The sequence below is a fragment of the Rhodanobacter sp. AS-Z3 genome, from assembly GCF_029224025.1.
In the GTDB taxonomy this organism is placed as follows: Bacteria; Pseudomonadota; Gammaproteobacteria; order Xanthomonadales; family Rhodanobacteraceae; genus Rhodanobacter.
Genome location: NZ_CP119392.1, coordinates 3,491,484 through 3,606,826 on the forward strand (window position 1 = coordinate 3,491,484; position 115,343 = coordinate 3,606,826).

General features: G+C 62.2%; 96 protein-coding genes (1 of these 96 only partly in view). 46 read left to right on the plus strand and 50 right to left on the minus strand.

All coding sequences use genetic code 11. The features are described from left to right. The first annotated feature begins 93 nt into the window (after positions 1-93). Complete coding sequence (locus PY254_RS15680) at positions 94-372, plus strand: 2-hydroxyacyl-CoA dehydratase (protein WP_281012980.1); 279 nt, start codon at positions 94-96, stop codon at positions 370-372. 133 nt (positions 373-505) lie between these two features. Next, positions 506-2,158 (plus strand): M28 family metallopeptidase, encoded by a 1,653-nt coding sequence (locus tag PY254_RS15685; protein ID WP_281012981.1) that lies wholly within the window; start codon positions 506-508, stop codon positions 2,156-2,158. 96 nt (positions 2,159-2,254) lie between these two features. Here PY254_RS15685 and PY254_RS15690 read toward each other — a convergent pair whose 3' ends face one another. Beyond that, a complete protein-coding gene (locus PY254_RS15690) occupies positions 2,255-3,877 on the minus strand; it encodes an alpha-glucosidase family protein (RefSeq protein ID WP_281012982.1) in 1,623 nt (540 codons plus the stop codon). A 432-nt stretch (positions 3,878-4,309) separates the two neighbouring features. On the opposite strand from PY254_RS15690, the gene PY254_RS15695 reads away from it, so the two are divergent. The 4 genes from PY254_RS15695 to PY254_RS15710 all read left to right on the plus strand — a co-directional run bounded on the left by PY254_RS15695 (position 4,310) and on the right by PY254_RS15710 (position 12,857). Then, complete coding sequence (locus PY254_RS15695; RefSeq protein ID WP_281012983.1) at positions 4,310-7,195, plus strand: TonB-dependent receptor; 2,886 nt, start codon at positions 4,310-4,312, stop codon at positions 7,193-7,195. Between the two features lie 123 nt (positions 7,196-7,318). After that, positions 7,319-8,866 carry a tryptophan halogenase family protein gene (locus tag PY254_RS15700; protein WP_281012984.1) on the plus strand — a complete coding sequence of 516 codons (1,548 nt, stop codon included), beginning with the start codon at positions 7,319-7,321 and terminating at the stop codon, positions 8,864-8,866. 9 nt (positions 8,867-8,875) lie between these two features. Beyond that, positions 8,876-10,438 carry an alpha-amylase family glycosyl hydrolase gene (locus tag PY254_RS15705; protein WP_345781816.1) on the plus strand — a complete coding sequence of 521 codons (1,563 nt, stop codon included), beginning with the start codon at positions 8,876-8,878 and terminating at the stop codon, positions 10,436-10,438. 25 nt (positions 10,439-10,463) lie between these two features. Further along, complete coding sequence (locus tag PY254_RS15710; protein ID WP_281012985.1) at positions 10,464-12,857, plus strand: TIM-barrel domain-containing protein; 2,394 nt, start codon at positions 10,464-10,466, stop codon at positions 12,855-12,857. A gap of 224 nt (positions 12,858-13,081) precedes the next feature. On the opposite strand, the gene PY254_RS15715 is transcribed toward PY254_RS15710, so the two are convergent. From PY254_RS15715 to PY254_RS15725, 3 genes are all read right to left on the minus strand, one after another. Then, entirely contained in the window at positions 13,082-15,748 is a 2,667-nt protein-coding gene (locus PY254_RS15715) for a TonB-dependent receptor (protein ID WP_281012986.1), read from the minus strand. Between the two features lie 183 nt (positions 15,749-15,931). Continuing rightward, positions 15,932-18,460: a glycoside hydrolase family 3 protein gene (locus PY254_RS15720; RefSeq protein ID WP_281012987.1), complete on the minus strand. Its 2,529-nt coding sequence runs from the start codon at positions 18,458-18,460 to the stop codon at positions 15,932-15,934. 142 nt (positions 18,461-18,602) lie between these two features. Beyond that, positions 18,603-19,616, minus strand: a complete 1,014-nt coding sequence (locus PY254_RS15725) for a LacI family DNA-binding transcriptional regulator (protein WP_281012988.1) — start codon at positions 19,614-19,616, stop codon at positions 18,603-18,605. A 277-nt stretch (positions 19,617-19,893) separates the two neighbouring features. Here PY254_RS15725 and PY254_RS15730 point away from each other — a divergent pair, with 277 nt between their 5' ends. The 6 genes from PY254_RS15730 to PY254_RS15755 all read left to right on the plus strand — a co-directional run bounded on the left by PY254_RS15730 (position 19,894) and on the right by PY254_RS15755 (position 27,831). After that, the gene (locus PY254_RS15730) at positions 19,894-22,098 is read left to right on the plus strand and encodes an alpha-L-rhamnosidase-related protein (protein WP_281012989.1); all 2,205 of its coding nucleotides are present in this window, start codon (positions 19,894-19,896) and stop codon (positions 22,096-22,098) included. Then, a complete protein-coding gene (locus PY254_RS15735) occupies positions 22,095-23,594 on the plus strand; it encodes an MFS transporter (RefSeq protein ID WP_281012990.1) in 1,500 nt (499 codons plus the stop codon). Before PY254_RS15730 ends, PY254_RS15735 begins: the two co-directional genes overlap by 4 nt. Positions 23,595-23,715: 121 nt before the next feature. Next, a complete protein-coding gene (locus PY254_RS15740; protein WP_281012991.1) occupies positions 23,716-25,398 on the plus strand; it encodes an alpha-amylase family glycosyl hydrolase in 1,683 nt (560 codons plus the stop codon). 718 nt (positions 25,399-26,116) lie between these two features. Next, positions 26,117-26,332 (plus strand): hypothetical protein, encoded by a 216-nt coding sequence (locus PY254_RS15745; protein ID WP_281011977.1) that lies wholly within the window; start codon positions 26,117-26,119, stop codon positions 26,330-26,332. A gap of 820 nt (positions 26,333-27,152) precedes the next feature. Then, the gene (locus PY254_RS15750) at positions 27,153-27,455 is read left to right on the plus strand and encodes a hypothetical protein (RefSeq protein ID WP_281012992.1); all 303 of its coding nucleotides are present in this window, start codon (positions 27,153-27,155) and stop codon (positions 27,453-27,455) included. A 73-nt stretch (positions 27,456-27,528) separates the two neighbouring features. Continuing rightward, positions 27,529-27,831, plus strand: coding sequence for a DUF3144 domain-containing protein (locus PY254_RS15755; protein WP_281012993.1), 303 nt, complete (start codon positions 27,529-27,531; stop codon positions 27,829-27,831). 224 nt (positions 27,832-28,055) lie between these two features. On the opposite strand, the gene PY254_RS15760 is transcribed toward PY254_RS15755, so the two are convergent. Continuing rightward, positions 28,056-29,570, minus strand: a complete 1,515-nt coding sequence (locus PY254_RS15760; RefSeq protein ID WP_281012994.1) for an IS1182 family transposase — start codon at positions 29,568-29,570, stop codon at positions 28,056-28,058. A 90-nt stretch (positions 29,571-29,660) separates the two neighbouring features. Here PY254_RS15760 and PY254_RS15765 point away from each other — a divergent pair, with 90 nt between their 5' ends. Then, positions 29,661-30,017, plus strand: a complete 357-nt coding sequence (locus PY254_RS15765; RefSeq protein ID WP_281012995.1) for a PDZ domain-containing protein — start codon at positions 29,661-29,663, stop codon at positions 30,015-30,017. A 63-nt stretch (positions 30,018-30,080) separates the two neighbouring features. Next, the gene (locus PY254_RS15770) at positions 30,081-30,464 is read left to right on the plus strand and encodes a DUF6404 family protein (protein WP_281012996.1); all 384 of its coding nucleotides are present in this window, start codon (positions 30,081-30,083) and stop codon (positions 30,462-30,464) included. 71 nt (positions 30,465-30,535) lie between these two features. Here the strand turns inward: PY254_RS15770 and PY254_RS15775 are convergent, their stop codons facing one another. Both PY254_RS15775 and PY254_RS15780 read right to left on the minus strand, forming a co-directional pair. Continuing rightward, positions 30,536-30,901: a hypothetical protein gene (locus tag PY254_RS15775; RefSeq protein WP_281012997.1), complete on the minus strand. Its 366-nt coding sequence runs from the start codon at positions 30,899-30,901 to the stop codon at positions 30,536-30,538. Between the two features lie 63 nt (positions 30,902-30,964). Beyond that, a complete protein-coding gene (locus PY254_RS15780) occupies positions 30,965-31,123 on the minus strand; it encodes a hypothetical protein (RefSeq protein ID WP_281012998.1) in 159 nt (52 codons plus the stop codon). 149 nt (positions 31,124-31,272) lie between these two features. On the opposite strand from PY254_RS15780, the gene PY254_RS15785 reads away from it, so the two are divergent. From PY254_RS15785 to PY254_RS15800, 4 genes are all read left to right on the plus strand, one after another. Continuing rightward, the gene (locus PY254_RS15785) at positions 31,273-31,566 is read left to right on the plus strand and encodes a hypothetical protein (protein WP_281012999.1); all 294 of its coding nucleotides are present in this window, start codon (positions 31,273-31,275) and stop codon (positions 31,564-31,566) included. A gap of 365 nt (positions 31,567-31,931) precedes the next feature. After that, positions 31,932-32,378: an HIT family protein gene (locus tag PY254_RS15790; protein WP_281013001.1), complete on the plus strand. Its 447-nt coding sequence runs from the start codon at positions 31,932-31,934 to the stop codon at positions 32,376-32,378. Between the two features lie 147 nt (positions 32,379-32,525). Next, on the plus strand, positions 32,526-32,927 hold the full coding sequence (locus PY254_RS15795; protein ID WP_281013002.1) for a hypothetical protein: 402 nt from the start codon (positions 32,526-32,528) through the stop codon (positions 32,925-32,927). A 30-nt stretch (positions 32,928-32,957) separates the two neighbouring features. Further along, a complete protein-coding gene (locus tag PY254_RS15800; RefSeq protein ID WP_281013003.1) occupies positions 32,958-33,272 on the plus strand; it encodes a hypothetical protein in 315 nt (104 codons plus the stop codon). A 74-nt stretch (positions 33,273-33,346) separates the two neighbouring features. On the opposite strand, the gene PY254_RS15805 is transcribed toward PY254_RS15800, so the two are convergent. From PY254_RS15805 to PY254_RS15825, 5 genes are all read right to left on the minus strand, one after another. After that, on the minus strand, positions 33,347-36,229 hold the full coding sequence (locus PY254_RS15805; protein WP_281013004.1) for a sensor domain-containing protein: 2,883 nt from the start codon (positions 36,227-36,229) through the stop codon (positions 33,347-33,349). 83 nt (positions 36,230-36,312) lie between these two features. Continuing rightward, positions 36,313-37,332, minus strand: a complete 1,020-nt coding sequence (locus tag PY254_RS15810; RefSeq protein ID WP_281013005.1) for a LacI family DNA-binding transcriptional regulator — start codon at positions 37,330-37,332, stop codon at positions 36,313-36,315. A gap of 159 nt (positions 37,333-37,491) precedes the next feature. Continuing rightward, complete coding sequence (locus tag PY254_RS15815; protein WP_281013006.1) at positions 37,492-38,916, minus strand: sugar porter family MFS transporter; 1,425 nt, start codon at positions 38,914-38,916, stop codon at positions 37,492-37,494. Positions 38,917-39,249: 333 nt separating this feature from the next. Further along, a complete protein-coding gene (gene recQ, locus PY254_RS15820) occupies positions 39,250-41,076 on the minus strand; it encodes a DNA helicase RecQ (RefSeq protein WP_281013007.1) in 1,827 nt (608 codons plus the stop codon). Between the two features lie 152 nt (positions 41,077-41,228). Beyond that, entirely contained in the window at positions 41,229-41,573 is a 345-nt protein-coding gene (locus PY254_RS15825; RefSeq protein WP_281013008.1) for an MGMT family protein, read from the minus strand. Positions 41,574-41,641: 68 nt separating this feature from the next. Here PY254_RS15825 and PY254_RS15830 point away from each other — a divergent pair, with 68 nt between their 5' ends. Beyond that, a complete protein-coding gene (locus PY254_RS15830; protein WP_281013009.1) occupies positions 41,642-42,046 on the plus strand; it encodes a hypothetical protein in 405 nt (134 codons plus the stop codon). 17 nt (positions 42,047-42,063) lie between these two features. Here the strand turns inward: PY254_RS15830 and PY254_RS15835 are convergent, their stop codons facing one another. After that, entirely contained in the window at positions 42,064-43,176 is a 1,113-nt protein-coding gene (locus tag PY254_RS15835) for an inorganic phosphate transporter (protein WP_281013010.1), read from the minus strand. Between the two features lie 87 nt (positions 43,177-43,263). After that, complete coding sequence (locus PY254_RS15840) at positions 43,264-43,893, minus strand: DUF47 domain-containing protein (RefSeq protein WP_281013011.1); 630 nt, start codon at positions 43,891-43,893, stop codon at positions 43,264-43,266. A 146-nt stretch (positions 43,894-44,039) separates the two neighbouring features. Between PY254_RS15840 and PY254_RS15845 the strand changes: the two genes are divergently transcribed. Then, complete coding sequence (locus tag PY254_RS15845; RefSeq protein WP_281013012.1) at positions 44,040-45,362, plus strand: hemolysin family protein; 1,323 nt, start codon at positions 44,040-44,042, stop codon at positions 45,360-45,362. Positions 45,363-45,427: 65 nt separating this feature from the next. Here the strand turns inward: PY254_RS15845 and PY254_RS15850 are convergent, their stop codons facing one another. Next, positions 45,428-46,189: an RNA methyltransferase gene (locus PY254_RS15850; protein ID WP_281013013.1), complete on the minus strand. Its 762-nt coding sequence runs from the start codon at positions 46,187-46,189 to the stop codon at positions 45,428-45,430. A 113-nt stretch (positions 46,190-46,302) separates the two neighbouring features. Between PY254_RS15850 and PY254_RS15855 the strand changes: the two genes are divergently transcribed. Together PY254_RS15855 and PY254_RS15860 are read left to right on the plus strand one after the other, a co-directional pair. Beyond that, a complete protein-coding gene (locus tag PY254_RS15855) occupies positions 46,303-47,106 on the plus strand; it encodes an inositol monophosphatase family protein (protein ID WP_281013014.1) in 804 nt (267 codons plus the stop codon). A gap of 299 nt (positions 47,107-47,405) precedes the next feature. Beyond that, entirely contained in the window at positions 47,406-48,179 is a 774-nt protein-coding gene (locus PY254_RS15860; protein WP_281013015.1) for a C40 family peptidase, read from the plus strand. A gap of 16 nt (positions 48,180-48,195) precedes the next feature. Here the strand turns inward: PY254_RS15860 and hda are convergent, their stop codons facing one another. From hda to PY254_RS15875, 3 genes are all read right to left on the minus strand, one after another. Then, a complete protein-coding gene (gene hda / locus PY254_RS15865; RefSeq protein ID WP_281013016.1) occupies positions 48,196-48,903 on the minus strand; it encodes a DnaA regulatory inactivator Hda in 708 nt (235 codons plus the stop codon). Next, on the minus strand, positions 48,900-50,066 hold the full coding sequence (locus PY254_RS15870) for an AI-2E family transporter (protein WP_281013017.1): 1,167 nt from the start codon (positions 50,064-50,066) through the stop codon (positions 48,900-48,902). The genes hda and PY254_RS15870 overlap by 4 nt, the downstream gene beginning before the upstream one ends. A gap of 84 nt (positions 50,067-50,150) precedes the next feature. Further along, positions 50,151-51,134 (minus strand): DUF8605 domain-containing protein, encoded by a 984-nt coding sequence (locus PY254_RS15875; protein ID WP_281013018.1) that lies wholly within the window; start codon positions 51,132-51,134, stop codon positions 50,151-50,153. A 151-nt stretch (positions 51,135-51,285) separates the two neighbouring features. Here PY254_RS15875 and purM point away from each other — a divergent pair, with 151 nt between their 5' ends. From purM to PY254_RS15890, 3 genes are read left to right on the plus strand one after another with little or no spacing between them, the layout of a single operon-like run. Next, a complete protein-coding gene (gene purM / locus PY254_RS15880) occupies positions 51,286-52,314 on the plus strand; it encodes a phosphoribosylformylglycinamidine cyclo-ligase (RefSeq protein ID WP_281013019.1) in 1,029 nt (342 codons plus the stop codon). Positions 52,315-52,322: 8 nt separating this feature from the next. Then, entirely contained in the window at positions 52,323-52,988 is a 666-nt protein-coding gene (gene purN / locus PY254_RS15885) for a phosphoribosylglycinamide formyltransferase (RefSeq protein ID WP_281013020.1), read from the plus strand. A 35-nt stretch (positions 52,989-53,023) separates the two neighbouring features. Continuing rightward, positions 53,024-53,734: a DUF3108 domain-containing protein gene (locus tag PY254_RS15890; RefSeq protein ID WP_281013021.1), complete on the plus strand. Its 711-nt coding sequence runs from the start codon at positions 53,024-53,026 to the stop codon at positions 53,732-53,734. Positions 53,735-53,818: 84 nt separating this feature from the next. On the opposite strand, the gene PY254_RS15895 is transcribed toward PY254_RS15890, so the two are convergent. From PY254_RS15895 to PY254_RS15905, 3 genes are read right to left on the minus strand one after another with little or no spacing between them, the layout of a single operon-like run. Further along, complete coding sequence (locus PY254_RS15895) at positions 53,819-54,133, minus strand: TM2 domain-containing protein (protein ID WP_281013022.1); 315 nt, start codon at positions 54,131-54,133, stop codon at positions 53,819-53,821. A gap of 50 nt (positions 54,134-54,183) precedes the next feature. After that, complete coding sequence (murA, locus tag PY254_RS15900) at positions 54,184-55,443, minus strand: UDP-N-acetylglucosamine 1-carboxyvinyltransferase (protein ID WP_281013023.1); 1,260 nt, start codon at positions 55,441-55,443, stop codon at positions 54,184-54,186. 46 nt (positions 55,444-55,489) lie between these two features. Continuing rightward, positions 55,490-55,729 (minus strand): BolA family protein, encoded by a 240-nt coding sequence (locus PY254_RS15905; RefSeq protein WP_281013024.1) that lies wholly within the window; start codon positions 55,727-55,729, stop codon positions 55,490-55,492. Between the two features lie 210 nt (positions 55,730-55,939). On the opposite strand from PY254_RS15905, the gene PY254_RS15910 reads away from it, so the two are divergent. From PY254_RS15910 to ptsP, 12 genes are all read left to right on the plus strand, one after another. Beyond that, positions 55,940-56,950 carry a KpsF/GutQ family sugar-phosphate isomerase gene (locus tag PY254_RS15910; RefSeq protein ID WP_281013025.1) on the plus strand — a complete coding sequence of 337 codons (1,011 nt, stop codon included), beginning with the start codon at positions 55,940-55,942 and terminating at the stop codon, positions 56,948-56,950. An 80-nt stretch (positions 56,951-57,030) separates the two neighbouring features. Beyond that, positions 57,031-57,579 carry a KdsC family phosphatase gene (locus PY254_RS15915; RefSeq protein ID WP_281015249.1) on the plus strand — a complete coding sequence of 183 codons (549 nt, stop codon included), beginning with the start codon at positions 57,031-57,033 and terminating at the stop codon, positions 57,577-57,579. After that, positions 57,576-58,178, plus strand: a complete 603-nt coding sequence (gene lptC / locus PY254_RS15920; RefSeq protein ID WP_281013026.1) for an LPS export ABC transporter periplasmic protein LptC — start codon at positions 57,576-57,578, stop codon at positions 58,176-58,178. Before PY254_RS15915 ends, lptC begins: the two co-directional genes overlap by 4 nt. Positions 58,179-58,206: 28 nt before the next feature. After that, a complete protein-coding gene (gene lptA / locus PY254_RS15925) occupies positions 58,207-58,695 on the plus strand; it encodes a lipopolysaccharide transport periplasmic protein LptA (RefSeq protein WP_281013028.1) in 489 nt (162 codons plus the stop codon). 3 nt (positions 58,696-58,698) lie between these two features. Then, a complete protein-coding gene (gene lptB / locus PY254_RS15930; protein WP_281013030.1) occupies positions 58,699-59,418 on the plus strand; it encodes an LPS export ABC transporter ATP-binding protein in 720 nt (239 codons plus the stop codon). 97 nt (positions 59,419-59,515) lie between these two features. Further along, a complete protein-coding gene (locus tag PY254_RS15935) occupies positions 59,516-60,973 on the plus strand; it encodes an RNA polymerase factor sigma-54 (protein WP_281013031.1) in 1,458 nt (485 codons plus the stop codon). A 159-nt stretch (positions 60,974-61,132) separates the two neighbouring features. Further along, positions 61,133-61,456, plus strand: a complete 324-nt coding sequence (raiA, locus tag PY254_RS15940) for a ribosome hibernation-promoting factor, HPF/YfiA family (protein ID WP_281013032.1) — start codon at positions 61,133-61,135, stop codon at positions 61,454-61,456. Positions 61,457-61,600: 144 nt separating this feature from the next. Continuing rightward, the gene (hprK, locus tag PY254_RS15945) at positions 61,601-62,551 is read left to right on the plus strand and encodes an HPr(Ser) kinase/phosphatase (RefSeq protein WP_281013033.1); all 951 of its coding nucleotides are present in this window, start codon (positions 61,601-61,603) and stop codon (positions 62,549-62,551) included. 4 nt (positions 62,552-62,555) lie between these two features. Continuing rightward, complete coding sequence (rapZ, locus tag PY254_RS15950) at positions 62,556-63,461, plus strand: RNase adapter RapZ (protein WP_281013034.1); 906 nt, start codon at positions 62,556-62,558, stop codon at positions 63,459-63,461. 37 nt (positions 63,462-63,498) lie between these two features. Then, complete coding sequence (locus PY254_RS15955) at positions 63,499-63,891, plus strand: PTS sugar transporter subunit IIA (RefSeq protein WP_281013035.1); 393 nt, start codon at positions 63,499-63,501, stop codon at positions 63,889-63,891. Positions 63,892-63,899: 8 nt separating this feature from the next. Next, complete coding sequence (locus PY254_RS15960) at positions 63,900-64,169, plus strand: HPr family phosphocarrier protein (protein WP_281013036.1); 270 nt, start codon at positions 63,900-63,902, stop codon at positions 64,167-64,169. Between the two features lie 133 nt (positions 64,170-64,302). After that, the gene (ptsP, locus tag PY254_RS15965; RefSeq protein ID WP_281013037.1) at positions 64,303-66,048 is read left to right on the plus strand and encodes a phosphoenolpyruvate--protein phosphotransferase; all 1,746 of its coding nucleotides are present in this window, start codon (positions 64,303-64,305) and stop codon (positions 66,046-66,048) included. 25 nt (positions 66,049-66,073) lie between these two features. On the opposite strand, the gene PY254_RS15970 is transcribed toward ptsP, so the two are convergent. Next, complete coding sequence (locus tag PY254_RS15970) at positions 66,074-66,967, minus strand: LysR substrate-binding domain-containing protein (protein ID WP_281013038.1); 894 nt, start codon at positions 66,965-66,967, stop codon at positions 66,074-66,076. An 87-nt stretch (positions 66,968-67,054) separates the two neighbouring features. Between PY254_RS15970 and PY254_RS15975 the strand changes: the two genes are divergently transcribed. From PY254_RS15975 to PY254_RS15985, 3 genes are all read left to right on the plus strand, one after another. Beyond that, positions 67,055-68,083 (plus strand): YeiH family protein, encoded by a 1,029-nt coding sequence (locus tag PY254_RS15975; RefSeq protein WP_281013039.1) that lies wholly within the window; start codon positions 67,055-67,057, stop codon positions 68,081-68,083. 132 nt (positions 68,084-68,215) lie between these two features. Further along, the gene (locus PY254_RS15980; RefSeq protein WP_281013040.1) at positions 68,216-69,064 is read left to right on the plus strand and encodes a PP2C family protein-serine/threonine phosphatase; all 849 of its coding nucleotides are present in this window, start codon (positions 68,216-68,218) and stop codon (positions 69,062-69,064) included. A gap of 41 nt (positions 69,065-69,105) precedes the next feature. Then, the gene (locus tag PY254_RS15985) at positions 69,106-70,053 is read left to right on the plus strand and encodes a LysM peptidoglycan-binding domain-containing protein (RefSeq protein WP_281013041.1); all 948 of its coding nucleotides are present in this window, start codon (positions 69,106-69,108) and stop codon (positions 70,051-70,053) included. A 23-nt stretch (positions 70,054-70,076) separates the two neighbouring features. On the opposite strand, the gene PY254_RS15990 is transcribed toward PY254_RS15985, so the two are convergent. The 4 genes from PY254_RS15990 to creD all read right to left on the minus strand — a co-directional run bounded on the left by PY254_RS15990 (position 70,077) and on the right by creD (position 74,687). Next, entirely contained in the window at positions 70,077-71,792 is a 1,716-nt protein-coding gene (locus tag PY254_RS15990; protein WP_281013042.1) for a protein kinase domain-containing protein, read from the minus strand. 10 nt (positions 71,793-71,802) lie between these two features. After that, positions 71,803-72,327, minus strand: coding sequence for an FHA domain-containing protein (locus tag PY254_RS15995; protein ID WP_281013043.1), 525 nt, complete (start codon positions 72,325-72,327; stop codon positions 71,803-71,805). Between the two features lie 324 nt (positions 72,328-72,651). After that, the gene (gene tsaB / locus PY254_RS16000) at positions 72,652-73,344 is read right to left on the minus strand and encodes a tRNA (adenosine(37)-N6)-threonylcarbamoyltransferase complex dimerization subunit type 1 TsaB (RefSeq protein WP_281013044.1); all 693 of its coding nucleotides are present in this window, start codon (positions 73,342-73,344) and stop codon (positions 72,652-72,654) included. Beyond that, a complete protein-coding gene (gene creD / locus PY254_RS16005) occupies positions 73,341-74,687 on the minus strand; it encodes a cell envelope integrity protein CreD (protein WP_281013045.1) in 1,347 nt (448 codons plus the stop codon). The genes tsaB and creD overlap by 4 nt, the downstream gene beginning before the upstream one ends. A 597-nt stretch (positions 74,688-75,284) precedes the next feature. Between creD and lepB the strand changes: the two genes are divergently transcribed. After that, positions 75,285-75,959 carry a signal peptidase I gene (gene lepB / locus PY254_RS16010; protein ID WP_281013046.1) on the plus strand — a complete coding sequence of 225 codons (675 nt, stop codon included), beginning with the start codon at positions 75,285-75,287 and terminating at the stop codon, positions 75,957-75,959. A gap of 506 nt (positions 75,960-76,465) precedes the next feature. On the opposite strand, the gene PY254_RS16015 is transcribed toward lepB, so the two are convergent. The 4 genes from PY254_RS16015 to PY254_RS16030 form a co-directional block, all read right to left on the minus strand. Continuing rightward, positions 76,466-77,413 (minus strand): hypothetical protein, encoded by a 948-nt coding sequence (locus PY254_RS16015; protein WP_281013047.1) that lies wholly within the window; start codon positions 77,411-77,413, stop codon positions 76,466-76,468. A gap of 382 nt (positions 77,414-77,795) precedes the next feature. Beyond that, the gene (locus PY254_RS16020) at positions 77,796-78,227 is read right to left on the minus strand and encodes a nuclear transport factor 2 family protein (RefSeq protein ID WP_281013048.1); all 432 of its coding nucleotides are present in this window, start codon (positions 78,225-78,227) and stop codon (positions 77,796-77,798) included. 31 nt (positions 78,228-78,258) lie between these two features. Then, positions 78,259-78,627 (minus strand): VOC family protein, encoded by a 369-nt coding sequence (locus tag PY254_RS16025; RefSeq protein WP_281013049.1) that lies wholly within the window; start codon positions 78,625-78,627, stop codon positions 78,259-78,261. A gap of 124 nt (positions 78,628-78,751) precedes the next feature. After that, positions 78,752-80,707 (minus strand): DNA repair helicase YoaA, encoded by a 1,956-nt coding sequence (locus PY254_RS16030; protein ID WP_281013050.1) that lies wholly within the window; start codon positions 80,705-80,707, stop codon positions 78,752-78,754. 115 nt (positions 80,708-80,822) lie between these two features. Between PY254_RS16030 and PY254_RS16035 the strand changes: the two genes are divergently transcribed. Together PY254_RS16035 and PY254_RS16040 are read left to right on the plus strand one after the other, a co-directional pair. Beyond that, positions 80,823-81,368 (plus strand): redoxin domain-containing protein, encoded by a 546-nt coding sequence (locus PY254_RS16035; RefSeq protein ID WP_281013051.1) that lies wholly within the window; start codon positions 80,823-80,825, stop codon positions 81,366-81,368. Positions 81,369-81,439: 71 nt separating this feature from the next. Further along, complete coding sequence (locus tag PY254_RS16040; protein ID WP_281013052.1) at positions 81,440-81,829, plus strand: MAPEG family protein; 390 nt, start codon at positions 81,440-81,442, stop codon at positions 81,827-81,829. 58 nt (positions 81,830-81,887) lie between these two features. Here the strand turns inward: PY254_RS16040 and PY254_RS16045 are convergent, their stop codons facing one another. The 5 genes from PY254_RS16045 to PY254_RS16065 all read right to left on the minus strand — a co-directional run bounded on the left by PY254_RS16045 (position 81,888) and on the right by PY254_RS16065 (position 89,718). After that, positions 81,888-82,415: a tetratricopeptide repeat protein gene (locus PY254_RS16045; RefSeq protein WP_281013053.1), complete on the minus strand. Its 528-nt coding sequence runs from the start codon at positions 82,413-82,415 to the stop codon at positions 81,888-81,890. 2 nt (positions 82,416-82,417) lie between these two features. After that, the gene (gene mrcB, locus PY254_RS16050) at positions 82,418-84,781 is read right to left on the minus strand and encodes a penicillin-binding protein 1B (protein WP_281013054.1); all 2,364 of its coding nucleotides are present in this window, start codon (positions 84,779-84,781) and stop codon (positions 82,418-82,420) included. 158 nt (positions 84,782-84,939) lie between these two features. Then, positions 84,940-85,779 (minus strand): SDR family oxidoreductase, encoded by an 840-nt coding sequence (locus PY254_RS16055; RefSeq protein WP_281013055.1) that lies wholly within the window; start codon positions 85,777-85,779, stop codon positions 84,940-84,942. A 7-nt stretch (positions 85,780-85,786) separates the two neighbouring features. Further along, positions 85,787-87,493 carry a tetratricopeptide repeat protein gene (locus PY254_RS16060; RefSeq protein ID WP_281013056.1) on the minus strand — a complete coding sequence of 569 codons (1,707 nt, stop codon included), beginning with the start codon at positions 87,491-87,493 and terminating at the stop codon, positions 85,787-85,789. 86 nt (positions 87,494-87,579) lie between these two features. After that, positions 87,580-89,718, minus strand: coding sequence for a bifunctional (p)ppGpp synthetase/guanosine-3',5'-bis(diphosphate) 3'-pyrophosphohydrolase (locus PY254_RS16065; RefSeq protein WP_281013057.1), 2,139 nt, complete (start codon positions 89,716-89,718; stop codon positions 87,580-87,582). A 146-nt stretch (positions 89,719-89,864) separates the two neighbouring features. On the opposite strand from PY254_RS16065, the gene PY254_RS16070 reads away from it, so the two are divergent. After that, complete coding sequence (locus PY254_RS16070) at positions 89,865-90,407, plus strand: hypothetical protein (protein WP_281013059.1); 543 nt, start codon at positions 89,865-89,867, stop codon at positions 90,405-90,407. Positions 90,408-90,434: 27 nt separating this feature from the next. Here the strand turns inward: PY254_RS16070 and hrpA are convergent, their stop codons facing one another. After that, positions 90,435-94,598 (minus strand): ATP-dependent RNA helicase HrpA, encoded by a 4,164-nt coding sequence (hrpA, locus tag PY254_RS16075; protein ID WP_281013060.1) that lies wholly within the window; start codon positions 94,596-94,598, stop codon positions 90,435-90,437. Between the two features lie 128 nt (positions 94,599-94,726). Between hrpA and PY254_RS16080 the strand changes: the two genes are divergently transcribed. Next, positions 94,727-95,194: a Dps family protein gene (locus tag PY254_RS16080; protein ID WP_281013061.1), complete on the plus strand. Its 468-nt coding sequence runs from the start codon at positions 94,727-94,729 to the stop codon at positions 95,192-95,194. A gap of 54 nt (positions 95,195-95,248) precedes the next feature. Here PY254_RS16080 and PY254_RS16085 read toward each other — a convergent pair whose 3' ends face one another. From PY254_RS16085 to PY254_RS16150, 14 genes are all read right to left on the minus strand, one after another. Then, complete coding sequence (locus PY254_RS16085) at positions 95,249-97,219, minus strand: LTA synthase family protein (protein WP_281013062.1); 1,971 nt, start codon at positions 97,217-97,219, stop codon at positions 95,249-95,251. A gap of 433 nt (positions 97,220-97,652) precedes the next feature. Continuing rightward, positions 97,653-100,319 carry a M16 family metallopeptidase gene (locus PY254_RS16090; RefSeq protein ID WP_281013063.1) on the minus strand — a complete coding sequence of 889 codons (2,667 nt, stop codon included), beginning with the start codon at positions 100,317-100,319 and terminating at the stop codon, positions 97,653-97,655. Between the two features lie 87 nt (positions 100,320-100,406). Next, positions 100,407-101,879 carry a hypothetical protein gene (locus PY254_RS16095; RefSeq protein WP_281013064.1) on the minus strand — a complete coding sequence of 491 codons (1,473 nt, stop codon included), beginning with the start codon at positions 101,877-101,879 and terminating at the stop codon, positions 100,407-100,409. Next, a complete protein-coding gene (locus tag PY254_RS16100) occupies positions 101,876-102,217 on the minus strand; it encodes a hypothetical protein (RefSeq protein ID WP_281013065.1) in 342 nt (113 codons plus the stop codon). Before PY254_RS16100 ends, PY254_RS16095 begins: the two co-directional genes overlap by 4 nt. A gap of 13 nt (positions 102,218-102,230) precedes the next feature. After that, positions 102,231-103,676: a hypothetical protein gene (locus tag PY254_RS16105; RefSeq protein ID WP_281013066.1), complete on the minus strand. Its 1,446-nt coding sequence runs from the start codon at positions 103,674-103,676 to the stop codon at positions 102,231-102,233. A gap of 91 nt (positions 103,677-103,767) precedes the next feature. Next, complete coding sequence (locus PY254_RS16110; protein WP_281013067.1) at positions 103,768-105,321, minus strand: hypothetical protein; 1,554 nt, start codon at positions 105,319-105,321, stop codon at positions 103,768-103,770. Beyond that, entirely contained in the window at positions 105,240-106,133 is an 894-nt protein-coding gene (locus tag PY254_RS16115) for an ABC transporter ATP-binding protein (protein WP_281013068.1), read from the minus strand. Before PY254_RS16115 ends, PY254_RS16110 begins: the two co-directional genes overlap by 82 nt. A gap of 22 nt (positions 106,134-106,155) precedes the next feature. Then, a complete protein-coding gene (locus PY254_RS16120) occupies positions 106,156-106,539 on the minus strand; it encodes a GntR family transcriptional regulator (RefSeq protein ID WP_281013069.1) in 384 nt (127 codons plus the stop codon). A gap of 200 nt (positions 106,540-106,739) precedes the next feature. After that, a protein-coding gene (locus tag PY254_RS16125; protein WP_281012031.1) for an IS3 family transposase occupies positions 106,740-107,848 on the minus strand; the annotation gives its coding sequence in 2 pieces (ribosomal slippage) (positions 106,740-107,596 and positions 107,596-107,848; 1,110 coding nt in all). A gap of 357 nt (positions 107,849-108,205) precedes the next feature. After that, complete coding sequence (locus tag PY254_RS16130) at positions 108,206-108,844, minus strand: hypothetical protein (RefSeq protein ID WP_281013070.1); 639 nt, start codon at positions 108,842-108,844, stop codon at positions 108,206-108,208. Between the two features lie 392 nt (positions 108,845-109,236). Then, entirely contained in the window at positions 109,237-110,607 is a 1,371-nt protein-coding gene (locus PY254_RS16135) for a pepsin/retropepsin-like aspartic protease family protein (RefSeq protein ID WP_281013071.1), read from the minus strand. A gap of 678 nt (positions 110,608-111,285) precedes the next feature. After that, positions 111,286-112,410, minus strand: coding sequence for a peptidase domain-containing ABC transporter (locus PY254_RS16140; RefSeq protein ID WP_281013072.1), 1,125 nt, complete (start codon positions 112,408-112,410; stop codon positions 111,286-111,288). Next, positions 112,411-113,481 carry a cysteine peptidase family C39 domain-containing protein gene (locus tag PY254_RS16145; protein WP_281013073.1) on the minus strand — a complete coding sequence of 357 codons (1,071 nt, stop codon included), beginning with the start codon at positions 113,479-113,481 and terminating at the stop codon, positions 112,411-112,413. After that, positions 113,478-114,752: an HlyD family secretion protein gene (locus tag PY254_RS16150; RefSeq protein ID WP_281013074.1), complete on the minus strand. Its 1,275-nt coding sequence runs from the start codon at positions 114,750-114,752 to the stop codon at positions 113,478-113,480. Before PY254_RS16150 ends, PY254_RS16145 begins: the two co-directional genes overlap by 4 nt. A gap of 587 nt (positions 114,753-115,339) precedes the next feature. On the opposite strand from PY254_RS16150, the gene PY254_RS16155 reads away from it, so the two are divergent. After that, on the plus strand, positions 115,340-115,343 hold the start of the coding sequence (locus tag PY254_RS16155) for a glycosyltransferase (protein ID WP_281013075.1). The gene runs 2,597 nt beyond the window's last position; only the first 4 of its 2,601 coding nucleotides appear in the window; its start codon is at positions 115,340-115,342; the stop codon falls past the right edge of the window.

Below are 115,343 nucleotides of genomic sequence, written 5' to 3' on the forward strand. Positions count from 1 at the left end.
GCCATCGACCGGTAATCCGCTTACTTTCACAACTTCAACGAATCCTCAGGTATAGGCTGACCCAAGCCGTCATCTCAATAACGCCGCGAGCCCATGACTTCCCCGAAATACGATTTCCGCCAGTTCCAGGAAGAACTCGCCAAGCTTGAACAGAAGATGGAGAAGCAGCAGGTCGCCAAGCCGCTTGGCAAGAAAGCGCTTGCCGCGCAGCGGATGGCGATGGCTCGCGATGAATTTCTCGCCCTGCGCAAACGTCATGGATTGAGCGTGGCCGACGTGGTGGCCTTCTTTCCCGAAGAGGAAGGCATCGCCTACCTGCAGGAACTGATTGCCGCCGCACAAGCAAAACCGCGGCGCACGCGCAAAGTCTGAATTCACCGGACCGCTCAAGCGCGCGGCTGTCCTCGTGGTCATGTCGAAGGCTGCCGCACTGGGCGAGCCAATAGACCGGCAGCGAAATGCTGACTAGTATCGGAGCAATCTTCCCTGCGACAGGTGATTGCCCGTGAAGCGACTGCTCCTCTGTACCCTGATCATGGCGACGTTTTCAGCCGCCCAGGCCACTGACGTACCGACCTTCAGCACCGAGCGACTGTCGGCGTCGGTAAAAACACTTGCCTCGGATGCGTTCGAAGGCCGCGGCCCCGCCACACGCGCCGAAACAAAGACCATCGACTACGTGGTGGCGCAAATGAAGGCCGCCGGACTACAGCCGGGCGGCGACCTCAAGGACGGCCAGCGTGCCTGGACCCAAGCCGTCCCGCTGCTGCGCAGCCAGATCATCGGCACGCCTTCACTGAAGCTCACGCTGGGCGACCAGCAGGAAACCCTGACCCAGGGTGATCAGATCGCGCTACGCGCACCGATGGACGGCTCCACCGCCGTCGCCATCGCGAATGCCCCGCTGGTATTCGTGGGCTATGGCGTGAAGGCACCGGAGCGCCAGTGGGACGACTTCAAGGGTGTCGACCTGCACGGCAAGATCGCCGTGGTGTTCGTCAACGATCCTGACTTCGAGACCGGCCAGGGCGACTTTGGCGGCAAGGCGATGACCTATTACGGCCGCTGGACCTACAAGTACGAAGAGGCTGCGCGGCAAGGCGCACTCGGCCTGCTGGTGATCCACGAAACCGCCCCGGCCTCGTATGGCTGGGCCACGGTGAAGAACTCCAACACCAATGCGATGTTCGACATCGTGCGCAAAAACCCTTCCGCCGCGCATCCGCAACTGGAAGGCTGGATTCAGCGTGATCTGGCCGTGCAGATGTTCAAGCACGCGGGGCTGGATTTCGACACATTGAAGAAGCAGGCGCAGACGCGTGATTTCAAGCCGGTCGTGCTGACCGGCGAAAGCCTCTCGGCCAACTTCAAGGTCGACTCCAAGGTCATCACCTCGCACAACATCGTCGGCCGTATCGAAGGCAGCAAGCGCCCGAACGAGACGGTGATCTACAGCGCGCACTGGGACCACCTTGGCATCGGCGCACCCGATGCCAAGGGCGATCGCATCTACAACGGCGCCGTCGACAACGCCACCGGCACCGCAGCACTGATCGAGATGGGTCGCGCCTTCGCGCACGGACCCAAGCCCGAACGCAGCGTGGTGTTCCTCAACGTCACGGCCGAAGAAAAAGGCTTGCTGGGCTCGGAGTACTACGCTGCCAATCCGCTGTATCCGCTGGCGACCACGGTAGGCGTACTCAACACCGACGCACTCGATCCGCACGGCCCCGCGCGCAACTTCACCATCTCCGGCAGCGCGAAGCTGGGCTTGCTGGATGACCTGATTGCCGAGGCCAAAAAATACGGCATGAGCTACACCGCCGACCCCAGTCCCGAGGCAGGCTACTTCTTCCGCTCCGATCACTTCTCGTTCGCCAAGCGCGGCGTGCCGGCGGTGTCGTTTGGTTCCGGCAACGACTGGGTCGATGGCGGTGTCAAAGCCGGCAAAGCTGCGGAGGACGATTACACCGCGAAGCGCTATCACCAGCCTGGCGATGAATGGCAGGCGAACTGGTCGTTCACCGGCATGGCCCGCGACCTGCAATTGCTTTACGCCGTAGGCAACGAGTTGGCCAATTCCGACCAGTGGCCGAACTGGAGCAAGGACTCCGAGTTCCGCGGCGCACGCGATGCCAGCGCGGCAGCACGAAAATAAGTCCGAAACGCGGTCACGCCTCTCCACCGCTTGCGGGTGGAGAGGCGGCGATGTGTTGAAGCCGGCTCACCGGCGCGCCTGCAGCGTTGCCAGCTTCTACTTCCTGCCGGCGAACCACACCCCGTAACCGGGCAAGTGCAGCTGGATGCCCTCCAGACTGCCCTGCTGCAAACCGTGGCCCTCCAGCGGCTGCAGGCTGACCAGCTCATCAGGCAGCGAAAGCGTGAGCGCCGCCTCGGACAGGTTGAACGCCACCAGCACGAGCTGATCACCCAGACGGCGAGTGAACGCCAGGATCGGCTCGGCAGTATCGAGAAAAGCGATATCGCCCCAGCGCAATGCCGGTTGCCCATGACGCCAGTGCATGAAGTTGCGGAAGCCATGGAGCACCGAATGGGGATCGGCTTCCTGCCGGCTCACGGCCAGCGCGTGGTGCTCCGACGGCACTGGCAACCACGGCGTGCCGTGACTGAATCCGGCGTGCACATCGGCATCGTTCCATGGCATCGGCGTGCGACAGCCATCGCGCCCCTTGAACTGCGGCCAGAAGGCAATGCCGTAGGGGTCCTGCAACGCCTCGAACGGCAACTCGGCCTCGGTCAGGCCAAGCTCCTCGCCCTGATAAACGCATACCGAGCCGCGCAACGAACAAACCATCGCGGTCAACAGATTCGCCAGCTTGCCCGATGAGCGACCTTTGCCCCAGCGCGTCAGCACGCGTTCGACATCGTGGTTGGAAATCGCCCAGCACGGCCAGCCTTCGGTCATCTGCGCTTCCAGCGTCTGCACCGTGCCGCGGATGTGTGCGGCGCTGAAATCGTCGGTGAGCAGCTCGAAGCTGTAACCCATGTGCAGGCGGCCCGCACGGGTGTACTCGGCCATCGTCGCCAGCGAATCTTCCGAGGAAATTTCGCCCAGTGCCGCCACATCCGTATAGCCGTCCATCAGCGCACGCAGCTCACCCAGAAAGGCGAGGTTTTCCGGCTGGGTATTGTTGAAATAGTGGTACTGGAATGCGTAGGGGTTATCCGGACTGAAGCCTCGACCAACGCGCTTGTCCTTTGGCTTCGGCGGGTTATCGCGCAGCGCGCGATCGTGAAAGCAGAAGTTGATGGCGTCCAGCCGAAAGCCATCGACGCCCTTGTCGAGCCAGAAACGCACGCTGTCGAGAATGGCCGCGCGCACATCGGCATGATGGAAATTCAGATCGGGCTGCGAGGTCAGGAAGTTGTGCAGGTAATACTGGCCGCGGCGCGGCTCCCATTGCCACGCCGAACCACCAAACAGCGACAGCCAGTTGTTCGGCGCACTGCCATCGTCTTTTGCGTCAGCCCAGACATACCAGTCAGCCTTTGCATTGTCGCGACTCTCGCGGCTTTCACGGAACCAGGCATGCTCGTTCGAGGTGTGACTGAGCACCTGATCGATCATCACTTTCAGATTCAGCGCATGCGCCTTCGCCAGCAGTACATCGAAATCTTCCAGCGATCCAAACAGCGGGTCGACATCGCGATAGTCAGCAATGTCATAACCGAAATCAGCCATCGGCGACTTGAAGAACGGCGCCACCCAGATCGCATCCACGCCAAGGCTGGCCACGTAATCGAGCCGCGCGATGATGCCCGGCAAATCGCCTACCCCGTCACCATTGGTGTCGAGGAAACTGCGCGGGTAGATCTGGTAGGTGACGGCTCCGCGCCACCAGGGTGCATCAGTCATTTAGCCTGTCCCCGCAACGTAAAACGGGGGCACTCGGCCACCCGTCGTTGAACATGAGTCAGCTTAACTTCGAGCCCATGACAACCGGTGCGTATGTGCATACGTATTCATTTGTGCTGCGGTTGCGACATGTCACGTGCATCACAGCACCGGTTGCAGATCGCAGGTTCTTGGCACACCTTAGGCAGCGCGGGCGTTACCCCACCAATACCCGTCACCCGCACCGCCAATGCTGCGCCGCAATAACCACCGGTTGGTGCCCAAGATGAATACGTATGCAGGAATTGCTTCACTGCAGAACGGCCGACCTACTATGAGCCCACGCTGCCGAAAGCCTCGACAGCGCACCTGCCGACGGTCGTCGCCGACGGAAGCGCGGGGGATTCACATAACCGAAGATCGACGGCGGCAAAATTTGCGGGAGGGGATTACATGGTTCTGAAACATAACTTGCTGGCGTTGGCGATTGCATCGGTCTGCTTTGGCGTGAGTGCCACGGCTTATGCGGCAAGCGCTCCCCAGACTGATCAGCCGCAGAGCAGTCAAGAGCAGTCGACTACGGCAACGACTGACAAGGACGCCAAGGCTGACGGCAAGCACAAGGCGCAGAAGCTGCAGGCCGTCGAAGTCAACGGCTTCGTCAGCAGCATCGAGAATTCCACCGCGCTCAAGCGCAACGCCAGCAGCATCGTCGAGGCCGTCTCGGCCGAGCAGGTCGGCAAATTGCCGGGCGTGAGTATTGCCGACACGCTGGGCCGCGTTCCGGGTCTTGCCGTGCAGACCGTCAACGGCCGTCCGCAGGTGCTCACGATCCACGGTCTCGGTCCGGACTTCTCGACCGCCCTGGTCAATGGCGGCCAGCAGGTCAGCACCTCCAACAACCGCGACGTGCAGTTCGATCAATACCCCTCCAGCTGGTTCGACAACGTCGTGGTGCATCTGAGCCCGTCGGCCAACCTGATCGGTCAGGGCCTGACCGGCACGGTCGACATGCACACCATTCGCCCGCTGGAAAAGAACGGCCCCGAGGCCGCCGTGAATGCCCATCGCATCTGGAACGACATGTCCCAGCTGGCCGATGGCCCCGGCGTGAGCAACAAGGGCTACAACCTCAACGGCGTGTGGGTGAACCAGTTCGCTGACCACACCATCGGCGTCACCTTGGGCGTGGACATGGAATCCAATCCGGCCCAGATCGAACATCAGGCGCCATGGGGTTATCCAGGCGACGTCAACGGCAATGCCGTGGTCGGCGGCTCGAAGAACTACGGCATCTCCGACACGATGAAGCGCAACGGCCTGCTGGCCACCGTGCAATGGCAGCCGAACGACCACTACACCGGTACGTTTGATGCCACCTACGACAACTTCAAGGAACGGGCGCAGGCCAAGGGCATGGAGTTCCCGTTGTTCTACAGCTCTGCCCAGTTGCAGCCGGGTGGCAACGTCGAAAACGGCTTCATCCAGAGCGGCACCTACACCAACGTCAAGCCGGTCATCCGCAACGACTACAACAGCACCAGCGCCCGGGTCAGCAATTTCAACTGGGACAACAAGTTCACCATCAACGAAAACTGGACGGCGGATTTCGACGCGAACTACTCGCGCGCCACCCGCCATGACATCAACCTCGAAAGCTATTCGGGCACTGGCTTCGGCGGCACCGGCGCCACCGATACCGTCGGCTTCACCGAGCTCAGCAACGGCCTGCTGCATCTGAACCCGACGCTGGACTACAGCAATGGCGTGGTGTTGACCGACCCGCAGGGCTGGGGCGGTGGCAACGACGTGGTACAAGCCGGCTTCATCAACGCGCCGCGCACGGTCGACTCCCTGACCAACCTGCACTTGAGCGTGGAGCGCAGCTTCTCCAGCGGCCCGTTCTCCAGCATGGAGTTTGGTATTGCACACAGCACGCGCACCAAGACCTACCACATCGACCAGTCCTTCCTGACTTTGGGTGGCGGCACGCTGAGCGGCGGCAACGCGGTCAAGACCGCACCATTCACCGGCAGCAGCTGCAATCCGCTGGCGTGGATGGGCATCAGTTCGCAGCTTTGCTACAACCCACTCGCGCTGATTTCCGATGGCACCTTGCAGCAGGTTCCGACGTTCGGCTCGTCACTTTCGCTGCCGCCGGACTGGAAGGTGCGCGAGAACGTGCTCACGCCGTACGTGCAATTCAACATTGACACTTACCTCGGCAACGTCAACTTGCGCGGCAATTTCGGTGTGCAGGCGTCACGTACCCAGCAAAGCGGCGTCGGCGAGCGCGTGGCACCGGGCAGCTCGGTCACCGGCGGGCAGACCCAGCTGATTCCGGTCAGCGCCAACACCACTTTCACCCGCTATCTGCCGAGTGCCAACCTGATCTTCGGTCTCACCGACAATGACGATCTGCGCCTCAGTGCCGCTCGCACCATGGCCCGCCCGCGCATGGATCAGATGAATGCCAGCCTCGGGGTAAACAGCAACATTACCCGCCTGCAGTCCACTGACCCGAACCAGGCCTACTTCAGCGCTTCGGGCGGCAACCCGAAGCTGAAGCCGACCATGTCCGACAACTACAACGTCAGCTACGAGCACTACTTCTCCGGCGGCTCCGGCTATCAGTGCGGCGCCAACGATTCGAAGAACTCCGACCTGTGCCACAGTGGTGGCGGCTACTTCGCGCTGTCGGGCTATTTCCTGAAGCTGAGTGACTACATCAACCCGAACGCAGCCTATCTGTACGACTTCAGCTCGTTCCTGCCGTTCGGTCTGACCCCGGCGCAGCAAGCCCAGCTCGGCACCACCCAGGGTATCGTCTCCGGCCCCACCAACAACGGCCACGGCTACGTGAGGGGCGCCCAGGCCACCCTGAATCTGCCGATGAACCTGCTCACCCCGGCACTCGACGGCCTCGGCATGATCCTCACCGGCAACCGCACCGAGAGCTCGCTGGTGTTCGCCGGCAACAGCTCGCCGATCACCGTGCCTGGCCTGTCGAAGTGGGTCGCCAACGCCACGGTGTATTACCAGCACAGTGGCTTCGAGGCACGCATCAGCGACAGCTACCGCGCGAGCTTCCTGGGCGATGTGTCAGGCATCAGTGCCTCCCGCGTCGAGCAGACCATCCAGGGTGGCAGCACCTACGATGCCCAGCTCAGCTATGGTTTCACCAGCGGCAGCTTGAAGGGTCTTACCTTGATCGTGCAGGGCTCCAACCTGTCCAACAAGATCTTTACCACTTTCCAGAACAACGATCCCCGTCAGGTACAGACGTGGGAACGGTATGGTCGCCGCTACGATATCGGCGTCTCGTACAAGTTCCAGTAAGTCGTAACGACGTACCTCCCCATGAGGCCCCGCTGAGTAAGTTCCAGCGGGGCTTTTTTTTCGTGAGTCGCGGCTCGGCAACAACAGCAGGGCAACGACGACAGTGTGAGCAGGAGCCACGACATGAACGACACCGCCATCCGCCATATCGTGATCGTCGGCGGCGGCACGGCCGGCTGGATGACGGCGGCCCTGCTCGCCAAGGCACTCGGCACACAAGTAAAAATCCAGCTGATCGAGTCCGACGAAATCGGCATTGTCGGCGTGGGCGAAGCGACCATTCCGCAGATTCGCCACATCAACGCCTTCCTCGGTCTCGATGAAGACGACATGCTCCGGGCCACCCACGGCACCTTCAAACTCGGCGTGCAACTGAACGACTTCGGCCGCCTCGGTGACTCCTATCTGCACGCATTCAGCGACATTGGCCTGCCGCTGGGCCTGATCGGCTTCCATCACTACTGGTTGCGCGCCGTGCAGGGACATGGAAGTACCGCGGCAGCAGGCGCGACCGAGCGACCGCTCCACTCCGTCGGCGATCTTTGGTCGTACTCGCTCAACACCCAGGCCGCCAACGCCCACCGTTTCGCGCGCATGGACAAGGTCGGCAGCAGTGCACTGGGCGGCGTCAAATATGCCTACCACTTCGACGCCGGGCTGTATGGTCAATACCTGCGCAAGCACTGCGACCCTGCCGTGGTGAAGCGCACCGAAGGCAAGGTGGTCGACGTACAACGGCGTGAAAACGATGGCTTCATCGAATCGGTGCGATTGGCAAGCGACGAAATAGTTGCCGGCGATCTTTTCATCGACTGTTCGGGTTTTCGCGGCTTGCTGATCGAGGGGGCACTGAACACAGGCTACGAAAGCTGGCAGCACTGGCTTCCCTGTGACCGCGCACTGGCCGTTGCCAGCGCGCGCACCGAACCACTATGGCCGTACACCCGTGCCACCGCGCGCACCGCGGGCTGGCAGTGGCGCGTGCCGCTGCAGCATCGCACCGGCAATGGCCATGTGTATTCCAGCCAGTTCCTCAGCGACGACGAGGCCAGCGCGATGCTGCTGGCCAACCTCGACGGCGAAGCCCTGGGTGATCCGCGTCCGCTGCGCTTCACCACCGGCATGCGACGCAAGACATGGCAGCGCAACTGCATTGCGATTGGCCTGGCCGCCGGCTTCATGGAACCGCTGGAGTCCACCAGCATCCACCTGATCCAGTCCGGCATCAGTCGCCTGCTGGCGATGTTTCCTGATCGTCAGTGCGATCCGGTGTTGATGGAGGAATACAACCGACAGACCCGTTTCGAATATGAAAGCATCCGCGACTTTTTGATTCTTCACTACAAGGCGACCGAACGCGACGACACGCCGTTCTGGCGGCAGTGCGCAAACATGGACATCCCGCCGAGGCTGGCGCGCAAGATCGCGCTGTTCCGTGGCAACGGCCATCTCCAGCGCGAGGCCGACGAACTGTTCACCGAAGTGGCCTGGTTGCAGGTGATGATCGGCCAGCACATCCAGCCAACAAGTCATCACCCGCTTGCCAATGCGATCAGCGACACGCAACTCGACGGCTTCCTCGGTGACCTGCGCACCCTGATCGGGCGCGCCACCAACAGCATGCCCGACCATGCGCGCTTTGTTGCGGATCACTGCAAGACGAGAGACTGAGAAATCCTCGTGCCGACTCGACGCCCAGGTTTCATCGCACTCGCCTTCGGCATCTTGCTGGTCATGGCTGGCCAGCTGCAGGCCACGCCACCGACTGCGCTTAGTGCCACCACAACGAGCACATCCTCCGACGTCTGGTACGAAATCTTCGTGCGCAGTTGGTACGACAGCGATGGCGACGGCGTCGGTGATCTCAACGGCGTCACGGCGAAACTCGATTACCTGCAGTCGCTTGGTGTCAGCGGCATCTGGCTGATGCCGATCAATCCGTCGCCCAGTTACCACGGCTACGACATCACCGACTATGACGCGATCAACCCGCAGTACGGCAGCATGGCCGACTTCGCGCGCCTGCTGAGCGAAGCGCACAAGCGCGGCATCAAGGTGATCATCGACCTGGTGATCAACCACACCAGCGACCAGCACCCGTGGTTCAAGGCGGCCCGTGATCCGGCCAGTCCTTATCATCGCTGGTACCACTGGGCCGGTCCGCACACCGACCTGCGCGCCGAGGATGCTGCCGGCTCGCAGGCATGGCATGCACTCGGCGCAGCCCATTACCTGGGTGACTTCTCGTCGAACATGCCGGATCTCGACTACGACACGCCGGCGGTGCGTCAGCAGATGGTCAAGCTTGGCCAGTACTGGTTGCGCAAGGGCGTTGACGGTTTCCGCCTGGATGCCGCCCAGCACATCTATTACGACTTCAAGGCCGACGCCAACAATCCACTGACCCTGCAGAAGAATCTCGACTGGTGGTCCGAATTCCGCCGTGGCATGAACGCGGTCAATCCCGCGGCCTACATCGTCGGCGAAGTGACCCGCGATTCCGCTGCCGAACTGGCGCCGTATTTCAAGCCGCTCAGCGCCGTGTTCGACTTCCCGCTGGCTGCACGTTTGGTCGACAGCGCACGCGCTGAGCGTGCCGGCGATCTTGCCAGCATGCTTGCGCGCACCGACGCCGCTTACCGCAAAGTCACTGACAAATCTGCGGTTGATGCACCGTTCCTGTCCAACCACGATCAGCAGCGGGTGATGAGCCAACTCGGCGGCAACGCGCCGCACATGCGCATGGCCGCCGCGATGCTGCTCACCCTCCCCGGCCACCCCTTCATTTACTACGGCGAGGAACTGGGCATGCGCGGCAGCAAGCCCGACCCGAACCTGCGCGAGCCGATGCGCTGGCATGGAGACCCGCATGACCCAGGCCAGACGCGCTGGAAAACGTTCAGCGCCGGCGACAGCCCTGGGGTATCAGTGGATGCCGAACAAGCGGACGACGAGTCACTGCTGAATTACTACCGCACGCTGATCGGCTGGCGCCGCGATATCGGCGCACTGCGTGACGGCGCCCTTCGCACGTGGCCGCTGGCGAATCCGCATATCGCCGCATGGCAACTCGATGATGCCGGCGGTCCTGTGCTGGTGTTGCACAACTTGTCCAGCCAAGCGCAAGACATCCCGCTGGGAAACAGTCCATTCCACCATGTGCTGCGACACAGCCGATCAGACACCACCATTCAGCACGAACAGCTTTCGCTGCCACCGTATTCCAGCGCCATCCTGAATTGACGCGATGATGCACGAGAAACCTCCAATGACTGCCAACCGCCGAACTCGCTCGTCCTTTCGCCGCCTCAGTGCCTGGCCGTGGCTGGTGCTCGCCGTGGCCGCTACCGGCAGCTTCACCGTGCGGGCTTCCGTGCCAGCGGCATCGGGGGCCATCGCTTCGACTGCTCACTCGCTGGTAGTCGATCTCGGCAGTGCTCGTCTGGATGTCCACTTCGTGACCGCAGGGATCGTGGGCATCCATTTCATGCCTGGCGATCAGACCACAGCACGCGCGATGGTGCTGGACCCGGCGCGGCTACCGACGACGTTTGCCGAGGTGCAGAAGACCGAGGATGCGAACGGCACGGAGTTGACTTCCGCTACGGCATCCATCCACTGGAATCGACAGCAGCATCGACTGGAGATCGCGGATAGCAAGCAGCACAGCCTGCTTGGCATCGACACCGATCGCCTGCAGCAGGGCCAGTTGCATGCGCGGCACGCGGTCGGCGATGCCGTGTACGGCATCGGCGGCTACAACGCGACTGATGATGCCTCGGCGGGGCTGCTGCGCAACGGCAAGCTTGAGGCCAAGTCCGGCGAGCAGGGCCACGCCGGCGCGCCATTTGCATGGAGTACCGCGGGCTATGGCCTTCTTCTAGACGTCGATGGCGCCACCTTCACGCTGACAAAGGGAACGATCGGCGCCAGCAGCCTGCGCAAGGACACGGACGTCTATATCCTGCTGGGTACGCCCGAACAGATCTTCGACTCGCTGGCCAGCCTCAGTGGTCACACCCCGCTGTTCCCCAAATGGGCAATGGGTTTCACCAATAGCCAGTGGGGCATCGACCAGCAGGAGCTGACCCAGATCGTCGATACCTACCGCGCCAAACACATCCCGATCGACAACATCACGCTGGACTTCGACTGGAAAGCCTGGGGCGAGGACAACTACGGCGAGTTCCGCTGGAACCCGATCAAGTTTCCCGATGGCCCCAGCGGCGCACTGAAGAAACAGATGGAGGCGCGCGGTATGCACCTCACCGGCATCATGAAGCCGCGCATCCACGTGGATACCGTCGAAGGCCGCTACGCCAGCGCACACAAGTTCTGGGTGCCTGGCGAGAAAGTCAGCGACGACTATTTCTCGCACAAGCCGGTCAAGGACATCGACTTCGATATCCCCGCGGCGCGCCAGTGGTTCGGCGACCTGGCGATGAAGTACGGCTTTGCTGACGGCATTGCCGGCTGGTGGAACGACGAAGCGGATACCGTTGGCAGCACCACCGAATTCATGAACATGCAGCGCGCGCTTTACGACAGTCAGCGCGCCGTATCGAACCAGCGGGTGTGGTCGATCAACCGCAACTTCTGGCTGGGCGCGCAACGTTACGCCTACGGCTTGTGGTCGGGCGATATCAATACCGGGTTCGAAAACATGGCCGCCCAGCGCGCACGCATGCTCAGCGCGATCAACGTTGGCGCGATGCAGTGGGGCATGGATGGCGGGGGCTTTCGCGGCGGCATGCCGACGCCGGAAAACTACGCGCGCTGGATTCAGTTCGGCGCATTCACGCCGATCTTTCGCGTACACGGCGACTTCGGCCAGAAGCGTCAGCCCTGGGTGTATGGACCGGTTGCGGAAAAAGCTGCCACCGCTGCGATACGCCTGCGCTATGCGCTGATACCGTACATCTACAGCTACGAACATAGCCGCCGGATGACCGGCGTGGGCCTGGTACGACCGTTGCTGTTCGGCTGGCCGCACGACCCGCAGGTGCGCAACGACATTGACAGCTGGCTGTTCGGCGACTGGCTGCTGGTTTCGCCGGTGGTCGAGCAAGGGCAGACGGCGAAGAACATCTATCTTCCCGCCGGCCGCTGGATCGATTGGTTCAGCGGCAAGACCTACGACGGCGGCCAGATCATTCACCTCGCTACCGATGCGAAGCGTTGGAGCGATATTCCCTTGTTTGTACGCGCTGGCGCGATTATCCCTAGCCAGCCGGCGATGAATTACGTCGGCGAGCAGCCGCTTACCCAGCTTGAAGTCGACGTGTTTCCAGCGGCGCAGCACAGCAGCTTCAACTACTACGATGACGATGGAATCAGCTACGACTACGAACAGGGTGCGTACTTCAGCCAGACCCTGTCGGTACAACGCGACGGCCATGAGGTGCAGTTTCAGACCGGTGCCGTCAGCGGCAGCTATCAGCCAGCCCTGAAGTTCTATCTGCTGAAAATTCATGGCGACGACGACATCGTCGGCACCGTCACCATCAACGGCAAGCAGCCGGCGCTTTTCACTGACCTTGACGCCTTGCAGAACGCGCAAGGTGAAGGTTGGGCGCGCGGAAAGGATCGTTTTGGCCCGGTGACCTGGGTGCGCGTTGTCGCAGGCGCCGCGCAAACCGTGCGGCTGGCACCGACGCATTGAGTGTATGGCAGCCCTGAGCGGTTGGCGCCGCCTGCCGGCTCTTCAACCTATTGCCGCGATGCCCTGCAAATGCAGGACGGCCATGCAACGACAGGTCGTCCGTTGACAAGCAGGTCTTTCCGCCACACTGCGGTGACCAAAAAAAACCGCCTGCAAGTTACGCAGACGGTCGTTGGGGAGGAAAAGGTCAACGCGCACCGAGTGCGCGCCGACCGCTTGCCGAGTCAGAACTCGGCGCGTGCGCGGATACCAAAAGCGCGAGCGTCATTGAGGAAGCGGACGTTGATGCCCGAGCCGATCAATGCTTTCTGGGAGGCCTGCTTGTTGAACAGGTTGGATACGTAGCCTTCGAAACGCCAGATGCTGTTGTTCGGCGTGAAGCCAAGGCCGAGGTTCACCGTGAAGAAGCCCTTCTGCTGGTCGGGGAACCCCGCCGCTGCGGCACCTTCGACCCGATCAACCGTACCCAGGTTGTCCTTCACGAAGACCACCGGATCGAGGTTGTACTGACTCAGGTAGTAAGCCGAGCGGTAGCTGACCAGCGTTTGCCAGTCGAACGTGCCCTGCCCCAGGTCGATGTACTGCTGCAGACGCGCAGCGCCCCAGAACTTGGAGGCCAGCGGCAACTGATTGCCTTTCAGATCGATCAGCGAGGTGATACCACCCGCATTGCCGGCAAAGTTCTGGCTGCGCGTGTCGGCCACGGTGCCGCTGACAATCTCGCTGTGCAACATCAACGCGTTGAGATCCAGCATGAAACCATGATCGAAACGCAGTGTGCTCTGCAGCTCTGCGCCGTACAGCTTGGACTTCGCCACGTTGCGGTTCACCAGCGAGAAACCGGTCGCCTGACCAAACTGGTCCACCGCAATGGTGGTCAGGTCCTGGAACACCTGATCGGTGTAGTTGTAGTAGAAGCCGGATGCATTGAACAGACCCGGGTGACCACCCAACTCGAACTGGTTCTTGGAGCCCAGTTCCCACGCCACCATCTTTTCGGGCTTGTACGTGCTCGGGATCACGGTCGGATCGAAGCTGTCATTGAAGCCACCAGACTTGTGACCGGTACTGACCGTGCCATACAACAGGTTCTTGTCGGTGACATCGAACTCGAAACCGGTGCGGAAGTCGTTGTAGTTGAATTTCGAACTGCCGCGTTGTGGACCGGGAATGGTGAGATTCAGGAACGAATTCTCGCCGTTCGGCGGACAGGTCACCGCACCACCGTTGTTGGTGTCCGGGCGATCCACGCACTGACCGTTCGGATGGCTGCCGTCGACTACACCGGCCAGTTGCTGCAGCAGCGTGTCACGCGCGCCGGGCTTGAGCACGCCGTCAATCAGGAACTTTGCCTTTTGCGCATTGGTGGTCAGGTCAGCCACGTCGAAGCTCGGACGGTCGAGTAACGAGGGCGCAAAGCCATCCGTACCCAGACGCGTGGCAAAGCAGCAGCTGTAACCGTCACCACCCAGGGTCAGCGCCCAGTTGCCGCCGATACCGATGCGCTGTTTGGTTTCCTCGGTATGCCGAGCACCTATTTTCAGACGCAGCCGATCGGTAACCGGAAAGGTCATGTCGCCAAAGAAGGCATGCGAGCGACCGGGCACTTTCGGCATGGTGAACTCGGTTCCCGAGTAGCAGCAATAGCCTTTGTCGACCAATGCGAGGTAACCGACTTGCTGGTTCTCCTTGAAGTAGAAGCCACCAAGCGTCCACACCAGCGCCGAGTCTTCCGGCGAGGTCAGCAGCAACTGATGGGTGGTCGCCTTCGAGCGCGTCTGCCAGTAGTTGTCCGACCAGACGTCATAGTCCTCACCCTGCGCACTGACATTGCGACCGGGCCACATGACGCCATCCGATGCGGCGTTGGTCTGTGCAAAACGGACACTGCGATAGCTGCCGCTGTACTCGACGTTGAACGGATCGAAGCGATAGTCGATCTTGGTCTGGACGCCCCAGATGTGATTGTCCAGCGTGCCTTGCGGGCCGCGGTAAACCACCTTGCGCATATCGAATTCGCCGGGGAAGTAACCCGCCTGGGTGGCCGAATAGATGTTCGCGCCGGGATAGCCCGTGCCACCCTCGTGGCCGTAGTCCGCCATCAGGAAAATCGACAGCCGATCCGTCGGCTTGCTGAGCAAGGACACGCGCACGTCACCTTCCTTTTGCAAGCCGGCAGGCTTCAGCCGCTGGTCGGTGCCGGCGTTGTTGAACTCGTTGGTTCCCTTGCGCAAGGCATAGCCGGAAATACGCAGCGCCGACTTCTCGCCCAACGGGATATTGAACGCACCTTCGGCACCGTGCGAATTCGCATTGCCCATTTCGCCTTGAACATAACCGCCAAGCACACCCAGTTCCGGCTGCTTGGTAACGATGTTCAGCGTGCCGCCCAGCGCATTGCGTCCACGCAAGGTGCCTTGCGGACCCTTGTTCACTTCGACCCGGTCCAGGTCGTAGAACATCAGGCCCAGTCCACGCGGGCGTGGAATGTAGTCACCATTGAGATGTGGCGCCACGGCCGGATCGCCGAGCTCGGTGCTGTTGGCCGAACCCACACCGCGAATGAAGATTTCCACGTTGCCTTCCTGGTTGGCAACGCTGAGTCCCGGCACGGCGGTCTGCAGACTCTTCACACTGTTGATGGACATTCCGCGCAAGTCGTCCGAGTTCAACGCTTGTGCCGTGCCGGCATATTTCTGCAGGCTCTGCGAACGCAATTCCACCGTCACCGTCACCGGTTTCAGGTCGGTGGCGCTGGGTTTGGCTTTCTGTACTTTCGTGGTCTGCACGACGCCGTCTTGCGACGCGTCCTGGGCAACTGCCGTGACACTGAGCAATGCCAACAGGCCATACACGGCACCCTTGGCAAGCCAGGCTTTGTGGCTGGACATGTTCATGTTCATCCTCCCCGTACTGCGATCATTGAAATATCTGCTTTTAAGCGCGTCGTGGTTCGAGGATCAGCGCATGCGGAGCCACGACGTTCACCGGTACAACCCCAAACTGACAGGACTCACTTCACCACACGCCCATGCGTGCGTTGCACTTCGCGTGTCGAGCCCGCTGAGCACTACTCAACCGCGCGGACACGGCAACACCGTATCCGCGTGTGTATCCAGCCGCACCTGCGACAACGAAACCTGCAGCGGCACATGACTTTCCAGAACGAACGGTGCTTGCAGCGCGGACATCGTGGCGCCTGCCTTGCGCATGCACTTCAGCGCGATGCCGACCGTGCGCCATTGACCGCGAGGCAGCTGCGCCAGCACCGCACGGAACGGGATACGCGCCGTGCATTTCACCGCGCAATCCACGCCTAGCGACACATCGCCGGCCGCCGGCACAACATCCGCACGGACACTCATTACCAACATCATGTCGCCGTTGGTCTCACGCTCCAGATTCACCGGCTGGGTCGATCGCAGCACCACGCTGCCACCGGCACCGTTCCACTGGATGCGCCGGGCATCTTCCTGGGCGTGATAGTCCACGCCGACAATCTGCAGGTTGCCCGCGACACTGCGCGCCGGCAGGCCATCAACCACCCGCGCAGCTCCGCCCGCATCAGCGATCGTCAGTTGCATGTTCGCGGTCGGTTTTCCGCGTGTCATGAAGATTCCAGCCACCGCTTGCTCGCCGACCAAACCGGATGCCTCGGACAGGTCTGCAGTTTCATCGTGGTCGGCATAAGTGAGCCCATAGCCGTAGGCAAATTGCGGCTTCTCACCCGGCGCCTGCGCAACCTGTATGGCGGTGCGCGGCCACGCATAGGACAGCTTGCCACGGAAGTCGGTCGCAACGCTTCCATCGGGCTTGCGCATCAGCACGTCGGCGACGCCGCCGCCCTCGGAACCTGGCAGCCACGCCATCACGAACGCATCAGCGGCGTTGATCTCGCGATTGACCCAAAGCGGACGCCCGGCGAGAAACACCGCAACCACGGGTATTCCGGCGTGCTTCAAGCGAAGCAGCAAATCAAGGTTTGCGTCGTCTCCATTGCGGTACGCGAAGCTTTTCAGATCGCCCTGGAATTCGGCATACGGCTGTTCACCAAACACCACGATGGCCAGATCGGGTTTGTGGACATAACTTCCGTCCGCTGACAGCGTGGCAGTACCGCCCGCCGCCACGACCTTCTGTTCGATGCCTGACCATATCGATTGCGCGCCAGGCAATTGGGCCGCGTTGAGACCGGTACCCTGCCAGGTAATCGTCCAGCCACCGCTTTGCTGGGATACGTTGTCGGCACCACCGCCTGCGACAAGAATGTTGGCGCGTGGATCAATCGGAAGCACACCGCCCCGATTCTTCAACAACACCAGTGATTCGCGTACGGCGCGGCGCGCCAGCGCACGATGCTCGGGAGAGCCAAGCGTTGCCAGGCTCAGACCCCCGGTGTTGTCGTGACGCGGATCGAACAAGCCTGCACGCAGCTTCACGCGCAAAACGCGGGTTACCGCATCGTCCAGTCGCGCCGGCGAGATCTGTCCCGCTTTCACCTGGGCCAGTGTGTTTGCATACAGGCCACGCCAGCTGTCGGGTGCCATCAGCATGTCGACACCTGCATTGATTGCGGCCGCGCAACTTTCATTACTGCAGCCATCGAGCTGACCGTGGGCATTCCAGTCGCCAACCACAAAACCATCGAAGCCCATGCGCTGCTTCAAAACGTCGGTGAGCAACGCATGATCACCATGCATTTTCACGCCGTTCCAACTGGAGAATGAGGCCATCACGGTCTGCACCCCGGCCGCGATGGCGGTGACATAGCCGGCCGCATGCACGTCACGCAGTACCTCCTCGCTGACACGCGCATCGCCCTGATCACGGCCTTCGAAAGTGCCGCCGTCTCCGAGGAAGTGCTTGGCCGTGGCCACCACGTGCTGGTTGCCCAGAAAGGCCTTGCTGCCCGCCGTTCCCTGCAGACCGTCAACCATCGCCGTGGCATAGCTGGCCACCAGTGCGGGATCTTGCGCATAGCCTTCGTAGGTGCGCCCCCAACGATCGTCCTGGGGTACGGCAAGCGTGGGCGCGAAGGTCCAATCGATGCCGATGGCACGCACTTCTTCCGCCGTGGCGTGCCCGATTTGTCGAATCAACTCCACGTCACGGGTCGCGCCCAGTGCCGAGTTCTGCGGGAACAGCGTGGCGCCGATCAGGTTGTTGTTGCCATGCACTGCGTCGATGCCAAACAACAACGGAATCGCGCTGTGACCGGATTCCGGCTGCAAGGCCGCGGCATGGAAGCGGGCAACCATTGCCTTCCATTGCGCTGCACTGGCGAAATCGTTGCCGCCCGGCCCGCTATTGCCACCCGCCAGCACCGAACCGAGCCGGTACGTCTTCAAATCATCCGGGGTGATAGTGGAAATGTCCGCCTGAATCAGTTGGCCGACCTTGTCCTCGACCGACATGTGAGCCAGCAGCTCGGTGATGCTTGCTTCCAGCGCGGGGTTGGCAGGCAACGCGCGCGGCACCACCGGCCAGCGATCGGGATGTACCACCGGCGACGTGGCGAACGCGCACCACGGCAGACATGCCGCCAGCGACAGCAGGCCCGCCCAGCGGAACGAGTGGTGACCACGGTGGGCAACTGACCGCATGACATCCCCTTGATGATCGCCATGGCCGCGCTATCGCGGGCTGGCTTCGGCGCAAGTATTTGCCAGTAATGACAGCGCTGTCAATAGACCGCGCAACGAACCCGCTGGTGCCGCAGGACGCACGTCTGGAAAGTTTGAGGAGCTAGCTCGGGATGCTGCCGGTGGAGCCGCGCAACTGCAGGGCGAAGGGAATCTGCACCATCAAGCCTGCACTTCGACCACGCAGCGACTCCAGCAACTGCAGTCCCGCCACTCGCCCCATCTCACGGCTGGGCTGGCGCACGGTAGTCAACGCGGGCAGCAACTGGCTGGCCAGCGGGATATCGTCAAAACCGCATACGGACACGTCACCAGGCACCTTCAAGCCATGCTCGTTGGCTGCCCACATCACGCCGGCGGCCATATCGTCATTGGCCGCGAAAACTGCCGTAGGCCGATTCTTCAACGCAAACAATTTCCGCGCGGCCGCAACGCCCGAGCCGAACGTAAAAGCACCCTGCACCACCAGCGCCTTGTTGACGGCCAACCCCGCCGCCGCCATCGCCTCGCGGTAGCCGGCCAGGCGCCAGCGACTGGCGCCATGACCGTCCATACCCAGCACATGCGCAATACGCGTATGTCCCAAGCCCAGCAGGTGATCGACAATCGCGCGTGCCGCCGCCTGCTCGTCCATCCGCACGCCAATACACCCGCCACTTTCTGGTGACACGCAAGCGTAGGCCACGTTGCATTCGCGCAGGCGCTTCAGCAACGGCGCGTAGTCGGTAAGCGGTGGCGCGAGTACCACGCCATCGGGGTGGTGATCGGAAATCAGCGCATCCAGCCGTCGAATGAAGTCATCGTCACGCATCCGCAGCGGACGCATCATCATGCTGTAGCGGTGCGCATCGCAAGCCTCAAGTACGCCATCCTGGATCTCGGCCAGGTAGGTTGAGGTGGGGTTGTCGTTGTTGTCGTACAGCATCGCCACCACGAACGAACGATTGCCAGCCAGGCTGCGTGCCGACGACAACGGCCGATAGTCCAGCGCCTCCATCGCGGCCAGCACGCGCTTGCGCGTGTCTTCACTTACGTTGGCCTCGTCGTTGAGCACGCGGGACGCCGTCTTGGGCGACACTTTCGCTGCGCGCGCCACATCTTCAAGACGTACCCGCATGGAATTTCCCGTAATGGTCATTGGTAACGATCGACTATGACTTCATCAGCCGCCGCATTACAAGAAGCCCGGATCGAAGTGACCCGAGGGCGACTGAGCGCATGAATACGTATGCAACCACTGGTTGCTGCAGTGCGACGCTGCCTACCATGCAGTGGGTACCGCCAGCCGGCCGTGCTGATGATATCGCCGTCGTACCATGCCGCAAGCAGGCAGCCACCGGAGCGCTTCCGCCGATGATCACCATGAGTTCCGTTTTCCAGCATAGCGCCTGCCCGTGCTGAGCCTGCTGGTCAGCGCGGCGATCGCCGCCAGCGCAGCGGCGAGCGTGGGCTCAGAAGGTTTGACCCATGACGGGCTGGACTGGCACGGCGTGCATGTCAGCATCGAGCGCGATACGCAGCAGCGCTACACGCTGGCATGGCCTTATGGTCAGCGCGGGATCGCGCCGCAGGCGCAGCGCAGCGACACCGCCAGCCCGCTGTTCGACGGCTTGTTCGCGATGGCGCAAGACGACCTGACGCTGGATTCGGTGAACGCGATTCGCGACGGTGCGTTCGACCACGGCCAGCCGATTCCCTGCCAGTGTTTCGTCACCGGCTTGAAATGGCCATATGTGTGGACGCGCGATCTGTCTTACGCGATCGACCTTGGCTTGTGGCGCTTCGATCCGCTGCGCTCACGCAACGGACTGCAGTTCAAGCTGTCCGGCGTACGCGTTGCCAGCGCGCCGCAGGGCCTCTATCCCATGCAGGACACGGGCTCCGGTGGCAGCTGGCCGATCAGCACCGATCGCGTGGTGTGGTTCCTCGGTGCGCGCCATCTGCTCGATGACAAGGCGTTTGCGAACGACGTATACCGCGCCCTCGGCGCCACCCTCGCGCAGGATCGGCAGTACACATTCGATGCCCGCTTCGGCCTGTATCGCGGCGAGACCTCGTTCCTCGACTGGCGCGAGCAAAGCTATCCGGCATGGACTGCGGATGATGTGGGCTTCCTCGCGCAATCGTTCGCGCTGTCCACGAACGTGCTGCACTATCAGGCGTTGCAACTGGCAGCCAAGCAGGCCAACGCACATCACGAATCCGTCGCCGCCGCCGCTTACACCGCCCAGGCCGACGCATTGAAGGGGGCGATCAACGCGTACTTCTGGCGCGCCGAGCGCGGCATGTACATGAGCTACCTCGGCGGCGACGGCACGCCCTACGAAAGCTACGACCTGCTCGGCATCGCGCTGGCCATCGACAGCGGTGTGGCTGACGGCGAACGTGCCCGGCAGACACTGGCGAATTATCCAACCTGGCCGGCCGGCAGCCCAGTGATCTGGCCCGAACGTGCGGACCAGCCGATCTACCACAACCGCGCGATCTGGCCGTTCGTCAGCATGTATGCGTTGCGCGCCGCGCGTACCGTCGAACAACCCGCGCGTATCGCCCACGAGATCACCTCGATCATGCGTGGCGCTGCGCTGTATGGCTCCAACATGGAGAACTACGAACTGCTCACGCAAGGCCAGCATCTTGATGACGGGAAGCTCAGCGGTCCGGTGGTGAATTCGCCACGCCAGTTGTGGTCGGTGGCCGCCTACCTGGCGATGGTCAGCGAAGGCGTGTTCGGCTTGCAGCCCGATGGTCGCGTCGAACCGAAGCTGCCCACCTCGCTGGTAGCGATGCTGTTCGGCACGCGCCAGACGATCACGCTGGATCTGCGCGATCGCAAGATCACCCTGCAATTGCCTGCCGCACTGGATGGCAACTTGCTGGTCGCCGATCACACCAGCACCCAAGGCCGTACCACCACCGTCATGCTGAAGTCGGTGCAGGTCACCGACGCGCCACTGCGCACCGATGCACCGTTGTACGCGCCGTTCGCCCCCGCCACACCCGTTGTGCAAACCGCCGACAAGCACTGGCAGATTCGCGTCGATGGCAAGCAGCGGCTCTACCTCAACGGCGTGGTACACAGCGATATCGACGGCAGCGCAACACTGGTGCAAGAACCCGGGCTGGCCTGCTTCAGCACCACACGGGTCGATGCGCACGGACTCGAATCGCTGCACAGCCCGACCACCTGCGTCGGCGATGTGATCAAGCTGGGCGGCGGCTGGCCACGGTCATGGACGGCCTCGGCCAACGGCGATTATCGCGTGGCGCTGGATTACACCAACGACCACGGCCCGATCAACACCGGCATTACTGCGGCAGTCAAGATGCTGATCATCCAGTGTGATGGCCACGCCGAACAGCGCCTGCCGCTGGTGATGCCGCACAGCGTACGCCTGCAGTCATCCAGTTGGGGGCGCTTCACGGCAAGCGCGGGTGCGGCCTGCCACTTCAGCATCGACGACGGATTCAACATGAGCTATCTCGACCATTTCGCCCACTACACCGGCGGCCATGGCGGTAGCGACGGCCCATTGAACCAGGCCGACGTACACGATCTGCGGATCGCCCCACTCGCTCCAGGCCACCACTCACCATGACCCACAGCACGCCTTCCCGCGCCAAACCCGAACTGTCGTTCTGGCAGATCTGGAACATGTGCTTCGGCTTCCTCGGCATCCAGTTCGGCTTCGCCCTGCAGAACGCCAACGTCAGCCGGATCTTCCAGACCCTCGGCGCCGATGTCAGCGACATTCCCGCACTGTGGATTGCCGCGCCACTGACCGGGCTGATCGTGCAGCCGATCATCGGCCATTTTTCCGACCGCACCTGGAATCGCTTCGGACGTCGGCGTCCGTATTTTTTCGCGGGTGCGGTGCTCGCCACGCTGGCACTGCTGGCGATGCCCAACTCGCCGACACTGTGGACCGCCGCAGGCTTGCTGTGGATCATGGATGCCTCGTTCAACGTATCGATGGAGCCGTTCCGCGCCTTCGTTGGTGACCAGTTGCCGCCATCGCAGCGGCCGTTGGGATATTCGATGCAAAGCGTGTTCATCGGCGTGGGCGCGGTGGTCGCCTCGTTCCTGCCTTACGTGCTGACCCAGTTCGGTGTGGCCAATACGGCACCGGCGGGCGAAGTGCCGCTGACGGTGAAGTACGCGTTCTACGCGGGCGGCTTCGTGCTGTTGGCGGCCATGCTGTGGACCATTCTGACCACGCGCGAATATCCGCCGGAGGAACTGGCAGCTTTCTCAGACAACCGCGTCGAGGAAGCCGCCGCACCGCCATCGGGCGCGTGGAAGATCGGCGCCCTGCTATTGACCAGCGGCGTCATCCTGCTGGCGTGCATCAACCACTTCGCGCTCGAAAAGGAGTTGTACCTGCTGGCCGGCGGGCTGGCCGTGTTTGGCCTGCTGTTCGTGTGGCTGGGCTTCACCGCCAGCAGCGGTGCGCTACGGCAAATCATGGGCGATTTGTATGGCATGCCGCTGCCCATGCGTCGACTCAACTGGGTGCAGTTCTTCTCGTGGTTTGCGATGTTCGCGATGTGGATCAACACCACCTCTGCCGTATCCGCCTCGTTCTACGGCAGCAGCGACACCACCTCGGTCGCCTACAACGAAGGGGCGAACTGGGCTGGCGTGTTGATGGGCACCTACAACGGCGTGGGCGTGCTGGCGGCGATCCTGATTCCGCTGATGGTTCGTGCGCTGGGCCTGCGCATCAGCCATCTGATCAACCTCTTCCTGGGCGGCTTGGGCCTGCTTTCGTTCCTGGTGATCCGTGATCCGCACTGGTTGATCGCCTCGATGGTCGGCGTGGGTTTCGCCTGGGCGTCGATCCTGTCGCTGCCTTACGCAATGCTGTCGGACAACCTGCCCAGCGCGAAGATGGGCATCTACATGGGCATCTTCAATTTCTTCATCGTGATTCCGCAGTTGCTCGCTGCCAGTGTGCTCGGCGTACTGCTCAAGCTGTTCTTCCACAACCAGCCGATCTGGGCACTGGGACTGGGCGGCGCCAGCCTGATCGTCGCCGGCCTGTTCACCCTGCGCGTGCGTGAGCCGAGCACCAACGTCACCGCGCTGCCGTAATAGCGCACCCTGTGCGCGATGCTCTTCTTCATGTAATGGGAAGGCATCGCGCACAGGGTGCGCTATTACGTGCGCACAACGGCCTTCCGCGCCATTCCATTGTTGCTGCAGGACACCCAACATGATCCGAATGAAACTCTTGCCAGTCATCGCCATGATGCTCACCTGCGGCTTGGCTCAAGCTGCAACCACGACACCGGAATTCGTCGGCACCGACGCGCCGTTCGCGTCCAGCGCGATCTACTTCCTGATGACCGACCGCTTCGTCAATGGCGACCCGTCGAACGACCAACGCAACCAGGGCGGCGTGCACCCCACCTTCGACATACCTGTAACCGGCGCACCGAAAGGCGAGAGCGCAAACATCGGCTACCTCGGCGGCGACTTCAAGGGCGTGCTGGAAAACGCCGGCTATATACGAGGCATGGGTTTCGGCGCGGTGTGGATCACCCCGATCGTCGACAACCCGAATGAAGCATTCACCGGCGGCGATCCGGTCAGTTGGGGCTCCAAATTCACCGACCGCGGCAAGACCGGCTTCCACGGCTATTGGGGCGTCAACTTCTACAAAGTCGACGAGCACCTGCCCAGCAAAGGTCTCGACTTCGCCCAGTTCACCACCGCCATGCGCGCGCAAGGTTTGAAGACCGTACTCGACATCGTCGCCAACCACGGCTCGCCCGCCTTCAGCATGCCCAAGCCGCAGCCGATGTTCGGCCAGATCTATGACAAGGACGGCAAGCTGATCGCTGATCAGCAGAACCTGCCGCCATACCAACTCGATCCGGTACGCAATCCGCTGCATCGCTTCTATCACGCGTACGACGACCTGGTGCAGTTGTCCAACAACGACGACCAGAACCCGGCCGTGCTGGACTACTTCGTCGGCGCGTACAACCAATGGGCCGACCAGGGCGCTGATGCGTTCCGCATCGACACCATCAGCCACATGTCCACCACGTTCTGGAAGCAATTCGCCGCGCGCATCCGCGCGAAGCATCCCGGCTTCTTCATGTTCGGCGAAGCCTTCGACTACAGCCCCGACAACATCGGCAAGTACACCTGGCCACAGAACGGCAGCATCAGCCTGCTCGACTTTCCGCTGCGCGGGCGCATCGCCGACGTATTCGAACACCGGGGCAGCGACTACGCCACGCTGCTCGACCGCCTTTACCTCACCAATGGCCCGTATCAGAACCCGTACGAACTGGTCACCTTCTACGACAATCACGACATGGCCCGCTTGAATGCCAGCGACAACGGCTTCATCGACGCCAACAACTGGCTGTTCACCGCGCGCGGTATTCCCGCGATCTATTACGGCTCCGAAACCGGCTTCGAGCGCGGCAAGGCCGAACATCAAGGCAACCGCAACTACTACGGCCAGCAGCGCATCGACAACGCGGCAAGCAGCCCGATCTATCAACACCTGAAACGTATAGCGCAGTTGCGCGAAACGACTCCCGCACTACAGCGCGGACTGATGCTGCCGCTGCACTTCGCCGGCGACCAGGCAGCCTTCTACCGCGTCTATCAGAAAGGCAAGGTGCACCAGATTGCGCTGGTGTTGCTCAACAAGGGCGACGCGCCGGCATCGTTCAACATCAGCAACTATCTGCAGCCTGGACATTGGGTGCCCGCGTTGGACGGTAACGCAGTCGACGTCAGCGCAAGCGGCACACTGCGAGCCATCGTGGCGCCGCACGACGTGCAGGTCTACCTGCTGGACGCGTCCGTCCAGCGCCCCGACCTCACCGCCGAACTGACACGGCTTTCCGTCGAGCGCGGACATCCGGCGCAATGATCCCATCCGACCGGTACAACGCTTCGAGCCTCCGGCCAGCAATTACGCCATTTCCGCCCCCGTTACACCCTCACTTCCGCACGCATAACTGTTACACCCCCAAAACTGCCGGATAACACGGGCGGCGCGCATGCGTGTCTCCGCCCAACCCGCAGCGCAAACGCATGATCTTCTGCAGGAATTTCCTGCTTGTCCGGCAAAGCGTGGCAACGCATACTCCGGGCAACACCCCATATTTGGGGTCTACTAAGCGTTAGGTGCCATGGGAAGTACGCTCGCTATTGCTACAGCATTGCTCGTCGGCTCTTGGTTTCCCATAGCCGGCGGCACATGGACACCCGAGCAAGCTGCTACAGCGCAGCTGCGAGCATCTATGCAGCCGTATGTAGTCGCCCACGCGAGTGACCAGCATCGGGAGCTTCGCCCTTGGTCAAGCTACTCGTTTCAGTACCAAGGTCGTGGCAGCGCAGACGGTAAATTCATCTTCATCAACGCCTTCTGCAGCGCTCCCGACGCATATGCAGCCGAGCGGTTCGTGCAAGTTCTAGACGGTGGTACTTGTTACTTCGAACTCAAATACAATCCAAAGACCAAAACGTTTTACGATCTCGGGTTCAACGGCGTAGCGTAACGCGCTGTGGCACCTAACCAGTCATCCAAGCGGACGGCTCCGCCGCCGCTTAATTCCAGCGTTAGACCTTACAAGGAACACCTCTCCATGGTCGTAAAGAAAAAGCGTGAAGGTTTTGGCCTTGAAATGAAAACGTTCGAGGGTGAGGACGGTAATTCGTACTTGGTCTTTCGTACTGGCACAGGCTCCTTCCATGTGTTCATGGAGGTCGAGGCTAAAGAGGCTGCGCGTCAGTGCGGAGCCACTTCCGGCAAGAACACTCGTGGTATGTGGTCGGATGTCTGGCGCGGCGGTAAGGTCTAACATCTCATCCAAGCGGACGGCTGCGCCGCCGCTTAATTCCAGCGTTAGGCGGTCAGAACAGCATCCTTTTTGTGTTGCGTCGCGTGCGCCGCTTTCTGGCTTTGCATTGGCTGCGCGGGTCATGTTGTTTCACGCTGGCCTGCGTTGTCGTCTTTCGTGCGCTTGGTCGTTCGTTGCGTCTTGCGCGCGTTGTCCTATTTCGCATCTTCGTTCTTCGCCGTACGCGCGGTTCGTCGCACGTGGCGTTTGTCGTCAGCGGTTTCGTTCTTCGCACGCAGGCCACAACCTTCGCGGCATTGCCGGGCTTTCAAAGCAGCGCTATCGTGTCGCTCACCGACGGCGTAACTTGGCTGCCGTCTAACCAGTCATCCAAGTGGACGGCTTCGCCGCCACTTAATTCCAGCGTTAGGCCAATGAAATGCACTCCACATCGCTTGATCTAATACTGGACGCCGCAGGCATATATTTTGTGTTGTACGGCGCCGCGCTACTAGCAGCCATTTGGTTTTTTCCATCGCTCAAGAGGCAAGTTCAGCTTCATCCGCGGCTTTGGGGAAGGCTTCCGCAGGAAAATTTCCGAGCGTCGACACAGGGGCTTTTTTATCTACTCTTCGGAGCATATTTTACGTGTGGTAACTTGGGTTACCGCGTGATGAGCTACAGCTTGTTTGGGCTATTTGCCATATGTGCGGTCGTCATGTTTTGGCAACGATTCAACCATCGTAACGGTCAGGGGCGGGCCTAACCACTCGTCCAAGCGGACGCGCGAAAAGCCGCGCGCCGCTTAACTCCAGCGTTAGACCTCACAGGAAGTGTCTCGATGATCGACAATATTTTGATCGCTGCCGGCCTTGCTATGGCGGTCTACGGTTTTATTGGTCTCGTGGGGGTTTGGTTAGTCCCCGCAATCGGAAGCTCACGGCTCTATGGTGCGGGCATGCTCACCGGGCGCATGGAGCCTACTCGCGTCAATAGAACGGTCACGGTGCTCTGGGCTCTTCTCTTTGGTATGTGTCTGGCTTCGTTGTCTTCGGGTCACCGCACACTGGGCAATCTTTTCTTGGTGGCGTTCTCGCTATGCGCCGTCGCGGTTCTGTACATGCGGCATCGACATGGCAGGTGAGGTCTAACCAGTCATCCAAGCGGACGGCTCCGCCGCCGCTTAATTCCAGCGTTAGGCCTCACAAACGAAATCTATGACCAACCAAGTTGACGACAATTTCTACAACCGTGCAGATGGATACATTGCGCTAGCTAACGAACATTGCTTGTCTACTGGCAAGGGTAAAGTTAGTGCGTCGTTTCTCTATGGCGCCGCCAGATTCAATGCTTACGTTGGAGCTATCAATTCCGGTTCACTTCAGCGCATGACGGAAGAAAAAGAAAACATTGTCAGCTACTACTTGAAAGAGTACGAAGATATGCTCCGCGAGAACCTCACTGACTACATCGAAAATTACGACGACTACATGGCAACACCGAGCGGCGGTGAGGCCTAACAATTCGTCCAAGCGGACGTGCGAAAAGCCGCACGCCGCTTAACTCAAGCGTTGAGGCTGTAGAAAAAGCTCTTTTCGCACGCAGATAGACGGCCATAACCGCGACGAGTGAATGCCGTCACTTGGCGATGCCGATTTCGGCGCATCCGCATGGCGCAATATTTGGTTCTATCTGACACCGCTGACACGCGTTCCAGACAGCGCAACGCGCGCCTTCTGCCCGGTCACGCCACCTTGCGGTAGTTCGCCCACTTCTCGATGTTGTGGACCAGGGCGAACAACTTCCATTGCCCGTCCACTTTGGGTTGGCTGCGCAGCGTGAAACGGTCGAGCCGCTTGTTCGCGCGCACGTTGCCGAACACCGGCTCGACGATCGCGAAGCGTCGGCCATACTGCTCACGTCCGCGCTCGCTGTCGATGCGCTCGCGCATGCGCTGGCTGTGGGTGGGCTCGACTTTGCGCGTGAGCACGGCGACCTGTCGTGACCGCGTGGTTTGCGGCTTGCGCAAGCACTTAGGACGCAGCGGGCAATCCTTGCAGGCGGCTTCCGATGCACGGAATTTGATCGCGGCGTAGCCGCCGATGGTGCAGTCCTTGCCGTTGCGATACAGGTGCTTTCCGGCTGGGCAAACGGCATGGGACTGGTCCGGCGCGATGATGAAATCGGCGCTGCCGAACAGCCGTGACTTGGCCTTCTTGCGTGACTTGTCGTGCAGCGGATCGGGCTTGGCCAGGTGCTTGTCCTGCTCGACGAATCGTTCATCGCGTCGACGCATGGCGTTGTCGGCGATCAAGGCATTGATCTGCCTTTCAGCCAATCCGGCGAGGTTGGCTTCGGAGTGATAGCCGGCATCGGCAGTGATCAAGGTGGTGGCTGTGCGCTGGGCAGCGCATGCGTCAAGCACGGGCAACAGCAGCTCTTGCTCGGCGCCGGTGCCGTGAGCCGAGGCCTCGACGATGACTTGATGCTTGTCATCGACCACGGCCACGGCACAGTAACCCTGGATCACGCCCTTGTCGGTGGCCAGCTTCGCCGACTCGTTGTCTGTGCGGTTGGACTTGCGAATCTTGCCGCGCGAACCGGGTCGATCGTCGGGGTGCTCGGCCAACCACTGGCGGATCTTGATCGCGTCGCTGGTGAGGCGGTCGATGCGAGCAGCCGCCTTGGCGTCCAGCACATCTTCGGCCGTGCCGGCATCGTTGGCCTGATGGCGCTCCAGCATCGTCGCTGCGGCGCGCTCCATCTTCTGCGCCTGCGCGAGGAACTCGGCACGCGTGCCGGAGCGGTGTTTGGATGCGTTGGATGGCAGCTTTACGCCATCAATGGCAAACATCTCCCGGCCGATCAGCCCCTCGCCATCGAGTAGCGTGAGCACCTGGGAAAACACCGACGCGATGGCGTCGCGCGAGCGGCTGACAAAGTCGGCAATCGTGGTGAAGTGCGGCTTGGCGTCGCCGGTCAACGCGATGAACAGCACGTTGTCGCGGCAAGCGCGCTCGATCGACCGCGAGCTCACCATGCCCTGCGAATACGCCAGCAACACCGCCTTGAGCAACATCGTCGGTGCGTGCGCTGGCGCGCCGTTCTGGTCGTTGCGGTAGTGCGCATCGAACGCCGACAGGTCCAGTTGATCCACCAGGTGATGCAGCGCGTGCGCGAACGACCCCGGCACCAGCTGCGCCTGCAGATCCACCGGCAACAGCCGTGGACTCATGTCGATGTGTCGGTAACGCGCCATGCTCGTGCCTCTTGTTCGCCTGAGGCTATTGAAGCAAGATCGCCGGAGGTTTTTCTACAACCTCGTTAGACCTTTAAGGGAGAGATCACAGTGGCTTGGAGCATTAAAGCGAAGGTTTTGGTCGCGGTCGCGTTACTGGTCGTAGCATCCGGTGCTATGGCTGCAGGGGGCAAGTTAGGGTTTGGCAGCCAAGTCAGCGTCTCCGGCTTCTTCAGCCCGACGCTCGAGCAGGTCAAAGTATCAACCGTGACTGCTGGTTCGCCTGCGGCGACTGCGGGCCTAAAGCCAGGCGATTATATCGTCGAGGTTAATGGCAAGCCGGTCAGTGGCGCACCGGCTCGCGCAATGGCAAGTCAATTTAAAAGCTTGCAGCCGGGTCAGCATCTGCTACTTAAACTTAAGCGTGGCAATAAATTCGTAAACGCAGATATCGTGGCCGGCGCGTAAAGGTCTTGCATCTCGTTCCAGGCGGACGGCTACGCCGCCGCTCAACTCCATCGTTAGGTCCCCATGACACACGATCGCAAAATGGAAGAGTACAAGCGCCTGATGGCGGAAAAGGGAATTGGGGCAGCGACTGCGTGTCCGCCTCTTTGGAAGCTGCTCTGGTCAATGGGCATTCCGCTTCCGCCACCGCTGTACATGCGTTTTCTGCCGCTTGCCCTTCTTGGCGGCGCATTCTTTGGACTCATGTTTGGTGCTTTTGCTTGGTACATGGGTAATAGGGGCATTCGCACCATGTCGTTCAAAGAGGCGTGTGATGTCGCCCTGATCACCGGCGCGGCTTTCGGTATTAGTGTCGCGTGGCTCACCCGTCGTCAGGCTCGCAAACTCGGGTTAGGTACTTGGTCTGCACTGGGCGCAGCCCGGCTGCATACCCAAGAGTTCCTTTAGTCAGGTTCTCTCCGGGTGGGTCTGACGCGTTGCCTATCACTTCGCGCTGGCGATGAAACGAACTCGGTACTTCAGGCGGCTTGAACTGAGCGACGCATTGGATGACGCAGGCTGGCACAGGGGTCGTAGTGCACATCCTGCGCCAGCGTCACCCACAGTTGGCGTGCATGTTTGTTCGCCAGGTCGTGAACCAACACCGTGAACTCGATGGGCAGCGCGGCCTGTTCGTGCAGCTCGGCCAGCACCCGGCGCAGCGCCTCGGCCTTGTAGCCTTCGCGCACCCGGCGCCAGGCCAGCCGTGCCTGCTGGTCGATGGTGTTGATCGGCACGAAGTGCATATTGCCCTGACGAGCGACCGCGGTAATCGCCTCGGCGTCGTTGCGATGGTTCTTGCTGTGCTGGCTTTTGCGATACGGTTTGACCAGTTGCGCGGCCATCCACCGTGGCTGTAAGCCGTATTCCAGACACCGTCGCGCCCAGTGATGCGCCCCGCTGCATGCTTACATCGCCACCATCGCACCCGTCGGCACCTGTGCCAGCCACTGGCCAAACACGTCACGGCGCAGATCCTGCCGCCGCAACCCGCTGCTCGAGGCATCTACCTCGCAAACCGAAAACACGCTCTTCGCCAAATCCACGCCGATGGTTATAGTGCTCATGGAGACGTCCTCTTCTGTTGATGGTTGTTTCGCAACACCATCATGGCCCTCGAGGTCTTAGGGGGAGGAAGTCTCTTTTTACTCGTTCAAGCGAACCGCTGCGTTCCAGCGGCCACTTAATTTCGGCGTTAGGCAATTAGGAGAGGTATATGGTCACCAATGGATGGAACCGCTTGTTGCTTGTTCTATCGGCAGCTTGGCTCTTGCTCGCAGGCCTGTGGATTTTCGCAAACTATCCGAATGTAACGCCAGATTTGGCCGCTTCACCGGTGAACGATCCATTTTTTAGCGTAGTTTCTACGGGAAATAGCGCCAGTCCGTTTCAGATCAGCGCGCATCCTTTGGCCATGGCAAGTTACATCGTCATCCCTATTCTTCTGTTGTGGGCTTTTGCCGGCGTCGTTCGCTGGATTAGACGCGGCTTTCGGCAAGACATTGCCTAACCACTGGTCCGAGGCGGACGGCTGTGCCGCCGCTCCATTCCAACGTTGCACCTCACTGGGAGAATTTCTTGGGTACTGGATTTTGGGTCAAGCGTCTTCTTACCGTTCTTGTGGGCGCGTTCGCGATCATCTTCGCCGTGCAGCTGCTCAAGGGCCATAGCTTCGGTTATGCCGCGGCGCAGGGGGCCATTTGGGGCACTCTGGCTACGCTTATCTTCGGCGTCACCCGGTTCTTTCGAGCAAGACGTGGTCAGCATTGCGCGATGTGCAGGGACACGCCGGAGATGCAGCAAGACTCTCGCGGGGATGTCTAACCGCATTCGAGGCGGACGCCACGCCGCCGTTCAACTCCAGCGCCACGCCTTATGAAGAATGCGCCGCCCGGATACGAGTGTCCGTTCTGCGGCATTGCGGAGACGCTGCCCTCGTCCGCCCCGGAATCCGCCGTTGTGTTGGTGGATGCGAACCTGTTCGCCCTGGTCCCGACTCACCACTACGCTGGCATACGAGGCAACTGCCTGGTGGTACCTCGGAGCCACTATGAGAACGTGCTGGACATCCCGGACAACCTCGGTAGCGACTTCTTTCGTGCCACGCGTCGTCTCGCGGGTGCGATGCGGGAGGCTTTTGGGTGTGAAGGAATATCTACCCGCCAGCACAACGGTCCGGCCGGCGATCAAGACGTGTGGCACTACCATCTGCATGTATTTCCCCGCCAGCCAAATGACGGGCTGCATGCGGGGCGGAAAGTGCCGTACACGACCGAGGAACGCATTGCGGTGGCAGCAAGCCTGCGGGCCGCTTTGCGGTAGGTGTACGTTGCGTGCGAGTCGAGTTACCCGGATGCACCATGCAAGCTTGGTCCGCAGTCCACGCGTACGGCCACGTCACCGCTCAGTTCCCGCGTCGGGCGGCACAAGGCCCCTCCGCGCCATTCACCGCATTCTGGGAAATTATTGATGCACGCACGCAAGCAGATCGAAGACCTCGCGAAGTATTACCAGGAGTTCCACCATCGCTGCATGACCTGGTACATCCTCGTGCTGGGTTTGTTCATTGCCGGAGTGATCTCGTCACCGGCGGGGCTGCCTGGCGCAAGGCTCTGGATCGTGCCGATTCTCGTCTCCGCGGTGTTCATCGGCTTGGTCTTCTTTTATTACATGAATGTCTACGGCGCGAGGATCGACAAACTCAACGCCTATCTCGCCAACGAGGATCTCGATCCCCCGAAGGACTGGCGCACTGACCATCGGAATGTATCGTTCGGGCTACATGGCGTCGGCGCCGTGTTCATTGCCCTGGTTCTCGCAGGTCTGCAGGCAGCGCTGTTTTCCCTGGCGATCATCAAGTTCTATCTGTAGCGCAGACTGAAGAACAACGAGGTGACTGCAATGAAAGTGGGTCGCCTTGTCGCAGTACTGGCAGTGGCAGTTGCACTGGCTCTTGCCAGCGCCTTCGCGCTGGCAACGCTCGCCTCGAACAACTTGATCCCTTCAGTGGTTCGCGATCCTCTCCATGATTTCGTGCAGCCCGGCGTGACCGTCTGGTGGTTTTTGCTGGGTGGACCGTTTCGCAGCGCCCCCTCATCACCAGCAGGCATAGCCTTTGCGTCGGCGGTAAACGCGGCACTGTGGCTGGCCTTGCTTTGGCTCTTGTTGGCGTTGCTGCAGGTGATTCGCCGGCGATTGGCAACACGCCGTCACTGAATGCGAGTACGTGATGGCAGACGCAACTTGGCGCGAGGCGCCTGGCTGGCGACTGGCAACGGCTGCTTGAACGGTCAGGCGCGTGCGGAACGCAGGCGCGCCTCAGCTTCTGCCACGCATAACCCCGGGTCGAGCAGAAAGCCCTGCAATTCATCGCAACCCGCGGCGAGCAGGAAGTCGGCCTGCGCCGCGGTCTCCACGCCTTCTGCGGCAATGCTCATGCGCAACTCATGGGCAACGGTGATCACGGCTCGCACGATCGCCGTGTCGGCGGAATCCTCGGGCAGACCGCGCACAAAGCTCTGATCGATCTTCAACTTGTCGATCGGGAATTGCTTGAGATAGGCCAGTGACGAATAGCCGGTGCCGAAGTCGTCCAGCGATACCCGCACACCCAATGATTTCAATTCAGTCAGTGCGTTCTGTACCCGCGCCACGTTTTCCATCAACGCGCTTTCGGTGATCTCGATGTCCAGCATGCTGGATGGAACGGCGTGACGCTGCAGGGCTTCGGCTACCTGCGCAACCAGGCCGGGGCGCTGCAATTGCTGCGCCGAAACATTCACTGCCACCGTGAAGTCGCGATAGCCACGATCCAGCCACTGGCGTATCTGCCCGCAGGCAACATCGATGACCCATTCACCGATCTCGGGCATCAGGCCGAGTGCTTCGGCAATCGGAATGAAACGGCCCGGCGACACCCTGCCCAACTGCTGACTGTTCCAGCGCAGCAGTGCTTCGAAGCCGGTCAACCGGTGCTCGGCCACGTCATGTTGCGGCTGGTAGTGCAGTTCGAACTCACCCAGGCGGATCGCATCACGCAGGTGATTGCCGAGCAGTAAACGATCCTCGAGTTCGTGCATCTGTGCTTCGGAAAATTCGCAGACGCGATCACGGCCGTCCTGCTTGGCCTGATTCATCGCTGCTTCGGCCCGTTGCAAAAGGGTCTTCGCGTTGGTGCCGTGTTCGGGCGAATGGCTGATGCCGACGCTGGCCGTGAGCAACAATCGATAGTCATCACCTTCGATGGGCTCGGCTACCGCCGCACGCAGGCACTCGGCAAGCTTCAATGCGGCCGACGACGAAAGCCCCGCCGCTGTGACGAGAAATTCATCACCGGCGAAGCGGGCAATCCGGCCGTTGCCCTCGAGGGCAAGCTGAAGCTTCCACGCAAGCCGCTGCAAGACATCGTCGCCGGCCGGATGACCAACCGAGGCATTGACCAACTGGAATCGATCCAGCCCCACCACCATGACCCATGCGGGGACCGATGGATCGCGCAGCATGTCTGCCAGCGCCTGCTCCAGCAGCAAATGGTGCGGCAGGCCGGTAACTGCATCGTGACTGGAGGCGTAAGCCAGCTCCGCTTCTATCCGGCGTCGCTCGGTGATGTCGCGGGCGACGGCGTAGACCAGTCCATCGGGCGCCACGAACGACGCCCACTCCAGATACTTTTGACTGCCATCCCGACACAGGCAGCGGCAGGTAAAGGTTTGAACCTGCTGCCCGGCAGCATTGAGCTGCAACATGGGATCGGCGTCGGACATCGCGTCCTCCGCACGAAGAAATTCGCGGTAGCCGCGCGAGGTCAACTCATCGACGGAATAGCCGGTAACGCGCGACAGCGACGGATTGAACTGTACCAGCCGGCCAGCCGCCAGATCGATGATGCAGAAGATTTCCAGCGACATTTCAAAGAAGCGGGTGCGCTCGCGAAGACGGTGCGTGAGCTGCTCGCTTTCGATTGCCACGGCGGTGAGCGGAAGCATGCGGTCAATGCTTTGCAGCTCCTCCGGACGCGGCTCGCGCGCTTCGCGAAAGTACACGGCGAACGTACCCAGCACCTTGCCGTCACGGCCGAGAACCGGGGTCGACCAGCAGGCTTTCAAGCCATGCACCAAGGCCAGTGACCGGTAATTCTCCCAATACGGATGCGTGGCGATGTCGGCCACCACGACGCGCTCGCGACGCCAGGCGGCGGTGCCGCAGGAGCCCCGCGCTTCGCCGATTTCAAGTCCGTGCAGGGCTCGGTTGAAGGTCTCGGGCAAACAGGGTGCGGCGCCGTGCAACACGTGGCGACCGCTCTCATCCAGCAGCAACAGCGAGCACAGCGCACCGGGATTCATCGTCTCGTGCAGGCGCGCAATCTGATCCAGACTTTGTGCCAGCGAATGCCGCGCGGCAATGCCGGCAAGGATTTCATGCTGGCCGGCGTCCAGCTGTTGGGCGCGCTTGCGCTCGGTAATGTCCTGGCAGGCACCCATCATGCGGAGCGGCTGACCAGCCTCATCAAAATCAACGCTGCCGCGGCTGAGCAGGGTACGCACCACGCCGTCGGCACGCTGGATGCGTTCCTCGAACTCGAACGGCTGGCGACTGTTCAATGCCTGCCCGATCGTCTGTTGCACCCGTTCACGATCGTCCTGATGCACCAGGGCGAGGTAGGCCTCGAACGTCGCCCCGTGCTGCTTCGGTGACACACCATAGATGCGGTACAACTCATCCGACCAGGTCACCCGGTTGCCGGCAATGTCCCAGTCCCAGCTACCGAGGTGTGCCTCCCGCTGCGCATACGACAGCATGTGCTGCTGTTCCTGCAACTCCTGTTCGGTGCGCTTGCGCTCGGTGATGTCGAGGAAGTAAATGGTCAGCCCATCCGCCGACGGATAGATCCGATTCTCGAACCAGCGATCTTGCGGCGGGTACCGGACCTCCATGTGCACTGGCTGCTGCTCGGTCATCGCCCGTTCGCAGGCCAGCTGGAACGGAAGCCCATGGGTATCCGGAAATACTTCCATCACCTGGCGGCCAAGCAGCTCGTCGGCACGACGACCCAGCTGCTCGCACGCCTTCGCGTTGACGTAGGTGCAGCGCCAGTCACGATCCAGCGCCACGTACGCATCGGCGATGCGTTCGAACACCTGGTGAAACTCCAATTCGGAGATGGTCCGTTGCACAGCGATCTCGACCCCGTCATGCGGAGAAACCTGGACAGCCCCTGCAGACTACGGGATCAACGGCGTCGACCGCAATGACGGCCTCAGCGCAGGCTGGAGCGGCGCACCATCAGCTTTACCGGCAGCACTTCGCTATCCACCGGCTCGCCGCGAATCAGTCCGAGCAGGCTATCGACCAGCACTTCGCCGGCCTGGCGGGTGTCCTGCAGCACGGTGGTCAGCGGCGGATTGACGAAGCTGGCAGTGGCAATATCGTCGAAGCCGACCAGCGCCACGTCTTGCGGCACGCGCAGGCCGTGATCACTGAGCGCGCGCATGGCGCCAATCGCGATCAGGTCGCTGGCGGCGAACACCGCATCGAAACCGGTTTCGTTGAGAATCAGGCCACGCATGGCCTCGTAGCCGGAGTGTTCGGTGCTTTCCGCGTTCTGCTGCAGGGCGGGGTCGACCTCGACACCGGCCGCTTCCAGTGCCTGCACATAACCGCGATAGCGACCGAAGAATTCCGGGTAATGACTGGAGGCGTCACCAAGGAAGGCAATCCGGCGACAGCCGCGTTCGAGCAGATGCTCGGCAACCGCCAGACCACCGGCGAAATTGTCGCAACCGATCGACACGCCGGGTTGATCCGGCAGCACCGCGCCCCAGCGTACGAAACGGGTGCCCTGGGCGACCAACTTTTCCAGCTTGTCGGTATAGGCCAGGTAGTCGCCGTAACCCAGCAGGATCAACCCATCGGCTTTTTTGCTGTCGGCGAAATCGGCATGCCAGTCATGCGAGAACTGCTGGAAGGAAATCAGCAGGTCGTAGCCCTGCAGCGCGCAGGCGCGGGTGATCGAGCCAAGCATCGACAGGAAGAACGGATTGATGTGTGACTCGTCGGCGGTGGGGTCTTCGAAGAACAACAGCGCCAACGTGCCGGTATGCATCTTGCGCAGGTTCGACGCGTTCTTGTCGACCTTGTAGTTGAGCTGGTCGGCGGCAGCCTGAATGCGCCGCCGGGTTTCCTCATTGACCAGGGGGCTGCCGCGCAGCGCACGTGACACCGTGGCCTGGGATACCCCGGTCAGGTGGGCAATATCGATGGAGGTCGCCTTTGCCATCTGTCGCAGCACCATCCGCCAGCAAGTCGCGCGACGGCACCGTGCCGTCACCTCCGAATCCTAGCCGGTTTGCGCGCCGCGTGTCGTATCGCGCACGTCGCTGCTCCCACGCCGCACAGGCAGCGGGCCTGGCGATGGGCGCGATACGATGTTCCATGTTCACGCCCGCATGTCCTCAAGCTCGACGCCCTTGGTCTCGCGCACGCCTGACAAGACGAACAGCAACGACAGCACGGCGAAGCCCGCGTACAGGCCATAGGCGAAGGTGAGCCCCCTCTCGGCCAGCGCGGGGAAGCTGCTGGTGATCGCGAAGTTGGCCAGCCATTGCGCGGCAGCCGCCACCGCCAGCGCGGTAGCGCGAATATGGTTGGGGAACATCTCACCCAGCAGCACCCACACCACCGGGCCCCAACTGACACCGAAGAACACCACGTAGGCATTCGCCGCCACCAGCGCCACCATGCCGACCGAACCGGGCAGACTCAGTTCCGCGCCGCTTCCGGTCGCCTGCGAGAAGCACCACGCCATCGCACCGAGGGTTATCGCCATGCCCGCCGAACCCACCACCAGCAGCGGCTTGCGGCCGATTTTGTCGACCAGTGCAATCGCCACCAGGGTCACCAGCACGTTGACGATCGAGGTGACCACCGTGATGGTGAACGAGTCTGCCTCACTGAAGCCCACCGAATGCCACAGCGTGGACGAATAGTAGAAAATCACGTTGATGCCCACGAACTGCTGGAACACCGACAACAGAATGCCGACCCAGACCACCGGCAGCAGCCCGGCGGCCTTGCCACGCAGGTCGCTCAAGCGCGGCTTGTGTTCCGACTGCAAGCTGCCCGCGATGTCACTCAGCTTGCTTTCGAGGGCGGCGTCGCTGTGCATGTTCAGCACCTTGCGCAGCACCACGCGGGCTTCGTCGATGCGGCCCGTGGCCACCAGATGGCGTGGCGATTCGGGAACGCCCAGCACCAGCACGCCGTAAATCAGCGCCGGCACGGTGGCCACCAGGAACATCCAGCGCCACGCAGCCAGGCCCAACCACAGCGGCTGGCTGGAACCGCCGGCAGCGCCACTCAACCACGCGTCGCTGAGCAGGGCGGCGAAGATGCCCAGCACGATCGCCAGTTGCTGCATCGAGCCCAGCCGGCCACGAATATGCGCCGGCGATACTTCGGCGATGTAGGTCGGCGCGATCACCGAGGCCACGCCGACACCGATACCGCCAACCAGTCGCCACAGAATCAGATCCCAAACGGCGGTTGCCATGCCTGAACCGATGGCGCTGGCGACCAGCAGCACTGCAGCCACCTGCATGGTGCGCACGCGGCCGAAACGGTTGGCCAGCATGCCGGCGTACCAGGCACCCAACGCCGAACCCAGCAGCGCACAAGACACCGCAAAGCCGATTTGTGCCGCGTCCAGCGCGAAGCTGCCGCGAATCGCATCCACGGCGCCGTTGATCACCGCCGTGTCAAAACCGAACAGGAATCCCCCCAGTGCCGCCGCGGCGGAAATCAGCACCACGCGTGCCGTGGCGTGCTGGCCCAGCCCATCACCTGTTGCTTGCATCGTGCTCATCGCGTCTCCCCAACGTCATGGCGTGTCATCGCAGTCGATTCTGCGGCGTGTGTGCAGCGCTGTCCGGCTGAATACGTATGCAGCGGCCGCTGACCGCGCAGCCGTACGCCGCCCCGTTGCGCCGGATGGCTTGTTTGCGCGACAACTATGACAGCGCTGTCAGCATTCGCCAAGCATGGCCTTTCAAAGTGGAGAAAGCGGTGTTCCTCCGGTAGGGCGGGCAACGCCCGCCGGTCGTTTTCCACAAAGCAGCGGGCAGTGCACGCCAAGCCCTTCACAAAGCGGCGGGCTTTGCCCGCCCTACGCGACTCCGTTGGACCAACGTACTCGGCGCTATTGCGCTGCGTTGATCACCGCGAGGAAATCGCGACCGTAGCGTTTGAGCTTGGCTTCGCCCACACCGCTGACGCTGGCCAGTTCATCCTCGTTGGCTGGCAGTGCGCGCAGCATGGCCAGCAAGGTCGCGTCGTGGAACACCACATACGGCGGCACGCCCTGCTGCCTGGCCAGCTGGGTCCGCAGCGCGCGCAATTCATCCCACATCGGCTGCTCGTAAGCCTCGATGCCGAGGCTGCCGCCGCTGCGTGGATCGCCGGTGATCAACTTGCTGTCACGCCGACGCCGGGTAGCGCGCTCGGGCCGCGCATCCTCGCGCAGCTTCACCCGCTGGCCGCCACTGAGCACGGCCCGGCTGGCGGCGGTGAGGCGCAGCGTGCCATAGCCTTCGGCATCTGCTTCCAGCAGGCCGGCCGCAAGCAGCTGCCGGAATACCGAGCGCCACTGCTTGTCGTCCATGTCGGCACCGATGCCGAAGGTGGTCAGTCGATGATGATCGAGACTCAGCACACGCTCGGTTTCTTCCCCGCGCAGCACCGCAATCACATGACCGGAACCGAAGCGCTGACCGGTGCGATATACCGCCGACAACGCCTTCTGCGCGGGCACGGTGGCATCCCAGGTCTTCGGCGGCGCAATGCAGTTGTCGCAATGACCGCAAGGCCCGGGATAGCTTTCGCCGAACGCACCAAGCAGCATCTGCCGACGACAGTCGATCGCCTCGGCATAGGCCAGCAGCGACTCCAGCTTCTGCCGCTCGACCCGCTTGCGCTCGTCGGCCGATTCGGATTGCGCAATCATCTGGCTCATGGTGACTACGTCGGACAAGCCGTAGATCATCCACGCTTCCGCCGGCAGACCGTCACGACCGGCGCGACCGGTTTCCTGGTAGTAGCCCTCGATGCTGCGCGGTAGATCAAGATGTGCCACGAAGCGCACGTCAGGCTTGTCGATGCCCATGCCGAAGGCGACCGTGGCCACCATCACCACGCCGTCTTCGCGCAGGAAGCGTTGCTGGTTTTTCGCACGCGTCGCCGAATCCAGCCCAGCGTGATACGGCAGCGCCTCGATACCCGCCTCGGCCAACCACTCGGCGGTGTCGTCGACCTTGCGCCGACTGAGGCAATACACGATGCCGGATTCGCCTTCGTGACCAAGCAGGAATTCCCCCAGCTGACGCTTCGCGTTATGGCGCAAGCCGACCCGATAGCCGATGTTCGGACGATCAAAACTCGAGACGAATTGCCGGGCACTTTGCAGTGCCAGTCGCTCGACGATCTCCTCGCGAGTGCGCTGGTCGGCGGTGGCGGTAAGCGCAATGCGCGGCACCTGCGGAAAGCGCTGATGCAGGATCGCCAGCTCGCGATATTCCGGCCGAAAATCGTGCCCCCATTGCGATACGCAATGTGCCTCGTCGATCGCGAACAGCGCCACTTCGGTGCGTTCGAGCTGATCGAGAAAGCGCGAAGTCAGCAAACGCTCCGGCGCCACATAAAGCAGGTTCAACTCGCCGGCCAACAGTTGCCGCTCGACTTCGCGCTGCTCGTTGGCCGCAAGACTGGAGTTGAGAAACGCGGCGGCCACGCCGGCCTCGCGCAGTGAGTCGACCTGGTCCTGCATCAACGCGATCAGCGGCGACACCACGATGCCGGTGCCCTGACGCAGCAGCGCGGGAATCTGGAAACACAGCGACTTGCCGCCGCCGGTAGGCATCAGCACCAGCGCGTCGCCGCCCTCGCTGAGATGTTCCACCACGGCCTGCTGCTGGCCGCGGAAACTGGGATAACCGAAAACACTTTGAAGAATGTCGAGTGGGGTGGGCATTCGGGGAATGCTAGCAAATGGAGCGGGCAGCTTCGCGAAAATGCGTGTGCGCCGGATGCCCGGGCGCATGTCGGCTGACGGCGACAGTGCATCCCTCTCCTCAGTCCTCTCGCGCAAGCGGACGAGCAGGCGAACGCGAAAAGCAGGTTGCTTTATTGATGCGGCGGCATGCCCCACAGCGCGTGATCGAGGTCACCATCGAGCCCGAAGCGCGACAACGGCACCCGGCCATTCTTCACTTCGATCCCTTCGGCGCGCAGCCGCCGCGACTGTTCACGGAATCCGCGGCTGCCCGGCGGCATCGCGATATGCCCGCTGGAGCGCAAAACCCGGAACCACGGCAACTCCATGCCTGCGGGCACTTCGCCCAGCAGCCGACCGACCATGCGTGCACGACCCGGCAATCCCGCGCGTGCGGCGATGGCGCCATAACTGGCAACCCGCCCGGACGGAATGGCGGCAATGGCGGCGTAGATGCGGGCAGCGGCATCATTCATGGTTGGCGCGACGCAAGGGGGAAACCGTGTCAGAGTAGCTTTCGACCTTCGCCAGCGGAAGCCGCCCCATGCGCCACTTCGAAGCCGTGCGTTCCCACATCGGCAGCCTGCACGAGCTGCACAGCAACGATCCGTACCTGATCAGTTTCGACCTGCCACTGGAGCAGGAGCGCTGGCAGGGCATTTATCTGGCCGAACTGGAGGACGAGACGGGCCGGCGCTATTTGCGCATTTCCACGCCGGTCGGCCCGCTCGCCGGCACCGACCCGAACCGCTGTCTGCGCTTCAACTGGCAACAGCGCACCGGCTTTCTTGCGGTCGCGGATCTGGACGGTTCGCCGTATCTGCACCTGTGCGAAAACCGTCCCTACGAGTTCCTCGACGCCGCCGAACTGGAGCGGCTGGTCAGTGAATTGGGCGTGCTCGGCGATGCGCTGGAGCAACTCATCGCCGAGGGTGTCGACGCGCTGTAGAAACCAGCGCTTGCGCGTCAGAACGCCAGCTTGAACAACAGCACCAGGCCATAGGCCAGCAGTGCGGTGATCGGCAGGGTAAGTATCCACGCCCACACCATGCGTTCGACCACCGACCAGCGGATCGAGTTGAAGCGCTTGGCCGCGCCCACACCCATGATCGATGCGGACACGTTATGTGTGGTCGACACCGGGATACCGAACACGGAAGCGACCAGGATCACCACTGCCGAACTGGTCTCGGCGGCAAAACCGTTGATGGGGTGCAGCTTGACCATTTTGTGGCCCAGCGTCTTGATGATGCGCCAGCCACCGCCGGCCGTACCGGCGGCCATGGTCAGTGCTGAAACCACCTTCACCCACACCGGAATCTCGAAGCCGCCCGCAGGATCGCCGGCGATACGCAGGAAATCGAGCCATTGCGGCAGTTGGTCAAACTGGTGCGTGGCGGTACCGCCAGCCAGCGCCAGCGCGATGATGCCCATGCTCTTTTGCGCGTCATTCATGCCGTGCGCCACACCCATCGTGGCTGCCGAAACAATTTGTGCCTTGCCGAAGAACGAGTTGACGAACGGCGTGCGCCCGAACCGTCGTGACCAGCCCTGGCGATTGGCGAACCACGCCAGCAGCGCATACAGCGCGCCCATCAACAGGAAGCTGATGATGAAGCCCGCGGCGGGTGACAGCACCATCGGGACGATCACCTTGGGAATCACGCCGTGCCCTTTCAGCCAGCTACCTTCTACCCAGATCACCGAATCGAAATTGTTGCCGGAAGCGGCGATGGCTGCGCCCACCAGCGAGCCGACCAAGGCATGGCTGGAACTGGACGGCAAACCGAGCCACCAGGTGATCAGGTTCCACACAATCGCCGCCAGCAAGGCGCAGATCAGCAGTTGCGAGCTCATTTCGAGCACACCGGCATTGATCAGGCCGGACGCGATCGTGGCGGCCACGGCGGTACCCATGAACGCGCCGAACAGGTTGGTGCCGGCGGCCATCAACACGGCTTGACCCGGGGTCAGCACCTTGGTTGCCACCACGGTGGCAATCGAGTTGGCGGTGTCGTGAAAACCGTTGATATAAGTGAAGATCAACGCGATCACCACCACCGTAATGACGATGGTCATGCGCGTTCACCGGTAACGAACCGGACGCCGCCCGGGGGAACACCGCATGTTGGGTGGAGTGCAGTACACAGGGTCACGGGCGTGGCCTCAGGAATTCTTCAACACAATCGAATAGACGATATTGCCGACATCTCGGCACTTGTCGATCGCCTTTTCGATCAACTCGAACAGGTCCTTGGCCAACATCGCGCGCATCACGTCGCCGCCCTCGACATACAAGGTGCGATAAGGCGCCAGCAACATGCGGTCACCCTCGGATTCCAGCGCCTGCAGGCGATCCTGCAATTTCTTCACCGGGTCGATGCGCAGGCCGCGGCGCAACTCGTGGACCATCTGCACCACCACCGCGCTGGACTGCTCCAGCACCTGGGCGCGCTGGGCAAAATCCACGCCGACCAAGCGCTCGGTGACAATCTCGTAGCGCTCGGCAAATTTCTCGATCGTTTTGGGGATCTTGTACAAAGCCGAGTTCAACGCCTCGATATCCTCGCGGTCGAGTGCGGTGACGAATGTATTGACCAGGCCTTCGCTGATCTGCGCGGCCAGTTCCTTTTCCCGTGCACGGGTCACCGTGAAAGCCGCCATGCCCTGCTCGGCGCCGGGCTTGGTCAACAGTCCATGCAGCGCCTTGGCGCTTTCATGCGCGGTCTCGGCACTCTGTTCGAGCAGGCCGTAGAACTTGTCGCCTTTACCGAAGATCGTCTGCAGTGAAAACATGCTGGTCGAGCCTGAGGGAAGTCAATAGCCGGAATGGTACAGGACAGCCGTGTTGCTCTGCATCAATGACCGAGTGACGCCGGGGTGATGTACAGAGCAAACAGCCTTTACACTGTGTCCATGCAACCTCCCCCATCATCACCCCGATGCTGACCCAAATCGCGCTCGTCCTCTTTCTGGCCCTGTGCAATGGCTTCTTCGCGCTATCGGAGATGGCCTTGGTGGCCTCACGCAGGAGCCGTCTCAAGCAGATGGCGCGAACCAGCCGGCGCGCGGCTGCGGCCCTCCGTCACGTCGAGGCCCCGGAACATTTCCTGTCCACCGTGCAGGTGGGCATCACCCTGGTCATGCTGATCACCGGCGCGGTCGCCGGGGACGCGCTGGGCGGGCATATCGCCGCGATGTTGCAGGATGAGCGCCTGGGCTGGCTGCTGCCCTACGCGCACATGATCGGCATCGTGCTCGGCTTCGTGCTGATTTCATTCATCCAGATCGTGATTGGCGAACTGGTACCCAAGAGGCTGGCGCTTTCTGCACCAGAAAAAGTTGCCGGCTTCGTGGCGCTGCCGATGCTGGTGCTGTCGCGGATCACCGCGCCGTTCGTGTGGTTGCTGAATGTGTGCAGCAACCTGCTGCTGCGCATGCTGCGGGTGAAGCAGACTGGCAGTGGCGTGGTTACCGAAGACGAGATCCGTCTGCTGGTGGCCGAAAGCGCCGAACAGGGCGTGCTCGACCCCGACGAACACAACATGGTCAACCGCGTGCTGCGGCTGGGTGATCGCACGGTGGACAGCGTGATGACCCCGCGCATGCGCATCGCCTGGCTGGACATCGCCGGTACGCGCGAAGAAAACATCGACGTACTCCGGGCCACGCCGTATTCGCGTTACCCGGTGTATCGCGGCGACGAAAGCGACGTGGTCGGCGTGGTCGAGGTCAAACGCCTGCTGTCCAGCTTCGCCGAAGGCAAGCCGGAATTGTTCGAGCATTTGTCCAAACCGCTGTTCGTGCCGGCCGCAGCGCGTGCGTTGGACTTGCTGGAGGAATTCCGTGATGCGGAAACGCCACTGGCGCTGGTGGTCGACGAATACGGCGACATCGAAGGCGTGGTCACCGTCAACGACCTGCTCGCCGCCGTGGTCGGCGCCAGCCAGATCGGCCATGGCAGTGGCAATGAGGATAGTCCGATCATGCAGCGTGCTGACGGCAGCTGGCTGATCGACGGCAGCCTGCCCACCGATGACCTGCGCGAACTGCTACAGCTGAGCACCTTGCCCGGTGAGGACGAACACGATTTCCGCACCGTCGCCGGGATGGTGATGACCGCCCTCGGGCACGTGCCGCAGACCGGCGAAGTGTTTGCGTGGCACGGCATCCGCTTCGAAGTCGTCGACCTCGACGGCGCCCGTATCGACAAGCTGCTGGTAACCCCGGCGCCGTCGCTGGAACTGGCTGACGACGAGCAGTAGGAGCGCGCCCTGTGCGCGATGCTTTTCCTCACCTCACGCAAAAGCATCGCGCACAGGGTGCGCTCCTACGGGTTCTTTTTCGCCAGCCCGGCCATCCGCTGCGCGTCAGCAAGAATGCCATGCAACACGCGCAGCTCGCGCTCGTCCGGTTGCGCGCGCTGGAACAGTTTGCGCAGACGCAGCATGATCGTGGTGGGTTCGCGCCCCTTGTGGAACTCGATGTCGTCCAGCGTCTGCCCCAGATGGCGATAGAACTGCTCCATCTGGCTGGCATCGGCCGGCGGCTCGTCGTGCTCTGGCGGTGGCGCAGGCAGTTCGTCGCCCAGCATTGCCAGGCGCATCTCGTAAGCCATCACCTGCACCGCCTGCGACAGGTTCAGCGAACTGAAATCGTCCACGCTGGGAATCCGCACCATCGCGTGGCAGCGCGCCAGCTCCTCGTTTTCCAGCCCGGTGCGCTCGTTGCCGAACACCAGGGCCACCTGTTCGCCGCGCATGGCGGCAGCCAGCACCTGCTGCGCCGCTTCGCGGGGTGACAGTTCCGGCAGGTTGACCCCACGCCGACGTGCCGACAGGCCCAACGCCAGGCTGCTGCCGGCCAGGCCATCGACCAGTTCGCGATGAATACCGGCGCGTTCCAGCACATCGTCGGCGCCCGCAGCCAGTGCATTGGCTTCCGGATCAGGGAAACGATACGGCGAAACCAGCTCCAGCCGCTCGAAGCCCATGGTGCGGATCGCCCGCGCGGCGCTGCCGATATTGCCCGGGTGCGAGGTGCGTACCAGCACATAGCGGATGCGGGCGGCGAGGTCGTGAAGATCGGTCATGCGTGGTGCGGATTGGCGGCTGGGGTCTACTAGGATAGTGGACAAGGGCGTCCGAGGCCCGCCTCTGCTAGAATCGCCGACCGCAAACCCGCTCTCTTCCAAAGTCGAAACCCATGGCCCGACCACACGTCACGATCGCGGCGCGCGCCGCCCGTTCCGCAGGCAACATCATCCTGCGTTACATGAACCGCATCGACGGCCTCAACATCGTCGAGAAGCAGCAGATGGACTTCGTCTCCGAAGTCGACAAGCTGGCCGAAGCGGAAATCATCAAGGAACTGCGTCGCGCCTACCCTGACCACGCGATCCTCGCCGAGGAAAGCGGCCAGACCGGCAAGGGCCCGCTGACCTGGGTGATCGACCCGCTCGATGGCACCCACAATTACTTGCGCGGCATCCCGCACTTCAGCGTGTCCATCGCGCTGCTGGAAAAGGGCGTGCCGATCCACGCGGTGGTGTTCGATCCGCTGCGCGACGAGCTGTACACCGCCAGCAAGGGCGACGGCGCCTATATCAACGACCGCCGCATGCGCGTGGGCAAGCGCGAGAACCTGGGCGGCGCGATGATCGCCACCGGCTTCCCGTATCGCCAGCGCGAACACCTGGTGCCGCAGATGGACATCACCCGCGCGATCCTCGGCCAGGCCGAAGACATCCGCCGTTCGGGCTCAGCCGCGCTGGATCTGGCCTACGTCGCCGCCGGCCGCTACGACGGCTATTTCGAGATCGGCCTGAAGCCGTGGGACCTGGCCGCAGGCGTGTTGCTGGTACACGAAGCCGGTGGTCGCTACTGCGACTTCGCGGGCCGTGACGGCATCCCGGAAAGCGGCAACATCGTTGCCGGCAACCTCAACGTGGCCAAGGCGCTGGTTGATGCGATCGGCCAGCAGGCGACGCCGGCGTTGTTGAAGGTTTGAACGCCACGTCCCATCGAAATTGACAAAGGCGCCGCAGGGCGCCTTTTTCTTGTGCTGTTCGACGAGGGCGCCAAGTCGAACATGGGAACCATCAGCGCAGGCGTCCATCTACTGAGTGAGCCCTCGACGCGAAGCTGTCTGTGCAACCGACTCCGCGCTGCCCTACCAGACCAACCCGGTTGCCGCCGACTGTGCAGGTCCACCAACGTGCGTTTCGAGCTGCTCCATCCCAGTTGGGACACCTCTGCGCGATATACCAATGACCGGCATCTACCGCGGCATGGCATCGGGAGCCTTCGATGAACCGCGTGGCGCAACGACTCGGCGGGGCGCTGGCACGCTACCTCAACCATCCCGCCCGCGGACCGTACCCGCACTTGCCGGCCGACCTGGTGACCTTGCGGCGCATCCTGCGCCCGGCCGATGTGGTGCTGGTCGAAGGTCGCGCACGCATCAGCACCGCGATCAAGTACCTGACCCAATCCACCTGGTCACACGTCGCCCTCTACGTGGGCGACTACGCCGGACAAACACTCGCCGGCGAGAGCGATTTGCTGGTCGAGGCCGATACCGAGCTTGGCGTGCACCTGCTCAGCCTGCAGCAATTGGGCGGCTATCACTTGCGCGTTTGTCGGCCGATGGGGCTGAGCGACAGCGATGCCCACCGCGTGGTGGATTACCTGATGGCTCGACTAGGCCAGCGCTACGACCTGAAAAATGTGTTCGACCTGGCACGCTACCTGCTGCCGACCCCGCCGGTTCCCGGCCCGTGGCGACGCCGCATGCTGGCCCTGGGCAGCGGTGATCCGACCCGCGCCATCTGCTCCACGCTGGTGGCGGAGGCTTTCCAGTCAGTGCCGTTTCCGATCCTGCCGGTGGTACACACCGAGTCCGCGGTCACGCCGGAATGCCACGACTGCGTGCGCGAGATTTTCCACATCCGCGACCATAGCCTGTACACCCCGCGCGACTTCGACGTCTCGCCCTACTTCACGGTGATCAAGCCAACCCTGGCCAAGGATTTCGATTATCACAAATTGACCTGGGAAGCCGGCGCGCCACCGCCGCACTGAGACACGAAACCCTGGCTCAACTCGCCGGCTCGCCGGCCTCGCGCAGGAACTCGCGCAGGAACGGCACGGTGATCCGCCGCTGCGCCGCCAGCGAAGCCTGGTCCAGCCGATCGAGCAGGTCCAGCAGGGCGCCGAGATCACGCGCGTAGCGGGCGAACAGCCAGTCGAGCACCACTTCGTCAAGCTGGATGCCGCGCAAGCCTGCCTGCTCTTTGAGCACCTCGCGGCGCTCGGCGTCGTCCAACGTCTTCAAGGCAAACTGCGTGCACGCGCCGAGGCGCGAGCGCAGGTCCGGCAAACCCAGTGCCAGCTGCGTCGGCGTGGCGTCGGCAGTGAACAGCAACGCGGTGCCTTCGGCCCTGGCCTGGTTGTAGAGATCAAACAGCGCATGTTCGGCCTCGCGATTACCCGCGATCGCCTGCAGATCATCCAGCGCCAACAGTTCGCTGCCGGCGACACCACGAATCGCTGCGGCTTGATCGGTCAACCTGGCGAGTGGCAGGTATTGCACGGTGCGACCGGTCGCATTGGCCGCGTGGCAGGCGGCCATCAGCAGATGACTCTTGCCACTGCCGGCGGCGCCAGCGAGATACACCCACGGCGCGCCGACCTGCGACGCAAGAGTCTGTACCGCGGCCAGAGCAGCGGCATTCATGCCGGCGTGGAAATGTTCGAAGCGCTGGCGACGTGGCCAGCGCAGGGCGAGCGGCAACTGCGGAATCATGGTGACGGTGGCTGATCCGTGGGCAGCACGACAACGACATCCCCGCCAGCCGGTTCGGTGACTGCGTCGACCTCGGCGATCACCGGATCGTCCGGACCTTCTTCGTTGTAAAGCTCACTCATCCGATAGCGCTCGATCAGATAGCGCAGCAACACCATGATCACCGACGCCGCCGGCAGTGCCAGCAGCACACCGAGGAAACCGAACAGATAACCACCCGCCAGCACCGCAAACATCACCGCCACCGGATGCAGGCCGATCTTGTCACCGACCAGCTTGGGTACCAGTACATAGCCTTCCAGCAACTGGCCGACAGCGAACACGCCGCAGACCAGCAGCACGTGGGTCCAGTCGCCGTATTGCACCAGTGCCGCGATGATCGCCGCAACAAAACCGATGATGAAACCCAGGTACGGCACAAAGCTGAGCAAGCCCGCCACCAAGCCGATCAGCAGGCCTACCGACAATCCGACCAGACCGAGGCCAACGCCGTAGAAAGTACCCAGCGCGAGCATCACCAGCATCTGACCACGCACGAAGGCGCCAAGGATTTTGTCCGATTCGCTGGCCAGATGGGCGATGGTCGGCTGGATCGAGCGCGGCAGCATGCCGTCGACCTTGGCCACCAGCCGATCCCAGTCGCGCAGCAGATAGAACGCCACCACCGGAATCAGCACCAGGTTGGTCAGCCACATGGCGATGCCCACACCCGAGCGCGAGACCTTGCCGATCACGACCGTGGCGACACCGCCGATCGAGCCGATGTGCTCCTTGATTGCACTCAGCATACGATCGCTGTCGAAGGTGTGCGGGTCCAGATGCAGACGCGCCTGCAGCCACGGCCACGCGGTGTTTTGCGCCCAGTCGCCATAGCGCGGCAGGTTGCTGACCAGGTTCTCGACCTGGCGCGCAATCAGCGGAATCAAGAGCAACAGCACGCCAACCACGGCCACCATGATCACCACGAACACGATCGTCGCCGACCACATCCGGTTCAGCCCGAGCCGCTCCAGCCGGTCGGCCAGCGGATCACCGAGATAGGCGAACATCCCGGCGATCGCGAATGGCATCAGCACCGGCCCGAGCAGCCAGAGCAGGTAGCCGATCACCGCCACAATGGCGAGCAGCTGCCAGCGACGCGAAATGTCCCTGTCGTGATTCACTTCACGCGCCCCTGCAGGTAAAAATCACCCGTTTGGAAAAAGCATGTCGGGATGCATGGCATGGTGCGCAAGCCTTTCATCGGGTCAACGCAACCAGCGCAGATTGGCGTCCGCTCCCGGGTGCGGCTCTCCCTGCAACAACAGGTGACCACCTGCGGCCAGGTTCGCTGCCAGCGCACTGATCGGCACCGTGGCCTGGACGTCCAGCAACACGGCGTCATTCTGCGCGGCCACCGTCTGTACCTGCTTGACCGTAGGATCATTCTGCAACGCAGCCAGCAGGTTGGCGTAGGCCGTCGCGTTGTCCAGCCCGCTGACCCATAGCTTGCCTTCGCTGGGCCCGGAACCAATCACGTTGAGCTGTTTGCCCAGGCGGTCGACCAGTCCATTGCCCGCATCGCCGAGCAGGCCGGCAACGCTGGTGCCGCGCGCCACCCAATGCTGCGCCTGACCACCGGAGATCAAGGTCCAGTCGGCGCCATCGCCGTGCACCGTGCCAAGCAACACCAAGCCGGTCCGGTACTGCCGGTTGATCAATGCCAGTGCCGCGGGATCGGCGGCCGCCACTTTGGCCGAATCGGGCAGATTGGCGGTATCGGGATACACCACATTGGTGCCGCGCGCGGCAGCGGAGGCGGCCAGGTCGGCCAGTGCGGCATGGTCCAGCAAGTGTCCACTGCTGTCCTGCACCAGCAGCAGCACGGGCGGTTTGATGCCCGCGCTCTGCACGCCCAGCTTCGATACCAGGCGCCGTACCGCGCCTGATTCGAAGTCCACATTCAGGATCAGCCCGGTCGCTGCGCGCTGATATTGAAACTTCTGCACCAGCGAGGCTGCATTGCCCAGCGCATCGGCATAACCAGCGTTGCTGCGCAGATCCTGCCCGCCCGCGACCCGTGTCAGCACCTGGCTGAGTGCAGTGGCGAACGCCTGATTGCGCTGGGCGTCGCTGGTATCCGCCACCGGCACAACGACCGAATACGGCGAGCCGGCAGCTTGGGCATGCAGCGACGGCAAGGCCGCAAAAGCCAGCAACAAGGTGACAATCAGCAATCGAAACACGCGCATGGGGCAGGCATCTTCAGGAGAATTCTCCCGGGAAGTCTGCCCAATAGTGTCTCCAGCGTCCATCACGGGCGTTGGCAGAGGCAAATGCGGTGGGCGGCAACGTGGCCGCAAGCTGCTAAACTTGCGCGTTTAATCCACCCCGGTTTTCGCCATGTCTGACGCCCTCACCTACCGCGCCGCCGGCGTCGATATCGATGCCGGCAATGCGCTGGTCGAACGCATCAAGCCAATGGTCAAGCGTACCTTGCGCCCCGAAGTGATGGGCGGCCTGGGCGGCTTCGGCGGCCTGTTCGACCTGAGCGGCCGTTACAAGGAACCGGTGCTGGTTTCCGGTACCGATGGCGTGGGCACCAAACTGAAACTGGCGCAGATGCTCAATCGCCACGACACCATCGGCATCGACCTGGTCGGCATGTGCGTCAACGACGTCTTGGTGCAGGGCGCCGAGCCGCTGTTCTTTCTCGACTACTTCGCCACCGGCAAGCTGGACGTGGATACCGCGGCGGCGGTGGTCAGCGGCATCGCCACCGGCTGCGAACTGGCCGGTTGCGCGTTGATCGGCGGAGAAACCGCCGAGATGCCGGACATGTATCCGCCGGGCGAATACGACCTGGCCGGCTTCACCGTGGCCGCCGTCGAAAAATCGCAGATGCTCACCGGCGAAGCGATCGTCGCCGGCGACGTGATTCTCGGCGTCGCCTCCAGCGGCCCGCATTCGAACGGTTATTCGCTGGTGCGCAAGATCCTCGAACGCGCAGGCAGCCCACTCGATCTCGACCTCGGTGGCGTAAAGCTGGTCGATGCGCTGATGGTGCCGACCACGATCTACGTCAAGCCCATGCTGGAGTTGTTGAAGGAAAGCCCGGTGCACGGCATGGCCCACATCACCGGTGGCGGCCTGAAAGAAAACATCATCCGCGTAGTGCCGGATGGCCTCGGCATCGCGCTGCAGGCATCAGCCATCGTGTTGCCGCCGGTGTTCGATTGGCTGATGCGCGAAGGCAAGGTGGCGCGCGAGGAAATGTGGCGCACATTCAACTGCGGCGTCGGCTTCACCGTGATCCTGCCGCGCGACGCGGTTGCCGCCGCTTCCGCCCTGCTCGCAAAGCACGGTCTGGCCAGTGCGGTCATCGGTGAAATCGTGCCCGCGCAGGGCGACGAACGCGTGCACATCGGCTGATCCGTTCCGTGTCCGATACCTCTGTGAAAGTGGCCGTGCTCGCATCCGGGCGCGGCAGCAACCTCGCCGCGCTGCTCGACGCGCGCGAGCGCGGAGAGTTGCCGGTCGACTTCGTGCTGGTCGGTAGTGACAAGGCGGCCGCCGGCGCCTTGCGACTGGCCGAGGCGGCGAACATCCCCACTCTTGCTTTGGACCCGCGCAGCTATCCGGATCGCCGCGCGTTCGACCTGGAGCTGTTCGCCCGTATCAGCGCCAGCGGTGCCCACTGGCTGGTGCTGGCCGGCTTCATGCGCATCCTCGATGGCGAGGCACTGGCGCCCTGGCTGGGTCGCATCATCAACATCCATCCCTCGTTACTGCCGAAGTATCCCGGCCTGCATACTCATCGCCGCGCATTGGCGGCAGGTGACGCCGAACACGGCGCCAGCGTGCATTTCATCACCGCGGAACTCGATGGCGGGCCGGTGATAGCACAGGCACGCCTGCCGATCATCGCTGGCGACACCGAACAGTCGCTGGCCGAGCGACTGCTGCCACTGGAACATCGCCTGCTACCGGCAGTGCTGGCCGAACTGGCCAGCGGCCGGCTGCAGTGGCATGAACAAGCGCCGCGATTCGATGGCCAGCCACTGTTGATCCCGCTGCAACTGAGTGAGCACGGCCTGCAGCCTTAAAGCTGGTTCAGTCCCGCGCAAGCAGACTTGGGCCCATGACTATTCGATCCCTGCTCACCGCCCTGCTCGGTCTTGGCCTGTTGTTTGCCACGCCAGCCATGGCCGCCACCTCGCCAGCCAAGGCATTCAGCGCCACCTACAACGTGCTGCGTGGCGGAGAACCGATGGGCGTAGCCACGATTCAGTTGCGCGCTGCCGGCAACGGTCAGTGGCTTTACAGCAAGAACGTCAAGGGCACGTCCGGACTTGCCGCCATGCTCGGCGCCAACGTCAGCGAATCCTCGCGCTTCCGCTGGAAAGGCGACGTGCCCGAAGCCATTAGCTACGACTACGAAATGCAGGCGGCGATAAAGCACAAGCAACGCCACCTGGTCGTCGACTGGACCAACAACCGAGTCAGTGTCGACGAAGGCAAGGGCAAGCAGAGCTATCCGGCCAGTCCCGGCATGGTCGAGCGCAACACCCTGGCGCTGGCGCTGGGACTGGCGCTGCGCAATGGTCAACAGCAGATTGCACTGCCCGTAGCGGTGCGCCAGGAAGTGCAGACGCAGAACTTCGAGGTCATTGGCAGGGAAACGGTCACGGTGCCTGCCGGCAGGTTCAATGCCGAGCGCGTCGACCGCACCGACGCCGACCACGGTTTCAGCGCGTGGTACGCCGCTGACCGCTATCTGCTGCCAGTGAAGATTTCACAGCATGACGGCGGCGATCTGGTGATGGAGTTGGTGAGCTACACGACCCGGTGAAATTCACCAACGCTCTGAACTCCTGCTGCAAAAACCCCACGGGACGCGAATAGTCGCGCCCCGCCGGAACCATCATTCAACCCATCAGGTCCACTGCGTGATTCGGTTTCCGTCGGAATCGGTGAAGCTGCCGCACAGAATGATGATGAAGTCGATCAGCGCCCAGATTCCAAAGCCACCCAAAGTAATGAGCTGCAGAATCCCAGTCCCTACTTTGCCCACGTAAAATCGATGGATGCCAAAGCATCCAAGAAAGAAACAGAGCAAAAAGGCCGGCAGTATCCGCTTGCTGCTTGCCGACTGAGGAACCACATTACCCTGCGGCGCACCGCATTGCGGGCAGGTAACCGCCGTACTGTGAATCTCCTTGCCACAACCCCGACAAAACACCATCCCCATGAACTTCCCCTGTTTGCCGGGTGATTTCAGGCGTCACCCGTTCGCCCTGATCAGTTCGGCAAACGCCTGATCTTCGCGCCAAGCACGCCGAGCTTCTCTTCGATGTTCTCGTAGCCGCGGTCGATGTGATAGACGCGATCGACGATGGTGTCGCCCTTGGCGACCAGACCGGCCAACACCAGGCAGGCCGAAGCACGCAGGTCGGTGGCCATGATCGGCGCGCCACTCATCTGGGCCACGCCCTGGATCACGGCGGTATTGCCTTCGAGCTGGATGTTGGCACCCAGACGCTGCAGTTCCTGCGCATGCATGAAGCGATTTTCGAACACCGTTTCGGTCACGATGCCGGTGCCTTCGGCCACGCAGTTCAGCGCGGTGAACTGCGCCTGCATGTCGGTGGGAAATGCCGGGTACGGCGCGGTGCTGATGTTGACGGCCTTGGGCCGGCGCCCACCCATGTCCAGCTCGATCCAGTCGTCGCCGGTGGAGATATGCGCACCCGCTTCTTCCAGCTTGGCCAGCACCGCCTCCAACGTATTGGCCCGGGCATGCCGGGCACGCACCTTGCCGCCGGTCATCGCCGCACCGACCAGATAGGTGCCGGTTTCGATGCGGTCGGGCAGTACATCGTGCTGGGCACCGTGCAGTCGCTCGACACCGTGAATCACCATGGTCGAAGTGCCGACGCCTTCGATCTGCGCACCCATCGCGATCAGGCAGTGGGCCAGATCCACCACTTCGGGCTCTTGTGCAGCGTTCTCGATCACCGTGGTGCCTTGCGCCAGCGCGGCCGCCATCATGATGTTTTCGGTACCGGTGACGGTGACCATGTCCATCACAATACGGGCGCCCTTCAAACGCGACGCCTTCGCCTTGATGTAGCCGTTTTCGACCGTGATCTCGGCGCCCAGCGCCTGCAGGCCACGGATGTGCTGGTCGACCGGACGCGATCCGATGGCGCAACCGCCCGGCAGCGAAACTTCCGCCTGACCAAAACGCGCCACCAGCGGACCCAGCACCAGGATCGACGCACGCATCGTGCGTACCAGATCGTAAGGCGCCACACAGGTGCTGGTGGTGCGTGGATCGATATGCATCTTCATGCGATCGTCCAGCACCAGCCGCACGCCCATCTGGCCGAGCAGTTCGATAAAGGTGGTGACGTCGTGCAGGTGCGGCACATTTCCAATGCTGACCGGCTCATCAGCCAGCAGGCAGGCGGCGAGGATCGGCAATACGGCATTCTTGGCGCCGGAAATGGCGACCTCGCCGTTGAGCGGCGTTCCGCCGCTGATCAGGATCTTGGCCATCGAAAGTCCTTCAATGAAACGTGGAAAGAGAGTGCAGCTGCAGCCTTCAACGGCGCGCCGCAACTTCCTCGGGGGTCCGGGTGGTCAACGCCAGCGCGTGGATCGCGCCGCCCATCTGCTCGCCCAACGTGGCGTACACCAGCCGGTGCCGCGCCAGCGGCAGCTTGCCGGCAAACTGGCTGGCCACCACGGTGGCCTCGAAATGCACGCCGTCGGCGCCACTGACTTCCACCTGGGCACCGGGCAGGCCTTGTTCGATCATCGCCTGGATGCGGCTGGAGTCCATCGGAGAGTGTTCCATACGGTTAGGTCGGCCAGCTGGGGGCAGATTCCGGGGTGTTCGGAATCCATTGCGCTGGCTTATGACGTTAAAATGCGAAGATGCCATGGTAATGGAAATCTGCTGGCGCAGAAATGACACCTGTCTCACGACAGGCGCAGCCGGGCGGCTCCCCTGGGCCTTCCGGATCTTCTGCAGCATCTTGATCGAGCCCACATGAACGCACGTATCGCCCCATCCGCACCGACCACGCTGGACCATGACCTGATCACGCGCAGCGCGCGCGCCGTGGTCAACTCCGAAGCCGCTGCGGCGTTGGCGTTGGGCGCGCGCATCGGACCGGAGTTCGTCGAAGCGTGCCGACTTATCCTGAACTGCACGGGGCGTGTGGTGGTCAGCGGCATGGGCAAGTCAGGCCATATCGGCCGCAAAATCGCCGCCACGCTGGCCTCCACCGGCACGCCCGCGTTCTTCGTGCACCCGGGCGAAGCCAGCCACGGCGACCTCGGCATGATCCTGCCGCAGGACGTGGTGCTGGCGCTGTCGTATTCCGGCGAAACCGACGAACTGCTGCTGATTCTGCCGGTAATCAAGCGCCAGGGCATTCCGCTGATTGCGATAACCGGGCGTACAAGCTCCTCTCTGGCAACCCAGGCCGACGTGCACCTGGATGGCAGTATCTCCAGCGAAGCCTGCCCGCTTGGCCTGGCGCCAACCACCAGTACCACGGTCGCGCTGGTCTGGGGTGATGCGCTGGCGATTGCGCTGCTGGAAGCACGCGGCTTCACCTCCGACGACTTTGCCCGCTCGCACCCGGCCGGAGCTCTGGGCCGCCGCCTGCTGCTGCACATCAAGGACGTGATGCACACCGGCGACGACGTCCCGAAAGTGTCACCCGACGCCGGCCTCACCGCCGCGCTGGTCGAAATGACCCGCAAGCATCTGGGTATGACCGCCGTGGTCGACGCCGAACAGCACTTGCTCGGGGTATTCACCGATGGTGATCTGCGTCGCGCACTGGACGACGAGGGCGTCGACCTGCGCGGCTCCACCGTCGCCGACCTGATGACTCGCGGACCGAAGACCATCGGCGCCGACAAGCTGGCCGCCGAAGCGGCGCAATTGATGGAGAAGTACCAGATTCACGCGCTGCTGGTGGTCGACGACGAGCAACGCGTGGTCGGCGCGCTGAACATTCATGATCTGCTCCGTGCGCGTGTGGTTTGATGCGGATTCGTCTCGACGAATCCACTAAATCGAACAAGCCTCACCGCTGACCTTCCTCCGCAAACCCCGTGCCTGAACCCGTGCCCGAAAGCTATCTCGCCAATCTCTCTGACGACATCCTCGCCCGTGCCGCGAAAATCCGCCTGGCGGTATTCGACGTGGACGGCACGCTGACGGACGGCCGCCTGTGGTATGGCGAGGATGGCCGCGAAACCAAGGTGTTTCATGTGCACGACGGACTGGGCCTGAAACGATTGCAGGCCAACGGCATCGAGGTCGCCATCATCACTGCGCGCATCAGCCATCCGGTTTCACTGCGCGCGGAGGAACTGGGCATCAATCATGTCTACCAGGGCCAGAGCGACAAGCGCGCCTGCCTGCACCAACTGCTGGATGCCTTGCACCTGATGCCTGAACAGGCCGCATTTGTCGGCGACGATCTGCCCGACCTGCCGCCCATGCATATCGCCGGCCTCGCGGTTGCGGTGGCCAACGCGCACCCGTGGGTCGCCGAAGCCGCACACTGGCGGACTACGCGGAGTGGCGGCATGGGCGCGGCGCGCGAAGCCTGCGATCTGATCCTGCACGCGCACGGCGACAGCAACGCGGAACGGGAGCGCTGGCGGTGAGCCTGCGCCTGTGGCTGCGCGACCGCCGTCTGCCGGCTGCGACCGTTGCCCTCGCACTCGTCGCCGGCATTGCCCAATTATTGCTCTGGTGGCTCGGGCCAGCGCCAAAAACCAACAGCTTCGTCGGCCCACCGCGTGCCGGCTATATCCTTATCGACGCGCGAATGACCGAGTTCAATGCCATCGGGCAGCCCAGCTTCTATCTGCAATCGCCACGTCTGGAACGCCGTGAGGGTGACGACTCGCTATACCTCAATGCGCCTACGTTCCAATTGCCGGCAAAGCAGCCGAATACACCTGACTGGCAGGGCCAGTCGCTGTACGGCTGGGTCAACAAGGCAGGCACGCAGATCAAGCTGCAAGGCCCGGTGCACATGCACCGGCCACCGTTCGGCAGCACGCCGGCGACCAACCTGCAAAGTTCCGACGTAACGGCATGGCCCAAGGAAAATCGCCTGGAAACGGCTGCGCCAACGCGGATCGTTCAGGGAGCCTCTACAATCAGCGGGGTCGGCATGCGCGCCAACCTCACCACCAAACACTTGGAGTTGCTCGATGATGTCCACAGCACGTTCATGCCAGCCAAGCCGCGCGGTTAAGCTCGCGATTCTGGGCCTCGGCCTGCTGATGCTGCAGCCCGCGATGGCGCGCCGGGACGATCGCGAAAAGGTCGCCAACATCTCGGCCAAGTCGTTCGACGCAACCCAGCAAGCCAACGGGCTCATCCACTACAAGGGCAACGTCCTGCTCACCCAAGGCACCATGAAGGTGACCGGCGCGTTGGCCACCGCCTATCTGGACGACAACAACAGCATCACGCGCGTCGTCGTCACCGGCACCCCGGCACGTATCGAGCAACTCGACGACAACGGCAATCTGATGCAGGGCGAAGCCGCTACGCTGGACTACGACAACATCAAGCAGATTGCCGTGTTGTCGGGCAATGCATCGGTCACCCAGAAAGGTCGCGGCAGCGCGCAGGGTGACACCCTGACCTACAACACCCAGACCAGCCAGATGAGCGGCGAAAGCCATGGCGATGGCCTGGTGCACATGACGTTCCGCCCGAAGGCCAAACCCGCCGCGCCTGCCCCAAAGCCACAGGGACAGCCGTAACCGATGCTTTCCGCCGAACGTCTGCAAAAAAGTTTCAAGTCGCGCCAGGTTGTGCGTGAGTTCGGCTTCTCGATCCGTGAGGGCGAGGTAGTCGGCCTGCTGGGTCCCAACGGCGCCGGCAAGACTACCTGCTTCTACATGGTGGTCGGCCTGATCGAAGCCGACGCTGGCAGCATCACGCTGGACAAGCACGACATTACCGGCCTGCCCATGCATGCGCGGGCCAAGCTGGGCATCGGCTACCTGCCGCAGGAAGCCTCGGTGTTCCGGCGCCTCAGCGTCGCCGACAACATCATGGCGGTGCTGGAACTGCGCGACGGACTCAGCTCGGCGCAACGCCAGACCGAGCTGGAAAACCTGCTGGACGAGCTGAAGATCGGCCATATTGCCGAACAGAAAGGCGTCAGCCTGTCGGGCGGTGAACGACGCCGGGTGGAAATTGCCCGTGCACTGGCCGCCAATCCACGTTACATGCTGCTGGACGAACCGTTCGCCGGCGTCGATCCGATCTCGGTCGGCGAAATCCAGCGCATCGTGCGTCACCTCAAGGAACGCGGCATCGGTGTGCTGATCACCGACCACAACGTGCGCGAAACCCTGGGCATCTGCGATCGCGCCTACATCCTCAACGAGGGCGAGGTGCTGTCTCGTGGCACACCGGCGCATATCCTGGCTGACGAAAAAGTTCGCGAAGTCTATCTGGGTCGCGAGTTCCGGCTCTGAAGAAGCTGTCGCGACACCGAAGCACTTCCGCGTTCAACTATGGCCGCATCCGCTGGCACGGGTTAGGATGGAGTCGTCTCCTTTCGACCCGGCTGGCATGAAACCCGCATTACAGTTTCGCCTCCACCAGCAGCTCACGCTGACGCCGCAATTGCAGCAGGCCATCCGCCTGCTGCAACTGTCGCAACTGGAACTGGAAGCCGAATTGCGGCAGATCGCCGAGAGCAATCCCTTGCTGGAGTTCGCCGAGGAAGCCGAGGACGAAGAGTCCGCCGAGGTCAGCGACGCAGAGTTCGACTATCCCAGCGCCGAGACCGTGGCCACCGCCGACAGCGCGGACGAAAGCGACTGGTCCGCTGATAGCGGCGGACCCGCAGAGTCGCCGATCGACTTCTCTTCCAGCAGTGCTGGCAGCAGTTCGAGTTCAAATTCGCGTGGCGACGACGACTTCGAACCGCAAAACGCCGCACCGGAAACCCTGCAACAGCACTTGCTGTGGCAACTCAATCTGGCCTCGTTCAATCCGCGCCAGCATCTGATCGCCACCGTGCTGATCGACGCGTTGAACCCCGCCGGTTACCTGATTGATGGACTGGACGCGGTAATCGCCGCGCTGCCCGCCGATTTCAATGCCAGCATCGCCGAAATCGAAGTCGTGCGTCACCAGCTGCAGGGTTTCGACCCGGCCGGCGTCGGCAGCCTGGACCTGCGCGATTGCCTGCGTGTGCAGCTGGAACAGTTCGATCCGGACACACCGCAACGCGACCTCGCGCTGCGGATTGTCGACCATGAACTGGATCTGCTCGCCCGCAACGACATCGTCCGGCTTGCGCGACGCCTGCGCGCCGAAGCGGACGACGTGGCCGAGGCCGCCGTGCTTATCCGCAGTCTCGACCCGCGCCCGGGCGCGGCACTGGACACCACGCCGGTCGAATACGTGGCGCCGGATGTCTACGCCTTGCGTGACGGCCCGCGCTGGCGGGTCAGTCTGAATGCCGATGCGCAGCCGCGGCTTGGCCTGAACCAGCATTACTGCGGCTTGATCGCCAAGGCCCGCGGCGAAGACGCCAGCTGGATGCGCGGTCAGTTGCAGGAAGCCCGCTGGCTGATCAAGAGCCTGGAATCACGCGCGGAAACCCTGCTCAAGGTCGCCGACGCGATCGTGCGGCGGCAGAGTGCATTTCTGGACTACGGCCCCGAAGCCATGCATCCGCTGGTATTGCGTGAAGTCGCCGAAGAAGTCGGCATGCATGAGTCGACCATTTCCCGCGTGACCACCCGCAAGTACCTGCACACGCCGCGTGGCACCTTTGAACTGAAGTATTTTTTCTCCAGCGGCGTGTCCACCGAAGATGGCGGCAGTGCGTCTGCCACCGCCATCCAGGCAATGCTGCGCAAACTGATCGATGCCGAAGATCCGCGCAAACCGCTATCCGACCTCGCCATTGCAGAGGAGTTGAAGCGCAAGGGCATTCAGGTTGCCCGTCGTACCGTCGCCAAGTACCGGGAAGGCCTGCGCATTCCCACCTCCAGCGAACGTCAGCGCGCCAGCTGAACGACTTTGTTGCGTGAAGGAACTTGGTTAACGAAAAATCGCTCCCATACCTGTTACATCTGTTCCATCAAGGAATGTTTGACGATGCGCCGGCGCCACCCGGCCCGGCATGTCTACCCGCCGCGAAATGCGGCACTGCACCACCAGAGGAGGCGACCCATGCAATTCCAACTCAGCGGCCAGCAGATTGAAGTCACCCCGGCCTTGCGCGAACACGCCACGGCCAAGCTCGACCGCCTTACGCGCCTCGACGAGAAGTTGATAAGCCTCGCCATCGTGCTCTCCGTCGACAAGCTCCAGCAGCGCGCCGATGGCACCCTGAACGTGATCGGCGCCACCCTGCATGCCGAGGCCACCGAAGCCGACATGTACGCTTCGATCGACATCCTGTTCGACAAGCTGGTTGCACAGTTGCGCAAACACCGCGAAAAAGTCGCCGACAAGCATCAACGCGAAGCGCGCGAAGAACGCCAGTACGGCTGATTCCACTTCCTCCTTTCAACCGCAGCGGCCCGCCTTGTGCGGGCCGCTCGTTTTCCAACGCGTGCCTGCGCCCAAGCTGGCACAATGGTGATGTGACCGTCAGGCCCTGCCGGGCAACCGTACGCGGCACAAAGGACGCAAGACTTGGATCGGATCAGCGCACGACAACTCTACGACAACGTCCACGAGCGCATGGCCTTGCGCTGGGTCTCGGGCATGCGTGGCGAGTCGCGCGCGCTGGAACCGGGCGTGGCGCAAGCACGCCGGCCATCGTTGATCGGCTACCTCAACGTCATCTACCCGAACAAAATCCAGATCATCGGCTCGGAAGAACTGAACTTCCTCGACGGTCTGGATTCGCGCCAGCGCTGGGAAGTGATGCACAAGATCGCTGCCTACCAGCCGGTGGCGTTGATTGTGACCAAGGATCAGCCGATACCGGCGGACCTGCGCGAGGTTGCCGAGGAAACCGGAACGCCGCTGTGGAACAGTTCCAAGCGCGGTCACGAATTGCTGACCTACCTGCAATATCACCTCGCCCGCATGCTCGCCGCGAAAGTCACCTTGCACGGCGTCTTCCTCGAAGTCTTTTCGATCGGCGTGCTGATCACCGGCGAGGCGGGCTCGGGCAAGAGCGAACTGGCGCTGGAACTGATCAGCCGCGGCCATCGACTGGTGGCCGACGATGCCACCGAGTTCACCCTGATCGCGCCGGACGTGATCGACGGCACCTGCCCCGAACTGCTGCAGGATCTGCTGGAAGTGCGCGGGCTAGGCGTGCTGAACGTGCGCGAGATGTTTGGCCACATGTCGGTAAAGACGTCCAAATACCTGCGCCTGGTGATCCATCTGAAACCGCTGCGCGATGGCGAGGACGTCGACGCCATGACCCGCCTAACCGGCGATATCGGCCATCGCGACGTGCTCGACGTGCAGGTGCCGATGATCACCCTGCCCGTTGCCTCCGGCCGCAACCTCGCCGTGCTGGTCGAGGCCGCCGTGCGCAGTCACGCACTGAAGAGCAAGGGTATCGACCCGGCACAGACCTTCATTGACCGCCAGGCGCATCAGATGCGCCGCCTGCCCCCTTGGTGATCGCATGAACGAGAACATTCCGCTGCTCAACCCGCAGGTCGATCCCAACGAGATCCATCTGATCGTACTCACCGGCATGTCCGGTGGGGGCAAGACGGTGGCGCTGCGCACACTGGAAGACCTGGAGTTCTACTGCGTCGACAACCTGCCCTCGGTGTTGCTGCCGCAACTGGTCAGCGCCGCGACCAGCGGTGACCGTCGCGGGCGGCCGCGACGCATCGCCGTCGGGGTGGACGTACGCAATACGGGCGAGGATTTCCAGCACATGCCACAGGTGCTGTCCGAGTTGGCCGGTGCGGGCGTCCAGGTGCACCTGGTGTTCCTGGACTGTCGTGATGAGGTGCTGATCAAACGGTATTCGGAAACGCGTCGGCGCCATCCGCTGGCCATCCGCGACATGTCGCTGGCCGACGCCATCGCGGTGGAGCGCAGGCTGCTGCGCCCGCTGATGGCGATCGCCGAAAAGGTCATCGATTCCAGCGAACTCAACGTGCATCAGCTGCGCCGCCTGGTTGCCACCGGTTACGCCGAGTCCACCGAAGGCCTGACCCTGATGTTCCAGTCGTTCGCGTTCAAGCGCGGCCTGCCGCTGGATGCTGATTTCGTCTTCGACGCGCGCTGCCTGCCCAATCCGCACTGGCAGGCTCATCTGCGTCCGCTGTCCGGCAAGGACGAACCGGTACGCCAATACCTCGCAGCCCAGCCGCTGGTCGACGAATTCTTCGCCGACACCGCGCGCTGGCTGGATGCCTGGCTGCCTCGTTTTGAACAGGACGATCGCAGCTACGTGACCATCTCGATCGGTTGCACCGGAGGCCGGCACCGCTCGGTTTATCTGGTCGAGAAGCTGGCCGCCTACTATCGCGACTCCCGCGAAGGCGTGCTCACTTTCCACCGAGAACTGGATTGAATCGCATGATTCCCGCAGTCCGCGCGAAGCAGCAGCCATGAGCGTCGGCGTGCTGTTGATGACCCACGAGGCGGTCGGCAAGGCGATCATCTCGGCGGCACACCACGTGATGCCGAAATTGCCGCTGCAGGTAGCTGCCGTTGAGGTTCCGCCCAGCGCCGACCCTGACGTGATGCGCACGCTCACTGCCCACCACGCCCGTGACCTCGACAAGGGTGACGGTGTGCTGATCCTGGCCGACCTTTACGGCGCCACGCCGTGCAATATCGGCCTGTCGCTGGGCGCCCTCGGCATCCACCTTCGGTGCGTGTCAGGCCTCAACCTGCCGATGCTGCTGCGCGTGCTCAACTACTCCGAAAAACCCTTGGACGAACTGGCCGAAATCGCAGCCAGCGGTGGCCGTGGGGGAATATTCATCGACCATGCCTGATCCTTCCCATGATTGAACAAGAAGTTGTCATCTCCAACAAACTCGGACTGCACGCCCGCGCCTCGGCAAAGCTCGTGCAACTGGTGCAGGGTTTCAAATCCACCGTATGGCTGATCAACAAGGGCCGCGAGGTCAACGCGCAAAGCATCATGGGCGTGATGATGCTGGCGGCCGGTTTGGGCAGTACATTGACGGTTCGCGCGGAAGGCCCCGACGAGGAGGCCGTCATGACCGCGGTGGTCGATCTGTTCGAGCGGAAATTCGACGAAGGAGCGTAAGGCAGATGGGTACGGCGCAGCGGAAATCCGGAACCAGCGCAAGCGCGGCACGACCCGCTGCCACGCTTGCTGCGAGCGCGCCACTGTCCGCTCTTCTTGGCGGCCCCCCTATCAGCAACGCAAGGAGCGATGCGTGAGACATATCCTGCCCGGCACGGTAGCGGCCCACGGCATGGCGCTGGGACGCGCGCGACTGGTACAACCCAGCCGCTATGTCGTCGACACCCGCCCGTTGGGCGAAGATGAGGTTGAGGCCGAGCTGCAACGCCTGCATCACGCTCTCGACATGGCGCGGCAGGAACTGCGTGAACTGCGCAGTCGCCTGCACGGCGCGCTGGCGCGCGAGGTGAATGAATTCATCGACGCGCACAGCTTGCTGCTCGACGATGCCGAACTGCTGCGTGGACTGGACGACATGGTCCGCATCGGCCACTACCGCGCCAGCGCCGCGTTGAAGAAACAGCGCGACCGTCTGTCCGCCGTGTTCGAAGCCATGGACGATCCCTACCTGCGCAGCCGCAAGGAAGATGTCGAACAGGTGATCAACCGGGTGATCTCCGCCTTGCAGCGGCAGACCAGCCCGGAAGAACGCAAACTCGCCGCGCGGGTGGGCGAGATCCTGGTCGCCGACTCCATCGCGCCGGGCGACATGGCCCAGCTTGCCGGCAATGGCCTGCTCGGCGTGGTCGCCAGTTCGGGCAGCGCCTATTCGCACAGCGCCATCCTTGCGCGCAGCCTTGGCTTGCCGATGCTGGTCGGCACCCGTGATGCCCTTTCCAATATCCACGACGACGACCTGATCCTGCTCGACGCCGAAGGTGGTGAAGCCGTCGTCCATCCGACCGCGCAAGACTTGTCCCGCTATCGCGCCTGGCAACGTCAGGCAGCAAACGAGGGGCGACGGCTGGCCAAGCTGGCCAATGCCCCCACGCGCACCCGTGATGGCGTCGAGGTTGCGCTGTTGGCCAATGCAGAAACACCCTCTGACGTGGCGATGGCGCGCGCACGCGGTGCTGATGGCGTCGGCCTGTATCGCACTGAATTCCTGTTCCTCAAGCACAAGGGCCTGCCCTCGGAAGACGAACAGTTCATCGCCTATCGCGACCTGGTGATGGGCATGGGCGGGCTGCCGGTAACGATCCGCACACTTGATCTGGGCGCCGACAAGGCGGACGCCGCCGGGCTCAGCCTGCGCGGCGAAGACAACCCCGCGCTCGGTGTGCGCGGCGTGCGCCTGTCACTGCGTTATCCCGCCGTGTTCACCACACAGATCCGGGCCATTCTGCGCGCCGCCTGCTATGGGCCGGTGCGCGTGCTGGTGCCGATGGTGACCCAGCCCGATGAGTTGATCGCCGTGCGCACGCTGTTCAACCTCGCGCGCCAGGACCTCAAACGCGAAAGCATCGACCTGCCGGAAAAGCTGCCGCTGGGCGCGATGATCGAAGTGCCGGCCGCCGCAATCAACGTCCGCGCGCTGCTCGAATATGCCGACTTCCTTGCCATCGGCACCAACGATCTCGCCCAATACGTGCTGGCCGCCGACCGCGGCAACGATGCGCTGGACAACATCTACAGCCCGCTGCAACCGGCCCTGCTGCGGCTGATTTCCCACGTGATCAGTGCTGGCCGCCGGGCCAAAAAGCCGGTCAGCCTGTGCGGCGAAATCGCCGGTGACGTGAACTTCACGGCCTTGCTTCTGCTGCTTGGCCTCAACGAATTCAGCATGCATCCGGCGCAGATCCTGCAAGTGCGCGACCGCCTTGCCACGCTGGATCACGCCAACCTGCGGCGCCATCTTGCTCAGTTGATGCGTGCGCACACGCACGAGCAGGTCGGCGCGATGCTGAGCAAAATCGTGGATGGCGCACAGCCTTCCTGAGCCGCGTCGGCGACGCGATGCGACGTCAGCGAAGGCGCTCGACTTCAATGCTTTCGAGAAAGGCATCCAGCAGCGCACCGCGATATTTCTGCCGATGCAGCAGCAGCGACAGTTTCCTGCTCAGATCGAGAAACGGGGTCTTCAATGCCTTCAAGCGCCCGGTGGCCAGCGCATCGACCACCGCCACCGAAGGCAGGCATGCAATACCCAATCCCGCCACCACGGCCTGCTTGATCGCCTCGATCTGATCAAGCTCCAGCACCGTCTCGCCCGGCGGCAGTTGCGACAACACCCGCTCGGTGGTCGCTCGGGTCGCCGAGCCGGGCTCGCGCAATACCCAGCGTGCACCCGCAAAATCCGCCGGCTTCAAACCCCGCTTGCGTGCCAGCGGATGCTCGGGCGGCGCGCAAACCACCAATGAATCCTCGCGCCACGGGCGCACTTCAAGCAAGGGATTGGCCACCGGGCCTTCGACACAGCTGATATCCAGACTGTGTTCCAGCATACCGGCGGTAATCGTCTCGGTATTCGCCACGCGCAAGCGGATCGCCACCTGGGGATGTGCGCGCACGAAACCACCCAGCAATTCGCCAACCAGATAGTTGCCCACCGTATTGCTGGCCCCGATGCGTAGTTCACCGCCCAGCAGCGCCCCTTCCTCACGGCCACGTCGACCAAACTCGGCGTGGCGTTCCAGCAACTCCTGCGCCAGCGGCAACAACTCGCGCCCACGCGCGTTCAAGTGCAACCGCCCGCGCTCACGATCAAACACCGGTGCATCGAGTTGTCGCTCCATCTCGGCCAGCGCCATGCTCGCCGCGGGCTGAGTCAGGTGCAGCCGTTCGGCAGCGGCACGCACGCTGCCAAGCAAGGCGATCTGCACGAACACATCCATCTGCCGCGGACTGATATTGATCATCAGTCAATCTTATACAACCAATCACATATTCAAAGTTCTACTTATCACAGCGCAAGCGGACAATGACGGCCATTACAGGAGTCCATCATGTCCAGCACCACCACCCCCAACCTCTTGCTGCAACGTGCGCCCGGCCTGCTGTTGGCCGTGGCGATTTCGTTGTTGGCCTGGCTGCTGGGTCGGTGGATGCCGCTGATCGGCGGCCCGGTGATCGGTATCGTGCTGGGCATCGTGGTTGGCAATGCGCTGTCGCTGGGCACGCGTTATACGCCGGGCATCGCGTTCGCCGGCAAGAAAGTGCTGCAGTGGTCGATCATTGCGCTGGGCTTCGGGCTCAGCCTGGACCAGGTCGCGAAGACCGGGCTCGAGTCGCTGTCGGTAACGCTGGTCACGATGACCGTGGCCTTCCTGTCGGCCTGGGCACTCGGCCGCTGGCTGGGCGTGCATGACAAACTGATGATCCTGATTGGCGTGGGCACGGCGATCTGCGGCGGCTCGGCGATTGCTGCGGTGACTCCGATCATTCGCCCCGACGATCACGACACCGCGTTCGCGATCTCCACCATCTTCCTGTTCAACGTGGTCGCTGTGTTGCTGTTCCCACTACTCGGCCACCTGATGCATTTGTCCGACCTCGGCTTCGGTTTGTGGGCCGGCACCGCCATCAACGACACCTCGTCCGTGGTCGCCGCCGGCTACAGCTACAGCCACGCGGCCGGCGACTACGCCACCATCGTCAAGCTGACCCGCGCCACCCTGATCATTCCGGTTTGCCTGGTGCTGGCCTTCGTGGTCGCCGCCCGCGAGAAGCGCAAGCACGCCGAAGCCGGCAGCACTGGCAAGTTCAGTCTGGCCAGCATCTTCCCCTGGTTCATCCTGTGGTTCCTGGTGGCCTCGGGGCTGCGCACCGCCGGCTTCATTCCCGTCGCCATCCAGCCTTCGCTGCACCTGCTGGCCGAATTCCTGATCATCGTGGCGCTCACCGCGATCGGCTTGTCGGCCAACGTCCGCAAGATGATCTCCAGCGGCCCCCGCCCCATCCTGCTTGGCCTGGGCGTGTGGATTGCGGTGGCGGTGAGCAGCTTGCTGGTGCAGCTGGTGATCGGGCAACTTTGAGTTCAGATTGATCGCCAAGCGCACGTGCGTCACGGTTTCCGGCGGTGAGCGTGTCGTGCGGCACGACGGGGCACGTGCGAAAGCTATACTGCGCGACAAATGTTGCGGGACTGCTTCGGCGGTGCGGCCGCCATGAGCCGGGGCTACTGGACGATGGACAACGAGATCGAGACGCAAACCTCGTCGCTGGTCGCCGCCGGACGTGCTCGCGGTGGTCGCGCGACGCAGCAGGACGACCTGATTTGTCTGCATGATCCCGAGCACGACGCGCGCTTGCTGGTCGTGGCTGACGGGATGGGTGGCGACGGCGCTGGCGAACTCGCGTCGGCCGGCGTCATCGAGGTCACCCGCCGCTTGTGGGAACAGGGGCACTGGCGCGACCAACCCGGAGCGCTGTTCCTCGAAACCTTGTGCCAGGACGCTCATGCCGAGCTGCGTCAGCGGGGTCGCGGCCTGACCCATGGCGAGCCACATTCAACCGTGGTGGCGTTGCTGACCCGGGGTAATCGTGCGTATTGGGCGCACGTGGGGGACAGCCGTCTATACCGTTTCCAGGGCCGGCACTGCCTGGACTGCACCGAAGATCACAGCGTGACCCAACTCAAGGTTCGCCGCGGCGAACTGGCCGCAAACCAACGGGGTAACGACTCCGAACAGCACAAGCTGCTGCGGGGACTCGGCGGAGCACAGCCACCGCAAGTCGATCATGGTGGCGCGCTGTTGCGCCCGGGGCAGACGTTTGCCCTGTGCAGTGATGGGGTCTGGGAGAATCTGTCGACTCGGGAGCTGGGCGAATTCGCGCGCCGACGCGATCAGCCCGAGGCCCTGCGCGAGGCGCTGACACAGGTGCTGGAACGCGGCGGAGTGGACTGCGACAACGTGGCGTTGATTCTCACCCGGGTAGGCTGGAAAGAATGGCTGGCCCGCTACACTCGCCGGCCGGGATCACGACGGACCAGCCGTGCCGCTGGTCCCGGGTGAGATCTGGTGGCCTGATAGTCAGGCCGAATGGAGCACAACGCATGACCTTGATTCGACCACGGCACCACCGCCGGCATTTGCCGGCATGCATCCCTGTGGCGGCGCTACTGGCCCTTCTGGCCCTGTCAGGCTGCGCACAGTTGGGCAAGCTCAAGTCACGGACCGGCAAGCAGCCAACCGCTACTTCGACGGAGCGCACCCGTACGACGCCGCTCCGTACGACGGCAACCAGCAGCGACCCGTCACTCGCGGCGATCGTCAACGACCAGCTTCAGCACGGCCACTATGCGGAAGGCGAACAGGCGCTGCGCCGGTATCTTGTGCAGCATCGCGGTGACCGGTCAGCGCAGGCCATGCTGAGCCAACTGACCGCCAATCCGGAGCAGTGGCTGGGGCATACATCGCAACCCCATATCGTGCAGTCCGGTGACAGCTACAGCACGCTGGCGGCTCGCTATCTGGGTGACGGCAGTCTGTTTCTGATCCTCGCCCGCTACAACCACTCGACCAATCCGTCGCTGCTGCGCGTGGGTGAGACGGTGCAAGTGCCGACCGCAATCGCTGGCGCAGCACCCACCGCCAGCGAGGCCAGCGCAAACACCCCGGCAATATCGGCCATTGCCATCTCGCCGACGGTTGCGGAAGACCGGCCTCCGGCCCGGGAATCACCCGCAACCAAGGCGAAACGGCTGCAGCGCGAAAGCCTGGTTCTGCTCGATCAGGGCCACAAGGAGCAGGCGCTGGCGCGGCTCGACGAAGCACTGATCGCCGACCCCCAATTGCAGCCCGACGGCATCGGCGCCCTGGCCTTGCGCAAGGATCTGCTGACCTCACTCCACCAGCGCGCCGTGGTGCTGTATCGCGACCAGCGCCTAGACGCAGCGATAGCCTTGTGGGATCGCGTACTGGCGCTTGATCCACATTACGAACCAGCGATCGTCTATCGAACCCGCGCACTCGAACTCAAGCGTCGACTCAAGCAACTCTGACAGCAGGTGAAGTGCGTGCCGCGCTAGCCGCGCGGTGACCGGCTACCGGCTGGGCGATCCGCAGCTGAGAGGATTTGCGTCGGTCGCGCGATATCCTCGGTCTGCGCCGGTGGGGGCGAGTCCTTGAGCCGATTCGGCGTGGCCTGCAATGCCCTGTTCATCACGTTGAAGGTAGCAAACAACCGCCCCAACTCATCGCGGCGAACCAGCCGAATCCGGTAGCGGAAGTCGCCGTGTGCCACCTTGAGCAACGCGTTGCCAAGCATATCCAGCAAGCTCAGCAGCCGTCGCGACATCCACCAGGCGGCGCCGACCACCACCGCGAGCGTCGCCAGCAATACGGCAATGATCACCCACAGCGTGGTTTTCTGTGCCGCCCGAAGTGGTGCGTCACTGATCCCGAGGCGCAACTCGCCCACCACCGCCGATTGATAATGGACCGGCACATCGAACAGCAACATCTCGTCCAGCCCGCTGCCGTTGATCATGCTGCTGCGATAGCCCTGGATATCACCCGATGGCGACAATGCCTGCTGCCCGCTCAGCGCAGGCAGCTTTTGACCGACCTGATCGGGCCGGGTACTGGCAATGATCTCGCCACCCCGGTCTGCCACTGCCAGATAATGAATCTGCTGATTTCGGGCGATGTCCTGAACCAGCGCCCGAGTGGCCGCACGATCACCCAGCAGCAGGTCCTCGGCCGATTCGCTGGCGACCATGCGCCCCAACGAACTACCAAAATCCCGCGCCAGCCCGGTAATGGCTGCATTCTGTTTGGCATGGATAGCGGCCAAACCCAACAGCAAAGTCACACTCAAAAGAACGCCGAGGACACCGACCCAGCGCATCCGCAGAGAGAGCAGACGAGTGGCCAGTGGCGTTTCAGCGCGCCGCTCGCATTCGCGCCGGGCAAGGCGCAGATCCTCGACTACCTCGGCGCCCTGCTGATAACGCTCCGCAGGCGCGGGGGCGAGCAAGGCATGCACGATATCGAGCAGGATCGCCGGGGTGGATGGATCGCGCGGCTGCAGCGCCGGCCGAGGTAACCGCTGGCGCTCCAGCATCAACTCGCGCACGTCCGCGATATCGCGCCATGGCAATTTTCCCGCAAGCAGCCAGTACAGCACCACGCCCAGCGAAAACAGATCGCTGCGTGCGTCGGTCCGCTCACCGCGCAAATGTTCCGGAGCCATGTAGGCCGGGGTGCCGGCAACCTCCGCGCGCAGCGCGTCGCCGTCGCCGAGTGACCGGCGCAGATCGGCGATGCCGAAGTCGTTGACCTTGGCCTGCTGCCAGCCGTCGGCCAGCATGATGTTCTCGGGTTTGATGTCGTGGTGAACGACGCCGTGCGCATGCGCATAATCCAGCGCAGCAGCGACCTGCATGATCAACTCGATGATCGCCGGCAGCGGTGGAAACCCTTCACGCGCAACACGACTGGCCAGGGTCTCGCCCGACAGCCGTTCCATCGCGATGTAAGCACGGCCGTCGCCGGTTTCCCCGGCATCGAACACCGTCACGATATGCGGATGGGTCAGCTGGCCTGCTGCCCGGGCCTCGACCAGAAACCGCTGCCGGTAGGCAGGATCGGCAGCGACCTCCCGATGCAGGCATTTGATCGCTACCTCGCGCTCGATGTCCGGATCGAAGCCAGCGTAGACCACCGCCATGGCGCCCTCGCCCAACACGCCATCGATACGGTAGCGACCCACGTTCTGCGTCACGGCTGGCTCGCTCACGGCGTCGGTATCAGAGCAACCACCAGGCAGCGGCGCCCAGCGCGATGAGCACCAGCAAGCCGGCCGCCACCCAGCGTAAACGCGACGCACCAGCAAGGCCGCGCTCGCGGGTCAGAAACACGAACTCTGCCTGGCCCAGCCGGATGTGGTCACCGTGTTTCAGGATCGCTTCGTGGATGCGCTTGTCGTTCACGAACGTGCCGTTGGTGGACAGCGTATTCATGATCACGTAGTGCCCGTGCTGATTGATGATCCAGGCGTGAGCCGACGACACGCTGGGGTCGTCCGCGACAATGTCGTTGTTGCTGCCCCGCCCCAGGGTTTGCCGGCCTGAGCGCAACGAAAACCGGCGGCCTTCGAATCCGGCGCTGAGGCCTTCCAATACCGGCTCGTGAACGCTGGCCCGACCGTCCGGTGCCTGCTCCATTTCACTGGCGTACTGACGCAATTCCGCTGCGGAAAACAGTTGGGTGCCTTGCGGCCCCGCAGACCGCTTTCCGACAAGGTGAAGCGGGTTTTTATCAGGGCTGTTCATCAAAAAACTCAGGGGTGGAATTAGTCCGCTGCTGTAACTCACTGCCTCGCCAAGCGCAGCGGGAAAGCAAACCACACCACCTTGGTGAGGCATGCCGCTTCCGCAACATCAGACCGCCGTGGGTGCGCCGGTTACGTGGCGTGACCAGCATGCCAGTGCGCACGTGAAGTTCTTCATCACGCCACCGCGCTGTTTACCCGTTGTTAACCGGGGGACAAGGCCGTGCGCCATAACCACCCGTTCCGGGCCCATCGCAAATAGGCGTAGCGGCATGGATGGGAGAATCTTGAGTGGCTGCGAAGCGCCGTGGGAGCAGCCCTACCGCTACGCTTTGCCCTGCTCCACCAAGGTCAGCGCCACTTTGTCGCGCAGGTAAACCGGGAGCGCCAACTCAGGCGCCAGGCCGCGACCGGCCCTGAACTCGCGCATGGCCAGCTCGGCGACATGCGCCGCCTGCGGATAGCAATGGCCATCGGCAGAATGCAGCGTGCCAGTGAGGCGCTGCGACAACACGGTGGCGTAAGTGGCCCAGCCGCTGCCGACCACTTGCCACGCATCCGCCTTGGGCAGAACCAGCGTCTCGGCGGTGCAGATACGCTCCTCATCCAGCGCGATCAGTCCGCCGTTGTCGTCGCGGCGGTAGCAGGCGGCGTAGATCTCGCCCATGCGCGCATCGATCACGGCGAGGATGGCCGTGCCCTCTTCTTCCGGTGCTTCCAGCGCCAGTGCAGCGAGCGAGGAAACGGTGATCACCGGCAGATCCAGCGCCAGCGCCATGCCTTGGGCCAGCGACACGCCCAGCCGCACGCCGGTGAACGCGCCGGGGCCGCGTCCCACGGCAATGGCGTCCAGCGCGCATCGGGCAATGCCCGCTTCGGCAAGCAGGTCGTCGGCCATCGGCAACACCAACTCGGTATGTCGACGCGGCGCGATTTCGCTGCGGGCAATCAATTCGTCGCCGTGGATCAGGGCAACGGAGCAGGCTTCAGTGGCGGTTTCGATCGCGAGCAGATTCATGATTCGTCCATGATAGCGGCTGTCGGCTCGGCCGAGGTCGGTACGTACGCATACCAGTCGATGCGGCGGGTCAGATACATCATCAGCGCAACCATGGCCAGCAGCACCAGGGCGCCGATCAACAAGGCGTATTGTTCCGCCGCGATAAGTCCGTAAAGCATGGCGTAGATCAGCCCCAACACCCCGCCAAGCAGTAATCCCGAGCGTTTCGCACGCAGCACGGCCATCGCGTAGCCACCGACCAGCACCGCGACTGAAAACGCTGCCAGTGCGTAAGCCGGGCCGAAGCCGATCTGCTCGGACAGCGCCAGCAACACCACGTAGAACGTTGCCAGCGCCGCGCCCACCAGCAGGTACTGCACCGGATGCACACGCAGCCGCTTGAGCACCTCGAACAGGAAGAACGCCATGAAGGTCATTGCGATAAACAGCAGCCCGTATTTGCCGGCACGCACATTGCGCTGGTAGACATCCACCGGCTGATACAACTGCACGCCGAAGGTTGACGCCTGCAATGCCGACTTCATGTTGTCGGCTTCGCTCCAGTGTTGACCGTAACTGCGATTGAGATCCAGCAAATGCCAGCGCGCGCTGAAACCGTTCGCGTCGATGCTGTGTTCCAGCGGCAGCGCCGCGCCGACAAAGCTGGGATCGCGCCACGGCGCACGCATCGTCACCTCGGTACTGCGCGCCAGCGGCAACAATTGCAGGGCTTCGGTACCGGCCAGCTTCAGGCTGATCTGCACATCGATAGGCTGGCTACCCAAGGCATCCAGATTGATCGGCACCACCACGGTGGGCGACCCACCGAGTCGATCCGCCGACGACTCGAAGCGCGTCGGCACACCGTTGACGCGCAACTCGGAAATTTCCTGCAGACCGCGCAGATCACCTACCGGCAAGCGCAATTCAGCCTTGCCACCCTGCCATGGCGCATCGCTGGCCTGGCGATAACTGGCGAGGTCCTCCGCGCGAAACTGGGCAGCCAGTTTCACCGTGGCGACAAACACCGGCGCGCTGTAGATGCCGTAGCCCCGCGTGGTCACCGCCATGGCCACGTCCAGCTTCAGTGCCTCGGCCAGCACACTCTCGCTGCCTTCCTGCCAGCGTGTTGCGCCCTGCCCTTCGACCGTCACCTGTCGCAGCGTTGGCACCACCAGCACCGGTCCACCCAGCACCTGGTTGCCGCCCCAACCCTGCGCAATCTGCTTGATCGCATCACTGCGCAACTGCTGGCGCTCGCTGACCAAACCGCTCACCTGCATCAGCGGTATCGTCATCAACAACGCCAGCACCCCGATGCCAAGCACCTTGGCCGTGACGGTCTGTGTCCATGAACTCATGCGCGCGTACTCCCCAAATGGAGCCTGCATGAGAACAGCCGCAACGGGCATGTACGCGTCAAGATCTGCCCATTCACGGGCAACGGCGTGGCCTGGGAGAGACGCTGGCGAACCAACTTCCGGCCACCATGAACGGCGAGCGACGTGGAGCCATCTATGCAGGTACGCCACCCATTGGCCACCCACCCGTTCGAGCCAGCGGTCCACCCCAATGTCTGCCCCAAAAGTCGGATCACGGCCTGCCGTAGCTCATGCGCCTCGCAGAGGTGTCGCGACTCTCCATGGCGGCGCGAAGGATGTTTCGGCCCGGGGAGATCAACCGGAGGTACACCGTGTCGATGCGCCCAAGGGGCCGCGAACGCAACCCCGGAAGCCTTCGTGGATGAATCATGTCGTGCACAGGCCGCATCGGTCTTCCGCGTGATGTCATTCCATGACGCGCGGATCAAACCTGCCCACGGCTTCACATGGAGCCCTTCAAGCCAATAGCTCCTTCCATGGCCTGAAACTTCCCGCCATCGGGGTGGTCAGCCTTTCGAGATGCTGCTGCCGCTCGCGCATCGCCGTTGCATCGATAGAACTCGACTGGAGATTGGCATGCGCACGCTCATCCGCTTTCTGACCCGCAACCGCGGCTTCATCACCTTCATGCTGTGCATGATCATGTTCCGCAGCGCCGTGGCCGACTGGAACGTGGTGCCAACCGGCTCGATGCAACCAACCATCCGCATTGGCGACCGCATCCTGGTCGACAAGGTGGCTTACGATATTCGCCTGCCGCTGACTCATGTATCGCTGCTGCATCTGGCCGATCCGCAACGCGGCGAAATCGTGGTGCTGGACTCGCACGCCGCCAACGAGCGACTGGTGAAACGCGTCATTGGGATACCGGGTGACGAAGTCGCCATGCGCGGCAACGTGATCTTCATCAACGGTCATGCCGCCAGTTACGCAGCCAGTAGCTACACCGGCATCCACGACGATCTGCGCGATCCCGCGCACTATCAGACCGAACGCGACGGCACGCTGCATCACGCCATTCGCCTGTCCGACCAGCACCCCAGTCCGATCAGCAGCTTCGGGCCAGTGAAGGTGCCGGCGGGCCAATACCTGCTGCTCGGCGACGACCGCGACAACAGCATGGACTCGCGCTACTTCGGTTTCTTTGCTCGCGATGAAATCGTCGGCCGCGCACGTCGTGTGATCGTTTCACTCGATCCGCAGCAACACTGCCTGCCACGCGGGGATCGCTTTGGTAAGGCGCTGGACTGACGGGTAAACCGCGCTGTCTCGCATCGCAAAATCGTCGCGGCCAGCCCAGCGTGAACCATGCACCGCTTGAGAGCGCTCAGATCGAAGCCGTCTGCGCGCAGGTAATGGTGAGTGTCAGCAGCCGGCCAATTGCGGACATCCGTTCGTTGAACCGAACTGCCGCATAGCGGACGGTCTCGACCCACTGCTTCACGTCTACCTGCGACTATCCATTGGTGGTCGCTATCCGGCCATGATCTGCCTGGTCGCCGCCTTCTTCGATCCGCCCCAAAGCTGCCAATGGGCATCCATTCGCAGCGCGGATGCCGTCTCCCATTCTCCTAGACGCCACCGCAACCTGCGATCTTGAATTGCACCTTGCGCGCGTAACTCTCATTCGGGAGGAAGCTCCATGGACTGTTGGTATCGAGCAATACAGAAGAACCAAGCGCTTACAGTCAAGGTGTGAACGCCAGCGCCCCTTACGCAGATAGAGATGCAGACCGCCATTCATGGCCTGCCGCTTCCTAAGGTGGTTCTGCCCCAATAGGCTTGATCTTGGACCACAAGTCATAAGCGCACACACCGTAATTGGATACGGTGTCGTGAAACTCGCCAGCTGGCATGTTATCAGGCACCAATGTGTCCAGTGTTACCACGTTCAAGTATGAGTGAGGTAAACCTCCCCCAATTGGAGCACCCCAATATGGCTGTATACCCAGCAAAACGGGCATCTGCAATCCATTGTGGTTCCACAACATCATTTGCGAACGTTCGTGTGGAATCCAAAACCGCAGCCGATGCTGCAACCCAACGTCTTTGTACATTGCGAAATACGGAACACCCACATGGCGCATGAACCTTGGCAAGTTGCTACAGTTCCTCAAGACGTCCATCTCGACCACTGTGACCTTCGGGCCTTTACCCTGCAATTGCACCTGAGTCGTGTAGAAGCCAACGTCGTGGTCTGCAGCCGCTTCAGCGACCGCATTCATGAGATCCGGCCAGGGCGGCCCGTCGTTCGCAGGAGGCCCTTGAACGTTGGCCATCCGCATATGTCGGTACATCGCTAACGGGTCTTTCACCTCAAGCGGCTTCCAATCAATGGTGGTGAAGTGCTTGGTTTTTGAAGAGAGAAGCCGTTCAAACCGAAAATCGCACAGTTGCTTGTCTCCCATCTTCGGAACACCTGCCACCTTCACCATAGTTAGGAACTGCCGACAAAGGAGTGGGCTGTTGGCGACGATGGTCTTGATGGTGGCCGCACCAGCCGCAGTTGTGCATAACAAAGCCATCGCGGCGACTATCAAACGTGACCGTGGCGTGGTGACGAGCTTGTGCTCATTCCTCGCATATGTTTTGTGGCTTGTCGGCAATCGATCGCTTTGCGCTACTACAAAGAATTTCGCCACACGCATCTGTCGCTTCAGACGGCTAAACAACATCCCTGCCATAATTCCAGCCTCCAAGCTCATGTCTAATCCACCACCGTTTCCGGCTTCGCCAGACACGACTGACGCACCATAGTCGGGACGAGCGTGAAGTTGTAGTGTCCTCGTAATTCGATCCACGTGAAAGTATATTTTTCGACACGATGGAGTCCTGCATCAAGAAGACGAGGTTCAGCGAGGAACAGTCTGCCGCGATAGTGAAGAACGCCGGGCCGGCACAAGGTCCGATGAGAATTGTCGCAAGCACAGGCTCAGCGCGGATGACCAGCATGAGGCTTCGTCTGATGCTTAGCTGTTACAAATCGCAAAGTTCGCTAACGCACCACGCTTCCCCAGAGCGGACAGTCGTCAACGTCAGCAACGGGTCGGATGCAGTCTTTCGTCACTAGCAACTGCGGCCCCGCAACTACGCCACCAGCGTGCCTTGATGAAACACGATCGCCCAGTCGTCGGCAGTGCGCCGCCAGATCGTGCTGCGGCGACTCACGCGTTTGCCCTGCTCCAGCGTATAGGTAAGCAGGTAGGTTTTCGCACCGAGTTCGCGGCAATGGAAGTCGCGGGTTATCCAGGTGTGTTCGGCGGGGTCGGGAGTGCGATGTTCGAGTACGTGGAGTACGTAAGCGCGGCTGTAGCGATGACCGGATGCGCCGATTTCCCAGAAGTCTTCAGCGGCCATGCGTTCGAAGTCAGCACGGGTGCTGCCGAATTCGGGGCGATGGAAGATCGGTTCGCGTCGACGCAATTCTTCCAGCACGGTCAGCAGCTCAGGCGCCGTAACCAGTTCGGGTTCGGCGGGATGTGTTACCTGATCTCGACCACTGTTCGATGTTCGGCTCACGGCATCACTCCGTTGCGACGACGGCAGGCGACTACCCAGGTGGTTGCCATAGCTCGACCCGACTACCGTCGGGATCGGTGATCCAGCCAAAGCGACCGAACTCGCTTTCATCCATGCGATCGTCCACCGAGACGCCGTCGGCGCGCAGTTGCGCCAGCAGCGCGTCGAGGTCGTCGACGCGGAAGTTGATCATGCAGGTTTGCGGGCCGGGGCCAAAGTAGTCGGTATCGGCGGCGAACGGTGACCACAGCGTATAACCGGGGCGTTGTGCGTTTTCGTCGAAACGCACGCCACCCCAGGCTTCGGCAGTGAGGCCGAGGTGTTTCACATACCACGCGGTGAGCGCAGCGGGATCGCGTGACTTGAAGAAGATGCCGCCCAGTCCGATTGCCTTGGCCATGCTATTGCCTCGCTGTATCCAGCTTCGCGCCGGAGCCCGCTCGCGGGCGATGTCTTATCTCTTCCCCGTTCCCCGTTCCCCGTTCCCCGTTCCCCGTTAAAGAGCATCGCCCGCTAGCGGTCTCCTACGGGGAAGAGTCAGCTACGGTCGCATCATCGAAGAAAGCCTGCACATCCGCCAGCTCCCGTGTGCGCGGCATGGGCGGCACGCTGGCCAGGAACAGTTTGCCGTAGCCTTTGCTGGTGAGCCGTGGATCGCACAACACCAGCACGCCGCGATCGCGCACGTCGCGAATCAGCCGGCCAGCGCCCTGCTTCAGCGCGATGGCTGCACTGGGCACCTGCCAACCCATGAAGGGGTTGATGCCGGACTGTTCCAGTGCGGCCAGACGCGCCATCAACACGGGATCGTCTGGCGCAGCGAACGGCAGCTTGTCGATTACCACCACGCTGAGTGCTTCGCCGACCACATCGACGCCTTCCCAGAAACTCGCCGCACCGAGCAACACGCCGTGGCCGCTAGCGCGAAATTCTTCCAGCAGCCGCGGGCGTGGCGCAGTGCCCTGCACGAACAGCGGCCACGGCACTTTGTCTTGCAACAACTCCGCCGCACGACGCAGCGCGCGATGCGAAGTGAACAGCAGGAAGGCGCGGCCTTTCGATGCGTGCAACACCGGCAGCACGGCCTCGATCACCTGTTCGGTGTAGTCACGCGCATTCGGGTCGGGCAAACCGGCTGGCAGATAGCAAAGCGCCTGATGCGCATAGTCAAACGGACTTTCCAGACTCAGCGTCCGTGGTTCTTCAAGGCCGAGCTGACGCGTGAAATGATCGAAGTTGCCCGCCACCGACAAGGTCGCCGAGGTGTGTATCCATGCCGCCTGGGTGCGCTCGCGCAGGTCGCGCATCGGCGCGGCGAGATCCAGCGGGGTGGCATACAGCGCGAAGCCGCGCGGAAAGGTTTCGTACCAGCGCACGTCCTGGTCACCGTGCGATTCGACGATGCGTTCCAGTCGATCACTGAACACCTTGGCGCGCTCGTGCAGGTTGCTGAAGCCACGCGAACGCTCGGCCTGCGAAGCCAGCAGCTCGGTCAAGGTGGCCAACAAATCGCCAAGATCACGTAGTGACGCACGCACCTCGGCACGCTCATCGAGCAGCGTAAACGCGCCGCGTGAAGGCAGCGAGTCCATCGCCAGACGCAGTTTGCGCAAGGCGTCCTGCAGTGCTTCGACCGGCTCCAGCAACAGGCCGATCGCGCCGGTGATACCGCTGCACTCGGTCAGCGCATCTTGCGTCATATCGGTGAGCTGACGTGCGCTGAGACTTTGCGAAAAGAACTGGCCGGCCAGCTCGGGAATCTGATGCGCCTCGTCGAGGATGAAAGCCGCCGCGCCGGGAAGGATTTCGCCGAAGCCTTCCTGTTTCAACGCGAGGTCGGCGAACAACAGGTGGTGATTGACCACCACCACGTCGGCCTCCATCGCCTCGCGGCGCGCCTTGAACACATGGCAGTCGTCGTAGAACGGACACTCCACGCCAAGGCAATTTTCCGCGGTGGAGGTCACCCGCGGCCACAATGAAGACTCCTCCGGCACCTCGGCCAGCTCCATGCGATCACCACGCCAGGTGCGCGCCGACCATGCGCGGATCGTCGCCAGTTGTGCTGCCTGCACGCGATCGAAACTGGCGCCTTCGCGCACGGTCTGATCCAGTCGATACAGGCACAGGTAATTGGCGCGACCTTTCAGCAGCGCCGTCTTCAGCCGCGCGTCGAGCACCGAACGCACCTTCGGCAAGTCACGGAAATACAGTTGATCCTGCAGCGCCTTGGTGCCGGTGGAAATGATCACTTTCTCGCCAGACAACAGTGCGGGAACGAGATAGGCGTAAGTCTTGCCGGTGCCGGTGCCAGCCTCGGCGACCAGCGTGTCGCGCCCGTCGATCGCTTGCTGCACCGCGCGGGCCATCGTCCGCTGGGCGGCACGCGGGGCGAAGTTCGGCAGTTCGCGAGCGAACGGCCCCTCGGCACCCAGCAGGTTGCCGATGTCGTCGGACTCGTTGTCATCGAAGTCAGTCATCCGACAAGTATGGCGGAGCGGCGGGGTATGACAAAGCAAGGCGCGGAACCTCCGCGTTGTGGATCGCATCAACTGGCTGCCAATTGTCCGGCGAAGCACTGGAGTATCACCGTGAGTGTTTGCACCCGAAGTCGCCCCCGCACTTGATCTGGTGGATATCCATGGCCGGCCGATCACCCTGCACCACGATGGACGACTCACCCTGCTCTCGTTCTTCCGCGATGCGGCTTGCCCCTTCTGCAACTTTCGCATCTACGAACTCACCGGCCGTCATGCGGAGCTGGCCGCGCGTGGACTGGATATCGTTGCCGTGTTCAGCGCCACGCAAGCGGAAGTTCTGCGCTTCGCCGGCCAGCGACCGCGACCGTTCCCGTTGGCGGCTGACCCCAACTCGGTCGCGCACCAGATCTACGGCATTGAGCGTTCGCTATGGCGCAAGCTGAAGGCCATTGTGACGCGTGTGCCGACCTTGCTGCGCGGCATGCGTCTGGTCGGACTGGCGGGGCTCAACACCGGCAATTTGATGCCCGCCGACTTCCTCATCGACGGACATGGCCGCATTGTCGAGGCGTATTACGGGCGTGACGCCGGCGACCGCATGCCACTGGAACACGTCGAACGATTGCTGTCGGAAGTCCCGTCACGCAAGACTTCCAGATAGCGAGGCGTTCCACTGGCAACGTCCCGAACAATCGTTCACCATGCAATCACCGCCAACGGGGAATACGTGCAATGACCACTGAACTGAGCATGCTGTTGTGGAGCGTAGTGCTGGGCCTGGTGCAGATTGCACTCGCCGCGACCGGGTCGGTGAGCCAGCGCGGCCTGAGCTGGGCTGCGGGCGCTCGTGATGGCGTGGCCAAACCGTTGACTGGCATTCCCGCGCGACTGTTTCGTGCCTGCAACAACTTCCTCGAAACCTTTCCGCTATTTGCCGTGGCCGTCTTGCTCGCCTTCGTGCTGCAGCGGCATGACAGCATGACCCTGCTGGGCGCGCAGCTGTATTTCTGGGGGCGCCTGGCGTATGTGCCGGTGTATGCCGCTGGCATTCCCTATCTGCGCACGCTGGTCTGGGCGGCAAGCATCGTCGGCATCGTGCTGATCCTGGCAGCGTTGTTCTGATTTGCTGCCGCGTTGCTGTCGCCAGAGGGCTACACGATGCACTCCCCCGGCGACTGCTTCAATACCGCGGCACGCCCGCCTTGTGGCACTGCGCCACCCACTTTCGGGCCGACGCAGCGCCGGCCTGATCGCGGGCCTGCAGGCGCATTTCCACGATGGTTTGCCAGTTACGCGCACACAGCGGGCCTAGCTTCGGCCCGAGTGACCACGAGCGCTGGGCAAGACGCTCGGCCACGGTGAAATCCTTCAGACGCACGGCCAGCTCGGCACGTTCCTGCAGCAGTTCGGGTGAATCCGGACTGAGCTTCAGGGCTTGGTCAAACTTGCCGGCGGCGTCGCTGTACTTGCCCAGCTGTTCGTCACGCTTCGCGGCATCCTGCAATGCGTCGACGCCGGGATCACGCAACGGATTCACCGCGATGATCGATTTGTCGCGCTCGCCTGCAGCGCGGATCGCCGCCACCTGATCGTAAGTCGGCAGCGGGGTGGGCGGCGGCGGTGGCGGCGCCGTGGCAAACATGCCACAGCCGCCCAGCAGACCGGCAAGAATCAGGGGCAGCAGCAGTTCTTTGGCGCGAAACAACATGATCAGTTTCCAGTCGGCACGGACGGCACGGAAGGCATGACAGGGACAGCAGCAGGCGTCGTCGCCGGTGCAGCACCGGCGGGTGGAGTGTCACCGGTACCGAACAGGTTTTGCCAGAAGCAGCCTTCGGTATCCGATGACACAGTGCCTTCGATCACCGGCACCTGTTGTGCATTGGGACATTGCGGCTCGGTGCGCTTGCCGGTGGTGGGATTGAGCCAGGCCATTTCCAGACCCTCGCCCGGCCCACCCGACAACGGCCGCGTGGGCAACTTGGCAAACAGGTCGCGCCACGCACGCAAACCGCCGGTGGCACCGAACAGCGTGGTCGGCTTGTTGTCGTCGCGACCCATCCAGAACACCGCCAGATGCTCGCCGGTAAAGCCGGCGAACCAGCTGTCGCGCATATCGTTGCTGGTACCGGTCTTGCCGGCCGCGTGCAGCGAAGCGAGTGCGGAATTGCCCAGTGCACTGGCAGTGCCGTATTCGGCCACCTGCTGCATCGCCCACGTGGTCAGGCGCACCGCTTCCTGATATTCACCGGCGCCGCCCTGCACCTGGTAGCGCTTGATCGTGCGACCGTTGCCATCCACCACACCGCGCACCGCCACCAGCGGTAACGCGTGGCCATCCGCAGCAAGGTACTGGTACATCTGGGCCACTTGCAGTGGCGCCAGATCAAGCGCGCCGATCAACAATGACGGACTGGGATTGATCTCGCCAACATCGAACGACTGCAGGAACGCCTGGATGCGTGGCAGGCCGACTTGCATACCCAGATGAATCGTCGCCAGGTTCCAGGAATGCGCCAGCGCATCGACCATGATCAGCGGATCGTGGCTGCGATGGTCGTCGTTTTGCGGTGTCCACAGGCTGCCATCGGGCTGACGCATGCTGACCGGGCTGTCGTCCATCAGGCTCGCCAGGTTCCAGCGTTCGGGCTGGGTCAGTGCCACCAGATAGACGAACGGCTTGATCGTCGAGCCGATCGGCCGACGTGCATCCAGGGCGCGGTTGAAACCGGGATCACCGGGAATCTTGCTGCCGACCACGGCCAGCACGCTGCCAGTGTGTGCATTGGTGACTACGGCCGCTGATTGCACGCCGTCACCGCGTTTGCCCAGCCCCTTGAGCGCCGTGGTGATCGCCTGCTCGGTATAGATCTGTGCAGCCGGATCAAGCGTGGTGAAGATCGACAGGTTGCCTTCACGCAAGGCATCTTCGTCGAAGTCCGCGGTGATCTGCTTGCGCACCAGGTCCATGAAAGCGGGGAAACGGTTGTGCGGCAACTGACCGTTGCTGACGATGTCCAGCGGCGCCGCCTGCGCCAGCTTGAGTTGCGCCGCGTTGATCAGATTGGTCTCGAAGAATTCCTTCAGCACCAGGTTGCGGCGAACCATGGCGCGCTCCGGTGCGCGGCGCGGGTCGTAATAACTCGGCCCCTTGACCATGCCTACCAGCAAGGCGATTTCCTGCGGCCGCAGATCTTCCAGGCGCCGACCGAAGTAGAACTCCGACGCGGCGGCAAATCCATGCACGGCCTGACTGCCCTGCTGGCCGAGGAAGACGTCGTTGACGTAGGCCTCAAGAATCCGGCCCTTGCTGTAATGCGCTTCCAGCAGCAGCGACATCAGTGCTTCGTTGATCTTGCGCGTGAAGTTCTGGTCGCGGCTGAGAAACAGATTGCGCACCAGTTGCTGAGTCAGCGTGGAGCCGCCCTGCACGGTATGTCCGGCACGCAGGTTGGCAAACGCGGCACGCGCGATTGCGCTGAAGTCGATGCCGATGTGGTGGTTGAAGTCGCGATCCTCGACCGCCTGCAAGCCACTGACCAGCAGCGGCGGCACGTCGGCCAGGTGTACGAAGCGGCGCTCTTCCTGGCTGGCGCCGTATAGCGTGGCAATACGCGCCGGGTCCAGATGGGTCAGTTCGATGGCTTTGCCAGTGTGTGCATCGCGCACCGCCTTGACCAGACCGCTGCCCAGTGTGAGGTTGATGCGCTTGGGCAACTCGCCACCGTCCGGGCCGGCATAGCCACGCGAGGAAATCGCGTAATTCAGACCGCTTTTCTTCCAACTGCCAGCCACCTCGCCTTTGCCGTCATTGCTGTAGCCGGCGAAGGTAAGTTCCAGTTCCAGCGCCGCCGAGGTCATTGGCGTTCCCTCCGCCAGCGGCAGTGGCCGCGCGTAGACACGGGTGGGCACGGCGAACACCAAATCGTTGAATCGATCCTGCACGCGCTTGTTCAGCACGAGTGTGTACGGCAGCACGAAGCCGACCAGCAGGCCCATGCCGATCCAGAACGGAATGCGGAACCACGGCCAACTGCGGCTGGCGATCGAGCGAAGACGGGTGAGGAAGCTCAACGTGGGGGATTCCGGCGATCAAGTGGTTCGATGATAGGGCCTGCTACCCGGCGGGCAAATGAACGCAGCAGCCCATTTCATGGCAAAACGCGGGCAATCCTTCCGGGCCGGACATCACCTCGGGACGAAAGCGTGGCCAGCCGTCGGACAGTGACCGCCTAGGCGAGCGGCAACCACATTGAAGAGTCGAGGCGAAACGGCCGTGGATGGATGCCCAGCAAGCGCTGCAGTTCACTGTTGTCGGCAATCAAGTCCTGGTCGAGTCGGCTCAACGGACCACGCAATCGCGGCAAGGCTCGTTGCGCCAGGCGCAACAGGCCGGCGGGCAACGGCAGCGGCACGGTGGCACAGGGCAGACTGCGGCGCACGCGCGCGAACATCTCCGCAGCGTGCAGACGCTCGCCGCCGCCGATCGACAGAATTCGCCCCGCCACCGCCGGACATTCCAGCGCGGCCAACGCCGCCTGCGCGATATCGTCGGCGTGCACGGGCTGGCGCAGGCCGCGACCAGCAGGCAGTGGAAATGCGCGCAGGCGCATCGCGCGGCGGGCAATCGGCGTGAGGCTTTTGTCCAGCCCTGCGCCATACACCAGGGTGGGTCGCAGCACCGTCCACGCGCTGCCGTGACGCTCGCACGCATCGGCCAATGCCGTTTCGCCATCACGCAACTGACGCGACATATCGCGTTCGCCAGGCACCAGCGAATCGCGCTTGCTGTCGGCGCTCATCGAACTGGTCGCGACCACTCGCGGCGCATCGTGCAAGCTGCCTTGCGCCAGCCATTCGGCCAGCCCTGACAGCGGACCGAAACTGATGATCGCCGACAACGCCGGCAAGGCCGGCACACGAGCGGGCAACTCGCCCTGCAACCAGGTCACCCCATCGCATGCAACGCGTGGATGACGACTCAAGGCCAACACCGGTTCACCGCTGGCCACCAGTCGCGGCAACAGGAACCGACCGATCTGACTGCTGGCACCGATCACCAGAATCGTCATGCGCGACTCAGCCGCCGCCCTGCAGACGAGCCGCCAGATCCTGCACGCGCGGACTGGCCGGGGCCAGTTTGCGGGCACTTTGCAACGACTGGCTGGCACCAATGCGATCGCCGCGAGCCAGTTGCTGTTCGGCCTGATCCAGCCAGGCGCTGGCCAGCCGATTGCCAAGCGCGCCTTGGGCGGCATCACCAGGCGCCAGTTCAGCGAGGTTAGCCAGCATGTCGCCAGCCTGTGCCAGTTTGCCGGCAGACAACGCCTGCTCGAATTGCTGGCGAACCTTGCCAGGCAAGGCCTGCAATCCGTGCATGGCCGCCGCGTTGTTCCCGTCGATCGCCAACGCGCTGCGGTACAGGTCGTAGGCACTGTCACCGGGCGGCATCATGATGTTGCCGTTGTTCGTCGCCACTTGCGCACGCTGCACCAGCTGCGCCAAGGCTGCGCTCTGCTGCGGTGTCAGCGTCGCGTGCAACAACGACGGGTCGCCCGCTGCCGCCGCATCGGGCCTGGCTTGGTCCGGCGTGGCCGACGCAGCGTGCGGTGCACTGTCCAATCGCGCCCGAGCCGCGGCGAGATCCGCTGATTTCGGGGCCAGCCGGGCCGCCTCATCGAGTAATTTTTCGGCCTGCGGACGATCGCCGGCATCGAGCGCCGCGCTCGCCTGCACGGTCAGCGCCTGCGCCACATTGCCGAGGCCTGCGTTGGCTTGCGCATTACCCGGATCAAGCTTGAGCACCGCCTGGAAATGCGCCAGCGCGGTGTCATCACCGTCGCCGGCGATACGACCGGCACGCAGCGCGTCCTGCCCGGCCTTGAGCTCGGCAGCAAGCGCACTGTTGTCCTGCTTGCGCGTCTGCGCCTGCAGTGCGCGCAACGCGGGCAACGCGCCGTTGTTGGGTTGCAACGCAGCCAGCTGCTCGATGCGTGCGTCGGCGGTAGCGTTGTCCTTCGCATCCAGCGCGGTGCGCGCCTGCACCGCCAGCGCGTAACCGACCTGGTCGAGTCCGTGGGTAGCCACCGAATTGTCGGGATCAGCCTGCAGCACGCGTCGATACAGCGCACCGGCGCCATCAGCGCCTTCCAGCTTGCCGGCGGCAAAGGCCTGCTGCGCCTGCCCCACAAGATCCACGGTATGCACTTGCCGACCACTGGCGCGACTGATCGCCTGATCCAGCCGATCGATATCACTGCCGCCACCGAGCAGCTCGCGCGCCACCGTGGCCTGCTGCGCCGCCTGGCTCAGGTTGCCCGATTGCAGCGAGGCGTCAGCCTGGGACAGCATCGACTGACCGACCTGACGCAGACCATCGCGGGCACGATCATTGTCCGGCTCCAGAGCAGCCGCCGCCTGAAACAACTCGCGGGCACTGTTGCCGTCCTGGCCGTCCAGACGGCCATCCTGCAAGGCCTGCTGCGCCTGGCTGAGCAAGGCATTGAAGTCGGTACGCGGCACCATGCCGCGCAGCCGACTCTGGTTGATCCACACCGCAGCCAGCAGCGCAATGACGATCAGCAGCAGGGTTGGTACCAGCCAGTTACGGCGCGGCTTTGCAGGCGACCGAGCGGCGCGACCCTGCGGACGGCGCGCGTCCACGGCAACTCGTGGCAGGCCATCCGACGTCGACGCATGCGGCGTATCCAGGCGATCAAGATTGCCGAGCGTGGGCTCGGTACGGGTCGGTGGATGTGCGTCGTGCTGGTCGCGGCGTCCGCTCATGGTTCGGGGCTATGAAGGTTGACGGCTCAGCTTAACATCGGGTCGCCACCCGCCGACCTGCGGCACCGCGGGCATTGCGCGGTCATTCAGCCGACTCCAACCCGGCGTACGTCGATGACGTTAGGCAGCGCCAGCAGCTTGCCGAGCAGCGTCGACAACTGCTCGAAGTCGCGCACCCGCAGCGTGAAGCGCATCTCCACTTCGCCGGTGCGCACGAACAGCCGGCTGGACGAGGCGATGATGTGCGTGGCGGCATTGCTGATGACGCTGGTGACGTCCTTCTGCAAACCCTTGCGGTCGTAGCCGCGCAGCTCGATGTCGACTTCGTAGGCTTGCGCAGCGGCGCTGCCCCAGTTCACCTCGATCACCCGGTCCGGATCGCGCCGGGCCAGCCGAGCCAGACTGCCGCAGTCGGCGCGATGCACCGACACACCGCGACCCTTGGTGATGAAACCGCGCACCCGGTCGCCCGGCAGCGGCTGGCAGCAACGCGCCAGGGTGGTCAGCAGATTGCCGATGCCTTCGATACTGAGCGCGCTGTGGTCCAGCGTGCTGTGGCGCGAAGCCACCGGCAAACTGGATTGGGTCACCGCAGGTTCCGCCGGTTGCGCCGCTTCCTGCACCACACGGGCAATCTGGCCGGGCGTAATTTCGCCCAGCGCCAGCGCGATCAGCAGCTCTTCCTGGTTCTTCAGGTGGAAATGTGTGGGCAGCTTGCCGACTTCAGCCGTGGTCAGCGCCAGCCGCCGCAGTTCGCGCTCGAACATGCTGCGACCGACAGCAAGGTTGGTGTCGTGGGCGATCTTGCGAAACCATCCGCGCAACTTGTCCTTCGCCCGCGCGGTGTTGAGATAGCCGTGGTGCGGCGACAGCCAGTCGCGACTGGGATCGGCCACCTTGCCGGTGAGGATCTCCACTCGGTCGCCACTCTGCGGCTGGAAGGTCAGCGGCACGATGCGCCCGTTGACCTTGGCGCCACGGCAGCGATGACCGACCTCGGTGTGCACCAGATAGGCGAAATCCAGCACGGTGGCGCCGTGCGCCAGATCAAACACCTCACCTTTCGGGGTCAGCAGGTAGACGCGATCTTCCAGCAGTTCGGTGTGCAGATCCGCCGCCAGTGTGCTGTCGCCGTCGCCACGCGGCTCGAGCAACTTGCGCATCCAGGCGATCTTCGCCTCGAACTCCGCATCACCGCTGCCGCCTTCCTTGTAGCGCCAGTGCGCGGCCACACCCAGTTCGTTGGCGCGATGCATCTCGTGGGTGCGGATCTGCACTTCCAGCGTCTTGCCTTCCGGCCCGATCACCGCGGTGTGCAGCGATTGGTAGCCGTTCGCCTTCGGCCGCGCGATGTAATCGTCGAACTCGTTCGGCAGATGCGGCCAGCGCCCGTGCACCACACCCAGCGCGGCATAGCAGTCCGAAATGTTGTCGACCAGGATGCGCACGGCGCGGATGTCATACAGGTCGGAGAAGTCCAGCGACTTGCGCTGCATCTTCTTCCAGATCGAATAGATGTGTTTTGGCCGTCCCGCCAGATCAGCGGAAATATCGGACGCCGCCAGCGCGCGCTGCAGTTCGTCCAGCGACTCGCGAATGAACGCTTCGCGATCGGTGCGCCGCTCATCGAGCAGTTTGGCGATGCGGCGATACGTGTCCGGCTGCAGGTAGCGGAAGGCGAGATCCTCCAGCTCCCATTTCAACTGCCAGATGCCGAGTCGGTTGGCCAGCGGCGAGTGGATATCGCGGGTCAGCCGCGCCAGTGCCTGGCGTTCGTCATCAGCGAGATGCGTCGCCGCACGCATGCGCGCCAGCTGACGTGCCAGCAACACGAACACCACGCGCAAGTCGCGGACAATCGCCAGCAGCAGTCGACGCAGGCCTTCTGCCGCACCTTCCGGCGGTCGCTGCGCGTGCAAGGCCCACACCTGCTCGGCGGCCTGCTGCCCATCAACCAGCCGCTGCAACTCGGTGGGCAACTTCCCGCGGCGTTCCTGCCACAGCGCCGCGTCGACCTGCGCCAGCTCGAACCACAACGCCGACGCCTGGGTCTGTGCATCGCAGCCGAGCATGCCCAGCAGATCCAGCACATCCGCGCACTCGGCCTGCCTCAGTGGGCGCGAGGCGCAGGCATCCAGCGCATCCACCAGCACGGGCGGCAATGCACCGGCACGCTCGCGCCAGGACTGCAGACTGCCGGTGGTGCTGGAAACGGTTTGAACCATGACACGATCTTCCACATGTTTTGGCGATGTTGCCGGGCCGGTAGGCGCAGCGGCAAACCGCCATGTTCAAGCAAGGCTTGGCGCAAGGCCAGCTTACCGCGCAGAATCAGCGTTCACCTGCGCCATTTCGCCCTACGGACCCCATCATGAAATCACGCTCGCTGTTGCTCATACCGTCAATGTTCTTCGCGCTGTGGCTGGGCGGTGGCCCGCTGCATGCCCAGCAAGCCGTTTCGCTGAAGCAGCAGATGGGTGCTGCACAGTTCAACCAGGCCGGACTGGACAAGCTGAGCCCCGCCGAACTGGTCAGCCTGCAAAAGTGGCTGGCCACGCACGCTGTCGAAATGGCTGCAGCCGTGCCGGCCTCGGAGGTGTCCTCGGCGAACGTGGTTGCCGACAAGGGCGCCAGCCAAAGTATCGCGGCCACGCAGAAGAAGTCGGACAAGGCGCGCAGCAAGGCCAGCCGCATCGTTACCAGCCCGATTGCCGGCCGCTTTGACGGTTGGGGGCCGGGCAGCGTCATCGTTCTTCAGAACGGCCAGAAATGGCGCATCAGCGATGACAGTTCCTTGCAGGTGACGCGCTCACTGGAAAGCCCGGTCGCCACCGTGAAGCCCGGCGTACTCGGCAGCTGGATGCTGAAGGTCGAGGGTTACAACACCAGTGCGCGAGTACGGCCGGCCAATTGAGCGTGCGCGTTCGCTGACCGGTACCCTTCAGCTCAGCGCGGCCAACGCCTTGACCAGGCGTTTGGCCGAAACCGGCTCGGCGGTCTTCAACTCCTGGGCAAACAGCGACACGCGCCATTCCTCGATCAACCAGCGCAACTCGGCTAGCTCGGCCGGCGGCGTGCCGGCAGCGCGATGTTGCAGGTAGGCCCGCCAGTACGGCATTACCTGCAACATGCGCTGCTGGTCTTTCGCCGGGTCCTGCCGCAAGCGCTCACCGCGCAGGCGCAGCGCCTTCAGATAACGCGGAAAGTGGGCCAGCCGTGACGGTGACAATTCACGCAGGAACCCGGGCGTGAGCAGCGCGTCGGCCTGCTCGCGCATGTCGTCATAACTGGCACGGGCAAAACCCAGCAACGGCGGCTGCAGCCACGGTTTCATCTCCGCCTGCGCATCGATGATCGGCTCAGCCAGTTTCAACCGCTCGACGCCGGCACCAAACAGCTCGCGCGAAAACTGTGTACGCAATGCCTCGAACGTACCGGCCGTACGCACGTCCAGTTCATGGCGTTCCAGCAGATCCTGAAAGCCGCCCTCAAGCAAGTCTTCGCGCAAGCCTTCCACACCGCCCAGCGGTGCGTATTTCAAGGCCAGCGCGTTGCCGATCGGCAAGCGCCGGCGGGCCTGTTTCGCCTCACTGGCCAACGCATTGCGCAGCAGCCGCACGACACCTTGGCGATGCGCGGCACGTGCCTCGTCGCTGCGCTCAAACACGCGCAACGCGACGGTCTCGCCGAGATCGACGAGGGCGGGAAAGGCCGTGAGGCCTCCGTCCGAACGTACCTGTGCAGGGATCGCTTCGAAATCCCAGCTGGCCACGTCTTCACGGGTGAGCTCGATATCGGTCTTGCGCGAAAACGCTTCACGCGCCTGGCCTTCCCAGTGCCCACGCAATGCCGCGAGGTCCCGGCCGCTGGCCAGTGTCTTGCCGCGCTCGTCGTGCAGGCGAAAACGCATCAGGAAATGTGGCGACAATTCAACCGCTGCAAACTCAGCGGCGGCGATATCCACGCCAGTCGCGCGCTTCAGAAATCCGGCCAATGCCTTGAGCAGGGATTCATCACGCGACACTTCGGCTTCGACAAAGGCGCGGGCAAAGTCCGGCGCGGGGACAAAGTTGCGGCGCAAGACCTTGGGCAGACCACGAATCAGTTCAGCGACTTTTTCAGCGAGCAAGCCGGGCACCAGCCATTCGCAACGTGCGGTCGGCAACGCATTCAACATCGCCAAGGGCAAGTGCAGGGTCACGCCATCGGCATCGTCGCCGGGCACGAAGCGATATTCCAGCTTGTACTTTTGCGGCTGCTCCTGCGCATCCTGCGCCCGCGGCACTCGGCCATCCATGGCCAGCGGTGCTATCTCCAATGATGCCGGAAACGCCTTCGCATCCAGTCCGGCACCACCGGCCATCACATCGTCCAGCGACCAGCGCAGCGCCGCCTGCTCGACCGGCCGCGCCTTGCGATACCACGCGTCGAGCGCACGACTGCTGGCAATCTCTTCAGGCAACTTGCCCTCGAAGAACGCCACCAGATCGTCTTCATGACGGATCAGTCCCTCGCGCCGCTGCTTTGCTTCGATGCCCAGCGCTTCTTCCAGCACGCGCTGGTTGGCTCGCACGAAATCGACCTTGGTATCGATGTCGCCACGCACCAGTCCTTCGCGCAGAAAGATCGCGTGCGCCAACGCCGGGTCCTGTTGCTGGAACGTGACCGGACGCTTTTCCACCAGCACCAGACCGAACAGGCTCACCTGTTCATACGCCACCACGCAGCCGCGCTTCTTTGACCAGTGCGCATCGCGACAACTCATGCGCAACAGATGCGCCGCCTGCTGCTCGATCCACAGCGGTTCCACCCGCGCATTCGCCATGCCCCAGACGCGCCCACCCACGTCGAGGATTTGCGCCGAGAACACCCAGTTCGGCGGTGCCTTGGACAGCGCCGAACCGGGAAACACATGAAACTTGCGCTCGCGCGTGCTCTGGTAGACGCCTTTTTCATCCTTGCGACCCACCTGGGTCGGCAGGCCAGCCAACAAGGAGCGGTGAATCGCCTCAAAAAGACGCGAAGCGTCTTTTTCATCAACAACGCGCTCCTCGCCGTCGCCTCCTCTCCCCTGTGGGGAGAGGATTGAGGTGAGGGGCGGGTGCTCGCCAAGAACTTTCCTGCCGTCGCTCTTCTTCGCCTTTGCAATGCGCACCCTTGGCACCGCGCGCAACGCCGCCCCCTCACCCCGGCCCTCTCCCCGCAGGGGAGAGGGAGCAAGCTTCCACCCCAGTTCCGCCACCACCAGCAACAGTTGGCGATGCAGCTCGCGCCACTCGCGCATGCGCATGAAGCTGAGAAAATGCCGCGAACACCAGTCGCGCAATTTGGACTGGGTCAGCTCCTCGTGCGCGTCGTGATAAGCCCGCCACAAATTCAGCACGCTGACGAAGTCGGACTTCGGATCGGCAAACGCCGCATGGGCCGTATCCGCCTGCTGCCGCGCGTCGCCCGGACGCTCGCGCGGGTCCTGGATGCTGAGGAACGAAACGATGGTGAGCAGTTCGCGCAATGCGTGCAGCTTCTCGCCTTCCACCAGCATGCGCGCGAGCTGCACGTCGATCGGCAAACGCGCGAGCGTGTGGCCAATCGCGGTGAGCTTGCGCGCCTCATCGATGGCAGAAATTTCGCTGAGTCGGCGGAAGCCATCGGCGATCACGCGCGGATCGGGCGCCTCCAGAAACGGGAAGTCATCCACCTCGCCCAGCTTCAGTGCAAGCATGCGCAGGATCACGTTGGCCAGCGACGAGCGCAGCAGCTCCGGATCGGTAAACGCAACGCGGCCGGCAAAATCCGCCTCGTCATACAGGCGATAGCAGATGCCCGGCCCGACACGACCGCAACGACCCTTGCGCTGATTGGCGGCAGCCTGCGAGATCGACTCGACATGCAGGCGTTCGAGCTGGCTGCGCTGGCTGTAGCGCTTGACCCGCGCCGTACCGGTGTCGATCACATAGCGGATGCGCGGCACGGTCAGCGAGGTCTCGGCCACATTGGTGGCCAGCACCACGCGACGCTTGATGCCGGGCTTGAACACGCGATCCTGATCGCCAGCGGAAAGCCGCGCGTACAGCGGCATGATCTCGGTTTCGCGATATTGCCGGCGCGACAGCAACTGATGCGCGTCGCGGATTTCGCGCTCGCCGGGCAGGAAGATCAACACGTCGCCGCGCGGATCGTCGTGGGTGATTTCATCCAGCGTGGCGGCGATGTGTTCGGCGCTGCCTTCCTGCATGCCGCGACGAATGGGGTCAGACTCACTTTTCGCCGGCGAAAAATGACTCTGACCTCCCACGGGCCGCCAGCGCAACTCGACCGGGAACGCGCGCCCTTCCACTTCAACTACCGGCGCGCCGCCGAAGTGTTCGGAAAATCGCGCCGTGTCGATCGTCGCCGAGGTCACGATGATCTTCAGCTCGGGCCGCTTCACCGCCAGCCGCTTCAGGTAGCCGAGCAGGAAGTCGATGTTGAGGCTGCGCTCGTGCGCCTCGTCGATGATCAGCGTGTCGTACGCGCTCAGCCACGGATCACCCTGCGTTTCAGCGAGCAGGATGCCGTCGGTCATGAACTTGATCAGGCTGCGCTCGGAGACCTGGTCGTTGAAGCGCACCTGGAAGCCGACGATCTCGCCCAGCGGCGTAGCCAGTTCCTCCGCCACGCGCCGCGCCACCGAACGGGCGGCCAGCCGGCGTGGCTGGGTGCAGCCAATCATGCCGGCTTCGCCGCGGCCTGCCGCCAGGCACAGCTTGGGCAACTGCGTGGTCTTGCCCGAGCCGGTCTCGCCGGCAATCACCACCACCTGGTTTTCGCGAATCAGCTTGATGATGTCGTCACCGCGCGCGCTGATCGGCAGCGACTCGTCCAGCGTGATTGCAGGCTTGGCAGCGACGCGCGCGCGGCGTTTGTCCGCCGAGCGCTGGATATCCGCGACCAGTGCCGCCACCTTGTTCTCGTCGGGACGACGCGACAGCGTGCGCCACCGCCCCAGCAGGCGACCGAAGTCGCGGCAGGACACCGTATCCAGTTGCCGGCGCACGTCGCGCAGGCCGGGATCGGCGGAAGAATCGGGTGCTGGCGGGTGATCAGGGTTCATTGAACCACTCATGATAACTGCTGCCGGGCCAACAGCCCGATAGGTACCCGCTATCGCCGGCATGCAAAGGATTCATTTCACCCATGCAGGCCGATTCGCTATGGTCGATCCATTACATCAACCACAGGAAGGAGCAGCACATGGCCATTTCCATCGGCATTGCCAAGAAGGACCGCGAAGCGGTTGCCAAGCAACTGTCCAAGTTGCTCGCCGACACCTATTCGCTCTATCTGAAGACCCACAGTTTCCACTGGAACGTGACCGGCCCGCAGTTCAACAGCCTGCACCTGATGTTCGAGACGCAATACAACGAACTGTGGCTGGCCGCCGACGAAGTGGCCGAGCGCATCCGCACGCTGGACGTGTTCGCGCCCGGTTCCTACAGCCAGTTCAGCAAACTCAGCGCGATCAAGGAAGAAGTCGGCGTACCCGAATGGAAGGAGATGGTGAACCAGTTGGTCGAAGGCCACGAAATCGCCGCCGCCACCTCACGCGACACGCTGAAGGCTGCCAATGCCGCTGGTGATGACGGCACCGCCGACATGGCCATCGGCCGCCTGAAGGCGCACGAGAAGACCGCGTGGATGCTGCGCTCGTTGCTGCGTTGATCAACCCGCTCACGACACCATGAAGAAACCCGGCCAAGTGCCGGGTTTCTTCGTTTACAACTGGCGTGTCGCGCAACAGGTATCCGGCTCCATCGGCTTCAACACCGTTGCCGCCGGGGCGGGTGCCGGCTGGATGGACTTTGGCGGCAGACCGTAACGCTGGTTGAAGTACGCCCAACTCGGCCACAGCGCGTGCGCCAGCGCCTGCCGATTGAGCACCGGGTCTACCGGCACCGACGTCATCGCATGGTCAGTTACCTCATAGTGGAATTGTGCGGCCGGCTGATGCGGCTGCAACACCAGCAACTGGTCACCTTTGAGATAACCGTAGTTGTCGCCGTACTGCATGATGGCGCGGCCGGGATAGTGCTGCGTAAGGTCGGAACCGAGCATCGGATTGACGTTGCTGACCCCGATCAACGACAACAACGTGGGCGCCAGATCAATCTGGCTGACGATATGTTCGTCACGCTGCGCCGGCACGCCGGCGCCGAGAATCAGCGCTGGAATATGGAAATGCTGCACCGGTACCAGGCTGGCACCGAACACCCGCGAATCATGGTCGGCCACGATCAGGAACACCGTGTTCTTCCAGTACGGCGACAGCTTCGCCTGCGCGAAGAAACGGCCGATGGCGAAGTCGGCATAGCGCACCGTGTTCTCTACGCTGGCTGCCGGTTTGCTCGCATCGATCCGTCCGCTCGGGTACTCCCACGGCGTGTGGTTGGAAACGCTGAAAGCCAGTGTGAACTGTGGCTGCTTGCTGTCCTGCATCAGTCGGTGATGCAGCTCATTGAACATGTCCTCGTCGGAAGCGCCCCACGAACCGACGAAGGTGGGCTTCACCTCGAACTTCGGCTGATCGATGACTTCGTCGAAGCCGTTGCCGAGGAAGAACGACTTCATGTTGTCGAAGTGGGCCTCGCCGCCGTAGATGAAGCGCGAGTGATAACCGAACTCGCCCAGCAATCCGGCCAGGCTGAAGAACCCACGCTGGCTGCGCGGCAGCTTCAACACCGCTTCGGCCGGCGTGGGCAGGAACCCGGTGGTAACGGCCTCCAGTCCGCGCACCGAGCGCGTGCCGGTAGCGTAGGTCCGTGCCAGCAACCAGCCCTGCTTGGCCAGCGCGTCAAACTGCGGCGAAAGCTGCTGGCCGCCCAGCGTGCCGATGTACTGCGCGCCCAGACTCTCCTCCATGATGATGACGAGGTTGAACGGCTGCGCCGGATTTTTCGAAGCGTGCTGCACATGCCAGCTGGGATGTTGCGGATCAAGCATGGGGTTCTCGAAACCCGACGCCTCACGCACCAGTTGCTGCATCTCGGCCTCGGGCATCGGGCCATACAGCGTTGCCGACGACCGCTCGCTTTGCATGCCACGAATGGCATTGATCACGCTGTACAGCGAATTCAACGGCAAGGTGTTGACCATCGCATCGTCGCTGAAGGCCACCATCGATGCATTCAACGGCCGATGCTCCAGCGTGCCGCGCGCGGCCAGGAACAACAGCGGGAACAAGACAAGGGTCAGCAGCGGGCGCCAGCGCCAACGCATCGACGCATCCACCAGTCGGGTGTGCAATACACGAAAGCCCAACCAACCAAGCAGCAGCAAGCCAACCAGCGCAAACAGCAGCACGCCCTTGTAGCCGTGCCACAGCATCGCCGACACCTCGCGCGGGCTGTTCAGATATTCGACGTATAGACGGTTCGGCCGGGTGTCGTATTCCAGGATGAACTGCGGCGTCGACAGCTCCAGCAACACAAACAACATCCACCACAGCCGATACCACCACGCTGTGATGAGTGCCGCCCAGCGAAGATGCCCAAGCCACGGCGACAGCAGCGCCGGAAACGCACAAATCATCGCCAGCAGGCTCAAATCAATCCGCAGGCCGCCAAACATCACCGGCCACAAACCGCCCGCCGGCAACACCCGTGGCCACAACCACAGCGCCAGACCGAGACGGCTCAGCCCCAGGAAGACCAGGGCCAGCAAAAAGAAACGCCAGGTAAGTTGTCGCACGTGAACTCCAGAGCATGTCGCGCCAGGTAGCGCGAAGAAGAACCACGGCGAATATCCCACGAACCCTGCCGCTCGACCGCGAACTCTAGCGCAAAAGCTCGCCAGCAGACGTCGCTGCACCAGCTAAGGCTACAGCACGCAGAGAACGCAAATTGCTGTGATAGCAGTGGACTCACCGTGCCCGTGCCTGGCGTATCGCGTCACGATTTCAGAAACGCACAGTCAGCCACACATTGGCTGGTCAAGCGTCGGCCCCCTCACCACACAGGCCTAAACCCCTTCGTTTCTGACCTGCAGACAACCGCTTCAAGATCCGGCCCCACACGCTCGAAAATGCATCCAACTTCAGCACGGGCTCTCAACATCCCTCAACGGCAGCGGCTGCTCAGAGCCACCTTCGCAAGCAAAGGTGACTCTGACCAGGTTCAAGCAATCAACCCTTCGGCGCCGGCCCCTTCACCGCGATCACGAAGCCATCCGGTCGCACATGCCTGGCATACGCCTGCTGCACGTCCTTGGCGGTGAGCTTGAGGTAATGCTCACCGGCAATCGTCATCGCATCCAGTGGCTTGCCTTCGAGCGACAGACTGAGCAGTTGACCACCAATTGCACCGAAGCTGGATTCACCCAGCGGAATCTGCCGCAGCAGGATGCCCTTGGCGCGCTTCAACTCGGTCTCGGTGACGGGCGCCTGCTGCATCTGCTGCAGATCCTGCACCACGATCTTGCTGGCTGCCGTGACCTTGTCCGGATCGGCACCGAACGACACGCTATAGGTGCTGCGATGGGCATCCAGATAGAAACTGGTGCTGACGTTGTAGACCAGCCCACGCTTGTCGCGCAGGTCATGATACAGACGTGACGCATAGAAGCCGCCCCCCAGCACTTCGTTGCCCAGGTTCAGCGCGTAGCGGGTCGGATCATTGCGAGTGACGTCGATGGTCTGTGCCATCTGCACGCTGTCCTGGCTGGCGCTGGTATCGGGCGCGTTGAACTGACCAGGTCTGTTGGCTGGCACGGCGGCATAGTCCACATCCGGCTGGTTGCCTTCAGCCTTCCAATTGCCGAAGGCCTGCTCTACGACATGTTTTGCCTCCGCCGGATCGACCTTGCCGACGATGACGATGGTGGTCATATCGGGGCGGAAGGTTTGCGCATAGTACTGCTTCACCTTGTCCAGATTCAGAGCCATGATGCTTTCCGGCGTGGCATGGCGCAGTACAGGGTCGTTAGCCGGATACAAGGCCTTGCTCAGGTCGAGCGCAGTGAGGAAGGCAGGTGATTGCAAGGCGCCGGCCACCGCCGCAGCGCCTTGGCGCTGCACGACAGCGAACGCCTGTGCCGGCAGCGCGGGATGCAATTCATTGTCGGCCAACAGCTTGAGGCCTTCAGCAAAGTGTTTCGCTGGAACTGCCAATGAGAAACTCGTACCCGCGCTGGCCTGCGCACTGATCTCATCCAGCGCCTGCTGGAACTGCAGTCGGTTCATGCTGCTGGTACCAAACGGGAACAGACCCTCGAGCACTTCCGCAATGCCATCCTCACCCTTTGCGGCCTGCAGATTCTGATTGGTTTTGATCTTGCCAAACACCGTCACGGTATCGCTGATGGTTTCTGGCTGCACGATCACGCGCAAACCGTTAGCCAGCGTATAAGACACCGGCTTGAGGCTGGAATGCGGCACTTCGAGCTTGGCGAAAGCCTGCGCTGCCCACGCCGGCAAGGTCACCGGCTTGTCCGGGCTGGAGGCGAAACTCTCGGCACCACCGAAGCCCTTGCCGGCCACCGGCTTGCCCGAGCTCTCCGGCGTAAGGATGGCGGTGACTGCCTGGGCGGGATCAAAGGTGGCCTTGGCCAGCGCATTCACCGCTTCCGGCGTCACCTCCTCAATCGCCTGCTGTATGGCGTCGGGCGACTCGGCGCCCTGCATCGACAACGCCGCCGACCAGCTATTGGCCAGGCCCTCGACCGAGTTCTTGCTGAATTCCAGCGAGGCGATCGCCTTGCGCTTGGCGGCCTCAACCAGCACCGGATCGACACCCTTGCTGGCCGCCTCGGCAAGAATGCCCTGCATGTGCTTGAGGATCGGCTGCGGATCACCGCCTTTGGGGAAGGCCGCGATCGCATAGTCGACACCCGCGTTTGGCATCGCATTGCCGGCAAAGCCACCAAACAAGGCGGTGCCGTCAAAGCGCATGCCGGCCAGCGCCGCACGCTGCGAACCCAGCACCGCATTCAGCACCAAGGCGGTGGCGTGATCCTTCGAGCGCAACCCCGGTGAACGGTAGGCAATCGCCACCAGGCCGTAGGGGCTGTCGGTCGGCAGCTTGATCGTGGTCGCCTGCACCGGCTTGAAGTTGAACGCTGGCCGTGCCGGCAGCGCCTTGCGCGCGATGTCGCCAAATTCGCTTTTCACCTTGGCCAGCGTAGCCACCGGATCAACGTCGCCGGCGATCACCAGAATCGCATTGTTGGGCACATACCAACTGTCGTGGAACTGCTTGAGCATGCCCGCCGTGGTCTTGTCGAATGACTCGCGCGTGCCCAGCGCGGTGTACGCATACGGTGTGCCGTCGAACATGTGCTCAATCAACTGACTCTGGAACTTGTACATCGGGCTGGACATGTCGCGCGACACTTCCTGCTCGATCGCGCCACGCTCCTTGTCCCATGCTGCCTGGTCCATGTCCACGCCGCGCATGCGCATGCTCTGCACATGCAGTGCCACATCCAGATCCTGCGCCGGTGCGACGAAGTAATACTGGGTCACCCCCGGGGTGGTATCCGCATTGAAGGCGCCGCCCATGTTCGCCGCGATCGCCGCCAGCTGATCCTTGCTCAGCCCGGGGCTGCCGCGAAACATCATGTGTTCCACCGCATGCGCCGTACCGGGAAAGCCTGCCGGCACTTCGTTCGAACCGGCCAGGTAATTCATTTCGGTCGCCACCACCGGCGCCAGCGTGTCGCGCACGATCACTACGCGCAGGCCGTTGTCGAGCGTGGCGCGGGTGACGTTGACGTCCTCACCGGAAGCTATTGCCGCGGTTGCCGCCAAGGCCAGCGAAATGGCCGCAGTCAATCGGATTACTCGCTTTTTCATCATCAGGTCCTTTTGGAGAAACAAAGCGGACGCGTCCCCCACGTCCAGAGGTAGAAATGTTGCTGCCGGCGACTCACCAGGCGGCGGTCAATTCGGGATGAATGGGTGCGGCCGCTGCTGCAATCCCTGCCAGCCACGCCGCCCCAACCAACACAGGAACAACGTCAGCAGCAGCCATGAGAAACCGAGCGCGGTTTGCATGTTGGCTTCGGACAACGCCGACCAGTCGTGCCACAACGGTGGCAGCAACAACGTCAGGCTGGACAAGGTAAACAGAGCAACTATCAGCAACGCCTTGCCAAGCGCAGACAACGGCCTGCCCGCAAAAATTCCCAGCACCATCGTGTACAGATAGCCCAGGCTAGCCAGGGAGACCACCAGCATCGCCCACCCAATCACCCAGCCATACCCGTATCCGGCAACCCACAGCCAGCCCATCAGCAACAAGCCAACGATGTAGCCCGCCGGTCTCTGGATCGCCGTGCGCAACAGCAGCCGCTTGATATCCTCATTCCCGGACAGGCCCGGCAACAAGGCCAGCAAGGGCAACTCGGCATTCACTCGCTCCCAGCGCAGCAGCAAAAACTCCACCGCCACCGCCGATGCCCCCACGCTGAACGCGCCAAACACCCACGCCTCATACGTGAAACCCTCGCGGCTCAGCAGATAGTGCAGAAACTGCCCTCCACTGTTGTCGCCCATGGTCACGGCAAACAGCAGCAAGCCGACCGCCAGCATGGCCAGCAGTGCGACGGCCAACTGAATCAACCGACCGGCTGCTGTTTGCGGCAGGTAACCGCCACCCAACGCCACCCGCAGCGACTGGACCGGTGCTCGTAATCCCACATCGCTGAGATCAACCCGGGCAATCAGCCATGCGGGGCGGCGACGCAACAGCGTGGCATCAGTCAACGGATCGCTCTGCGCACGCCCCATGTTGCGACGCAGATTGATCAGGCCAGGTGCGCGCAATCCGCTCGTCGGTATTTCACCATGCAGCAATTGGTGCCAGCGCCACGCCAGCAGCAATAGCAGCAGTACGACCAGACCACCGCACCACGAGACAAAGCGGGGATCAGCGATGCCTGGCAACGCAACCAGATGTCGGGCGATGGCATGCAAGGCTGGCAACAGGCAAAGCAAGATACCGGCATAGGCAGGCAGCAACATGTAAAGCATTGCCCTAGCTGCAACCAACAACTGCACGACGGCAAAGGCCATCACGTTTCCCTGTGGCAGTTGCAGCACCATCGGTACGCCGATCACCAGCACGGCATACAACGGCATACTCCAGGACACGTCACGGGTGATACCTGGCATCCGCAGATGGCGTGCCGCTATTGCAAGGAACAAACAGTTCGGCATCAGCAACAGCCAGCACAGCGCGTTGCCTGCGCCCAGCACCATCACACTCAACAGCCACGGGCGGGCGCCGTGCGTAGATATCCGGGTAACGACTGCGCCAGCCAATGCAACGACAAACGTCATCACGACCAGCCAACGCGACGAACGTGGCGACGCTATCCACGGAGCCAGCAGTACGCGATGGAGAACGTTCATATGGTCGCGCCTGTCGATCGCTGGCCGGCCTGCGCTGCTGCCGCAGCGAGGATCGCGTCACTGGCGATCAACCGTGGCAGCACAACCCAGGAAAAGAACATCAAGGCAAACCCGGGCAGCCGAAGCAGTAGCTGCCAGCCGTGTGGCAACGAGGGCAGTAGCCAGCCAATCGCGCCGAAAGCGAGCAACATGCCGCCCAAGTACAGACTCGCAATCATTACCCCCAGCCGACCACGCTGCCTGCGAACCAGACGGATCTGCTCCACGACAATCGCCTCACTGGCGATCCACGACAAGCCGAAGTCACGCTGCAACGATTTCACCGTTAGCCATGTCATCGCCGTTCCCTCACTACACCAGAAATGGGTGTGGACGCCGCTGCAATGCCTGCCAACCGCCCCACCCGAGCCTAAGCAACATCACCGCAACGATCAGCCAGCCGAGCAGCAAGCTGTTGTACAGCGCGTTGGTACCTGCCTGTGTAATGCCGACATCGATGGAAAAAACGCCGGTGAGCAGCGTACCGATGAGCAACAGCAAGCCGAGGAGGCCCACGATCCGCGCCTCCCATGGCGCCGACACACACCCGCCCGCAACACGCAGGGTGAAGGCGACCACGAAGCCGGCCGTGCCAAACACCATCAGCAAAGCGAATATGTCCTCATGCGTTCCGATGCGCGGCAGCACCGCCAGTACCAGCAAGGTGGCCAGCAGCAGCATCCGCAGCGGTGGCCACAGGGCGGCGCGCAAAACGCTGAGTTTCACCTCGCTACCCAACGCGGGCAACAAGGCCAGTAGGGGAAGTTCTGCATTGCCGCTGCGCCAGCGCATCCGGATTTCGGTCAGGCAGGAAACCGCGGACATCATGCAGGCAGCCGCACTGCACAACATCAGCACGACAAGCGCGTCGCGAACGCGAAGTTGCGAGAACCTCATCGCCCGGAGATCACCGACCACGAACCACGCCACGAACACGGCAATCGCCGTGACCACAACGGCATGACGCCTTAGCCGACTCGCCATGGTCAGCGGCATATACGTTCCACCAAACGCCATGCGCAAGCTGGTCACCGGATGACCTGGACCACAGTGGCGCAAATCCCCACGTACCTGCAGCCACTCCGGCCGAAGAACCGTTGGCGCTCTACCGCGGGCAGCAGCCGCAACCGAACCTATTCCACGACTGAGCCGCAGTGCCATCGGGCTATGCCACGACAGTCGATAGGGATTGGCTGCCAGCACCAGCCGACGCCAGCAGATCACTGCCGCAGCCACGCCCACGAGCAGCAGTGGCCCCGCCCAATCCGGAAAATTCGCACGGGTCGGCAACTGCCGCATTGAATGGCCCGAGATCAAGACGATGCCGGTCATGTATAGACCCATGCTGACGAGCCGCGGCAACATGCTGTAGAGCCAGCCAGCGACAATCATCAACCCGATCACCAAACTCGCCGCCAGCACATGCCCGCTGAACCCGCCGATCACCCATGCCGGCACCAATGCACCAAGGCAAAAATTGATCAGCATTGCCGCAACCGCCTCCCGCTGGAGACGCGGCAGGCGCAGTTGCTGCGCATCGATCGTGAGCAGGATCGTCGTGCTCAGGCACAGCGGCCATATCAAGGCCTCCGCGATGCCGATGATGAAAGCCACGCGAACCCACATATCGGGTTTGTGCGCAAAAAGGGCGAAAGCGGTTGCGCCAATAACCGCCACCACGAATAGCACCAGCGCGAGCCAGCGCGTCCCTTTTTGGGCCATCTCCCATGGCAACAGCAACGCATCCATGATCGTCATCACGCATGCCTCGGTGGATACACGGCAAGCACCCAACGGATGCCATCAGCAACGACCGGGGCTGCAGCAAATGTGGCTCGGACAATCACCATCAGGCTGCCAGAAACGCGTGTGGACGCTGTTGCAGCGCATGCCAGCCCCGCATGCCCAGCCACAGCAATACAACGAAAGCGGCGACCCAGCCGATGGCTATCACCTCGCCGAGTGCCGGCACCGGAACGTGTGAGACCAGCACCGAAGCGAGTGACAGGAAGAACCACAACAAGCCCAGCACGATAAGTGCGGCAAGGTTCGGGCTCGACAAACGCCCGCCGGCGAACACCAGCAGCACCAACACCCCAAACAGCGCTGCGCCGCAAAGCTGTCCCAGCAGCAGCAACAGATAGCTTTCCGCACCCAACTGCCACCAGATTGCAACCAGCAGCGAGGTCACCAGCAAAATTGCCTGGCCGTACAGCGTTGGCGGCAGGCTGGCGCGCAACAAGGCACGCTTGACCTGGGCGGAATCACCCAGCCGTGGCAGCAAGGCCAGCAGCGATAATTCGGCGTTACTGCGCGACCAGCGCTGGCGCAAAACGTTGGCAGTTACCACCGCCATGACCGCACTGATAAAGGGCACACACGCCATCACCAAAAACCTGATTCCCATGGCCAGCGGCATGCCTTGGCCCCGCTCAGCATCACCGACAGCTTGCAAAGCCAGCAACCCAGCGATCAACAAACAGGCGAGCAACCCGACCACGGTCTTGCGCATTCGGCTGCTGCGCGTCTGCGGCATGAAATTTTCACCAAGTGCCACACGCAGACTCTGCACCGCATTCCCCGGGCCGGTTCCGCGCAGATCGACTGTGGTGCGCAGCCAGCCAGGTTTCTGCCCGGACAACTGGCTATCGGTTGCCGCATGGCCCACGCCAAGCAGCCGCTGCCACTTGCCAAGCCGAACCAGAAAAAACATTGGCGCGTGCAAACCATCCAGGGTGGCCTGTGGCCTCAGCGCACGCTGCCAGAGCCACCCGACCGCCAGCCACAATGCCACCGCCAGCGGTACCGTCCAACCAAGAAAGCCCGACTGCGTGTCGCTGGGCAACGCCAACCAACGCCCCACGACACCGTGAACCACCGCCATCAGGAAGAACACCGACGTGCAGTAACTTGGCAACGCTGCAAACGCCATCCCAAGCCCCGCGCCGATGACCAACTCGACGGCTGCCACCGCCACATAGCCACCCATGACGCCCAACAGAGTCACCGGCAAAACGATAGTGAGCAACGCGTAAAAGGCCAGACTGAGGTGGGCATCGCGCCACGCGCCCGGCATCTGCAAACGGCGTGCGGCATAGGCCGCGAGCAAGACGTTGGGCAACAACATCGCCCAGATGGCTGCGTTTAAACAGGCCAATCCATACGTCGCCGCGCGCAGCCAATTCACGGCCAACGGCGGCGTGTAGGCGTCGGCGAAACCAAACGCCGCGGACAGCAATAGCGTCAGAAAAATCAGCAACGCAATCAACCCTCGCGCTGACGCGGCACCGAACCAAGGCAGCTCCAGCAAGCGCGCGGGATTCACTCGGCAATCTCCACGAACAGATCTTCCAGCCCCAGCGCGTCGACACGTGCACCTTCCAGGCTGGCGGCTTCCGGCCATTGCCCGTGTGCATCGCGCTCGACCACCAGGCTGAGACTGCCGTCGTCGTGGCGACGTCGACTCAGACTCTGCGTCGGCGCCACCGCGCTGAATCTTGCCGGCAGCCACAGGCGACCGTAACGCTCCTTGGTTTCGTCAACCGTGCAGTGCATCAGCAGCTTGCCCTGATGCAGGAAGGCGACATCCGAGGCAACGCGTTCCAGATCCGACACGATATGGGTGGAGAACAGCACCGTGGCACCCGCCTCACCGGCACGCAGGGCAATTTCGCGCAGCAATTCGCGGCGTGCCACTGGATCAAGCGCAGCGGCGGGCTCGTCCAGCACCAGCAATTCCGGGCGTGACGCCAGTGCGCGGATCAAATCCACGCGCTGCCTTTCACCTGGCGACAACTTGGCCATCACCTTGTTCGGCGGGATCTGCCAGCGCTCCAGCGTACTTTTCGCAAAGTCCTGATCCCAGCCCGGATAGAAACGACCCACGTAATCCAGCATCTGCTGGGCGGTGAGCCAGGCCAGCGCCTCGGGTTGTTGTGGTACGTAGGACAACCGTTGCTTGACCGCATCGGACAACTTCAAGGCCGGCTCACCGAATACGGTGGCGGTGCCTGACAGCGGCACCAGCAGCCCCAGCATCGCGCGAATCAAGGTCGACTTGCCGGCACCGTTGCGACCGATCAGCCCCAGCACGCTACCCGGCTCCAGCGCCAGGTCGATGCCACGTAGAACGTTGCCGCCCTCGTAGCCATGGGAAAGTCCGTGTACCGCCAGCGGTGCAACGGCCGCAAGGGTTTCTCTTAGTACCGCATTCATGGCGTTTCCTCGCAGAGACATTTCATTTTTCCAGCAGACCAGCAAGCCGGCGCAACACCAGCTCGGATGGCAATTCCAGTTCGCCGGCCTGCCGCGCCAGCGCCTTCAGTTGTGGCTCGATCAACGACAACCGGTGCGCTTCGCTCTGGCCGCCACGCCGCGTACTTGCCACCACCATGCCCTTGCCACGCAGACGCTCCAGCAGGCCCTCGCTTTCGGCCAGCCCATAGGCGCGCGACACCGTCATCGGATTGATCGCGTGGAAACCCGCCACCTCACGCACCGATGGCAGCAACTCCCCTGCCGCCAGTTGCCCCCCGGCAATCAGTCGACGCAACTGCTCCACGATCTGCCGATAGATCGGCTCCGCAGAGGCAGGTTGAACTGTGAGTAGCGAGGCGTCCATGTGTATTAATTCAACAATACACGTTGATCGATGTCAAGGAGGGCAACGACATCGGCCCATTTGATTCACGCGCCGCATCATTCCGCCGGGCTTGATCTTGCGCCTCCACCCCGCGCCGTTCCGTAGATTGATGAGCCGCCATCCCCAATCTTCGATGGGCGTAAGTCAATCGCCGGGTATCCATGTCGACTCCCCATAAATCAGTGCCACGCTAAATTAGAGGTCGCCGGGTCGTTTTGAATGCGGAATTCGGCGGGCGTGAGCCCGTCGAGGCTGTCATGGGGAATCTCGTTGTTGTAGTCAGCTACCCATCGTTCGGCCTGCTCGCGCACTTCGGTGAGATTGCGGAAGACATGCATGTCCAACACGCCACGCCGGAAGCTTCCGTTGAAGCGTTCGATAAAGCCGTTCTGCATCGGCCGGCCGGGCTCGATGAAGTCCAAGGCGATGCCCTTGCGTTCCGCCCATTCGGCCAGAGCCAGCGCGATGAACTCCGGGCCGTTATCCAGGCGCAGCTTGGTCGGGTAGCCGCGCCAGGCGGCGATGCGCTCTAGCGTGCGAATGACACGTGTGGCTGGTAGATTGAGATCCACTTCGACCGCCAGCGCTTCGCGACTGAAATCATCGATCACATTGAACGTACGAAAGCGCCGCCCGTCCCACAGGGCGTCGGACATGAAGTCGATCGACCAACTGCTGTTGATCTGGTCGCCGGCCACCAACGGCATCGGGTGCCGGTTGGGTAACCGCTTCTTTCCGCGGCGGCGCCGGTTGAGCTGCATCAGGCAGTACACGCGCCACACCCTCTTGTGATTCCAAACCAGCCCGCGACGGCGGATCAGTTGGAACAGCTTGTCGAAACCACGCTCCGGAAACCGCTCAGCCAGCTCGGCCAGCAACGCAATCACTGCTTCGTCCCGATCCACTCGGCGTTTGTAGCGTGCCGTCGATCGAGAAAGCCCCACCGCCTGACAAGCCCGACGCTCGCTCCAGTCGTGAACATCCATCAGCCACGACATCAGCGGGCGCTTGTGCGCCGGGTCTATAGTTTTTTTGCGATGACGTCCTTCAGCGCCATGTTCTCCAGCGACAGATCAGCGAACATGCGCTTGAGGCGGCCGTTCTCTTCTTCCAGATCCTTCAGACGCCGAACATCAGCCGCTTCCATGCCGCCGTACTTGGACTTCCAGACGTAGTAGGTGGCGTCCGAGATACCCAGCTCTCGGCACACATCTTTGACCTGTCGACCGCCTTCGACCTGCTTCAGCGTCGCGACGATCTGGCTCTGGGTGAACTTGCTCTTGCGCATCGTTGGTCTCCTTAGGGGCTAGTTTGCCCGGAGACCTCTGGTTATACCTGGACCAAGTTTATGGGGAGTCGACATCCAGACTTCCTCGGGCAACGCTTGCTGTGCCACCGCCATCACCTCGAGACACGAAGCACGTCGCTCAACACGGTCGTGCATGCCTGACACCCGCAACTTTTGACGCCAGCCCGCACGCGCAGCTAACCGCACGGACCAGACCACTGGCACTGCAGAATCAGTGGCTCCCCGTTATCTGTGTTCCAGCTCTATCCGAGCGGGATCGAGCAGAGCCATCCAAGCGTCGACCACGTCACCGCCGAGCGAGAAACCGCCAGCGTGGCCACCCCGCCTAAAAATTGCCTATTGCTTGTGCGCGAGACATTTTTCCGCATAGTCGTGTGGCACAACCTCGTCAGGATCGTTCTCACTGACGATTCCCTTGACGCCGAACGACCGCAGCTTGTTGATGCTCCATGGCCAAAAGACCGTCTTGCCCGCGTCCAGTAACTTCTGTATGCGCGCTGGCGGTTTGTTGATCATATCCAGACTGATCTGACGCTCATTGTAGAAATCATGAATCAGCCAGACGTCTGCGATCAACCGCTGCTTGAGGTCATCGCTGCTCTTTCTGGACAGAACGTCCTCGATTGACCATAGCCCGCTGTGCATCACCACGTCACCGCAATGAAGAAGTACGCGATGCCGGCCCATAAGAAACAGGAATGAGGCGCAGGCAGATGCACACATGTCACCGGCAACGGGCACCGGATCGTAGGCATCAAGCATCCTGGCGATATAGAAGCTTGAATCCACGTAGCCGCCCTCGCCAGACACGATGACGTAAGGATTTCTTTTGATACCGTCTCTCAGCGTCGCGACGCTTATGAACATCGCCGGGTCGATCTTGCCGCGGAGACAAAGGACATGCCCATGGTCAACAACGTTTACACCTTGCAACTTCCCGCACGCCGCAAAAGCCCTCTGCGCACCATGCAACATCGTGTTTGCTGAAACGTCCGCTGCCCTGCAGTGCCCAGGAATGCAGGGGAGCAAAATCCAGATCAGTAAACAAACACCTAATTTCATCGCCCCGCCCAAAATCGCCTAAAAGCGCCGCCGCCAGTTGAAGTTTCGGATCTCACCGGCCCAACCAACGCCAGCAACGCAGCCCACGACAACACCTGTTTCATCTTCGCAAGGAAGCGCTACTGCCGCTCCTGCTTGCGTTTGCCGGCATACTCGGCATCGGAGAAGCTCTCCTGCGCCATCGAAGCAGCCGGCAACGTTTGGACGGCTACCTGCACTCTTTCCGGTAAAACCTATTCAGAGCTTCCTTAACTGCGACGCCCCCAGAGGAAGGCCTGAGCCCTATCCCCAGAATCATCAGATGCTCATCTAAGCCTGGAGAAGCAAACCCTCCTCCCCCTGAAGTCCAGCCACATCGATAGCTGATCAGTCAGAGCGCCACCAAGAACTCCGTCGGAATCTTCTGACAAATAGTCTTGCTTGGGGCTGATCAGACCTGTCAGCTGGCTCTGCTCGCTGCCATTCATCGAAAAATGAAAGAAATCAACGGCCAAAGGAACAATTGATCCATGCTGCGTCCTGGTGACGCTTTGCCTTTTGAATACGCCAGCCCTTACCAAGGGGTGATTTGCGAGCGACCTCTCGTACAAGAACAACGTAGTCTCGGGCATGTTCGAACCAGAGGTACTGCCGGTATCAAGCCATAGCTTGAAGTTCCCGACGGTGGTCTCCACATCCACCTTTAGCCGCAGCTGCCGTGCTTCAATGGCGCCATAGTCGTATTTTAAGCGTGTGCACTGCGAAGCATTATCCGGGATTGTCTCTTGATTTCGTATATATCGTTGCGTCAGAACAAAACCACCCAAGCGCCTTAGATAGCTGAAACCAATAGTACTCGGTGCGTTATCCGTTGTGCCAAGATATGCACCGTAAACATCAAGAGGTCCAAAATGAACATGCTTGGCCACTCGATCCTGACTTCTGTACGTTTGCGAAAAATCATCCGTCGTATACCTTAATCCTACGGCTTTCATATCCGCACAAACTTCCTTGTTTACTTTACAATTGATTGTAATTTCGCTATCGCCCGTATCAACAAGAAACTTAACCTTTTTGCCATTGATAGCAATCGTGACAAAGCCGTGATCTATATCTATTTGTGACCAATTACGGTCGATCGAGTAAGACGTTTTCGGCAAATAAAGGGTTGAGTCAAAGTAGCCAAGCCTCTCGCAACCAAGTACTTTTTCTCCCATAACGTCGTCACGACCTGTTATTTTTCGTGAGATGTCGCTAGCGATGCTTTTTTGATGTGATTTCAGGTACTCACACCCTTCTTTCCTTGACAGATAGGAGTCCCTGTTTTCACCCGCTTCACGCTCCATTCCCGCCCTGACCCAAAGACATACCACGTGAAAGTATTCATGAAGACCCGATTCGACCGGATAATTTATGCACTCGTTCGAAGAAGCCATCGCCTGTTGGCCATCTCCACGTAATCGGAAGTACGCAGCCCAGGCTAAATCAGCAATCATGCGATCCGAGCTATGCTTATACACATCAAGGCCGGCAACATTGCCATCAACGAATGCCATAGCCAGATAATCAAGGTCCACTAGACGTGCCTTGACTGGCGGGCCCCCAGCCTTGGTGTCTTGCGCCCGCGCCACTGATCCACACCCTACCAGCACTACAGAAAGTAGGAATAGTGATCTGGCGAGAATGTTATTGATCATCGAGGTCATCACATAGGCAAAAACATAAAGCGTACGCCATCAGCACTACTGGTGGCGTACGCGATTACTTAAAGACAAGCATTCAATGTGCTTGTGACTCACAATCTACCGCTTCCGTTTGGGCTAAGGTAGCGCGCAGCAATGGGCGCAGATCAAATCGAAAACATTACGGCCCGTCTTTGACAACCTTACCCTGTTGCGATGGGTCGTGATGGAAGCCGTTCGCTGTGCAGCCATTCCAAGTAGCTGCCGTTGTAGCGGCACCACCGTTACCGCCCACTTTCGCGGTAACTGGAACTCCTTCAATAGGAAGCAGCACCGTAACGCTGCCGCTGCCGCCAGCACCGGCTGTTCCACTACCACTCTCTGGATGATAGCCGTCCGGACATTGCGTCGTGGTCCTATCTTGCTGGGCGCCAAACCCGGTATAGCTGGGGTTAAGCGGATTCTCCGTCTGGTCAAAGCCACCGACGACAGCCAGGAGCTCAGTACTCATAAGATTGCGCATATGTTCATTCCTTTGTAAGTTAAGTGCCTACGTTTTTTCAGATACCCTGTCCGAAGGGAATAGTGCTCGAGCAGAGTGCACAAGTCTTGGCACATTCAGACTTGCGGTATATATCCCTATCTAATGGATCTGCACCCGCTTCAAACGCGCTGACATCATTCCTATACCTGCTATGGTGTCTTGGCCGGATGCAATTTCTCTATGGTGACTCCCCCTCTCTCCATTTTGTGCGCGGCTGAATGTACCGGCCGAACCATCCCATTAATGACTTGCAGCACGTGCCGCGCGCTAGCGATGGTCTCAGGGCGGTGTGCTATTAGTATTCGCGTCACCTGCATATTGTTTATCTCGGCATTGACTTGACGCTCACGTTCGATATCGAGATGACTGGTGGCCTCATCAAGCACAAGCGTGGTGGGTTTCCGATAGAGCGCGCGCGCCAGAATGACACGCTGTTTCTGGCCGCCCGAAAGGGTTGACCCCATGTCACCCACCAATGACTCATAGCCCATTGGCATGGCGATGATGTCGTCGTGTATGCCGGCCAGCTTTGCTGCCACCTCCACACGTACTTGGCTCGTATCAGGCTCGAAGAAGCAAATATTTTCGGCAATTGAACCGGCAAACATTTGGTCGTCCTGCATGACTGTGCCAACCTGGCTGCGGTAGTGGGCAAGACCAAGCTTGCGGATATCGATGCCACCATAGCGAACTCTCCCTTCCTGGGGTGTGAGCAAGCCCAAGATGACTTTCGCTAGTGTCGTCTTGCCGCACCCTGACGGACCAACGAGAGCAAGTGACTCGCCAGGAGCTACGCGAAACGAACAATGGCGAAGTACCCAAGGCTCGCCTTCTGCGTAGCGGAAGCTGACATTGCATACCTCGATTGATGGTCGCAAGGATTCTCCAACCCATACAGTTTCGGTAGCGGTCTCGGGTGCTGCAAGCGCAATATCGGAAACACGTTCGGCGTGCAAACGGAGCATCCGCAGTTGCATCGCATAATCAACGAGGCTACCCGCCCTCGAAGTGAATTGCCCCGCATAGGCCGTGTAGGCGATGAGCATGCCAGCGGTAAAGTGGCCGCTCAACACTAAAGTTGCTGCGATCCAGACCAAGACCACGTTGCCAACGCCAAATAGTGTTTGATTCAAAGATTTGAACAGGATGCCCAATCGCTGGGTCGCTATGCCACGGTTGGTGGTCTCAACCATGGTATTGGCGTAACGGGCTGCACGCTGCGACTGCTTGTTGCCAAGCTTGATCGACAGCGCGCCACGGATGGACTCCAGCATTTAAGTCTGTTGGCGAGCACCGTAGACAATCTGCTCTTCTGTGAGCCGATAGAACGGCCTGAAGAATGCCAAGCGCAAGATCAAATAGGTCGCGAATAAGCCAAGAACAAGCAGGGTCAATGGCACTGAATACAGGAACAACACGACCAAGGTCACTGTTGACATCAGCCCATCGAGAATTGAGCCAATGAATTGGGTGGTAATCGTTGACTGAATGGTTCCCAGTGAGCCGAAACGCGAAACGATGTCGCCGACGTGGCGCTTCTCGTACCAGTCCAAGGGCAGCCGCAACATGTGACTGAAGAGGTTGTTGGCCCACTGCAGACTCAGCATGGTCCCGAACCAGGTTACCGTCCAGCTTTGAATTGCCGAAATAAGTATTTGGAACACCGACAAGGCGATAAACCCGATGCCAAGCAGAGTCAGCAAGTTCCTGTCGGCGGAGACCAATACTTGGTCCATTATCCATTGCAGATAGAACGGCCCAGCCAACGCAAATACTTCTAACGCCACGGCCAGCGCAAAAATCTGGATCAGCGCACCCGCCAAGCCTCTGACCTTGCCCGTCAGCGCGCGCAGCGAGATTGGCCGACGTGCCTTGATAGGTTTGAAATCGGCGCCCTGATTGCACTCAAGCGCGACGCCAGTGAAATGTTTGGATAGTTCCGCGTTGCCAAGTTTGCGCACGCCGCGTGCAGGGTCATGGATTGTCGCGCCGCGGGTATTGGCCTGCTTCAGTACCACGAAGTGGTTCAAGTCCCAGTGCACGATGCAGGGCGTTTTCAGTTGCGTTAGTTCGTGCAATTCCAGTCGTAACGGGCGAGTTTCGAAGCCAAGATGCACGGCCAGTTCCGTCATCCGCGCCAGGTTCGCACCCTTGAGCGAGGTTGAATGCCGGCGGCGCAGCGACGGCAAATCGACATCGTGACCGTGGTAACGCGCGATCATCGCGAGGCACGCGAGTCCGCATTCAGCGGCTTCGGTTTGCAGGATCATCGGTAAGGGGCGCCGCCAGCCCCATTGCAGACCGTCGAATAGGCCGGTGCCGTCATTGTCGGGTTTCGCGATCATTCGTGCGGCACCCCGTGGACCGAGAGCTGCTGACGCAAGCCATACAGCGGCTCAAACACCCACTGCCACAGGCTGCGGCGATCAAGCAGAATGTCGGCGCTCAGCGCCATGCCGGGCTTCAGCACCTTGGCCTTGCCGTAGGCGTCAATGGTCTGATGGTCCAGCGAGACCAACACGCGGTATAGCGGAACCGTCGCACTACGACCCAACAGTAAAGAAGCTTCAGCGGAGGTGAGTGCGCTGCGGGAAACTTGTTCGACCTTGCCGGATTGCTGGCCGAATTTTTTATACGAGTAAGCCTCATAGCGGAGCACTACGCGATTGCCGGGATCAATGAATCCGATCGCGCTACTGGAAACCAACAGTTGGGCTTCAAGTTTCGCGCCCTCCGGAAGAATCGAGAGTAACTGTTGGTCGTTGGTTACATGCTGACCTTGCTTCACCAGCAACGCCGAGACGATACCCGCCTGCGGCGCGCGCAGCACCGTGCCGCGCGCGGCTGCATTCTCGGCTAGCCGGGCATCCAGTTGGGCGAGTTGTCCACGCAGCTGGCTGGCTTGGGTCGCAGTGCTGAGCGGCAGTTGCGTGAGCTGCGCCCGCAAACTACTCAACTGCTGCTGAATAGTGAGGCGCTGACTCATAACCGCTTTGACCTGACTCTGTTCGGACAAAGCGGTTGCCTGATACTGGTCGAACTGGACGGTGGAAATCTGGCCGCGCGCTTTCAGCGGCAATATTTCTTTCAACAGATTCGCATCTGTGTCGGCTTGCCGACGCTCGAGTACCAACTGACCGCCGATCTGGTCGATCTGCGAGCGCAACATGTCAATGCGGCTGCGCAGGTCCTTGGCCTGGGCATCGGTCTGCGGTTGCAAGTTGGCCAGGGCAATCCGTGCCTCTGCTTCTTGCACACGCAGTTGCCGGTCAACCACTTCGTGGGTGTCACCCATGCTGCTATCGAGCCCGGCGGAGATTTCAGCCAACGGTTGCCGGGCAGTTACCTGCTCGCCTTCGTGCACCAAAGTGCGGGTCACCGTGCCCGTGGTTTGCGCCGATAGCGTGAGCAAACCCGCATCAGGCACCAACTGCCCGGTAACGGTTTCGCGACGGGTGTAGTGACCAAGGAAGAGGAGCAGCAAAATCGTCGCGGCCAGCGCCAACGCCAGCGCGGTCAGCAACCAGCGCGACAGCGGTGCCACCACGATGATCGAGCCCAGCCATTCGCCGCGCTTGGCGTCGATGACTTCCTGGCGAAACAATCCCTGTGACAAACGTCCGCTCCCTGCTAGACCCGATCGGTGATTCGAACCTCGGCCGGTACAGATCGACCGGCTTCAGAAGGGCGGCATTGTTTGCGGGCTGGTCCGGGCAGTCCATAGGAATGTTTCTTAAGTGCCTGAATATGCAAGAAGTTACGAAGCCCCAAGAGATTGGGATGAAGCACTCAACCAACGCGCAGGTACGCAACAGGCCTCACGAAATTCCTTCGGTTGTTTGCCAGCAAGGCAGGAGAGACACGTAATGGATTCGTGAGAACTTTCGCGGCCACGGTTGCCCGGGATACTCTCGTGCTCTCCCGGCAACGAACACGAACTGCGTCTCGGGCGCACACGGAGGACGCCTCGCAATGGCGAAATGCACATGCGACCGGCAACTTCGGCGCTATCAAACACGGCACCGGCGGGACCAAAATGCTGAGCGCCTGCGCCAACATCCAGCGCCTCGCTCGAGGCACGTTCCCCTGGCGGCCTGACCTTGCGCTGACCGCATTGCCATAGACTGATTGGCCGCCAGCCCTACATTCGGTAAGCTCTTGCGGCTTTACCGCCTGTTGCGCAGGCATCCTCTGGGGATTTTTTTGA

Bases quoted from the DNA above. Each gene is read 5' to 3' on its own strand.
- PY254_RS15680 (WP_281012980.1), top strand. From the start codon at position 94: ATGACTTCCCCGAAATACGATTTCCGCCAGTTCCAGGAAGAACTCGCC.
- PY254_RS15690 (WP_281012982.1), bottom strand. From the start codon at position 3,877: ATGACTGATGCACCCTGGTGGCGCGGAGCCGTCACCTACCAGATCTAC.
- PY254_RS15695 (WP_281012983.1), top strand. From the start codon at position 4,310: ATGGTTCTGAAACATAACTTGCTGGCGTTGGCGATTGCATCGGTCTGC.
- PY254_RS15700 (WP_281012984.1), top strand. From the start codon at position 7,319: ATGAACGACACCGCCATCCGCCATATCGTGATCGTCGGCGGCGGCACG.
- PY254_RS15710 (WP_281012985.1), top strand. From the start codon at position 10,464: ATGACTGCCAACCGCCGAACTCGCTCGTCCTTTCGCCGCCTCAGTGCC.
- PY254_RS15715 (WP_281012986.1), bottom strand. From the start codon at position 15,748: ATGTCCAGCCACAAAGCCTGGCTTGCCAAGGGTGCCGTGTATGGCCTG.
- PY254_RS15720 (WP_281012987.1), bottom strand. From the start codon at position 18,460: ATGCGGTCAGTTGCCCACCGTGGTCACCACTCGTTCCGCTGGGCGGGC.
- PY254_RS15725 (WP_281012988.1), bottom strand. From the start codon at position 19,616: ATGCGGGTACGTCTTGAAGATGTGGCGCGCGCAGCGAAAGTGTCGCCC.
- PY254_RS15735 (WP_281012990.1), top strand. From the start codon at position 22,095: ATGACCCACAGCACGCCTTCCCGCGCCAAACCCGAACTGTCGTTCTGG.
- PY254_RS15740 (WP_281012991.1), top strand. From the start codon at position 23,716: ATGATCCGAATGAAACTCTTGCCAGTCATCGCCATGATGCTCACCTGC.
- PY254_RS15745 (WP_281011977.1), top strand. From the start codon at position 26,117: ATGGTCGTAAAGAAAAAGCGTGAAGGTTTTGGCCTTGAAATGAAAACG.
- PY254_RS15750 (WP_281012992.1), top strand. From the start codon at position 27,153: ATGATCGACAATATTTTGATCGCTGCCGGCCTTGCTATGGCGGTCTAC.
- PY254_RS15755 (WP_281012993.1), top strand. From the start codon at position 27,529: ATGACCAACCAAGTTGACGACAATTTCTACAACCGTGCAGATGGATAC.
- PY254_RS15760 (WP_281012994.1), bottom strand. From the start codon at position 29,570: ATGGCGCGTTACCGACACATCGACATGAGTCCACGGCTGTTGCCGGTG.
- PY254_RS15770 (WP_281012996.1), top strand. From the start codon at position 30,081: ATGACACACGATCGCAAAATGGAAGAGTACAAGCGCCTGATGGCGGAA.
- PY254_RS15775 (WP_281012997.1), bottom strand. From the start codon at position 30,901: ATGGCCGCGCAACTGGTCAAACCGTATCGCAAAAGCCAGCACAGCAAG.
- PY254_RS15780 (WP_281012998.1), bottom strand. From the start codon at position 31,123: ATGAGCACTATAACCATCGGCGTGGATTTGGCGAAGAGCGTGTTTTCG.
- PY254_RS15785 (WP_281012999.1), top strand. From the start codon at position 31,273: ATGGTCACCAATGGATGGAACCGCTTGTTGCTTGTTCTATCGGCAGCT.
- PY254_RS15790 (WP_281013001.1), top strand. From the start codon at position 31,932: ATGAAGAATGCGCCGCCCGGATACGAGTGTCCGTTCTGCGGCATTGCG.
- PY254_RS15795 (WP_281013002.1), top strand. From the start codon at position 32,526: ATGCACGCACGCAAGCAGATCGAAGACCTCGCGAAGTATTACCAGGAG.
- PY254_RS15800 (WP_281013003.1), top strand. From the start codon at position 32,958: ATGAAAGTGGGTCGCCTTGTCGCAGTACTGGCAGTGGCAGTTGCACTG.
- PY254_RS15810 (WP_281013005.1), bottom strand. From the start codon at position 37,332: ATGGCAAAGGCGACCTCCATCGATATTGCCCACCTGACCGGGGTATCC.
- PY254_RS15815 (WP_281013006.1), bottom strand. From the start codon at position 38,916: ATGAGCACGATGCAAGCAACAGGTGATGGGCTGGGCCAGCACGCCACG.
- recQ (WP_281013007.1), bottom strand. From the start codon at position 41,076: ATGCCCACCCCACTCGACATTCTTCAAAGTGTTTTCGGTTATCCCAGT.
- PY254_RS15825 (WP_281013008.1), bottom strand. From the start codon at position 41,573: ATGAATGATGCCGCTGCCCGCATCTACGCCGCCATTGCCGCCATTCCG.
- PY254_RS15830 (WP_281013009.1), top strand. From the start codon at position 41,642: ATGCGCCACTTCGAAGCCGTGCGTTCCCACATCGGCAGCCTGCACGAG.
- PY254_RS15835 (WP_281013010.1), bottom strand. From the start codon at position 43,176: ATGACCATCGTCATTACGGTGGTGGTGATCGCGTTGATCTTCACTTAT.
- PY254_RS15840 (WP_281013011.1), bottom strand. From the start codon at position 43,893: ATGTTTTCACTGCAGACGATCTTCGGTAAAGGCGACAAGTTCTACGGC.
- PY254_RS15845 (WP_281013012.1), top strand. From the start codon at position 44,040: ATGCTGACCCAAATCGCGCTCGTCCTCTTTCTGGCCCTGTGCAATGGC.
- PY254_RS15850 (WP_281013013.1), bottom strand. From the start codon at position 46,189: ATGACCGATCTTCACGACCTCGCCGCCCGCATCCGCTATGTGCTGGTA.
- PY254_RS15855 (WP_281013014.1), top strand. From the start codon at position 46,303: ATGGCCCGACCACACGTCACGATCGCGGCGCGCGCCGCCCGTTCCGCA.
- PY254_RS15860 (WP_281013015.1), top strand. From the start codon at position 47,406: ATGAACCGCGTGGCGCAACGACTCGGCGGGGCGCTGGCACGCTACCTC.
- hda (WP_281013016.1), bottom strand. From the start codon at position 48,903: ATGATTCCGCAGTTGCCGCTCGCCCTGCGCTGGCCACGTCGCCAGCGC.
- PY254_RS15875 (WP_281013018.1), bottom strand. From the start codon at position 51,134: ATGCGCGTGTTTCGATTGCTGATTGTCACCTTGTTGCTGGCTTTTGCG.
- purM (WP_281013019.1), top strand. From the start codon at position 51,286: ATGTCTGACGCCCTCACCTACCGCGCCGCCGGCGTCGATATCGATGCC.
- PY254_RS15890 (WP_281013021.1), top strand. From the start codon at position 53,024: ATGACTATTCGATCCCTGCTCACCGCCCTGCTCGGTCTTGGCCTGTTG.
- PY254_RS15895 (WP_281013022.1), bottom strand. From the start codon at position 54,133: ATGGGGATGGTGTTTTGTCGGGGTTGTGGCAAGGAGATTCACAGTACG.
- murA (WP_281013023.1), bottom strand. From the start codon at position 55,443: ATGGCCAAGATCCTGATCAGCGGCGGAACGCCGCTCAACGGCGAGGTC.
- PY254_RS15905 (WP_281013024.1), bottom strand. From the start codon at position 55,729: ATGGACTCCAGCCGCATCCAGGCGATGATCGAACAAGGCCTGCCCGGT.
- PY254_RS15910 (WP_281013025.1), top strand. From the start codon at position 55,940: ATGAACGCACGTATCGCCCCATCCGCACCGACCACGCTGGACCATGAC.
- lptA (WP_281013028.1), top strand. From the start codon at position 58,207: ATGCTGCAGCCCGCGATGGCGCGCCGGGACGATCGCGAAAAGGTCGCC.
- lptB (WP_281013030.1), top strand. From the start codon at position 58,699: ATGCTTTCCGCCGAACGTCTGCAAAAAAGTTTCAAGTCGCGCCAGGTT.
- PY254_RS15935 (WP_281013031.1), top strand. From the start codon at position 59,516: ATGAAACCCGCATTACAGTTTCGCCTCCACCAGCAGCTCACGCTGACG.
- raiA (WP_281013032.1), top strand. From the start codon at position 61,133: ATGCAATTCCAACTCAGCGGCCAGCAGATTGAAGTCACCCCGGCCTTG.
- rapZ (WP_281013034.1), top strand. From the start codon at position 62,556: ATGAACGAGAACATTCCGCTGCTCAACCCGCAGGTCGATCCCAACGAG.
- PY254_RS15955 (WP_281013035.1), top strand. From the start codon at position 63,499: ATGAGCGTCGGCGTGCTGTTGATGACCCACGAGGCGGTCGGCAAGGCG.
- PY254_RS15960 (WP_281013036.1), top strand. From the start codon at position 63,900: ATGATTGAACAAGAAGTTGTCATCTCCAACAAACTCGGACTGCACGCC.
- PY254_RS15970 (WP_281013038.1), bottom strand. From the start codon at position 66,967: ATGATCAATATCAGTCCGCGGCAGATGGATGTGTTCGTGCAGATCGCC.
- PY254_RS15975 (WP_281013039.1), top strand. From the start codon at position 67,055: ATGTCCAGCACCACCACCCCCAACCTCTTGCTGCAACGTGCGCCCGGC.
- PY254_RS15980 (WP_281013040.1), top strand. From the start codon at position 68,216: ATGAGCCGGGGCTACTGGACGATGGACAACGAGATCGAGACGCAAACC.
- PY254_RS15985 (WP_281013041.1), top strand. From the start codon at position 69,106: ATGACCTTGATTCGACCACGGCACCACCGCCGGCATTTGCCGGCATGC.
- PY254_RS15995 (WP_281013043.1), bottom strand. From the start codon at position 72,327: ATGAACAGCCCTGATAAAAACCCGCTTCACCTTGTCGGAAAGCGGTCT.
- tsaB (WP_281013044.1), bottom strand. From the start codon at position 73,344: ATGAATCTGCTCGCGATCGAAACCGCCACTGAAGCCTGCTCCGTTGCC.
- creD (WP_281013045.1), bottom strand. From the start codon at position 74,687: ATGAGTTCATGGACACAGACCGTCACGGCCAAGGTGCTTGGCATCGGG.
- lepB (WP_281013046.1), top strand. From the start codon at position 75,285: ATGCGCACGCTCATCCGCTTTCTGACCCGCAACCGCGGCTTCATCACC.
- PY254_RS16015 (WP_281013047.1), bottom strand. From the start codon at position 77,413: ATGAGCTTGGAGGCTGGAATTATGGCAGGGATGTTGTTTAGCCGTCTG.
- PY254_RS16025 (WP_281013049.1), bottom strand. From the start codon at position 78,627: ATGGCCAAGGCAATCGGACTGGGCGGCATCTTCTTCAAGTCACGCGAT.
- PY254_RS16030 (WP_281013050.1), bottom strand. From the start codon at position 80,707: ATGACTGACTTCGATGACAACGAGTCCGACGACATCGGCAACCTGCTG.
- PY254_RS16040 (WP_281013052.1), top strand. From the start codon at position 81,440: ATGACCACTGAACTGAGCATGCTGTTGTGGAGCGTAGTGCTGGGCCTG.
- PY254_RS16045 (WP_281013053.1), bottom strand. From the start codon at position 82,415: ATGTTGTTTCGCGCCAAAGAACTGCTGCTGCCCCTGATTCTTGCCGGT.
- PY254_RS16055 (WP_281013055.1), bottom strand. From the start codon at position 85,779: ATGACGATTCTGGTGATCGGTGCCAGCAGTCAGATCGGTCGGTTCCTG.
- PY254_RS16060 (WP_281013056.1), bottom strand. From the start codon at position 87,493: ATGAGCGGACGCCGCGACCAGCACGACGCACATCCACCGACCCGTACC.
- PY254_RS16065 (WP_281013057.1), bottom strand. From the start codon at position 89,718: ATGGTTCAAACCGTTTCCAGCACCACCGGCAGTCTGCAGTCCTGGCGC.
- PY254_RS16070 (WP_281013059.1), top strand. From the start codon at position 89,865: ATGAAATCACGCTCGCTGTTGCTCATACCGTCAATGTTCTTCGCGCTG.
- hrpA (WP_281013060.1), bottom strand. From the start codon at position 94,598: ATGAGTGGTTCAATGAACCCTGATCACCCGCCAGCACCCGATTCTTCC.
- PY254_RS16080 (WP_281013061.1), top strand. From the start codon at position 94,727: ATGGCCATTTCCATCGGCATTGCCAAGAAGGACCGCGAAGCGGTTGCC.
- PY254_RS16090 (WP_281013063.1), bottom strand. From the start codon at position 100,319: ATGAAAAAGCGAGTAATCCGATTGACTGCGGCCATTTCGCTGGCCTTG.
- PY254_RS16095 (WP_281013064.1), bottom strand. From the start codon at position 101,879: ATGAACGTTCTCCATCGCGTACTGCTGGCTCCGTGGATAGCGTCGCCA.
- PY254_RS16100 (WP_281013065.1), bottom strand. From the start codon at position 102,217: ATGACATGGCTAACGGTGAAATCGTTGCAGCGTGACTTCGGCTTGTCG.
- PY254_RS16105 (WP_281013066.1), bottom strand. From the start codon at position 103,676: ATGACGATCATGGATGCGTTGCTGTTGCCATGGGAGATGGCCCAAAAA.
- PY254_RS16110 (WP_281013067.1), bottom strand. From the start codon at position 105,321: ATGGCCGGAAGCCGCCAGCCTGGAAGGTGCACGTGTCGACGCGCTGGG.
- PY254_RS16115 (WP_281013068.1), bottom strand. From the start codon at position 106,133: ATGAATGCGGTACTAAGAGAAACCCTTGCGGCCGTTGCACCGCTGGCG.
- PY254_RS16120 (WP_281013069.1), bottom strand. From the start codon at position 106,539: ATGGACGCCTCGCTACTCACAGTTCAACCTGCCTCTGCGGAGCCGATC.
- PY254_RS16130 (WP_281013070.1), bottom strand. From the start codon at position 108,844: ATGTTGCATGGTGCGCAGAGGGCTTTTGCGGCGTGCGGGAAGTTGCAA.
- PY254_RS16135 (WP_281013071.1), bottom strand. From the start codon at position 110,607: ATGATCAATAACATTCTCGCCAGATCACTATTCCTACTTTCTGTAGTG.
- PY254_RS16140 (WP_281013072.1), bottom strand. From the start codon at position 112,410: ATGCTGGAGTCCATCCGTGGCGCGCTGTCGATCAAGCTTGGCAACAAG.
- PY254_RS16145 (WP_281013073.1), bottom strand. From the start codon at position 113,481: ATGATCGCGAAACCCGACAATGACGGCACCGGCCTATTCGACGGTCTG.